Annotated in this window: 99 protein-coding genes, 1 tRNA gene, 1 other RNA gene and 4 pseudogenes (1 of these 105 only partly in view); 48 read left to right on the forward strand and 57 right to left on the reverse strand. The window is 71.9% G+C overall.

Features of this window, described 5'->3' with window-relative positions; genetic code table 11:
* The first annotated feature begins 383 nt into the window (after positions 1–383).
* Positions 384–2,195 carry a hypothetical protein gene (locus ACFRFC_RS16940; protein WP_382685895.1) on the forward strand — a complete coding sequence of 604 codons (1,812 nt, stop codon included), beginning with the start codon at positions 384–386 and terminating at the stop codon, positions 2,193–2,195.
* Positions 2,192–4,411, forward strand: a complete 2,220-nt coding sequence (locus ACFRFC_RS16945) for a glycosyltransferase family 4 protein (protein WP_382685897.1) — start codon at positions 2,192–2,194, stop codon at positions 4,409–4,411. The genes ACFRFC_RS16940 and ACFRFC_RS16945 overlap by 4 nt, the downstream gene beginning before the upstream one ends.
* A gap of 106 nt (positions 4,412–4,517) precedes the next feature.
* Here ACFRFC_RS16945 and ACFRFC_RS16950 read toward each other — a convergent pair whose 3' ends face one another.
* Positions 4,518–5,276 carry a class I SAM-dependent methyltransferase gene (locus ACFRFC_RS16950; protein WP_382685899.1) on the reverse strand — a complete coding sequence of 253 codons (759 nt, stop codon included), beginning with the start codon at positions 5,274–5,276 and terminating at the stop codon, positions 4,518–4,520.
* Between the two features lie 9 nt (positions 5,277–5,285).
* Positions 5,286–5,720, reverse strand: coding sequence for a MarR family winged helix-turn-helix transcriptional regulator (locus ACFRFC_RS16955; protein ID WP_382685902.1), 435 nt, complete (start codon positions 5,718–5,720; stop codon positions 5,286–5,288).
* A gap of 105 nt (positions 5,721–5,825) precedes the next feature.
* On the opposite strand from ACFRFC_RS16955, the gene ACFRFC_RS16960 reads away from it, so the two are divergent.
* A complete protein-coding gene (locus ACFRFC_RS16960) occupies positions 5,826–6,851 on the forward strand; it encodes an NADP-dependent oxidoreductase (RefSeq protein WP_382685905.1) in 1,026 nt (341 codons plus the stop codon).
* A gap of 134 nt (positions 6,852–6,985) precedes the next feature.
* Complete coding sequence (locus tag ACFRFC_RS16965) at positions 6,986–7,405, forward strand: organic hydroperoxide resistance protein (protein ID WP_382685908.1); 420 nt, start codon at positions 6,986–6,988, stop codon at positions 7,403–7,405.
* A gap of 139 nt (positions 7,406–7,544) precedes the next feature.
* Here the strand turns inward: ACFRFC_RS16965 and ACFRFC_RS16970 are convergent, their stop codons facing one another.
* Positions 7,545–8,726 carry a serine hydrolase domain-containing protein gene (locus ACFRFC_RS16970; RefSeq protein WP_382685911.1) on the reverse strand — a complete coding sequence of 394 codons (1,182 nt, stop codon included), beginning with the start codon at positions 8,724–8,726 and terminating at the stop codon, positions 7,545–7,547.
* A 228-nt stretch (positions 8,727–8,954) separates the two neighbouring features.
* On the opposite strand from ACFRFC_RS16970, the gene ACFRFC_RS16975 reads away from it, so the two are divergent.
* On the forward strand, positions 8,955–9,773 hold the full coding sequence (locus ACFRFC_RS16975) for an EI24 domain-containing protein (protein WP_382685914.1): 819 nt from the start codon (positions 8,955–8,957) through the stop codon (positions 9,771–9,773).
* Here ACFRFC_RS16975 and ACFRFC_RS16980 read toward each other — a convergent pair.
* Positions 9,739–10,005, reverse strand: a pseudogene (locus ACFRFC_RS16980) (pyroglutamyl peptidase); the annotation flags it as partial. The gene ACFRFC_RS16975 and the pseudogene ACFRFC_RS16980 sit on opposite strands and share 35 nt — an antisense overlap.
* 579 nt (positions 10,006–10,584) lie before the next feature.
* Between ACFRFC_RS16980 and ACFRFC_RS16985 the strand changes: the two are divergent.
* Positions 10,585–13,149, forward strand: a complete 2,565-nt coding sequence (locus ACFRFC_RS16985) for a glycoside hydrolase family 3 protein (protein WP_382685917.1) — start codon at positions 10,585–10,587, stop codon at positions 13,147–13,149.
* 145 nt (positions 13,150–13,294) lie between these two features.
* Here the strand turns inward: ACFRFC_RS16985 and ACFRFC_RS16990 are convergent, their stop codons facing one another.
* Positions 13,295–14,260: an aldose epimerase family protein gene (locus ACFRFC_RS16990; protein WP_382685919.1), complete on the reverse strand. Its 966-nt coding sequence runs from the start codon at positions 14,258–14,260 to the stop codon at positions 13,295–13,297.
* A 39-nt stretch (positions 14,261–14,299) separates the two neighbouring features.
* Entirely contained in the window at positions 14,300–15,181 is an 882-nt protein-coding gene (locus ACFRFC_RS16995) for an SGNH/GDSL hydrolase family protein (RefSeq protein ID WP_382685922.1), read from the reverse strand.
* A gap of 265 nt (positions 15,182–15,446) precedes the next feature.
* Here ACFRFC_RS16995 and ACFRFC_RS17000 point away from each other — a divergent pair, with 265 nt between their 5' ends.
* On the forward strand, positions 15,447–15,941 hold the full coding sequence (locus ACFRFC_RS17000) for a DUF3145 domain-containing protein (protein WP_382685925.1): 495 nt from the start codon (positions 15,447–15,449) through the stop codon (positions 15,939–15,941).
* Positions 15,942–16,276: 335 nt separating this feature from the next.
* On the opposite strand, the gene ACFRFC_RS17005 is transcribed toward ACFRFC_RS17000, so the two are convergent.
* The 5 genes from ACFRFC_RS17005 to ACFRFC_RS17025 all read right to left on the reverse strand — a co-directional run bounded on the left by ACFRFC_RS17005 (position 16,277) and on the right by ACFRFC_RS17025 (position 21,347).
* Positions 16,277–17,551 (reverse strand): beta-ketoacyl-[acyl-carrier-protein] synthase family protein, encoded by a 1,275-nt coding sequence (locus ACFRFC_RS17005; protein WP_382685928.1) that lies wholly within the window; start codon positions 17,549–17,551, stop codon positions 16,277–16,279.
* Positions 17,552–17,678: 127 nt separating this feature from the next.
* Positions 17,679–17,927, reverse strand: a complete 249-nt coding sequence (locus ACFRFC_RS17010; RefSeq protein WP_191880738.1) for an acyl carrier protein — start codon at positions 17,925–17,927, stop codon at positions 17,679–17,681.
* A 77-nt stretch (positions 17,928–18,004) separates the two neighbouring features.
* Positions 18,005–19,039, reverse strand: coding sequence for a ketoacyl-ACP synthase III (locus tag ACFRFC_RS17015; RefSeq protein ID WP_382685931.1), 1,035 nt, complete (start codon positions 19,037–19,039; stop codon positions 18,005–18,007).
* A gap of 17 nt (positions 19,040–19,056) precedes the next feature.
* Positions 19,057–20,052, reverse strand: a complete 996-nt coding sequence (locus ACFRFC_RS17020) for an ACP S-malonyltransferase (RefSeq protein ID WP_382685933.1) — start codon at positions 20,050–20,052, stop codon at positions 19,057–19,059.
* Between the two features lie 89 nt (positions 20,053–20,141).
* Positions 20,142–21,347: a PucR family transcriptional regulator gene (locus ACFRFC_RS17025; RefSeq protein WP_382685935.1), complete on the reverse strand. Its 1,206-nt coding sequence runs from the start codon at positions 21,345–21,347 to the stop codon at positions 20,142–20,144.
* Positions 21,348–21,436: 89 nt separating this feature from the next.
* On the opposite strand from ACFRFC_RS17025, the gene ACFRFC_RS17030 reads away from it, so the two are divergent.
* On the forward strand, positions 21,437–22,087 hold the full coding sequence (locus tag ACFRFC_RS17030; RefSeq protein ID WP_382686434.1) for a pirin family protein: 651 nt from the start codon (positions 21,437–21,439) through the stop codon (positions 22,085–22,087).
* Positions 22,088–22,299: 212 nt separating this feature from the next.
* Here ACFRFC_RS17030 and ACFRFC_RS17035 read toward each other — a convergent pair whose 3' ends face one another.
* Positions 22,300–23,121 (reverse strand): serine hydrolase domain-containing protein, encoded by an 822-nt coding sequence (locus ACFRFC_RS17035; RefSeq protein WP_382685938.1) that lies wholly within the window; start codon positions 23,119–23,121, stop codon positions 22,300–22,302.
* Positions 23,122–23,220: 99 nt separating this feature from the next.
* Here ACFRFC_RS17035 and ACFRFC_RS17040 point away from each other — a divergent pair, with 99 nt between their 5' ends.
* Both ACFRFC_RS17040 and ACFRFC_RS17045 read left to right on the forward strand, forming a co-directional pair.
* Positions 23,221–23,715 carry a MerR family transcriptional regulator gene (locus ACFRFC_RS17040; RefSeq protein WP_382685941.1) on the forward strand — a complete coding sequence of 165 codons (495 nt, stop codon included), beginning with the start codon at positions 23,221–23,223 and terminating at the stop codon, positions 23,713–23,715.
* Positions 23,712–24,731: an aldo/keto reductase gene (locus ACFRFC_RS17045; protein WP_382685944.1), complete on the forward strand. Its 1,020-nt coding sequence runs from the start codon at positions 23,712–23,714 to the stop codon at positions 24,729–24,731. Before ACFRFC_RS17040 ends, ACFRFC_RS17045 begins: the two co-directional genes overlap by 4 nt.
* A 134-nt stretch (positions 24,732–24,865) precedes the next feature.
* Here ACFRFC_RS17045 and ACFRFC_RS17050 read toward each other — a convergent pair whose 3' ends face one another.
* From ACFRFC_RS17050 to ACFRFC_RS17060, 3 genes are all read right to left on the reverse strand, one after another.
* Complete coding sequence (locus ACFRFC_RS17050; RefSeq protein WP_382685946.1) at positions 24,866–25,720, reverse strand: DUF4429 domain-containing protein; 855 nt, start codon at positions 25,718–25,720, stop codon at positions 24,866–24,868.
* Between the two features lie 66 nt (positions 25,721–25,786).
* Positions 25,787–27,004 (reverse strand): alpha/beta hydrolase, encoded by a 1,218-nt coding sequence (locus tag ACFRFC_RS17055; protein WP_382685949.1) that lies wholly within the window; start codon positions 27,002–27,004, stop codon positions 25,787–25,789.
* A 123-nt stretch (positions 27,005–27,127) separates the two neighbouring features.
* Positions 27,128–27,790 carry a TetR family transcriptional regulator gene (locus ACFRFC_RS17060; RefSeq protein WP_382685950.1) on the reverse strand — a complete coding sequence of 221 codons (663 nt, stop codon included), beginning with the start codon at positions 27,788–27,790 and terminating at the stop codon, positions 27,128–27,130.
* 122 nt (positions 27,791–27,912) lie between these two features.
* Here ACFRFC_RS17060 and ACFRFC_RS17065 point away from each other — a divergent pair, with 122 nt between their 5' ends.
* On the forward strand, positions 27,913–29,529 hold the full coding sequence (locus ACFRFC_RS17065; RefSeq protein ID WP_382685953.1) for an MFS transporter: 1,617 nt from the start codon (positions 27,913–27,915) through the stop codon (positions 29,527–29,529).
* A gap of 412 nt (positions 29,530–29,941) precedes the next feature.
* Here the strand turns inward: ACFRFC_RS17065 and ACFRFC_RS17070 are convergent, their stop codons facing one another.
* Complete coding sequence (locus ACFRFC_RS17070) at positions 29,942–30,697, reverse strand: potassium channel family protein (RefSeq protein WP_382685956.1); 756 nt, start codon at positions 30,695–30,697, stop codon at positions 29,942–29,944.
* Positions 30,698–30,802: 105 nt separating this feature from the next.
* Positions 30,803–33,550: a pyruvate dehydrogenase (acetyl-transferring), homodimeric type gene (gene aceE / locus ACFRFC_RS17075; protein ID WP_382685958.1), complete on the reverse strand. Its 2,748-nt coding sequence runs from the start codon at positions 33,548–33,550 to the stop codon at positions 30,803–30,805.
* 393 nt (positions 33,551–33,943) lie between these two features.
* Between aceE and ACFRFC_RS17080 the strand changes: the two genes are divergently transcribed.
* From ACFRFC_RS17080 to ACFRFC_RS17105, 6 genes are all read left to right on the forward strand, one after another.
* Positions 33,944–34,381, forward strand: a complete 438-nt coding sequence (locus ACFRFC_RS17080) for a DUF3052 domain-containing protein (RefSeq protein ID WP_382685961.1) — start codon at positions 33,944–33,946, stop codon at positions 34,379–34,381.
* A 129-nt stretch (positions 34,382–34,510) separates the two neighbouring features.
* Positions 34,511–34,969, forward strand: coding sequence for a peroxiredoxin (locus ACFRFC_RS17085; RefSeq protein ID WP_382685963.1), 459 nt, complete (start codon positions 34,511–34,513; stop codon positions 34,967–34,969).
* Positions 34,970–35,166: 197 nt separating this feature from the next.
* Positions 35,167–35,742 carry a TerD family protein gene (locus ACFRFC_RS17090; protein WP_382685966.1) on the forward strand — a complete coding sequence of 192 codons (576 nt, stop codon included), beginning with the start codon at positions 35,167–35,169 and terminating at the stop codon, positions 35,740–35,742.
* Positions 35,743–35,845: 103 nt separating this feature from the next.
* Positions 35,846–36,421 carry a TerD family protein gene (locus tag ACFRFC_RS17095; RefSeq protein WP_382685968.1) on the forward strand — a complete coding sequence of 192 codons (576 nt, stop codon included), beginning with the start codon at positions 35,846–35,848 and terminating at the stop codon, positions 36,419–36,421.
* A gap of 64 nt (positions 36,422–36,485) precedes the next feature.
* Positions 36,486–37,625 carry a DUF475 domain-containing protein gene (locus ACFRFC_RS17100; protein WP_382685971.1) on the forward strand — a complete coding sequence of 380 codons (1,140 nt, stop codon included), beginning with the start codon at positions 36,486–36,488 and terminating at the stop codon, positions 37,623–37,625.
* 189 nt (positions 37,626–37,814) lie between these two features.
* Complete coding sequence (locus ACFRFC_RS17105; protein WP_382685973.1) at positions 37,815–38,555, forward strand: Tellurium resistance; 741 nt, start codon at positions 37,815–37,817, stop codon at positions 38,553–38,555.
* A gap of 65 nt (positions 38,556–38,620) precedes the next feature.
* Here the strand turns inward: ACFRFC_RS17105 and ACFRFC_RS17110 are convergent, their stop codons facing one another.
* Positions 38,621–39,601 (reverse strand): TerD family protein, encoded by a 981-nt coding sequence (locus ACFRFC_RS17110; RefSeq protein WP_382685975.1) that lies wholly within the window; start codon positions 39,599–39,601, stop codon positions 38,621–38,623.
* A gap of 207 nt (positions 39,602–39,808) precedes the next feature.
* Here ACFRFC_RS17110 and ACFRFC_RS17115 point away from each other — a divergent pair, with 207 nt between their 5' ends.
* The 3 genes from ACFRFC_RS17115 to ACFRFC_RS17125 all read left to right on the forward strand — a co-directional run bounded on the left by ACFRFC_RS17115 (position 39,809) and on the right by ACFRFC_RS17125 (position 45,080).
* Positions 39,809–40,981 carry an HpcH/HpaI aldolase/citrate lyase family protein gene (locus ACFRFC_RS17115; RefSeq protein WP_382685978.1) on the forward strand — a complete coding sequence of 391 codons (1,173 nt, stop codon included), beginning with the start codon at positions 39,809–39,811 and terminating at the stop codon, positions 40,979–40,981.
* 398 nt (positions 40,982–41,379) lie between these two features.
* Positions 41,380–44,268 (forward strand): phosphoribosyltransferase, encoded by a 2,889-nt coding sequence (locus ACFRFC_RS17120; RefSeq protein WP_382685981.1) that lies wholly within the window; start codon positions 41,380–41,382, stop codon positions 44,266–44,268.
* Positions 44,268–45,080 carry an HAD family hydrolase gene (locus ACFRFC_RS17125; protein WP_382685983.1) on the forward strand — a complete coding sequence of 271 codons (813 nt, stop codon included), beginning with the start codon at positions 44,268–44,270 and terminating at the stop codon, positions 45,078–45,080. Before ACFRFC_RS17120 ends, ACFRFC_RS17125 begins: the two co-directional genes overlap by 1 nt.
* 162 nt (positions 45,081–45,242) lie before the next feature.
* Here the strand turns inward: ACFRFC_RS17125 and ACFRFC_RS17130 are convergent, their stop codons facing one another.
* From ACFRFC_RS17130 to ACFRFC_RS17150, 5 genes are all read right to left on the reverse strand, one after another.
* Positions 45,243–45,980, reverse strand: a complete 738-nt coding sequence (locus ACFRFC_RS17130; RefSeq protein WP_382685986.1) for a DedA family protein — start codon at positions 45,978–45,980, stop codon at positions 45,243–45,245.
* A gap of 42 nt (positions 45,981–46,022) precedes the next feature.
* A complete protein-coding gene (locus tag ACFRFC_RS17135) occupies positions 46,023–46,244 on the reverse strand; it encodes a zinc ribbon domain-containing protein (RefSeq protein ID WP_382685988.1) in 222 nt (73 codons plus the stop codon).
* 9 nt (positions 46,245–46,253) lie between these two features.
* A complete protein-coding gene (locus tag ACFRFC_RS17140) occupies positions 46,254–46,844 on the reverse strand; it encodes a DUF4383 domain-containing protein (RefSeq protein ID WP_382685990.1) in 591 nt (196 codons plus the stop codon).
* 111 nt (positions 46,845–46,955) lie between these two features.
* Positions 46,956–48,371, reverse strand: coding sequence for a hypothetical protein (locus tag ACFRFC_RS17145; protein ID WP_382685993.1), 1,416 nt, complete (start codon positions 48,369–48,371; stop codon positions 46,956–46,958).
* Between the two features lie 75 nt (positions 48,372–48,446).
* The gene (locus ACFRFC_RS17150) at positions 48,447–49,271 is read right to left on the reverse strand and encodes a DUF4097 family beta strand repeat-containing protein (RefSeq protein WP_382685996.1); all 825 of its coding nucleotides are present in this window, start codon (positions 49,269–49,271) and stop codon (positions 48,447–48,449) included.
* A 215-nt stretch (positions 49,272–49,486) separates the two neighbouring features.
* On the opposite strand from ACFRFC_RS17150, the gene ACFRFC_RS17155 reads away from it, so the two are divergent.
* Positions 49,487–49,561, forward strand: a tRNA-Val gene (locus tag ACFRFC_RS17155).
* Positions 49,562–49,639: 78 nt separating this feature from the next.
* Here ACFRFC_RS17155 and ACFRFC_RS17160 read toward each other — a convergent pair.
* Positions 49,640–50,002, reverse strand: a complete 363-nt coding sequence (locus ACFRFC_RS17160; protein WP_382685999.1) for a hypothetical protein — start codon at positions 50,000–50,002, stop codon at positions 49,640–49,642.
* 100 nt (positions 50,003–50,102) lie between these two features.
* Positions 50,103–51,056, reverse strand: coding sequence for a ketopantoate reductase family protein (locus ACFRFC_RS17165; protein ID WP_382686002.1), 954 nt, complete (start codon positions 51,054–51,056; stop codon positions 50,103–50,105).
* A gap of 106 nt (positions 51,057–51,162) precedes the next feature.
* Between ACFRFC_RS17165 and ACFRFC_RS17170 the strand changes: the two genes are divergently transcribed.
* Positions 51,163–51,417 (forward strand): DUF2277 domain-containing protein, encoded by a 255-nt coding sequence (locus ACFRFC_RS17170; RefSeq protein WP_382686005.1) that lies wholly within the window; start codon positions 51,163–51,165, stop codon positions 51,415–51,417.
* 42 nt (positions 51,418–51,459) lie between these two features.
* Here the strand turns inward: ACFRFC_RS17170 and ACFRFC_RS17175 are convergent, their stop codons facing one another.
* Positions 51,460–52,086 (reverse strand): DedA family protein, encoded by a 627-nt coding sequence (locus ACFRFC_RS17175; RefSeq protein WP_382686007.1) that lies wholly within the window; start codon positions 52,084–52,086, stop codon positions 51,460–51,462.
* Positions 52,087–52,376: 290 nt separating this feature from the next.
* On the opposite strand from ACFRFC_RS17175, the gene ACFRFC_RS17180 reads away from it, so the two are divergent.
* Complete coding sequence (locus ACFRFC_RS17180) at positions 52,377–52,967, forward strand: superoxide dismutase family protein (RefSeq protein WP_382686010.1); 591 nt, start codon at positions 52,377–52,379, stop codon at positions 52,965–52,967.
* Positions 52,968–53,036: 69 nt separating this feature from the next.
* Here ACFRFC_RS17180 and ACFRFC_RS17185 read toward each other — a convergent pair whose 3' ends face one another.
* The 3 genes from ACFRFC_RS17185 to ACFRFC_RS17195 all read right to left on the reverse strand — a co-directional run bounded on the left by ACFRFC_RS17185 (position 53,037) and on the right by ACFRFC_RS17195 (position 57,579).
* Positions 53,037–54,995, reverse strand: coding sequence for an FAD/NAD(P)-binding protein (locus tag ACFRFC_RS17185; RefSeq protein WP_382686013.1), 1,959 nt, complete (start codon positions 54,993–54,995; stop codon positions 53,037–53,039).
* Between the two features lie 134 nt (positions 54,996–55,129).
* The gene (locus ACFRFC_RS17190; RefSeq protein WP_382686436.1) at positions 55,130–56,788 is read right to left on the reverse strand and encodes an alkaline phosphatase D family protein; all 1,659 of its coding nucleotides are present in this window, start codon (positions 56,786–56,788) and stop codon (positions 55,130–55,132) included.
* Positions 56,789–56,934: 146 nt separating this feature from the next.
* Positions 56,935–57,579: an HNH endonuclease family protein gene (locus ACFRFC_RS17195; RefSeq protein ID WP_382686016.1), complete on the reverse strand. Its 645-nt coding sequence runs from the start codon at positions 57,577–57,579 to the stop codon at positions 56,935–56,937.
* A gap of 532 nt (positions 57,580–58,111) precedes the next feature.
* Here ACFRFC_RS17195 and ACFRFC_RS17200 point away from each other — a divergent pair.
* Positions 58,112–58,693, forward strand: a complete 582-nt coding sequence (locus tag ACFRFC_RS17200) for a TMEM165/GDT1 family protein (protein ID WP_382686019.1) — start codon at positions 58,112–58,114, stop codon at positions 58,691–58,693.
* A gap of 188 nt (positions 58,694–58,881) precedes the next feature.
* Complete coding sequence (locus ACFRFC_RS17205; protein WP_382686021.1) at positions 58,882–59,547, forward strand: HAD-IA family hydrolase; 666 nt, start codon at positions 58,882–58,884, stop codon at positions 59,545–59,547.
* 224 nt (positions 59,548–59,771) lie between these two features.
* Here the strand turns inward: ACFRFC_RS17205 and ACFRFC_RS17210 are convergent, their stop codons facing one another.
* Entirely contained in the window at positions 59,772–60,764 is a 993-nt protein-coding gene (locus tag ACFRFC_RS17210) for a peptidoglycan-binding protein (RefSeq protein WP_382686024.1), read from the reverse strand.
* 189 nt (positions 60,765–60,953) lie between these two features.
* Here ACFRFC_RS17210 and ACFRFC_RS17215 point away from each other — a divergent pair, with 189 nt between their 5' ends.
* Entirely contained in the window at positions 60,954–63,032 is a 2,079-nt protein-coding gene (locus ACFRFC_RS17215) for an MDR family MFS transporter (protein WP_382686026.1), read from the forward strand.
* A 49-nt stretch (positions 63,033–63,081) separates the two neighbouring features.
* On the opposite strand, the gene ACFRFC_RS17220 is transcribed toward ACFRFC_RS17215, so the two are convergent.
* Positions 63,082–63,567 carry a DUF1992 domain-containing protein gene (locus tag ACFRFC_RS17220; protein WP_382686028.1) on the reverse strand — a complete coding sequence of 162 codons (486 nt, stop codon included), beginning with the start codon at positions 63,565–63,567 and terminating at the stop codon, positions 63,082–63,084.
* A 158-nt stretch (positions 63,568–63,725) separates the two neighbouring features.
* Here ACFRFC_RS17220 and ACFRFC_RS17225 point away from each other — a divergent pair, with 158 nt between their 5' ends.
* Positions 63,726–64,118, forward strand: a complete 393-nt coding sequence (locus ACFRFC_RS17225; protein ID WP_382686031.1) for a hypothetical protein — start codon at positions 63,726–63,728, stop codon at positions 64,116–64,118.
* A gap of 76 nt (positions 64,119–64,194) precedes the next feature.
* On the opposite strand, the gene ACFRFC_RS17230 is transcribed toward ACFRFC_RS17225, so the two are convergent.
* Positions 64,195–64,869, reverse strand: coding sequence for an O-methyltransferase (locus ACFRFC_RS17230; protein ID WP_382686438.1), 675 nt, complete (start codon positions 64,867–64,869; stop codon positions 64,195–64,197).
* A 24-nt stretch (positions 64,870–64,893) separates the two neighbouring features.
* On the opposite strand from ACFRFC_RS17230, the gene ACFRFC_RS17235 reads away from it, so the two are divergent.
* The 5 genes from ACFRFC_RS17235 to ACFRFC_RS17255 all read left to right on the forward strand — a co-directional run bounded on the left by ACFRFC_RS17235 (position 64,894) and on the right by ACFRFC_RS17255 (position 78,569).
* Complete coding sequence (locus ACFRFC_RS17235; protein WP_383112628.1) at positions 64,894–65,028, forward strand: hypothetical protein; 135 nt, start codon at positions 64,894–64,896, stop codon at positions 65,026–65,028.
* 191 nt (positions 65,029–65,219) lie between these two features.
* A complete protein-coding gene (locus ACFRFC_RS17240; protein ID WP_382686034.1) occupies positions 65,220–67,271 on the forward strand; it encodes a bifunctional glycosyltransferase 87/phosphatase PAP2 family protein in 2,052 nt (683 codons plus the stop codon).
* Positions 67,272–67,665: 394 nt separating this feature from the next.
* A complete protein-coding gene (locus ACFRFC_RS17245; RefSeq protein WP_382686037.1) occupies positions 67,666–71,421 on the forward strand; it encodes a LamG-like jellyroll fold domain-containing protein in 3,756 nt (1,251 codons plus the stop codon).
* Positions 71,422–71,601: 180 nt separating this feature from the next.
* Entirely contained in the window at positions 71,602–78,111 is a 6,510-nt protein-coding gene (locus ACFRFC_RS17250) for an RHS repeat-associated core domain-containing protein (RefSeq protein WP_382686040.1), read from the forward strand.
* A gap of 92 nt (positions 78,112–78,203) precedes the next feature.
* Positions 78,204–78,569 (forward strand): hypothetical protein, encoded by a 366-nt coding sequence (locus tag ACFRFC_RS17255; protein ID WP_382686043.1) that lies wholly within the window; start codon positions 78,204–78,206, stop codon positions 78,567–78,569.
* Positions 78,570–78,692: 123 nt separating this feature from the next.
* On the opposite strand, the gene ACFRFC_RS17260 is transcribed toward ACFRFC_RS17255, so the two are convergent.
* The gene (locus ACFRFC_RS17260; RefSeq protein WP_382686045.1) at positions 78,693–79,112 is read right to left on the reverse strand and encodes an ATP-binding protein; all 420 of its coding nucleotides are present in this window, start codon (positions 79,110–79,112) and stop codon (positions 78,693–78,695) included.
* Between the two features lie 95 nt (positions 79,113–79,207).
* Between ACFRFC_RS17260 and ACFRFC_RS17265 the strand changes: the two genes are divergently transcribed.
* Positions 79,208–80,056, forward strand: a complete 849-nt coding sequence (locus ACFRFC_RS17265; RefSeq protein WP_382686048.1) for a helix-turn-helix domain-containing protein — start codon at positions 79,208–79,210, stop codon at positions 80,054–80,056.
* Positions 80,016–80,303 (forward strand): DUF397 domain-containing protein, encoded by a 288-nt coding sequence (locus ACFRFC_RS17270; protein ID WP_382686050.1) that lies wholly within the window; start codon positions 80,016–80,018, stop codon positions 80,301–80,303. The genes ACFRFC_RS17265 and ACFRFC_RS17270 overlap by 41 nt, the downstream gene beginning before the upstream one ends.
* 61 nt (positions 80,304–80,364) lie before the next feature.
* Here ACFRFC_RS17270 and ACFRFC_RS17275 read toward each other — a convergent pair whose 3' ends face one another.
* From ACFRFC_RS17275 to ACFRFC_RS17325, 11 genes and pseudogenes are all read right to left on the reverse strand, one after another.
* On the reverse strand, positions 80,365–81,072 hold the full coding sequence (locus tag ACFRFC_RS17275) for a YoaK family protein (protein WP_382686053.1): 708 nt from the start codon (positions 81,070–81,072) through the stop codon (positions 80,365–80,367).
* Between the two features lie 185 nt (positions 81,073–81,257).
* Entirely contained in the window at positions 81,258–81,674 is a 417-nt protein-coding gene (locus ACFRFC_RS17280; protein ID WP_382686056.1) for a transglycosylase SLT domain-containing protein, read from the reverse strand.
* A 345-nt stretch (positions 81,675–82,019) separates the two neighbouring features.
* Complete coding sequence (locus tag ACFRFC_RS17285) at positions 82,020–82,853, reverse strand: ECF transporter S component (RefSeq protein ID WP_382686059.1); 834 nt, start codon at positions 82,851–82,853, stop codon at positions 82,020–82,022.
* Positions 82,850–84,571 (reverse strand): ABC transporter ATP-binding protein, encoded by a 1,722-nt coding sequence (locus ACFRFC_RS17290; RefSeq protein WP_382686061.1) that lies wholly within the window; start codon positions 84,569–84,571, stop codon positions 82,850–82,852. Before ACFRFC_RS17290 ends, ACFRFC_RS17285 begins: the two co-directional genes overlap by 4 nt.
* Positions 84,568–85,605 (reverse strand): energy-coupling factor transporter transmembrane component T, encoded by a 1,038-nt coding sequence (locus ACFRFC_RS17295; protein ID WP_382686441.1) that lies wholly within the window; start codon positions 85,603–85,605, stop codon positions 84,568–84,570. The genes ACFRFC_RS17290 and ACFRFC_RS17295 overlap by 4 nt, the downstream gene beginning before the upstream one ends.
* Positions 85,606–85,744: 139 nt before the next feature.
* On the reverse strand, positions 85,745–86,377 hold the full coding sequence (locus tag ACFRFC_RS17300) for an SCO2322 family protein (RefSeq protein ID WP_382686064.1): 633 nt from the start codon (positions 86,375–86,377) through the stop codon (positions 85,745–85,747).
* A complete protein-coding gene (locus tag ACFRFC_RS17305) occupies positions 86,374–87,636 on the reverse strand; it encodes a prenyltransferase/squalene oxidase repeat-containing protein (protein ID WP_382686067.1) in 1,263 nt (420 codons plus the stop codon). The genes ACFRFC_RS17300 and ACFRFC_RS17305 overlap by 4 nt, the downstream gene beginning before the upstream one ends.
* A 489-nt stretch (positions 87,637–88,125) precedes the next feature.
* Positions 88,126–88,371 (reverse strand): annotated as a pseudogene (locus tag ACFRFC_RS17310) (MBL fold metallo-hydrolase); the annotation flags it as partial.
* A gap of 43 nt (positions 88,372–88,414) precedes the next feature.
* Complete coding sequence (locus ACFRFC_RS17315; protein WP_382686443.1) at positions 88,415–88,783, reverse strand: hypothetical protein; 369 nt, start codon at positions 88,781–88,783, stop codon at positions 88,415–88,417.
* A 5-nt stretch (positions 88,784–88,788) separates the two neighbouring features.
* Positions 88,789–88,992 (reverse strand): hypothetical protein, encoded by a 204-nt coding sequence (locus ACFRFC_RS17320; protein WP_382686070.1) that lies wholly within the window; start codon positions 88,990–88,992, stop codon positions 88,789–88,791.
* A 43-nt stretch (positions 88,993–89,035) separates the two neighbouring features.
* Positions 89,036–89,671 (reverse strand): TetR family transcriptional regulator, encoded by a 636-nt coding sequence (locus tag ACFRFC_RS17325; RefSeq protein ID WP_382686073.1) that lies wholly within the window; start codon positions 89,669–89,671, stop codon positions 89,036–89,038.
* Positions 89,672–89,902: 231 nt separating this feature from the next.
* Between ACFRFC_RS17325 and ACFRFC_RS17330 the strand changes: the two genes are divergently transcribed.
* The 3 genes from ACFRFC_RS17330 to ACFRFC_RS17340 are packed head-to-tail and all read left to right on the forward strand — an operon-like array spanning position 89,903 to position 93,149.
* Positions 89,903–91,354 (forward strand): glycosyltransferase family 4 protein, encoded by a 1,452-nt coding sequence (locus ACFRFC_RS17330; protein ID WP_382686076.1) that lies wholly within the window; start codon positions 89,903–89,905, stop codon positions 91,352–91,354.
* A complete protein-coding gene (locus ACFRFC_RS17335; protein WP_382686079.1) occupies positions 91,348–92,082 on the forward strand; it encodes a class I SAM-dependent methyltransferase in 735 nt (244 codons plus the stop codon). Before ACFRFC_RS17330 ends, ACFRFC_RS17335 begins: the two co-directional genes overlap by 7 nt.
* A complete protein-coding gene (locus ACFRFC_RS17340; RefSeq protein WP_382686082.1) occupies positions 92,079–93,149 on the forward strand; it encodes a prenyltransferase in 1,071 nt (356 codons plus the stop codon). The genes ACFRFC_RS17335 and ACFRFC_RS17340 overlap by 4 nt, the downstream gene beginning before the upstream one ends.
* 395 nt (positions 93,150–93,544) lie before the next feature.
* Here ACFRFC_RS17340 and ACFRFC_RS17345 read toward each other — a convergent pair whose 3' ends face one another.
* Both ACFRFC_RS17345 and ACFRFC_RS17350 read right to left on the reverse strand, forming a co-directional pair.
* Positions 93,545–94,315 carry a hypothetical protein gene (locus tag ACFRFC_RS17345; protein ID WP_382686084.1) on the reverse strand — a complete coding sequence of 257 codons (771 nt, stop codon included), beginning with the start codon at positions 94,313–94,315 and terminating at the stop codon, positions 93,545–93,547.
* 220 nt (positions 94,316–94,535) lie between these two features.
* Positions 94,536–95,480 carry an N-acetylmuramoyl-L-alanine amidase gene (locus ACFRFC_RS17350; RefSeq protein ID WP_382686087.1) on the reverse strand — a complete coding sequence of 315 codons (945 nt, stop codon included), beginning with the start codon at positions 95,478–95,480 and terminating at the stop codon, positions 94,536–94,538.
* Positions 95,481–95,563: 83 nt separating this feature from the next.
* On the opposite strand from ACFRFC_RS17350, the gene ACFRFC_RS17355 reads away from it, so the two are divergent.
* Positions 95,564–96,022 (forward strand): VOC family protein, encoded by a 459-nt coding sequence (locus ACFRFC_RS17355; protein WP_382686089.1) that lies wholly within the window; start codon positions 95,564–95,566, stop codon positions 96,020–96,022.
* 36 nt (positions 96,023–96,058) lie between these two features.
* Here ACFRFC_RS17355 and ACFRFC_RS17360 read toward each other — a convergent pair whose 3' ends face one another.
* Both ACFRFC_RS17360 and ACFRFC_RS17365 read right to left on the reverse strand, forming a co-directional pair.
* Positions 96,059–96,709 carry a class I SAM-dependent methyltransferase gene (locus ACFRFC_RS17360; RefSeq protein ID WP_382686446.1) on the reverse strand — a complete coding sequence of 217 codons (651 nt, stop codon included), beginning with the start codon at positions 96,707–96,709 and terminating at the stop codon, positions 96,059–96,061.
* A gap of 156 nt (positions 96,710–96,865) precedes the next feature.
* Positions 96,866–98,599 (reverse strand): MFS transporter, encoded by a 1,734-nt coding sequence (locus tag ACFRFC_RS17365; RefSeq protein WP_382686092.1) that lies wholly within the window; start codon positions 98,597–98,599, stop codon positions 96,866–96,868.
* A gap of 293 nt (positions 98,600–98,892) precedes the next feature.
* Between ACFRFC_RS17365 and ACFRFC_RS17370 the strand changes: the two genes are divergently transcribed.
* A complete protein-coding gene (locus ACFRFC_RS17370) occupies positions 98,893–100,524 on the forward strand; it encodes a DHA2 family efflux MFS transporter permease subunit (RefSeq protein WP_382686094.1) in 1,632 nt (543 codons plus the stop codon).
* Here the strand turns inward: ACFRFC_RS17370 and ACFRFC_RS17375 are convergent.
* Positions 100,421–100,858, reverse strand: a pseudogene (locus ACFRFC_RS17375) (response regulator transcription factor); the annotation flags it as partial. The gene ACFRFC_RS17370 and the pseudogene ACFRFC_RS17375 overlap by 104 nt on opposite strands.
* A gap of 169 nt (positions 100,859–101,027) precedes the next feature.
* Here ACFRFC_RS17375 and ACFRFC_RS17380 point away from each other — a divergent pair.
* Entirely contained in the window at positions 101,028–101,888 is an 861-nt protein-coding gene (locus ACFRFC_RS17380) for a MaoC/PaaZ C-terminal domain-containing protein (protein ID WP_382686098.1), read from the forward strand.
* Positions 101,889–102,032: 144 nt separating this feature from the next.
* Here the strand turns inward: ACFRFC_RS17380 and ACFRFC_RS17385 are convergent, their stop codons facing one another.
* Both ACFRFC_RS17385 and ACFRFC_RS17390 read right to left on the reverse strand, forming a co-directional pair.
* Entirely contained in the window at positions 102,033–102,191 is a 159-nt protein-coding gene (locus ACFRFC_RS17385; protein ID WP_382686101.1) for a hypothetical protein, read from the reverse strand.
* Between the two features lie 96 nt (positions 102,192–102,287).
* On the reverse strand, positions 102,288–103,556 hold the full coding sequence (locus ACFRFC_RS17390) for a hypothetical protein (protein ID WP_382686103.1): 1,269 nt from the start codon (positions 103,554–103,556) through the stop codon (positions 102,288–102,290).
* Positions 103,557–103,801: 245 nt separating this feature from the next.
* Here ACFRFC_RS17390 and ACFRFC_RS17395 point away from each other — a divergent pair, with 245 nt between their 5' ends.
* The 3 genes from ACFRFC_RS17395 (at position 103,802) to ACFRFC_RS17405 (ending at position 106,921) form a co-directional block, all read left to right on the forward strand.
* On the forward strand, positions 103,802–104,683 hold the full coding sequence (locus tag ACFRFC_RS17395; RefSeq protein WP_382686106.1) for a Nif3-like dinuclear metal center hexameric protein: 882 nt from the start codon (positions 103,802–103,804) through the stop codon (positions 104,681–104,683).
* Between the two features lie 93 nt (positions 104,684–104,776).
* Positions 104,777–105,496, forward strand: coding sequence for a zinc ribbon domain-containing protein (locus tag ACFRFC_RS17400; protein ID WP_382686448.1), 720 nt, complete (start codon positions 104,777–104,779; stop codon positions 105,494–105,496).
* Between the two features lie 15 nt (positions 105,497–105,511).
* Positions 105,512–106,921 carry a bifunctional RNase H/acid phosphatase gene (locus tag ACFRFC_RS17405; protein WP_382686109.1) on the forward strand — a complete coding sequence of 470 codons (1,410 nt, stop codon included), beginning with the start codon at positions 105,512–105,514 and terminating at the stop codon, positions 106,919–106,921.
* Here ACFRFC_RS17405 and eda read toward each other — a convergent pair.
* Together eda and yaaA are read right to left on the reverse strand one after the other, a co-directional pair.
* Positions 106,896–107,534, reverse strand: a complete 639-nt coding sequence (gene eda / locus ACFRFC_RS17410; RefSeq protein WP_382686112.1) for a bifunctional 4-hydroxy-2-oxoglutarate aldolase/2-dehydro-3-deoxy-phosphogluconate aldolase — start codon at positions 107,532–107,534, stop codon at positions 106,896–106,898. The two genes, ACFRFC_RS17405 and eda, sit on opposite strands and share 26 nt — an antisense overlap.
* Before the next feature lie 81 nt (positions 107,535–107,615).
* Positions 107,616–108,398, reverse strand: coding sequence for a peroxide stress protein YaaA (gene yaaA, locus ACFRFC_RS17415; protein WP_382686114.1), 783 nt, complete (start codon positions 108,396–108,398; stop codon positions 107,616–107,618).
* Between the two features lie 517 nt (positions 108,399–108,915).
* Here yaaA and ACFRFC_RS17420 point away from each other — a divergent pair.
* Positions 108,916–110,373, forward strand: coding sequence for an RNB domain-containing ribonuclease (locus tag ACFRFC_RS17420; RefSeq protein ID WP_382686117.1), 1,458 nt, complete (start codon positions 108,916–108,918; stop codon positions 110,371–110,373).
* Here the strand turns inward: ACFRFC_RS17420 and ACFRFC_RS17425 are convergent.
* The gene (locus tag ACFRFC_RS17425; protein ID WP_382686451.1) at positions 110,324–110,944 is read right to left on the reverse strand and encodes a hypothetical protein; all 621 of its coding nucleotides are present in this window, start codon (positions 110,942–110,944) and stop codon (positions 110,324–110,326) included. The two genes, ACFRFC_RS17420 and ACFRFC_RS17425, sit on opposite strands and share 50 nt — an antisense overlap.
* 2 nt (positions 110,945–110,946) lie before the next feature.
* Positions 110,947–111,714 carry a MerR family transcriptional regulator gene (locus ACFRFC_RS17430; protein WP_382686120.1) on the reverse strand — a complete coding sequence of 256 codons (768 nt, stop codon included), beginning with the start codon at positions 111,712–111,714 and terminating at the stop codon, positions 110,947–110,949.
* A gap of 166 nt (positions 111,715–111,880) precedes the next feature.
* Between ACFRFC_RS17430 and rnpB the strand changes: the two genes are divergently transcribed.
* The 4 genes and pseudogenes from rnpB (at position 111,881) to ACFRFC_RS17450 (ending at position 113,183) form a co-directional block, all read left to right on the forward strand.
* An RNA gene (gene rnpB / locus ACFRFC_RS17435) (RNase P RNA component class A) lies at positions 111,881–112,298 on the forward strand.
* Positions 112,299–112,647: 349 nt separating this feature from the next.
* A pseudogene (locus ACFRFC_RS17440) lies at positions 112,648–112,776 on the forward strand (transcriptional regulator); the annotation flags it as partial.
* Positions 112,773–112,976 (forward strand): DUF397 domain-containing protein, encoded by a 204-nt coding sequence (locus tag ACFRFC_RS17445; RefSeq protein ID WP_382686123.1) that lies wholly within the window; start codon positions 112,773–112,775, stop codon positions 112,974–112,976. The pseudogene ACFRFC_RS17440 and the gene ACFRFC_RS17445, both read left to right, overlap by 4 nt.
* Positions 112,977–112,991: 15 nt before the next feature.
* Entirely contained in the window at positions 112,992–113,183 is a 192-nt protein-coding gene (locus ACFRFC_RS17450; protein ID WP_382686454.1) for a DUF397 domain-containing protein, read from the forward strand.
* Between the two features lie 20 nt (positions 113,184–113,203).
* On the opposite strand, the gene ACFRFC_RS17455 is transcribed toward ACFRFC_RS17450, so the two are convergent.
* The gene (locus ACFRFC_RS17455; RefSeq protein ID WP_382686126.1) at positions 113,204–113,362 is read right to left on the reverse strand and encodes a hypothetical protein; all 159 of its coding nucleotides are present in this window, start codon (positions 113,360–113,362) and stop codon (positions 113,204–113,206) included.
* A 175-nt stretch (positions 113,363–113,537) separates the two neighbouring features.
* Positions 113,538–113,733 carry the 3' portion of a Txe/YoeB family addiction module toxin gene (locus ACFRFC_RS17460; RefSeq protein WP_055511941.1) on the reverse strand. Its footprint extends 62 nt past the window's final position, so the window shows 196 of its 258 coding nt (coding positions 63–258); its start codon lies off the right edge, out of view; it ends in the stop codon at positions 113,538–113,540.

The raw sequence follows: 113,733 nt of genomic DNA on the forward strand, positions 1-113,733 counted from the left end.
CCGAACCGCGCCCCGGCGGGTTCGCTCTCTCGCCCGCGCTGCTGCCCGGCGGGCGAGCTGCCTCGCGCCTACCCCGCCTTGGTGGGCGTGCGGCCTCACGGCCACCGTCCCCCGCTGGGTTCGCGCCCGCGCCCGCACCGCGCGCTGGCGGGTTCGCTCTCGCACCCTCACTGCTGCCCGGCGGCGACGCCACCCCGCCCCAACCCCGCCCAGGTGGGCGTGCGGCCGGGTTTCCGCCCCCTCCCGGCGGGCGCGTGGCCCCGCCTTCGCCGTGCCCCGGCGGGGTCCCCACCCCGCCTTCACCACCCCCGGCGAACTCCCCACCCCCCGAAGCACCCGCCGCACCCGCCGCCGCGCGCGACCGAGCGTATGAGGACCAGCCGATGCGTCTGACCGATCTGCTCCGCCCCCATCTCGACGGCGTCACCAGCGTCGTGGACGCCACCCCCGGTGCCCTCGATCTGGAGCCCTATCTCCATCTTCCCGACGGCGTCACCCTGCGGCGTGGTGCGCAGGCGGTCGGGGAGGGGGAGCTGGTGCTCGTCTCCTACGGCCCCGATGCCCGGCTGCACGGCACCGAGTCCGCCGTCCTCGCCGTACTGGAGCGGATGCGCCCCGGCGGACGCGGCCTGATCGTCTTCGGGCACCGGGGCCCCGACCTGCCCTACCACCGGCTGCTCGACGCCCTGGTGGCCCACCACTGCCAGGTGCTGCGCGCCGCCCCGCTCGACTACGTCCATCTCCACGCGGGCGCGGTGTTCGCCCGTACCGACGAACTCCTGCCCCCCGACGACTGGTTCGGCCGCCCGGTCCCCGCCGAGGGCTTTACCACCGCGCTGCGGATCGCCGACGAGTACGTGCTCGCCGACCTGGTCTCCCGCTCGCTGCGCGCGAAGGTGCTGGACCTGGAACGGACGGTCGAGGAGACCGAGGCCGCCCGGGGCTCCGAGCGCCGCGACGGACTCGCGGAGCGGCTCGCCGCCGCCGAACGGGACAAGGCCCGCCTCTCCGGCGCCCTGCGCGGCGCCCGGGACCGGGTCGAGGTGCTCCAGGCGCGCGTCGCCATGCTGGAGGGCTCGACCTCGCTCCGGGTCGGCCGCGCCCTGGTCTCGGCCGCCCGTTCCCCCCAACGCGGCGCGTCCCGGCTGCCGAAGGAGCTGTACGGGCTGTGGCGCGGACGGACCGCCCAGTCGGCCCCCGCGAAGCCCGCCCGGACCGCCGCCGCCGCGACCGCCGAGGCCGAGGCCCTTCAGGACGGCCGTCTGCACCTCGCCCATCGCGCGTTCACCTCGGCCCCCCGTGACCGCCTGGTCCTCACCGGCGTGCTCACCGACGACACCGCCGCCGCCTTCGCCACGGACGCCGTGGTCAACCCCGCCCTGCCGCACGACGGCGAGCTGATCGTCCGGCGCACCGACCCGGACGCCGTCGTCGTCCAGCTCAGCGCCTGCACCGGCTACGGCCCCTGGGCGCACACCGGCACCGGCTTCGCCCCCGACCTGGACCGCAGACTGGCCGAGATGCTCACCGAGGCCCGGGTCGCGGGCCGCGCCTGCGTCCTGTGGCGGGACGGCCCCGCGTCCGCCGCCCCCCTTCTGTCCCGGCTGGCCTGGGACGCCGTCCTCGACACCGACACCGGGGTACCGCTGACCGCCCTGGACCCGGCCGTGGACGGCCGCGAACGCCTCCGCGAGACCTTTCGCACCGGCAGCACCCGGGTCCGGCTCGCCGAACTGGCCCGCCGCGTCGGCGCCCCCGACCCCCTGGACACCCGCCGCGTCTGCGTCGTGGCCGCCCCCCGCGACCGGGCCGGCATCGCCCGCCTCACCGCCCAGGTCCTCAGCCAGCGACACCGCCCCGCCGAGGTGGTCGTCCCCGACCCCACCGGCCTGGACGAACTCACCGCCGCCGGGATCACCGTCCGTACCGGCGCCCCCCTCGCCCCCTGGGTCGCCGACTGGACCGACCTCACCGAGGACCGCCCGGACACCCTGCTCCTGGACCTGATGTGCGCCCAGGAACACTCCGGAGCCGACGCCGTGGGCAGCACCCCCGCAGGCGACGACTACACCTTCGTACCCGAACTGCGCCCCCTCCTCGTACGCCGCTCCCTGCACACCTCCACCACCCCGCCCGAACTATGGGCCCGCCAGGGCCACCGCCTGTTCGCCTGCTGTGGAAAGGAGCCGGCATGACTCCGGCGGGAAGCGGCCCCGGCCGCACACTCGACGCGCTCGTCTACGGCGATGTCGACCTCAACCTCATCGACGGCTCCGCCGTCTGGGCCCAGTCCACCGTCCAGGCGCTCGCGGGCGCCGGCTGCCGCACCCGGCTGGTGCTCAAGGCGCCCGTGCGCACCGGGCGGCTGATCGATCCGCTGGCCGGGCTGCCCGGCGTGCGCGTGGTGCGCCCGCACGAGGAGCGGCTGGTGCCGGGCGCCCCCGACCGGCCGCTCTCGCCCGTCCAGGCCGAACGGCTCCTCGCCCGGCTCGACGACGCCGAACCCTGCGACCTGCTCGTCCTGCGCGGGCGCCGCCTCGTCACCCGCGTCGTCTCCGAAGGCCGTTTCGACGGCCGGATCTGGGCCTACCTCACCGACATCCCGCAATCGGCCGCCGAGATGACCGAGGAGGCCCGCGCCGACCTCACCAGGATCGCCGAGGCGTCCCAGCGGCTGCTGTGCCAGACCGAGGAACTGCGCTGCCTGCTGGAGACCTGGATCCCGGAGGCGGTCGGCAAATGCGTCCTCAGCCCACCCGCCGTACCCGAACCCGCCGTACCCGAACCCGGCGTCCCGGTCCCCGATCACGACCAGCCCCACACCCCCTTCCGGCTCGTCTACACCGGCAAGTTCGCCCCCCTGTGGAACACCCTCCCCATGACCCGCCTCCCCGCCCTCCTCGCCGAACAGGGCATCCGGGCCATGCTCCACACCGTCGGCGACAAGATCCACGACGACCCCGCCCACCCCGGCTTCCGCCCCGCGATGGCCCGCGCACTGCACAGCACCCCCGGCGTCGAACACCACGGCGGACAGCCCCGCGAGGAAGCCATGCGCATCGCGGGCGACTGCGACCTGGGCCTCGGCTGGCGCGCACCCGAACTGGACGCCAGCCTCGAACTCTCCACCAAGGTGCTGGAGTTCGGCGCGCTCGGCCTGCCCGTCGTCCTCAACCGCACCCCCGCCCACGAGGCACTCCTCGGCACCGACTACCCCCTGTACGTCCCCGGCCGCGCCGGACTCGACGACGCCGTGGCCGCCGTCGCCCGTGCCGTGCGCGAACCCGGCAGCCGCCGCCTGGCCGCCGCCCGCTGCCGCGAGGCCGCCGCCCGCCACACCCTGAGCGCGGCGGCCGGCCGCTGGCGCACCCAGCTCGACCGCGCCTTCCCCGCCGCGCCCCCATCGGTCGCCGCCCGGCCCAGGCCGCTGCGGGTCGGCGTCGCGGGCCACGACCTGAAGTTCCTCACCCGGCTCATGGACCACTTCCGCGCCCTGCCCGGCCTCGACGTCCGCGTCGACGCCTGGCCCGCCCTCTCCCGCCACGACCCGGTGGCCAGCCGCGAACTCGCCGAATGGGCGGACGTGGTGGTCGTCGAGTGGTGCGGCCCCGCCGCCGTCTGGTACAGCCGCCACAAACGCCCCGGCAGCCGCCTGATCATCCGCCTGCACCGCTTCGAACTCGACGCGGGCTGGCCCAAACAGGTCGCCATCGAGAACGTGGACCGGGTGATCTGCGTCAGCACCTACTACGCCCGCCGCACCCTGGAACACACCGGCTGGCCCGAGTCGAAGGTCACCGTCGTCCCGAACTGGGTCGACACCGACCAGCTCGACCGGCCCAAGGCACCCGGCGCCCGCTTCCGGCTCGGCATGATCGGCATCGCGCCCAGCCGTAAACGCATGGACCTCGGCCTCGATGTGCTGGAGGCCCTGCGCGCCCGCGACCGGCGCTGGCACCTCGCCATCAAGTCCAAGCCACCATGGGAGTACTGGTGGATCTGGAACAAGCCCGAGGAACGCGCCCACTTCGACGACGTGCTGCGCCGGATGCAGACCTCGCCGCTGCTGACCGGCGCGGTCGTCTTCGACGGCTTCGGCGCGGACGTGGCGGGCTGGCTGCGCCGCGTCGGACACGTCCTGTCCACCAGCGACGACGAGTCGTTCCACCTCGCCCCGGCCGAGGGCATGGCCTCCGCCGCCGTACCCGCCCTGCTGCCCTGGCCGGGCGCCGACGAGATCTATGACCGGCGCTGGATCCACCAGGACCCGCAGACCATGGCCGACGCCCTGGACTCCCTGGACGAGAACGGCTGGCGCACGGCCGGTCAGGAGGCCCGCACCCAGGTACGGGAGAGCTTCTCACTGGAGCGGGTGGCCCAGGAGTGGACGGACCTCCTGGTGTCCGGGTGAGGCGACGGGCCGCCGGATGCGGAGGCGCCCGGGCAGCCAGGCGTACGGCCGTACGGGCGTCCAGGCCATGAGAGTTACGAGGCTCCCGGCCCGGACGCCCCCCGCATCAGCCCCCTGCCCCCACCCCTGCCACCGCCCCTGCTCCCACTCCCGCCCCCACCCGCTTCCGCACCCGGAACGCGAACTGCCCGCAGAACGTCAGCTTGCGCAGATTCACCAGCGCCGTCTGCCGCCGGGTCAGCTTGCCCCAGTCGTCGATCTCCACGTTCAGCGGCGATTCCTCGCTCCAGTACCGCCCGTACCGCTCCTTGCGCTCGTGGTCGTAGGTGCGCAGGATCAGCGTCACGCCGTCCAGCGAGGGCCGGATCTCCTCCAGCGCCAGCCCGGCCTCCTCGACCAGCACCCGGAACCCGTACGGCGTGTAGTTCCACAGACTGAAGGAGTGGTACGGCTCGAACTGCGAGGTGCTGCCGATGAACACCCCGCCCGGCGCCAGCACCCGGCCGATCTCGGCCAGCAGATCACGCGGGCGCACGACATGCTCGAAGACCTGGTGGGAGTAGATCAGCGGCAGCGAGTCCGTGCGGAAGGGCAGCCGGACACCGTCGAAGTGCAGCACCGGATCGCCGCCCGGCCGGTGCTGCCGGGCCTCGGGGGAGTCGCAGATGTCGACGCCCACCCAGCGCACCTCGGGGTCGTGCCGCTTGAAGTGGGCGGCCGAGGTGCCCCGTCCGCACCCGAGGTCCACCACCCGGCCCGGCGCGCCCGGCGCCTGCATGGCCTGGTCCACGTAGTAGCGCGAGGTCACCTGACGGGCGTGGTCGTCGGGGATGCAGTCCTTGAGAAGGTCCCAGAGGGTCGCCATGGCGCGAGGCTACGGCACCACCCGCCGCAACAGATCCCGCAACGCCAGGCGCTCCTCCTCGCTCAACCCCGCCAGCGGCTCACGGGCGAAACGCAGGGAGTCACGGAGGCTGCGGGCGACCCGCAGGCCCTCGTCCGTCGCCGCCGCCAGCTTCACCCGGCGGTCGGCCGGGTCGGCGCGGCGCTCGGCGAGACCCCTGGATTCCAGCCGGTCCACGATTCCGGTCACATTGGACGGCTCGCAGCGCAGCTTGCGGGCGATCCTGCGCATCGGCAGCGGCTCCAGCGCGAGCAGACTCAGCAGCTTGGCCTGCGCGCCGGTCAGCGCGTGCTCGGCGGCGGCCTCCTCGTACTCCTCGTGGTACAGCGCCACGACCGAGCCGATCAGGTCAACCACCTCCAAGGTCAGTGCGTCGGGACGCCGGGGGAGCGATGGTGTGGCCATGCTTCCCAGCGTACCCCGTTACTTGACATCATGAAATATTAAAGAGCATGATTGTTTTAGTCAATGAACTAATGAGCTGCTGAAGTAAATGGAGAGCCCGTCCACATGTCTGCGACTCACTCCACCCTCCCCGCCCTCAGCCGTGAGTGGCAGCTGCTCAGCCGCCCCGTCGGCTGGCCGAAGCCCGAGGACTTCGCCCTGGCCGAGGTCCCCCTCCCGGTGCCGGGCGAGGGCCAGGTGCTGGTCCGCAACCTCTACCTCTCCGTCGACCCCTACATGCGCGGCCGGATGAGCGCCGCCAAGTCCTACGCGCCCCCCTACGAACTGGGCGAACCGATGCTCGGCGGGGCGGTCGGCGAGGTCGTGGCGTCCCGCGCCGAAGGACTGGCCGTCGGCGATCACGTCCTGCACCGCCTCGGCTGGCGCGAGTACGCGGCCGTGGACGCCTCCGCCGCCGTCCAGGTGGACCCCAAGGCCGCGCCCCTGGCCGCGTACCTCGGCGTGCTCGGCATGACCGGGCTGACCGCCTACGCCGGGCTGCTGCGGATCGCGGAGCTGAAGGAGGGCGACACCGTCTTCGTGTCCGGCGCCGCCGGGGCCGTCGGCAGCCAGGCCGGGCAGATCGCCAGGCTCAAGGGCGCCGCCCGGGTCATCGGCTCGGCCGGATCCGACGAGAAAGTCCGGCTGCTGCTGGACGAGTGCGGCTTCGACGCCGCCTTCAACTACAAGAAGGGGCCGGTCGCCGAGCAGCTGGCCGCCGCCGCGCCCGACGGCATCGACGTCTACTTCGACAACGTCGGCGGCGAGCACCTGGAGGCCGCCGTCGGCGCGCTCAAGCTCCACGGCCGGATCGCCGTCTGCGGCATGATCTCCCTCTACAACGCCACCGAGCCCGTCCCCGGCCCGCGCAACCTCGGACGGCTGATCCAGACCCGCGGCCGGATCGAGGGCTTCCTGGTCAGCGACCACCGGGACCTCCAGCCGCGGTTCGTGCAGGAGGTCGGCCCCTGGATCGCCTCGGGCGCGCTCAAGCACCGCGAAACCGTGGTCGACGGCGTGGAGAACACCCTGGAGGCGTTCCTCGGCGTCCTGCGCGGCGACAACACCGGCAAGATGATCGTCAGGCTCTGACCCCCTCACAAGTCCTCGACCCCTTCAGGAGCCCTCGACCCCTTCAGAGGCTTTCCGGTATGCGGTAACTTCTTTCCGAAACCGTCGGGGATCGTGGGCGCGAGTCCCCGGCGGACCCGAGGAGGAAGAACCCCATGCCCATTCAGCAGTCCGACGTCCTGTACACCGCGGTCGCCACCGCCGAGAACGGCCGCGACGGCCGGGTGGCCACCGACGACGGCACGCTCGACGTGGTCGTCAACCCGCCCAAGGAGATGGGCGGCTCCGGCACCGGCACCAACCCGGAGCAGTTGTTCGCCGCCGGCTACAGCGCCTGCTTCCAGGGCGCCCTCGCCGTCGTCGCCCGCAAGGAGAAGGCCGATGTCTCCGGCTCGACCGTCACCGCGAAGGTCGGCATCGGCAGGAACGCCGACGGCTTCGGGATCATCGTGGAGATCTCCGCCACGATCCCGGGCGTCGACGCCGAGACCGCCAAAGCCCTGCTGGACAAGGCCCACCAGGTCTGCCCGTACTCGAAGGCCACCCACGGCAACATCACGGTGACGCTGGTCTGAGGGCCGCCCACGAGGACGGCGGTGACCGCGCCCCCGGGGGAGCGGTCACCGCCGTTCGTCATGCTCAGCCGTCAGCCGTCAGCCGTCAGCCGTCAGCCGTCAGCCGTCAGCCGTCAGCCGTGCCTCCGCCCCGCTTCCGTCACGCCTCCAGCGCCGCCCGGTGCACCGCCGCCACGAACCGCTCGTTCTCGGGCGCCGCCCCGCCGGGGTACGCGAACCGGCGCCGTGTGTACCCGTAGGCCAGCCCGCTGCGCGGATCCGCGAACGCCTCCGCCCCGGCCGCCCCGCTGTGCCCGAACGCCCCGGCGCCCAGCAACGGATACGCGACCTCGGCGGTCGCCTGGAAGCCCAGCCCGAACGCACTGTGCGTGCGGGTCACCAGGTCGTACCCCACCGAGTGCGGCTGCCCGAACTCCGCCGCCGTGTCCTCCTTCAGCAGCGGCGCCTTGCCGTCCACCTCGCCGATCGCCGCCGCGTACATCCCGGCCAGCCCGCGCGCCGCGGCCACCCCGCCGTACGAGGCGGGCCCCTTGGCGCGGACCGCCCGCCCGTTGGGCAGCGCTTCGAGGTCGATGGGCTCGGCCGCGTGGCCGTTGAACGCGATCGACGCCAGCGAGTGCCGCCCCCGCGCCACCGCGTCGAGCAGCGCCCGCTGCTGCGCCGTCGGGACCATCGGCTGCACCGCGCGGAAACGCGGCTCCAGCGCCTGGGGCAGCCCGAGGTGGAAGTCCAGGCCGTACGGCGCCCGGACCCGCTCCTCGAACACCTCCTGGAGGGTGTGGCCGGTGGCCCGGCGGACCACCTCACCGGTCAGCGCGCCGATCACCATCGCGTGATAGCCGAACGCCGTGCCCGGCCGCCAGAACGGCCGCTGATCGGCGAGCCGTTCGGCCATCAGCCGGTCGTCGGCCAGCTCCCGCGCGCTGAACCCGCCATCGGCGCCGACCACCCCGACCCGGTGCGCCAGCAGCTCCCGCAAGGTGACCGCGCCCTTGCCCTCGGCGGCGAACTCGGGCCAGTAGTAGGTCACCCTGCGGTCCAGCTCCAGCGTGCCGTCCTGCACCAGCAGCGCCACCACGAGATGCGCGGCGCCCTTGGTGCAGGAGTACACCCCGTACAGCGAGTCGGCGCCGACACCGTCCGCGCTGTCACCGGCCCACAGGTCCACGACCCGGCGCCCGTGCAGATAGGCGCACAACTGGCCCTCGTAGTCCGGCCGTTCGGACGCGACGAACGCCGCGAACTCCTCCCGTACGCGCTCGAAGCCGTCCGCGACCATGCCGTGGATCCTCACGGCCGCGCCGTGGATCTCCTGTGTCATGCGCTCTCCCTCACGTGTCATGCGCTCTTCCCACGCTCCACCGCCACCGACGCCTGCCACCGTGAACAATGCCCGCCCGACCTGTGCGAACTCCCCCTTCCGGGGATCGGTACGGCGAGCCGCACCCGTTCGACTCAACCGCGACAAGAGGGCGTTGTGCGCAGGTCGGCGGACCGCTGACCCCGCTCGGCCCGGACCGGCCCGGACCGGCCCCGGTAGGGTGCCCCCATGCACGATCTTGGGGCGGGTTTCGGCTATCTCATCAAGGGCCAGCGCTGGATGGCCCGGCACGGCAGGAGCTACGGTTTCGGGCTGCTCCCGGGCCTGGTCACGCTGGTGCTCTACGCGGCGGCGCTGGTCGGGCTCGCGCTGTGGGGTGAGGACTTCGTCAGCTGGGCGACCCCGTTCGCCGACGACTGGGCGAGCCCCTGGCTGGGCCTCTTCCGAGGCTTCCTCACCGTCGTGCTCTTCGCCCTCGCCCTGCTCCTCTCGGTCCTCACCTTCACCGCGGTCACCCTGCTGATCGGCCAGCCCTTCTACGAGAACCTCTCCGAGCAGGTCGACCGCGATGTCTCGCCCGACGGCACCGCCCCCGAGTCCGGCCTCCCCCTGTGGCGGGAGATCTGGATCTCGGCCCGCGACAGCCTGCGCATCCTGGTCCGCGCCCTGTTCTGGGCGATCCTGCTCTTCGCCCTCGGCTTCATCCCGGTCGCCGGGCAGACAGTCGTCCCGGTCGCCGGGTTCATGGTGACCGGCTTCTTCCTCACCGAGGAACTGATCGCCGTCGCCCTCCAGCGCCGCCGCGTCGACGTCCGCGCCCGCCTCGCCATCCTCCGCCACCACAAGCGCATGGTCTGGGGCTTCGGCACCCCCCTGGCGCTCGCCTTCCTGGTCCCGTTCGTGGCGGTGTTCCTGATGCCGGGCGCGGTGGCGGGCGCGACGCTGATGGCACGGGAACTGCTGGGGGAGGGTTTCAAGGAGGACGCGGCGGACGCGGCACAGGACGCGGAGATCAGCGCCGAGAGCGGCTCGCCGCGACTGCCCTGACCTGCACGAGGATGTCCAGCCGGTTCCGTACGAACGCCGGATCGGTCACCTCGGCCGGGTTCCCGGCCCCGAACTCCAGTACCGGCGGGTGCACATGCCGGGCGGGCAGTGAGCCGGTCAGCCGGAGCCGGTCGCGCAGCGGCGTGGCCCGGCGGGCGATCTCGCCGGAGAGGTAGTTCCCGCCGCCACCGGACCGCACGGCCGACCCCGGCGGGGGCCCGCCCGGCCGAACCCCCGCCCGCCCGGCCCAACCCCCGCCCGCCCGGCCGAACCCCCGCCCGCCCGGCCGAACCCCCGCTCGGCTGCACGGGCCCCGCTCGGCTGCACCGGCCCCTGGCCCCGCCTGGCCCCGCCTGGCCCCGCCCGGCACCGCCAGGAAGTCCCGGAGCGCGCCCGGCATCCCGGATGCCCCTCGGCGGCCCGGGGATCCGGCGGCCCGGTAGCCCGGTGCCCCGGAGACGCGGCCCGGTAGCCCGGTGCCTTGAAGACGCGGCCCGGTAGCCCTGGTGCCCGGGTGCCCGGGTGCCCCGGTGCCCCGGTGCCCCGGTGCCCCGGAGACTCGGCGGCCCGGCGATCCGGCGGCCCGGTAGCCCGGTGCCCCGGAGACTCGGCGCCCCGGAGACTCGGCGATCCGGCGGCCCGGTGCCCCGGTAGCCCGGCGCCCCGCAGACTCGGCGACAGCGCCCCCGCGCCCCGGGCGCCCCGGCGCCAACGGCCAGCCTCGCGCCCCGTCCACCACCCCCGGTGCACGATGGGAGGCAGCGACCCGCAGTGACCCGCAGCGACCCGACCTCGACGAGGAGGCTGTCCGATGGCGACGACGACCCCGGGGACCCGGCCCGCATCGGACCCCCCGGACCCCCCGGACCCCCCGGACCCGGTGCCCACCCCCGCCGACCGGGCCCGCGAGACGGCGGTCGAGGCCGCTCTCGCCGCTCTCGGGCTCGATGCCAAGGCCCGGTTGCTGTCCGGCCAGGACAGGTGGTCGCTGCCCGCGCTCCCGGAGATCGGCCTTGAGTCCCTCGTGATGTCGGACGGCCCGATCGGGGTGCGGGGCGTGCGCTGGAGCGCCGACGACCCGTCCGTCGCCCTGCCCTCCCCGACCGCGCTGGCCGCCACCTGGGACCCCGGCCTCGCCCGCCGCGCCGGTACCCTCCTCGCCCAGGAGGCCCGCCGCAAAGGCGTGCACGTCCTGCTCGCCCCCACGGTCAACCTGCACCGCTCCCCGCTCGGCGGACGGCACTTCGAGGCGTACAGCGAGGACCCCTACCTCACCGGCCGGATCGGCACCGGATACGTCCAGGGCGTGCAGTCCGGCGGAGTCGGCACCACCGTCAAGCACTTCGTCGCCAACGACGCCGAGACCGACCGCTTCACGGTGAACAACCTGGTCGGTGAACGCGCCCTGCGCGAGCTGTATCTCGCCCCCTTCGAGGCGATCGTCGAGAACGCCCGCCCCTGGGGCGTCATGACCGCCTACAACGCCGTCGACGGCCCGACCATGACCGAGCACCACCACCTGGTCAACGAGGTGCTGCGCGGCGCATGGGGCTTCGACGGCTGCAACGTCTCCGACTGGACCGCCGCCCGCGACACCGTCGCCGCGATCACCGGCGGCCTCGATGTCGCCATGCCGGGCCCCAGGACCGTCTACGGCCCGCCCCTCGCGCAGGCCGTGCGCGACGGCTCCGTCCCCGAGGCCGTGGTCGACGCGGCCGTCCGCAACGTGCTGCGGCTCGCCGCCCGCACCGGCCTCCTGGCGGGCGCGGAACCGGCCGTCACCGACCTCCCCGCGCCGGTCGACGGCGCGGCCCTCGCCCGCGAGATCGCCCGCCGCTCCTTCGTCCTGGTGCGCAACGAGCCCCGCGCGTCCGGCCCCGCCCTGCCGCTGCGGTCCGGCGGCACCGTCGCCCTGCTCGGCGCCGCCGCCCGGGACGCCCGCATCCTCGGCGGCGGCTCCGCCACCGTCTTCCCGCCCCGGGTCGTCTCCCCGCTCGACGGCCTCACCGCCGCCCTCCCCGCCGGGACCCTGACCTACGCGCTCGGCGCCGATCCCACCACCGGGATGGCCGTCGCCGCCCGGGGCTTCACCCTGCGCACGGTCTGCCGGGACACGCACGGCGAGATCATCGGCACCGCCTCCGCGCCCAACGGCCACATCCAGTGGACGGACCCCGACCTGCCCGACGGCGTCACCCACGACCGGCTGCACACCGTGGAACTGACCGGCACCTACCTCCCGCGCGAGAGCGGCACCCACACCTTCGGCATCAAGGGCGTGGGCGCCTTCACCCTCGCCATCGGAGGCCGGACCCACTTCGACGGCGTCCAGGGCAACGGCGAGGCCGACCCCTTCGCGGCGTTCTTCGGCACCCCGGTGCCCCGCGCCGAGGCCGCTCTCACGGCGGGCGAACCGGTCGAGGTCTCCCTCACCCAGGTCGTCGCCCTGCCCGAGGGCGCCCCGCTGAAGGTCGTCACCTTCTCCCTCGCCCACCAGGAGCCCCGGCGCGACCCGGACGCCCTGATCGCCGAGGCCGCCGAGACCGCCCGCGCCGCCGACACCGCCGTCGTCGTGGTCGCCACCACCGAACAGGTGGAGTCCGAGGGCTTCGACCGCACCGACCTCACCCTCCCCGGCCGCCAGGACGACCTGGTCCGCGCGGTCGCCGCCGCCAATCCGAACACCGTGGTCGTGGTCAACACCGGCTCCCCGGTCGAACTGCCCTGGCGCGAGGACGTGGCCGCCGTCCTGCTGACCTGGTTCCCCGGCCAGGAGGGCGGCGCCGCCCTCGCCGACGTACTGACCGGCGCCCACGAGCCCGGCGGCCGGCTGCCCACCACCTGGGGCGCCCTCGCCGACGCCCCGGTCACCCAGGTCACCCCCACCGACGGCGAACTCGCCTACACCGAGGGCGTCTTCATCGGCTACCGCGCCTGGGACCGCCGGCACCGCACCCCCGCCTACCCCTTCGGCCACGGCCTCGGCTACACCACCTGGACATACGACTCCATCGAGGCGACCGGCACCGACGGCAGCCCCACGACCGCCCCGACCATGACAGACCGCCCCACGACCGGCCCGACCGTGACCGTCCGCGTCCGCAACACCGGCGACCGCCCCGGCCGCGAGACCGTCCAGCTCTACCTCGCCCCCACCACCCCCGACCCCGCCCGCCCCACCCGCTGGCTGGCCGGTTTCACGGTGGTCGAGGCCGCACCGGGCGAGACCGCCGAGGCCGTCATCACCCTGCCCCTCCGCGCCTTCCAGATCTGGGACGAGCCCACCGCCTCCTGGTCGCTTGTGAAGGGTTCGTACGAGATCCAGGCCAGTTGTTCGATCTTCAACCGCAGGCTCGCAGTGACGACTACTGTCTGATCAAGGCCGATTTCCTCCCGCCGGATGGATTCGTCCCCCGGACGGCACAGCGAGCCGTCACCTCCCGACGGACAGCGAGCCGCCCCCCGAACAGCCCCGGCCCGGACCCTGACATCCGGGCCGGGGTGCACGACTGCCCCCGCGACTACACCGCGCCGCGCGGCCCGAAGCCATACACCGTCTCCGACCGGAACACCTCACCCGGCCGCAGCACGGTGTCCGGGAACTCCGGCCGGTTCGGCGCGTCCGGGAAGTGCTGGGTCTCCAGGGCGATCCCGGCGCCGGGCGCGAACGGCTCGGTGACATGGTCGGCGGTGTAGAGCTGAAGGCCGGGTTCGGTGGTCGCCACGGTCAGGGTCCGCCCCGACGCCGGGTCGGACAGCTCCGCGACCTCCACCGGCTCCCCGGTCACCCCCTTGTCGAGCACGAAGTTGTGGTCGTACCCCGCCCCCACCTTCCGCGCCGCCCGGAAGTCGAAGCGCGTGCCCCGCACCGCCGCGACGCCCGTCGGGATCTGATCGGCGTCCACCGGGGTGTACCGCGCGGCGGCGATCCGCAGTTCATGCCCGCCCGCGCTCCCCGACCCCGCCAGATTGAAGTAGCTGTGGTGGGTGAGGTTCACCGGAGTCGGCGCGTCCGTGACCGCCTCGTACGCGATCCGCAGCGAGCCGTCCGCGTCGAGCCCGTACGTCACCGCGACCTCCAGCCGCCCCGGGAACCCCTCCTCGCCGTGCGGGCTGACCCGGCTGAGCCGCAGACAGTGCTCGCCCGGCGTCACGTCCCACACCCGCTTGTCGAAGCCGCGCTCCCCGCCGTGCAGCGAGTTCCGCCCGCTGTTGCGGGCCAGCGCGTACGTCCGCCCGTCCAGCGGGAACCGGCCGCCAGCGATCCGGTTGGCGTACCGCCCCACCAGCGCCCCGAAGTACGGCCCCGGGTGCGACAGATAGCCGTCCAGAGAGGGGAACCCCAGCACCACGTCCACCCCGCCCGGCACCTCGAGGGACTGCACGATCCCCCCGTAGGACAGCACGCGCACCCGCACCCCGCCCCGCTCGATGCTCCAGCGCCCCACCCGGGTGCCATCGAAAAGCGTCCCGAAATGTTCACTCATGATCGAAACCCTAGGCCCTGGGAGCCAAAGTCGCCTCGATCAACCATCCTCCGAGGTGACCGCCTCGTAAGCGATCTCCGCCAGCCGCGCCTGACCGTCCTTGCTGGGATGGAACCAGTCCCAATGGCTCAGCTGATCGGTGCCGAACTCGAACTCGTACACCGCGCCCCCGTCGAACCGGCACCGCTGATCCTTCGCGCAGACCTCCCGCAGTACGTCGTTGTACTCCTCCACCCGGTCCCGCACCGACAGCCGCCGCTCGGTCGCCGCCTTGTCCATCGCGTCCGCGTCGCCGAGCATCGACGGGCAGATGCCCAGCTTCCACACCTGCTTGCCCAGCGGGTTGGTCCGCCCCTCCGACCACAGCCGCAGCAGATCCGGCACGCTCGACACATACAGCTGTGCCTCGGGCGCCACCCGGCGCAGGGTCGCCACCGCGTCCTCGAACGCGTCCCGGAACTCGCCGACCGGCGTCATCGCCGCCACCGACTGACGGCACGCGTCATTGGCGCCCGCCATCACCGTCACCAATTCGGGGTCCCGGGTCGCCGCCTGGGCCATCTGGCCGGGCAGATCCGCCATCCGGGCGCCGGTCTCCGCGTAGTTCCAGCTGTGCGAGACGGCCCGCGCGTCGCCCAGCAGCCGGACGGCGAGACTGTCCACCTCCGGGCTGGTCCCGGTGGACCAGGAGACCTCGGGGCAGTCCGACAGGACCGTACAGGCGTCGAAGCCACGGGTGATGGAGTCCCCGACCGCCGCCACCGACTCCGGGCTGACATCCCACACCGGCGTCGGGCTCGGCGCCGGCTGCGCCTTCTTCTCCACCGCCGGGGAGCCGTCACCGCCGACCGCGTCACACCCCGCCGCGCCGACGACCGCCGCCGTCATCACCGCGAGCACCGGCAGTAAACGCCGCCGCATAACCAGACCCATCCCCACAAAGCCCTCCTCGCCCGGTCACCGTCCCCACCCCATAAGAACGCGTGAGGGTTCCCGGCACCTGACTCGGAGCGCCATCCGCCCGCACAGGGGTCCTGCCGGGTGAATGGCGGAGGTTTCCCGGCACCAGGACCGACGGTACGTCACACTCCCCACGCCGCCGCACGGTAGCCTCGCCATCGAACGTGGCTGGCCGCCCCACCGCCCAGCCGCCGCACATATTGTCCCGCTCAGCCCGGAGGTCCCGGTGACGACACGTGGAGTTCTGTACGTGCACTCCGCTCCGCGCGCCCTGTGCCCACACGTCGAGTGGGCCATCGCCGGAGTGCTGGGCACCCGCGTCAGCCTCGACTGGATCCGGCAGCCCGCCGCGCCCGGCACCTGGCGCTCGGAGTTCTCCTGGAAGGGCCAGGCGGGCACCGGCTCCAAACTCGCCTCCGCCCTGCGCGGCTGGCAGCTGCTGCGCTTCGAGGTCACCGCCGACCCCTGCGCCACCGCCGAGGGCGAGCGCTACAGCTGCACCCCCGACCTCGGCATCTTCCACGCCGTCACGGGCATCCACGGCGACATCCTCATCCCCGAGGACCGCCTCCGAGCCGCCCTCCAACGCAGCCAGCGCGGCGAGAGCGACCTCCAGTCCGACATCGCCAAACTCCTGGGCAAACCCTGGGACGACGAACTGGAACCCTTCCGCTACGCAGGAGAAGGCGCCCCGGTCCGCTGGCTCCACCAGGTGGTCTAAAGCAACACGGGGACACGCCGGTCGTCTTTTTGCTTTCGGGGGTCGCGGCAAAGGACGCGACCCAACGGGGCTGCGGCCAACGCCGCGTCTTTGCTTTCGGGGGGCGTGGCAAAGGGCGCGATCCAACGGGGCTGCGGCCAACGCCGCGTCTTCCCTTCGGGGTCGCGGCGAAGGCTGCGATCGAACGGGGCCGCGGTCAACGCCGTGCTTCTAGGGGCGCGGGGAACTGCGCGACCAGCCACGACCCACCCGCACCCGGCACACAACCGCACCCCCAACGGCGACGGCCCGGACCCCCAAGGGGACCCGGGCCGTCTTCCGGTCCAGCGACGCGGTCACACCGTACGGAAGGCCAACACCACGTTGTGCCCCCCGAACCCGAACGAGTCGTTCAGCGCAGCGATCCGCCCCTCGACAGGCAACTTCCGCGCCTCCCCCCGCACCACATCCGCATTGGCCTCCGCCTCGGGATCAATGTTCTCGACATTGATCGTCGGCGGCGCCACCCGGTGATAAAGCGCCAGCACCGTCGCGACGGTCTCCACCCCACCGGCACCCCCCAGCAGATGCCCGGTCATGGACTTGGTGGCGGACACCGCGAAGTGGTCCACCTCGTCCCCGAACACCTTCCGCAGCGCCTTCAGCTCGGCGATGTCACCGGCCGGCGTGGACGTCGCATGCGCGTTCACATGCATGATCTCCGCCGGATCCAGATCCGTACGCTCCAGCAGATTCTGAAGGGCGTGGGAGATCCCGCGCCCCTCCGGCTCCGGCTGCACAATGTCATGGCTGTCGGCGGAGATCCCCTGCCCGACCGCCTCGGCGTACACCCTCGCCCCGCGCTTGGCGGCATGCTCGGCGGACTCCAGGACGATCACACCGGCGCCCTCACCGAGCACGAACCCGTCGCGGTCGACGTCGTACGGACGCGACGCGCCCTGCGGGTTCTCGTTGTTCTTGGACATCGCCATCATGTTGCCGAACGCGGCGATCGGCAGCGGATGGATCGCCGCCTCCGTACCGCCCGCGATGACGACATCGGCGCGGCCCGAGCGGATCATCTCGATGCCGTAGCCGATGGCCTCCGCGCCCGAGGCGCACGCGGAGACCGGCGTGTGCACGCCCGCGCGGGCGCCCACCGCCAGCCCGACGTTCGCCGACGGGCCGTTCGGCATCAGCATGGGGACGGTGTGCGGGGAGACCCGGCGCACACCCTTCTCCTTGAGTACGTCGTACTGGTCCAGCAGCGTCGTCACGCCACCGATACCGGAGGCGACCACCGCACCGAGCCGGTCGGGATCGACGACCCCGCCGTCCTCACCGGCCTTGGCCGTGAAACCGGCGTCGGCCCATGCCTCACGGGCCGCGATCAGCGCGAACTGCGCCGACCGGTCCAGCCGCCGGGCCTGCGGCCTGGGGATGATCTCGGTCGGCTCGACAGCGATCGGTGCGGCGATCCGGACCGCCTGATCGGCGGCCCAGTCGTCCTCCAGGGACCTGACGCCGGAGCGTCCGGCGACCAGGCCCTCCCAGGTTGAGGCTGCGTCGCCACCCAGCGGTGTGGTTGCGCCGATACCGGTGACGACCACGGTGCGATTGGTCGGGCTCACGGGAACTCTCTCTCCAGACGGATACAAGGGTCGACGGCGCCACCGCCGGGTGGCGGCGGACGGGCCGGACCGGGCCGGCCCCAGGCCCTCTGTCGGACAGGTCCAGGTCCTGGCGGACCCGAGGGACTCAGTCCTGGTGCTTGAGGATGTAGTCGGTCGCGTCGCCGACGGTCTTGAGGTTCTTGACGTCGTCGTCGGGGATCTTGACGTCGAAACGCTCCTCGGCGGCGACGACGACCTCGACCATGGACAGCGAGTCGACGTCCAGGTCGTCGGTGAAGGACTTGTCCAGCTGGACGTCCTCAACCGGGATCCCGGCGATCTCGTTCACGATCTCCGCGAGACCGGCGACGATCTCTTCCTGAGTGGCGGCCATTGTGGCGCTCCTTCGTTTCTTCTCAGAGGGTGTGGCGGTGCGCTCCCTGCCGGACAGCATGATCCGGCACGGAGTGCCTAGGGGAGGGTAACGACAGTGGCGGCGTACACGAGACCCGCCCCGAATCCGATGACGAGCGCGGTGTCACCGCTCTTCGCCTCGCCGGTCGCCAGGAGCCGCTCCATCGCGAGCGGGATCGAGGCGGCCGAGGTGTTGCCGGTGGTACGCACATCACGGGCGACCGTGACCGACTCCGGCAGTTTGAGGGTCTTGACCATCGAGTCGATGATCCGCTCGTTGGCCTGGTGCGGAATGAAAACATCCAGTTCAATGGAGCTGATCCCGGCCGCGTCCAGCGCCTGCTGGGCGACCTTCGCCATCTCGAACACGGCCCAGCGGAACACCGCCTGGCCCTCCTGGGTGATGGCCGGGAATTTCACATTTCCCGCGCTGTCCACCGGAAGCCCGGAGACATCGCCGCCGACGCGGTACTCGTCCCACGGGACCGTCTGTCTGATGGTGTCGGACTTGTCGCCCTCCGAGCCCCATACGGTCGGGCCGATCGCGGGCTCCTCGGACGGGCCGACCACCACCGCGCCGGCGCCGTCACCGAACAGGAAGGCCGTCGCCCGGTCCTCCAGATCGGTCAGATCGCTCAGCCGCTCCACGCCGATGACCAGCACATGCTCCGCCGAACCCTCGACGATCATGCCCTTGGCCAGGGTGAGCCCGTAACCGAAGCCCGCACAGCCCGCCGAGATGTCGAACGCGGCGGCCTTGTCCGTGCCCAGCTTGTCGGCGATCTCGGTGGCCACGGCCGGGGTCTGCTTGAAGTGGCTGACGGTCGAGACGATCACCGCGCCGATCTGCCCGACGCTGATCCCGGCGTCCGCGATGGCCTTGCCCGACGCCTCGACCGACATGGCGGCGACGGTCTCCTCGTCGTTCGCCCAGTGCCGGGTCTCGATGCCGGAGCGGGACCGGATCCATTCGTCGGAGGAGTCGATGTGCTCCAGGATCACCTCGTTGGGCACCACCCGGACCGGGCGGTAACCGCCCACGCCCAGGATGCGCGCGTACGGGGCGCCCTTGCTTGGCTTGATCTTCGACATGGCCCGGAGGGCTCCTTTCAGGCGCCCGCCGCGTCGGCGGCAGCTGGGGACGGCTCCGCGGCGGCTGCGGTGACCACGGCGGTGTCTGCGGTGTCTGACGTCTCTGCGATGAGCCGGCGCGCGGCGTCGAGGTCGTCGGGGGTCTTCAGGGCGAGGGTCCGGACGCCGGGCAGTGCGCGCTTGGCGAGGCCGGTGAGCGTGCCACCGGGGCACACCTCCAGCAGGGCGGTGACGCCGAGCGCCTTGAAGGTCTCCATGCACAGGTCCCAGCGGACCGGGTTGGCGACCTGGCCGATCAGCCGCTGAAGCACCTCGGCGCCGCCCGCGACGGTCTCCCCGTCCTTGTTGGAGACGTAAGGGACCTTCGGGTCGGCCGGGGTGAGGTCCGCGGCGGCCCGGGCGAGGGTGTCGACGGCCGGGGCCATGTGAGGGGTGTGGAAGGCGCCGGCCACCTTGAGCGCGATGACCTTGCGGACGCCTTCGGGCTTGTCCTCGGCGAGCGCGGCGAGCTGTGCCATGGTGCCGGCGGCCACGATCTGCCCGGCCCCGTTGACGTTCGCCGCGGTCAGGCCGAGCTTCTCCAGGTGCGCGACCGACACCTCGGGGTCGCCGCCGAGCAGCGCCGACATCCCCGTCTCGGTCACGGCGGCGGCGTCGGCCATCGCCAGCCCACGGGTGCGCACCAGGCGCAGCGCGGCGGTGTCGTTCAGCACACCGGCGAGGACGGCGGCGGTGATCTCGCCGACGCTGTGCCCGGCGACCGCGCCGGGCGCGAGGTCCGCGATGTCACCGAGTGCCGCCGCGGACAGCAGACCGGCGGCGACCAGCAGCGGCTGGGCCACGGCGGTGTCCCGGATCTCGTCCGCGTCGGCCTGGGTACCGTAGTGGGCGAGGTCGAGGCCGATGGCGTCCGACCAGCCGGCGACGCGGTCGGCGGCACCGGGCAGTTCGAGCCAGGGAGTCAGGAAGCCGGGCGCCTGAGCGCCCTGGCCGGGAGCGACGAGTACGAGCACTCTCACACTCTCTCTCGGGGGCGGGCAGCGCCGCCCGTGGGGACAGGGACGAAGAACGACAGGGGGTTTTGTGGACCCTCGACAAAACCCTAGGACTGAAGATCTCCATCGGCCAGACGTCCCAGGATCAGCGCGATCCGCAAAGTGAACGCAGATCGTACATCCGACGGTGACCAACCGGTGACGTCAGTCACACGTCGAAGCCGGTAGCGCACGGTGTTGGGGTGAACGAACAGCATGCGGGCCGCGCCTTCGAGGCTGCTCGCCTGTTCGAGATAGACCGAGAGGGTCTCCAGGAGCGCCGACCCGGCCTCTTCGAGTGGTCTGTAGATCTCCTCCACCAGTTGCTCGCGGGCGCTGGGATCACCGGCCATCGCGCGCTCCGGCAGCAGATCGTCGGCGAGCACCGGGCGCGGGGCGTCCTGCCAGGCGGAACACGCTTTGAGCCCCGCGGCGGCGGCCTGCGCGGACCGGGTGGCGGCCAGCAGGTCGGGCACCACGGGTCCGGCGACGACGGGCCCGGCGGCATAGGGCCCGATCAGGGATTTCGCGACAGCGAGCGGATTGTCGCTGCCCCCGGCGATCACGACCAGCCGGTTCCCGAGCACCCCCGTCAGCACCTGCAACTTGGCGTGCCGGGCGGCCCGCCGGATCGCCTCGACGGTCAGCTCGGAGTCGCCGTCGGGCGCGGTCCCGAGCACGACACACACCTGGTCCGGCGAGTTCCAGCCGAGCGCGGCGGCCCGGGACACCGCCCCTTCATCGGCCTCCCCGCTCAGCACGGCGTTGACCACCAGCGATTCGAGGCGGGCGTCCCAGGCACCGCGTGCCTCGGCGGCCTGCGCGTAGACCTGCGCGGTCGCGAAGGCGATCTCCCGGGCGTAGACGAGCAGCGCCTCGCGCAGCAGCCGCTCGTCCCCCGGCGCGGCCACCTCCTCGATGGCCGACTCCATGACCTCGATGGTGGTCCGCACCATCTCCACGGTCTGCCGGAGCGTGATCGCCCGGGTCAGCTCCCGGGGCGCGGTGCCGAAGACGTCCGTCGAGATCGCCTGCGGGGCGTCCGGGCGCCGGAACCACTCCGTGAACGCGGCGATACCGGCCTGGGCGACCAGCCCGATCCAGGAACGGTTCTCCGGTGGCATCGCCCGGTACCACGGCAGTGTCTCGTCCATGCGCGCGATGGCCTGGGCGGCGAGACTTCCGGAGGACTTCTCCAGCCGCTTCAGAGTCGCGGCGTGCGGGTGGGGTTCGCGCGCGGGCACGTCGTTCCTGCGGGTTTCGGGTTCGGGCACGGCACAAGACTGCCCTATCAGGATGCCTCGGTCGCCTTCGGGGCGCTTTATGCCGGTGCGGCGCGGGGCGGGTTACGGTGGTCGCCGTGATGGACATCAGGCGGGCCGACCAGCGCAGTCCCGGGGGCGACCCCACCACCGGCATCGCCTCGCGCCACGCCTTCTCCTTCGGCCCCCACTACGACCCGGACAACCTCCGCTTCGGCGCGCTGATCGCCTGCAACGAGGAACGCCTCGCGCCCGGCGCCGGGTTCGACGAACATCCCCACAGCCACACCGAGATCGTCACCTGGGTCGTCGAGGGTGAGCTGACCCACCGTGACTCCACGGGCCACGAGACGGTGGTCCGCGCGGGGGACGTCCAGCGGCTGAGCGCGGCGTCGGGCGTCCGCCATGTCGAGCGCAACGCGGGCCCTGCCGGGCTGACCTTCATCCAGATGTGGCTGGCCCCTCTGTCCCCCGGCGGGGACCCTGCCTACGACCTCGTCCGAGGCATCGCCGACGCGACCCCGTACGCGGTCCCCGAGGCGGGCGCGATGCTCCACGTCCGCCGCCTGTCCGTGGACGAACGCACGGCGATCCCCGACGCCGCCCATGTCTACGTCCACGTGGTCGCCGGCGAGGCCCTCCTCGCCGACACGAACCTCGCCCCGGGCGACTCGGCCCGCATCACGGATGCGCGGGGGGTGGAGGCGGTGGGGGTCTCAACGGCTGAGCTGCTGATCTGGGAGATGGGATAACAGTTGCGGCCGGTGGGGGCTGCTCGCGCAGTTCCCCGCGCCCCTAAAAGCAGGGCGCTGCCGTGCGCGCCCGAGCTGCCCGCAGCCGTACCACGCCCCGCCATCCCCCCCTAGCTGCGGGCAGTCGTGCCTCCCCCAGAGGGGGGACCCCCAGGCGGCACGGGTGGGCGCAGCGGCGCCCGGCCAGCGCCGGTTCGCGACACGCCCCGACCTCAGCCCCGCACCTCGCCGAGCACCGCGTCCGTGAACACCGGCCACGCCTCCACCGCCCACGCCCCGAACGCCCGGTCCGTCAGGGCGACGCACGCCACCCCCACCACCGGGTCGATCCACAAAAACGTACCGGACTGCCCGAAATGCCCAAAAGTCTGCGGCGACGACAACGCCCCCGTCCAGTGCGGAGCCTTACGGTCCCGGATCTCGAACCCCAGCCCCCAGTCATTGGGATTCTGCGACCCGTACCCCCGCAGCACCCCCTTCGTCCCCGGGAACTGCACACTCATCGCCTCCGCGACCGTCCGGGGATCGAGCAGCCGCGGTGCCAGCACCTCGGCCCCGAACCGCAGCAGATCCCCCACACTGGACACCCCGTCCTTCGCGGGGGACCCGTCCACCACCGTGGACGCCATCCCCAGCGGCTCCAGTACCGCCAGCCGCACATACTCCCCGAACGGCATCTCCGTGGCCTTGGCGACATACTCCCCGAGCTGCTCGAACCCGGCGTTGGAGTAGATCCGCCGCTCACCCGCCCGCGCGGTCACCCGATGCTCGTCGAAGGCCAGCCCGGACGTATGCGCCAGCAAATGCCGAACCGTCGACCCGTCCGGCCCCGCCGGATCGTCCAGCTCGATGGCCCCCTCCTCGTACGCCACCAGCACCGCGTACGCGGCGATCGGCTTGGTGACCGAGGCCAGCGCGAACACCCGCTCGACGGGCCCCTGCACCCCCAGGACCGTCCCATCGGCCCGTACGACACCCGCCGCGGCATGCGGCACCGGCCAGTCCTCGATCTGCGCGAGACTCTTCAACGACATGCGACGAGCCTAGGCCCCCGCCGTGATCGCCCACCGCTCACCCCTTTCTCACCCCCTCCGCTTGCTTGGAGTGCACTCCAAGGTCATAGCGTGGAGGTCATGACGGTGATGCACACCACGGCCATGACCGCGACGGACACCGAGCCGGCCACCACCCCGGCGGACAGCTGCGCCGCCCCGCCCCGCCGCCATCCGCGCCCCGCAGGCCAGGACCACTACACCATCAGCGAGGTCGTCGCCTTCACGGGACTGTCGGCGCACACCCTGCGCTGGTACGAGCGGATCGGTCTGATGTCCCACATCGACCGCTCCCACACCGGCCAGCGCCGCTACTCCAACGGCGACCTGGACTGGCTCGACCTCGTCGGAAAGCTGCGGCTGACCGGCATGCCGGTCGCCGACATGGTCCGGTACGCCGAGCTGGTGCGCGAGGGCGAGGACACCTACGGCGACCGGTACGCCCTGCTGGAGGCCACCCGCCGGGACGTGCTCGCACGCATCGCCGAACTACAGGACACCCTCGCGGTGCTGGACCGCAAGATCAGTTTCTACGCGGACAAGGGCCGCGCCCACGAAGGGGAGAGGACCCGATGACGAACGGCAACAGGATCCGGACCGTACGGCTCGGCGCCACCGGCCCCGAGGTCGGTGTCCAGGGCCTGGGCTGCATGGGCATGAGCTTCGCCTACGGCCCCACCGACGAACAGGCGTCCCGCGCGACCCTGGACCGCGCCCTCGAACTGGGCGTCACCCTCTTCGACACCGCCGACGCCTACGGCAACGGCGACAACGAACGCTTCCTGTCGCCCTTCTTCAAGGCGCACCGCGACGAGGTCGTCATCGCCACCAAGTTCGCCCTGCACATCCCGCCGGACGACCCCACCCGCCGGGTCATCCGCAACGACCCGCCCTACATCCGCCAGGCGGTCGAGGCCAGCCTCAAGCGCCTGGACGTCGATGTCATCGACCTCTACTACATGCATCGGCGCGATGTGAACGTCCCCCTGGAGGACACCGTCGGCACCATGGCCGACCTGGTCCGGGAGGGCAAGGTCAAGCACCTCGGCCTGAGCGAGGTCACCGCCGCCGAACTGCGCACCGCCCACGCCGTGCACCCGATCGCGGCCGTGCAGTCGGAGTGGTCCCTGTTCAGCCGGGACATCGAGGCGCAGGTCGTCCCGGCGGCCAAGGAACTGGGCGTCGCGCTCGTCCCGTACTCCCCGCTCGGCCGCGGCTTCCTCACCGGCTCCTTCGTGAACGCCGACACCGAACTCACCGCCGACGATTTCCGCCGCCAGCAGCCCCGCTTCACCGGCGAGAACGCCACCGCCAACGCCGCCCTCCTGGACCCGGTCGGCACGGTCGCCGAGTCCCACGGCGCGACCCTCGGCCAGATCGCCCTGGCCTGGGTCCAGTGCCAGGCCACCGTCCACGGCCTCCCGGTGATCCCCATCCCGGGCACCCGCAAGCCAACCCGCGCGGAAGAAAACACCGCCGCCACCCGAATCACCCTCACCCCCGAAGACCTGGCCCTCCTGGCCCCCATCGCGGAAAAGGTCCGGGGCCCCCGCTACGCAGACATGACTTTCGCATCAGCAGGCAGGGAGTAAAGGGGGGAGGGGCAGCAATAACGAATCGCCGGGGCGGGGGCAACGCCGTGTCTTTGCTTATTAGGGGCGCGGGGAACTGCGCGACCAGCCCCCACGCACCCGCACCCGAAAAACAACCCAAACCCACCAGAACCCTAAAGCTCGGCGAGCAACTCCGCCTTCTTCACCGAAAACTCCTCATCCGTCACCAACCCGGCCCGATGCAACTCCCCAAGATGCCGAATCCGCTCGGCAACATCCGCAGGGTCACGCCGGCCCCCCGCCCCCACCGGCACCGCGGCGACAGCCGGCCCAGCCCGCCGCACAGCGGCAAGAACTGCCGCCGCGAACGGCAACGACTCATGCACGGGCCCATACCCCAGCCCGAAGACCACCGCGGCCGGATCCTGATCCGGCTGCGCCGGCTGCACCCCACCCGCCCGCCGCAGCAGCCGCAGATGCCCTTCGAACACCTCCGGCGACCGCCACTCCACTCCGGCGAGGTCACCGATCCGGAAACTCTGGTCCCCGGCCTTCCACTTCGCCGACGACGCGCCCGTCCAGAACCAGCGGAACGCGACCGACGTACCGTCGAAGGACGCCTTCGCGTCGTACGCCTTGAACGACATCGGCACCTCCGGCGGCGCCACCAGATACCGCTCGGCCGGGCCCGATTCGGTGAGCAGGGCGCGCAGTTCATCGGCGTAGTACTCGGCGAGAGTCTCCCGCTCGGCGGGCAGCACCAGGCGATAGGGGTCGCTGCTCTCCTTGAGCTGATCCGCCGCCGCCTCCATCAGCGGATCGGCGCCCGGCCGGGGCTCGGCCCGCAGAACCACCGTGCCGCGACGGCCGGGAGCGAGCGTCACACCCTGGAGCGCCGCCAGCGGCACCCGGCGTTCCCCCAGTGCCTGGAAGAGCTTGGGTGTGCGAATCCCCCGTTCGTAGCGGATGAGCACGGAGTCGGACTCGAACTCCCAGGCAGCATTAAATCCGGCCAGTACGTCACCCATGCGGCTCATCGTATGCGGCACGAGCTCCTCCGTCCCCTCCCCGCGTACCCCGCAGGTTCCGCGATTCTACGCGCGTCCGGCCCTCGCGTCTGCGGGCATACCGGTCATACATGGATCGGCGTCGTCGGCGCAGTGCACCGAGCCGTACGCGCCCACCCCGATCTCGGCGAAGTTGCGCAGACTCTCCGTGCCCGGTTCGAAGTACCCGGCGTGGCCCCGCGCGCCGACCGCCGACAGCACCCGCGCGCCAAAGGCCCGCGAGACCGGATCGGCCCCGTGACCGAGCCCGCCCAACTCCAGGTAGGGCACGTCCTGGACCCAGTCGTCGGCGTCCCGCATCGCCCACACCTGCGCGGAGGTGCGCAGCCGCGACACCGTCTCGGCCCGCATCCCGGGGCTGCCGGCCACCGCGATGTCGGACACCCGCGAGGGCAGCAGCCGCGCGGCGACCCCGCAGAGCACCGAGCCGTAGCTGTGGCAGAACAGCGAGACCGGCGCGGCGCCGGGCAGCGCCCGCACCAGCGCGTTCAGCCGGACCGCGCCCTGTGCGGCGCGGGTCGCGGTGGCCGCGTCCACGCCGATGCCGCTGGGCGCGGTGTAGTCGGCCCAGGCGATCACCGCCGTGCGGGTGCCGGGGCTCACCGCGCGCTCGGCCGTGTACAGCGACTCGGCCATGCCCGCGGGCGCCGTGTACTTGCCGGTGGTGCGCTGGAAGGAGAGCAGATCGGTGTCGACGCCGGGGACGACGATCGAGATCCGCTCGGCGCGGTCCAGATCCCCGTACACCTCGGCGACCCGGCCCGAGCCCTCCGGGTCGAAGGCGAGGATGTTCCGGCCGGGCTTCATCAGCGCGTCCAGGCGGTGCATCCGGCGGCCCGCCTCGTGCTGTCCGTCGGGGCTGAGGCGGGGGTCCTGCATCCGTTGTCGCTCGACCTCGCGGGCCTGTTCCAGGGCGACGCGGTTGGCCTCGTAGCGGACGTCGACGGGGGCGCCGTTCATGTTGCCGACCGCGAGCGGATAGCGGTGGGCGAGCAGTGCGCGCCGGGCCTCGCCGAGCGTGGCGAAGAACGCGGCGAGCCGGGCGGGTGCCGCGTGCGGGTCGGGGAGCCGGTGCCCGTCGAGCCGGCCGTGCTCCCACGCGGTGATCGAGGTCTGCAATGGGGTCTGGTCACGCTGGTTGCGCATCGCGGTCCAGCCGGTGGTCGCCAGCATCACGAAGACCACGGCCAGCGCGAGCAGCGCGCGCCAGACGTTGAGCGTCGGAGAGGTGTCGAAGGAAGTCACTGGGAGGACACACTAGGAGAACGGGATGGTCTCGCGTGGACCTAGTGAGGGGTATCACGTTTAGAACGCGAGGCAATGGATCAAGCGCACTACGGGCCCGCCATGGGCCACATCACGCGCGCACTACGGCTTGCGCCAGTTCTCCGCCAGCGCGGGTCCCACCTGATCGAGGTACCTCAGGGTGACCGCGCGCATGGCCGCCACGCTGTGGTCCTCGCCCCGCGTCCACAGCCGCTCGGTGACCCGCATGACCCCGCCGAACACCGCCACCGCCACCCGCGGCCGGGGGTCGGCGTCCACATCGAGCCCCTCGCGCTCGGCGATCAGCCGCGCGAACCGGTCCTCCGTCTCCGCGGACCGGCGCAGATGCGCCGCCAGCAGCACCGGTGTCGACTCGATCACCTGGTACATGCGCAGATACTGCTCGACCGTCACGACGGAGTCGATCGTCTCGTGCAGGGTGTCCCAGCCCTCCAGCACCGCCCGGCGCAGCGCCTCCAGCGGCGGTTCGTGCGGCGGGCGGGCGCGGACCGCCGCGTAGAAGTGATCGACCGTCATCGTCTGGACGGCGAGGGCGGTCTCCTCCTTGCCGGTGTAGTAGCGGAAGAAGGTGCGCTGCGAGACGCCGACGGCGTCGGTGATGGCGTCGACGGTGGTCTCGTCGTAGCCCTGGGTGGTGAACAGTTCGAGGGCGGCGCGCAGCAGTGCGTCGCGCGTGCGCTGCTTCTTGCGCTCGCGCAACCCCGGCCGGGTGGGGTCCCCGGCGGGCCGCTCCAGCGTGTCCATGACGACCTCCAGGCCCTCCGGCGAACTGTTCTCCCAGTTCAGGGTATCGGTGAGTGACCTGACAGTTACCGACTTGTGAATTGGTTTGTCAACTGTCAGAGGCTGACATTAGCCTCCTTCGCATGACTAGTCAGACCACCCTCGACAAGACGGGGCCGGGGGACGGCGCACCCCCCGGTCCGTCTTCGGCACCGGCCAAGGGGCTGCGTGGCCATCCTTGGTTCACCCTCATAACCGTCGCCGTCGGGGTCATGATGGTGGCCCTCGACGGCACCATCGTGGCCATCGCCAACCCGGCCATCGCCTCCGACCTCGGTGCCACCTTCGCCCAGGTGCAGTGGATCACCAACGCGTACTTCCTCGCCCTAGCCGTCACCCTGATCACGGCGGGCAAGCTCGGTGACCGGTTCGGCCACCGCCAGACCTTCCTCATCGGCGTGGTCGGCTTCGCCGCCGCGTCCGGCGCCATCGGGCTGTCCGACAGCATCGCGATGGTCATCGTCTTCCGGGTCTTCCAGGGCCTGTTCGGCGCGCTGCTGATGCCGGCCGCGCTCGGCCTGCTGCGGGCCACCTTCCCGGCCGAGAAGCTGAACATGGCGATCGGCATCTGGGGCATGGTCATCGGCGCCTCCACGGCCGGCGGCCCGATCCTCGGCGGCGTCCTCGTCGAGCACGTCAACTGGCAGTCGGTCTTCTTCATCAACGTGCCGGTCGGCATCATCGCCGTCGCCCTCGGCGCGCTGATCCTCCTCGACCACCGGGCGGCCAACGCCCCGCGCTCCTTCGACCTTCTCGGCATCGGGCTGCTCTCCAGCGCGATGTTCTGTCTGGTCTGGGCCCTGATCAAGGCCCCCGAGTGGGGCTGGGGCGCCGGTCTGACCTGGCTGTTCCTCGGCATTGCGGTCGCGGGCTTCGTCGCCTTCGCGGTGTGGGAGACGCGGGTCAAGGAGCCGCTCATCCCGCTCGGCCTGTTCCGCTCGGTCCCGCTGTCGGCGGGTGTGGTGCTGATGGTCATGATGGCCATCGCGTTCATGGGCGGCCTGTTCTTCGTGACGTTCTACCTGCAGAACGTGCACGGGATGAGCCCGATCGACGCCGGTCTGCATCTGCTGCCGCTCACCGGCATGATGATCGTCGGCTCGCCGCTCGCCGGGCTGGCGATCACCAAGGTGGGCCCGCGCCTCCCGCTGGCCGGCGGTATGGCGTTCACCGCGCTCGCCATGTACGGCATGTCCACGCTTGAGACGGACACCTCCAGCGCCGTGATGTCCCTCTGGTTCGCGCTCCTCGGCCTCGGTCTCGCGCCGGTCATGGTCGGCGCGACCGAAGTCATCGTCGGCAACGCGCCGATGGAGCTGTCCGGTGTCGCCGGCGGTCTCCAGCAGGCCGCGATGCAGATCGGCGGCAGCCTCGGTACGGCGGTGCTGGGCGCGGTCATGGCGTCCAAGGTCGACAGCGACCTGGCGGGCAACTGGGTCGCCGCGGGGTTGCCGGCGCTGACGCCCGAGCAGCAGGCCGAGGCGTCCGAGGCGGTCCAGGTCGGTGTCCCGCCGATCGCTCCCGGCACACCGGCGGAGGTCGCCACGAAGATCACCGACGTGGCCCACGACACCTTCATCTCCGGCATGAGCCTGGCGTCCCTGGTCGCGGCGGGGGTCGCGGCGGTCGCCATCTTCGTCGCCTTCCTCACCAAGCGGGGGGCCAACGCGGAGGCGGGTGCGGGGGCTGCGCACATCTGACTCGCCGGGGACGTCGCTCCGCGGGGTGACGTCCCCGGTCGTACGTCGGGCGCGGCCCGGCGGCGTCGCTCCGCGGGGTGACGTCCCCGGTCGTACGTCGGGCGCGGCCCGGCGGCGTCGCTCCGCGGGGGTGACGTCCCCGGTCGTACGTCGGGCGCGGCCCGGCGGGGGCTGGTCGCGCAGTTCCCCGCGCCCCTAAAAAACAGGGCGTTTGTCGCGCCCGCCAGCTTGCCCCTGAGCTGCGCGCAGCCGCACCGCGCCCCTAAAAACAGCGCGCTGCCGCGCCCGTCAGCTCGCGCCCGCCCATCTGTCATAGCTGCGGGCAGTCGTGCCGCAGGGCGGCACGGGTGGGCGCGGCGGCACCCCGTTGCGCCGGGCTGCGCATCGCCCCGTTCTCAGCGCCAACGCCGGGTCACTTGGTGAGCGACCGTTCCGACAACGCCGCCACCTCCGCCCGCAACCCCCGTACCTCCTCCGTCAGGGCGACGATCGCCTCCGTCTGGCGCCGCTCCACCACATCGTCACGGTCGAACCGCGCGATGAACCACGCCGCGATGTTCGCGGTGATCACACCGAGCAGCGCGATCCCCGACAGCATCAGCCCGACGGCGAGCAGCCGCCCCACCCCCGTCGTCGGCGCGTGATCCCCGTACCCCACGGTCGTCATCGTCGTGAACGACCACCACACCGCGTCCCCCAGCGTCCGGATGTTCCCGTCCGGCGACTCCCGCTCCACCGACAGCACGGCCAGCGACCCGAACATCAGCAACCCCGCCACCGACCCCACCACATACGTGGTGAGCTGTATCTGGGGCGCCATCCGCGCCCGCCGCCCCACCAGCAGCAGCGTCGAGACGACCCGCAGCAGCCGCAAGGGCTGGATCAGCGGCAGCAGCACCGCGCACAGGTCCAGCCAGTGCCGCCGTACGAACCCCTTGCGGTCCTCGGCGAGCGCCAGCCGCACCACGTAGTCCGCCGCGAACGCCCCCCACACCAGCCATTCGGCCACCGTGCAGGCACGGATGAGCGCCGGGCCGGCGGACTCCTCGACGATGGGCACCGCGTAGGCGACCGCGAACACCACCGCCAGCGCCAGCAGCGGCCGCTGGCTGCGTTCCTCCCAGCGCGCCTGGGCCGACCGCTGCTGCACCTCGGGTATCGCGTCCATGCCGGGCATCGTAAAGAACGGGAAACACCGTGAGGAACGGGAAAAGGGCGGCGGGACCGGGTCCCACCGCCCTCAACCTCACCTCACGTCACCGCCCGGCGCGGGCTACGCGTCGCCGCCCGCCGTCCCCGGGTCCGCCGCCGCGACATCCAGCAGCCGGTAGCGGTCGATGGCCTGCTTCAGCGCCGACCGGTCCACCTTCCCGTCCCGCGCCAGCTCCGTCAGCACCGCCAGCACGATCGACTGGGCGTCGATGTGGAAGAACCGGCGGGCCGCGCCCCGGGTGTCGGCGAAGCCGAAACCGTCCGCGCCCAGCGACTGATAACGCCCCGGCACCCAGCGCGCGATCTGATCGGGAACCGACCGCATCCAGTCGGACACGGCCACGAACGGTCCCTCGGCGCCGCTCAGTTTGCGCGTCACCCACGGCACCCGCTGCTCCTCCTCGGGGCGCAGCAGATTGTGCTCCTCACAGGCCACGGCCTCGCGCCGCAGCTCGTTCCAGGAGGTCGCCGACCAGACACCGGCGCGTACGTTCCACTCCTCGGCGAGGATCCGCTGGGCCTCAAGCGCCCAGGGGACCGCCACGCCCGAGGCGAGGATCTGCGCCGGGACCGCGCCCGCCGTGCCCTCGCTGAGCCGGTGCACGCCCTTGAGGATGCCCTCGACGTCCACGTTCTCCGGCTCGGCCGGGTGCCGGATGGGCTCGTTGTAGACCGTGAGGTAGTAGAAGACGTCCTCGCCGTGCGGATGCTCCGCGCTGCCGCCGTACATCCGGCGCAGCCCGTCCCGCACGATGTGCGCGATCTCGTACCCGTACGCCGGGTCGTACGCCACACAGCCCGGGTTGGTGGAGGCGAGCAGCTGGGAGTGGCCGTCGGCGTGCTGGAGGCCCTCGCCGGTCAGGGTCGTGCGCCCGGCGGTCGCGCCCAGTACGAAACCGCGCGCCAGCTGATCGGCCATCTGCCAGAACTGATCGCCGGTGCGCTGGAAACCGAACATCGAGTAGAAGACGTACACCGGGATCAGCGGCTCGCCGTGCGTGGCGTACGCGGAGCCCGCCGCGATCGCCGACGCCGTGCAGCCCGCCTCCGAGATGCCGTCGTGCAGCATCTGGCCGGTCGGCGACTCCTTGTAGGCGAGCAGCAGATCCCGGTCCACGGACTCGTACTGCTGGCCCAGCGGGTTGTAGATCTTCGCGGTCGGGAAGAAGGAGTCCATCCCGAACGTGCGGTACTCGTCCGGCGCGATCAGTACGAACCGCCGCCCGATCTCCTTGTCCCGCATAAGGTCCTTCAGCAGCCGCACAAACGCCATGGTCGTGGCGATCTGCTGCTGACCCGAACCCTTCTTCACGGTCGCGTACGTCGAGTCGCCGGGCAGGGTGAGCGGCTTCGACCGGACGACCCGGGTCGGGACGTACCCGCCGAGCGCGCTGCGGCGGTCGTGCATGTACTGGATCTCCGCCGAGTCACGGCCCGGGTGGTAGTACGGCGGCGGGCCGCTCTCCAGCTCCCGGTCCGAGATCGGCAGGTGCAGCCGGTCGCGGAAGCCCTTGAGGTCGCCGACCGTGAGCTTCTTCATCTGGTGCGTGGCGTTGCGGCCCTCGAAGTTCGGCCCGAGCGTCCAGCCCTTGATCGTCTTCGCCAGGATCACCGTCGGCTGGCCCTTGTGCGCCTTGGCCGCCGAGAACGCCGCGAAGATCTTCCGGTGGTCGTGACCGCCGCGCCCCAGATGCAGGATCTGGTCGTCGCTCATGTTCTCGACCATCGCGCGCAGCCGGTGATCGTCCCCGAAGAAGTGGTCGCGGATATACCCGCCGGTCTCGGTCGCGTACGTCTGGAACTGGCCGTCGGGCGTGGTGTTCATACGGTTGACCAGCACACCGTCACGGTCCTGGGCGAGCAGCGGGTCCCAGGAGCGGTCCCACACCAGCTTGATCACATTCCAGCCCGCGCCCCGGAAGACCGACTCCAGCTCCTGGATCACCTTGCCGTTGCCGCGCACCGGGCCGTCCAGGCGCTGGAGGTTGCAGTTGACCACGAAGGTCAGATTGTCCAGGCCCTCGCGTGCCGCGATGGTCAGCTGGCCCAGCGACTCCGGCTCGTCCATCTCGCCGTCGCCGAGGAACGCCCACACCTGCGACGCGGAGGTGTCCGCGATCTCGCGCGCGTGCAGATAGCGGTTCATCCGCGCCTGGTAGATCGCGCCGATCGGGCCGAGCCCCATCGACACCGTGGGGAACTCCCAGAACTCGGGCATCAGCCGCGGATGCGGGTACGAGGACAGTCCGTACGGCGCCTTCGACTTCTCCTGGCGGAAGCCGTCCAGATGCCGCTCGGAGAGCCGGTCCAGGAGGAACGCGCGGGCGTAGATGCCCGGCGAGGCATGGCCCTGGAAGAAGACCTGGTCACCGCCGTCGCCCTCGTCCTTGCCGCGGAAGAAGTGGTTGAAGCCGACGTCGTAGAGCGAGGCCGAGGAGGCGAAGGTGGCGATGTGACCGCCGACCCCGATGCCGGGGCGCTGGGCGCGGGAGACCATCACCGCGGCGTTCCAGCGGGTCGCGTTGAGGATCTTCCGCTCGATCTCCTCGTTGCCGGGGAAGAAGGGCTCGTCCTTGGTCGCGATCGTGTTGACGTAGTCTGTGCTGCGCATCTCGGGTACGGCCACGCGCTTCTCGCGGGCGCGTTCGATCAGCCGGAGCATGAGATAGCGGGCCCGTTCACGGCCCCGCTCGTCGATGGCGGCGTCCAGGGAGTCCAGCCATTCCTGGGTTTCCTCGGGATCGAAGTCAGGAACCTGACTCGGGAGGCCGCCAATGATGATCGGATTGCGATCGGATCCGGAAACCACGCTGTTCCTTACCTTTCGGAGTTACCGGGACGAGAGCCGTACCACCCCGTGCCCGCACCGCTCCCCATCGTGTACCTCGGGGGCGTAAACGTCATCTCTACCGAAAGGTAACCGGCACACTCGGACCACCCCGCCGATGCGGAAAACTCATTCGAGGATCGTACGTCCAGAGGGTTCCCAAACGCCCAAATGGGGCAGAAGGGTGTGGTGTGCGTCACGTTCATCAGAGAGACGCCGCCGGGAGTTGCGGGGACACGGCCGGGATCGTCACCGTTTCGGCGGTCCGAAACGCCGGGTACTTGCGCGATCGGTCCCGCCCGTGTGGACTACGGCCAATGCTTCGCGCACGCGCGTGGCTGAGACATACCCAAAGACATGATCAGGAGGCAAACCGTGAGCGCGACCGCGGACCACGCGGAGGAGCGGACGAACCCTGCCGCCAGGCTGGGGTTCCAGCCCGGGCAGGTGGTCCAGGAGATCGGCTACGACGACGACGTCGACCAGGAGCTTCGCGACGCCATTGAGGACTTGATCGGCAGTGATCTCGTCGATGAGGATTACGACGATGTTGCCGATGCCGTGGTGCTGTGGTTCCGCGACGACGACGGCGACCTGACCGATGCGCTGGTGGACGCCACCACGTACATCGAGGAGGGTGGCGCCATCCTGCTGCTGACGCCGAAGACCGGGCGTGACGGCTACGTCGAGCCGAGCGACATCTCGGAAGCCTCGACCACGGCGGGTCTGACCGCCGCCAAGAGCGTCAGTGTGGGCAAGGACTGGAGTGGCAGCCGGCTGGCCACACCGAAGGCGGCGAAGTCCAAGCGGTGAGGTGACACCGGGGGCGGACCGGGAGCGTGCCCGGTCCGCCCGCCGGCCTTCGGTGATCGCCCCGGAGGCCCGGCTGCGTAGGCTGGAACCCTTCCGAACAGCCCAGCAGCCCCACCGAAGGGACGACCGATGGCGATCCAGGTCGGCGACAAGGCCCCCGATTTCGAACTCAAGGACAACCACGGCGCGACCGTGAAGCTGTCCGACTTCCGCGGCGAGAAGAACGTCGTGGTGCTCTTCTACCCCTTCGCCTTCACCGGCGTCTGCACGGGCGAGCTGTGCGAGGTCCGCGACAATCTGCCGAAGTTCGCCGACCGCGACACCCAGGTGCTCGCCGTCTCCAACGACTCCATCCACACCCTGCGCGTCTTCGCCGAGCAGGAGGGCCTGGAGTACCCGCTGCTCAGCGACTTCTGGCCGCACGGCGAGACCTCGCGCGCGTACGGCGTGTTCGACGAGGCCAAGGGCTGCGCGGTGCGCGGCACCTTCGTCATCGACAAGGAGGGCGTGGTGCGCTGGACGGTGGTCAACGCGCTGCCCGACGCCCGGGACCTCGGCGCGTACGTGACGGCGCTCGACGCGCTGTGAGACGCGGCGCCGGAGGTGCCGCAGCGGCGCTGGGGGACAGGGCGCCGGGGGCGCCGCCCCGCCGCGGCTCCCGACGCGCTCCGATTGTTAGGGCCCAGGGCCTGCGGGCCACGGGAACCCGTCACTAGGATCGAATCGTTTGATCCGTTACCGATGCACCACGGGGCTTCCCGCCCCCGGACACAATGGAGGGACTCGTGGGAGTCAGCCTCAGCAAGGGCGGCAACGTATCGCTGACCAAGGAGGCCCCGGGCCTCACCGCGGTCATCGTCGGTCTGGGGTGGGACGTGCGCACCACGACCGGCACCGACTTCGACCTCGACGCGAGCGCGCTGCTGCTGAACAGCACGGGCAAGGTTTCGAGCGACGCCAACTTCGTGTTCTTCAACAACCTGAAGAGCCCCGACGGCTCGGTCGAGCACACCGGCGACAACACCACCGGTGAGGGCGAGGGCGACGACGAGCAGATCAAGGTCAACCTCGCGGGCGTCCCGGCCGAGATCGAGAAGATCACCTTCCCGGTCTCGATCTACGACGCCGAGAACCGCCAGCAGTCCTTCGGCCAGGTCCGCAACGCCTTCATCCGCGTCATCAATCAGGCCGGCGGCGCCGAGATCGCACGCTACGACCTCAGTGAGGACGCCTCGACCGAGACCGCCATGGTCTTCGGCGAGCTGTACCGGCACGGCGCGGAGTGGAAGTTCCGCGCCATCGGCCAGGGCTACGCATCCGGCCTGCGCGGCATCGCGCAGGACTTCGGTGTGAACGTCTGACCGGCGCCACCCCAGAGCTGACCCGTCCGGCGCCGCGCGGTTTGCGTGCGGCGCCGGACGCGCAGGACAACAAAAGAAGCACGACCAGGGGAGGATCAGCATCATGGGCGTCACACTCGCCAAGGGGGGCAATGTCTCCCTCTCCAAAGCCGCACCGAACCTGACCCACGTCCTGATCGGGCTCGGCTGGGACGCGCGTTCCACCACCGGAGCCCCCTTCGACCTCGACGCCAGCGCGCTGGTGTGCAGCAGCGGGCGGGTACTGTCGGATGAATGGTTCATCTTCTACAACCAGCTCACGAGCCCTGACGGCTCGGTCGAGCACACCGGCGACAACCTCACCGGTGAGGGCGACGGCGACGACGAGTCCGTGCTGATCGACCTGGCCAAGGTCCCGGCCCACGCGGACAAGATCGTCTTCCCGGTCTCCATCCACCTGGCCGACGAGCGCGGCCAGACCTTCGGACAGGTCAGCAACGCGTTCATCCGCGTGGTCAACCAGGCCGACGGCCAAGAACTCGCCCGGTACGACCTGAGCGAGGACGCCTCCACCGAAACGGCCATGATTTTCGGTGAGGTCTACCGCTACCAGGGCGAATGGAAGTTCCGCGCGGTAGGGCAGGGGTACGCGTCGGGGCTCCGCGGGATCGCTCTAGACTTCGGGGTCAACGTTTCGTAAAGCCGGGTACGGCGTGGGGGAGACCCATTCAGCCCGTACACAAGGGATAGGGATTGGGTAGCCAGTGGTTCTGAAAACTTTCGGCTGGTCGTTCGCGGTCACCGCGGCCGGCCTTGTCGCGGCGGTCTTCTACGGGGGGTGGGCCGCGCTAGGTCTCGTGGCCATCCTCTGTGTTCTTGAGATCTCGCTGTCTTTCGACAATGCGGTAGTAAATGCCGGAATTCTGAAGAAGATGAATGCCTTCTGGCAGCGCATCTTCCTGACCATCGGCATCCTGATCGCCGTGTTCGGTATGCGGCTGGTGTTCCCCGTCGTCATTGTGGCCGTCAGCGCGCAGATCGGCCCGATCGAGGCGGTCGATCTCGCCCTCACCGACAAGGACCGGTACCAGGAACTGGTCACCGACGCGCACCCGGCCATCGCCGCCTTCGGTGGCATGTTCCTGCTGATGATCTTCCTGGACTTCATCTTCGAGGACCGGGACATCAAGTGGCTGAGCTGGCTGGAGCGGCCCCTGGCCAAGCTCGGCAAGGTCGACATGCTCTCCGTCTGCATCGCGCTGATCGTGCTGCTGATCACCGCCATGACCTTCGCCACCCAGGCCCATCTGCACGCCGGACCGGCGGACAAGGCGGAGACGGTCCTGCTCTCGGGCATCGCCGGCCTGATCACCTATCTGATCGTGGGCGGCCTCTCCGGCTACTTCGAGAACAAGCTGGAGGAAGAGGAGGAGCGCGAGCACGAGGCGGAGGAAAAGGCCAAGAAGGCCGGCAAGCCGGTGATCCTGCTGGCCGGCCGGGCGGCGTTCTTCATGTTCCTCTACCTGGAGGTCCTGGACGCGTCCTTCTCCTTCGACGGTGTCATCGGCGCCTTCGCCGTCACCAACGACATCGTGCTGATGGCACTGGGCCTGGGCGTCGGCGCGATGTACGTCCGGTCGCTCACCGTGTACCTGGTCCGCGAGGGCACCCTGGACGACTACGTCTATCTGGAGCACGGCGCGCACTACGCGATCGGCGCGCTCGCCGTCATCCTGCTGATCACCATCCAGTACGAGATCAGCGAGTTCATCACCGGTTCGGTCGGTGTGCTCCTGATCGCCTGGTCCTTCTGGTCCTCCGTCCGCCGCAACCGCGCACTGGCGGCGGCCGAGGGGAACGGATCGGGGTCGGACGACAAAACAGCGGTGTCGTCCGGCGTGTGACATCCCCCGCGTCCCCCGCGTACCGCGCACACCCCGCATCGCTCGCGGGGCCCGCGGGGCAGGTGCGGGGCGCGTACGGGGGTTGACGCCCCCATGGGTGAGGGAACGCTCTGTGCGGGGCGGTACCGAGGCGGACATCGTCCTCGTGCCGCCCCGCACGGCCGTCTGTCGGAGTGAGGTGGGGGCGCAATGGGCTTGCTGGACCGGTTCTGGCGTGGACGGGACTCGGAGTTCGACTCGGGCAGCGCGGCGACCAACTCGATCGAGCTGACCAAACGGCACAGCGAGGTGTCACTGACCAAGCAGGGCGCCGCGACCGGCAATCTGCGGATCAATCTGAACTGGCGCATGCGCAGCTCGGACATCGGCGGCCCCCAGCGGGAGAGCCTGCTGCGGCACCCCTTCAAGGCGCTCAAGCCGCCGGAGGTCATCGGCCACAGCCAGAGCATGGTCAACGTCGACCTGGACCTGGGGTGTCTGTACGAGCTGGCGGACGGCACCAAGGGCGTCGTCCAGCCCCTGGGCGGCCTCCTCGGGGACATCAACGATCCGCCGTACGTCAAACTCAGCGGCGACGACCGCTTCGGCTCGGCGTCCGGTGAGACGATCTACGTCAATCTGGACCACCGCGAGGCCATCAAACGCATCCTGGTCTTCGTCTACATCTACGACCAGACCCCGGCCTTCGACCGCACCCACGCCATCGTCACCCTCTACCCCAGCAACGGCCCCCGCATCGAGATCGGCCTCGACGAACGCCACCCGCAGGCCCGCTCCTGCGCGGTCGTCATGATCGAGAACGTCAAGGGCGAACTGATGGTCCGCCGCGAGGTGAAGTTCGTGTACGGCTTCCAGGGGGAGCTGGACCGGCTCTACGGGTGGGGGTTGCAGTGGGGGAGGGGGTACAAGTCGACGAAGGCGGATGTATAGGGCGGGGCGGGCGGATCGGGCCGGTGTCCAGAATTCGAACCGGTGTCCGCTGTCCAGAATTCGAACTAGCGTCTGATGAACTGCGGGCCCTGCGGAGGCAGCCGGAACTCGGGATCCGGTACGACCGTCTGCACCGGCTGCGGATACCCGTACGCGGGCTGGCTCCCGGCCTGCGGATACCCGTAGGTGGGCGGCGGCCCGCCGGCCTGCGGATGCGGATAGCCGTACGCCGGCTGCGGCCCCGGAGCGGTGACAGCCGCGGCGGCCGTGGCGGACGCGGCCGCGGCCGGCTGGGGGTAGCCGTACGCCGGCCGGCCGCCCTGTCCCGGCACCTCGGGGGCCCGCTCGGGGGGCAACGGCCGGGCCAGGTCCGGTACCGCGGCGGCGGGGCCGGTGCCGGACGGCTGCACCACCGTCGGGTGTGTGCCCGGTGACTGCTGCCCCGCCGGGGCCACCGGCGCGTCGGCCGGTGCGTGCCGCGCGGCGCCCTCCCCGGCCGCCTCCGACTCGTCCACCGAGATCCCGAAGTCGGTCGCGAGTCCCAGCAGCCCGTTCGGATAGCCCTCGCCCAGCGCCCGGAACTTCCACCCGTCCCCCCGCCGGTACAGCTCACCGCAGATCAGCGCGGTCTCCGCACCGGTCGTCGGGGTGATGTCGAAGTACGCCACCGGCTCCGCGTCCGGCGCTCCGGCGTCGTACAGCAGAATGCGCAGTGACCGTACGCGCTCGAACTTCACCCCGTCCGCCGATGCGACCAGCAGAATCCGGCCGACACTCGACTCGACACCGGAGAGATCCGTCTGGATGGTGTCCGTGAGGCTCTCGGCGACCCGCTTCTTGCCGAGCCGCCAGACCTTCCCGGAGGGATGCCGGGGCTGGTTGTAGAAGACGAAGTCCTCGTCGGAGCGCACGCGACCGCCGGGGCCGAGGAGCAGCGCCGAGGCATCGACGTCCGGGACCCCCTGCCCTGGCGTCCAGCGCAGCACCGCGCGCACCGTCGTGGCTTCCAGCGGGACGTTCGACCCTTTCAGCATGGCGTGCGTCATGCGGTCATCCTGCCCTCTCGGTCCTGATCACGACAATGCGGGTCCGGCCCGGCGTTGGATGCGCCATGGAAGGGACGGAAGGGTCTGTGTGTACCTGCGTTACCTGAAATTCATGCCTACCGGGAACCCCTGACATGGACTCCTACGTACTATTACCGGCCACCTTTTATGCTCTACCGGGCCATTCCGACTCCACGGGGGAGATTTATGCGTCATTTCGGGCACATTGCCCCTGAGGTACGGCAGCGTCTGTTCTACCGGGAGCCGAGCGATTTCACCGCCGCCTCCCCGGCCCGGCTGCTCGCCGCGGCCCTCGGCGCCACGCTCTACAGTCCCGCGACCAGACCCCGGCTCGCCGACGACATCGTCAAGCAGTCGAGCCGTGGTGTGGTCTCGATGGTCCTCTGCCTGGAGGACTCCATAGACGACGCGGACGTCGTGGACGCCGAGGAGAACCTGGTGCGCCAGATCCAGGCGCTCGCCGGGCACCCCTCGTACGCCGCCGATCCGCCGCTGGTCTTCATCCGGGTCCGCGCGCCCGGCCAGATCCCCGACCTCACCCGCCGCCTCGGCCCGGCCGTGTCGGTCCTGTCCGGATTCGTACTGCCGAAGTTCACCGAGGAGCGCGGCATCCCCTTCCTGGAGGCCCTCGCCTGCGCCGAGTCCGCCAGCGGCCATCGCCTCTTCGCGATGCCGGTCCTGGAATCCCCCGAGCTGCTCTACCGGGAGACCCGCGTCGAGACCCTGGAGGGCATCTTCCGCGCGGTCGACAAATTCCGTGACCGCGTCCTCGCCCTGCGCCTCGGCGTGACCGACTTCTGCTCCTCCTACGGCCTGCGCCGCGGCCCCGACATGACGGCCTACGACGTCCAGGTCGTCGCCTCCGTGATCTCCGACGTGGTCAACATGCTGGGCCGCGCCGACGGCACCGGGTTCACAGTGACCGGCCCGGTGTGGGAGTACTTCCGGGTGCAGGAACGTATGTTCAAGCCCCAGCTGCGGCGCAGCCCCTTCCTGGAGGGCCAGGCCGACGAACTCCGCGCCGCCCTCATCGAGCACGCCATGGACGGCCTGCTCCGCGAGATCGCCCTCGACCAGACCAATGGCCTCCTCGGCAAGACCTGCATCCACCCCTCGCACGTCCTGCCCGTCCACGCCCTGTCCGTGGTCACCCACGAGGAGTTCAGCGACGCCCAGGACATCCTCCGCCCCGAGCGCGGCGGCGGCGGCGTCCTGCGATCCGCCTACACCAACAAGATGAACGAGGTGAAGCCCCACCGCGCCTGGGCCGAACGCACCCTGCTGCGCGCGGAAGCCTTCGGCGTGGCGGGCGAGGACATCGGCTTCGTCGAGCTGCTCGCCGCCGCGATACCCACCTGACCGGCACCCATCTACTCCCCAAGGGACCCATGAACACGTCAACGAACAGCGACGGCCGGGCCGTCACCGGGCGGGCGGGCGCCGGCTCGGACGACACCGGTGGGGTGCCCGGGGCGGGTGGCTCCGGTCCTTCCGTCGGGGGGTGGCCCGGGGTGGCCGGCTCCGGTGGTGCCGGCGAGCCGGGCGGGGCCGGTGACGCCGATCAGTCGGGTGGGACCGGTGTTTCGCCGGGGACGGTCAGTGCTGGCGAGGGGCCGGCCGTGGGGGCGGGTACGGCATCCGGCACCCGGGTGAGCGGTGGACCCGCGTCCGTCCCTGGCCCTGAATCCCGGGCCGCCGCCCTGGGACGCCGTGCGGCTGAGGGTGCCTCGGCGATCGGCGGCGCGGAGCGGACCGACGTGGCTGACAGCGCCGACGGCGGGCGGAGGGACAGCGATGCCGCTCGCGCGGGGGGTGTCCTTGGCGTCGGCGATGTCGCCGGGGCCGGGCGGTTGGACGGGGACGACGGTGTCGCCCGCATGGGCGGTGGTGTTCCTGCTGGTGCTGCTGGTGCTGCTGGTGCTGCTGGTGCCGCCGGGGGTGCCCGGGCGGGGCGGTCGGCCGGGGCCGACGGTGCTGATCGCACCGGCGATGCCCTTCGAGCCGGCCGCATCGCCGAGGCCGGGACATTGGGCGGGGCCGGTGCCTACCGTCAGCCGGGCGGGGCCGGTGATGCCGACCAGTCGGGCGGGGTCCGTGGCGCCGACCAGTCGGGCAGGGCCCGTGACGCCGACCAGCCGGACGGGCCCCCTGACGCCGACCAGCCGGACGGAAGCCACGGCGTCGGCCCGGCCCGAGGCGTCGGGGGCGTCTGGTCCGGGGAGTGGGTCGCCGCGCGGCTCGGGGTCGGGCTTCGGGGGGACGAGCGGTTGCCGGAGTTGCTCGGGCTCGCTCTGCGGCGCAATCCCAGGCGGGCGCACCTCCTGGTCTCCAACGTGCTCGGCAAGCACGTCCCCCAGTCGCCCTCCGTCGTCCACGGGTACGGCCTCACCCTCGGCCGCCGGGTCCGCGAACTGCTCGGGGAGGATCTCGCCCGCCGGGCCGTCGTCCTGGGCTACGCCGAGACCGCCACCGGGCTCGGCCACTCCGTCGCCGACGGGCTCGAAACCGCGCCCTGCCTCCACTCCACCCGCCGCCCGGTCCCCGGCGTCGCCCCCGCCGGCGGCTTCGAGGAGTCCCACTCCCACGCCACCTCCCATCTGCTCCTCCCCGAGGACCGGACCCTGCTGGCGGGCGACGGCCCGCTGATACTCGTCGACGACGAGTTCTCCACCGGCAACACCATCCTCAACACCATCCGCTCCCTCCACGAGCGCTACCCCCGCGACCACTACGTCGTCGTCGCCCTCGTCGACATGCGCTCCCCGGCCGACCAGGGCCGCCTCACCGAGTTCGCCGTCGAGATCGGCGCCCGCGTCGACCTCGTGACCGCCGCCCGCGGCACCGTCCTGCTCCCCGACGGCGTACTGGAGAAGGGCCAGGCCTTGGTCGCCGCACACGAACCGCATGCCAACGCCGTACCCGGCACCCCCCGCCCCGCCGCCCTCACCCGCGTCGACCTGGGCTGGCCCGCCGGTCTCCCCGACGGCGGCCGGCACGGCTTCACCCCCGCCCACCGCAGGCGCCTCGACGCCGCCCTGCCCGCCATGGGCGCCCGCCTCGCCGAGGCCCTCCCCGCCGACGCCGGGCGCGTCCTGGTCCTCGGCTGCGAGGAACTGATGTACGCCCCGCTCCGCCTCGCCCGCGAACTCGAACAACTCCTCCCCGGCGCCGACCTCCGCTTCTCCACCACCACCCGCTCGCCCGTCCTCGCCGTCGACGACCCCGGCTACGCCATCCGCAGCCGCCTCGTCTTCCCCGCCCACGACGACCCCGCCGACGGCCCCGGCGAGCGCTACACGTACAACGTCGCCGGAGCCGGCTTCGACGCCGTCGTCTGTGTCGTCGACTCGACCGCCGACACCCCGGCCCTGCACGCCCCCGACGGCCTCCTCGCCCGGCTCGCCGACCACACCGGGCACGTCCTGCTCGCGGTCGTGCCCAGCCATGTCCCCGCTCCCGCCCACGCCTCCCCCGGAGCCAGATCCGCCATGCTGCCCGAGCCCCTCCGCGGCCCCGCCTTCTCCTCCTACGCCCCGGACGAGGTGGGCTGGCTGCTCCAGGACCTGTCCGATGTCACCCTGGAGGCCCCGACCGAGGAGCGCGAGGAGGCGATCCAGAGCGGCGGCGCGCACTACGCCGAGTCGCTGCCCGTGGAGTACCAGCCCAGCGACCAGTACCAGCGGCTGTTCCACGCGGCCCTCGCCACCTCCGCCACCCGGATCGCCCGCGCCGTCGGCGTCGTCACCGAGACCGTCCTCACCGAACGCTCCCCGCGCCCGGTGCTCGTCTCCCTGGCCCGCGCCGGTACCCCCATCGGCATCCTGATGCGCCGCTGGGCCCAGCACCGCCACGGCCTCGACCTGCCGCACTACGCCGTCTCCATCGTCCGCGGCCGGGGCATCGACGCCAACGCCCTGCGCTGGCTCGCCGACCGCCACGACCCCGCCGACGTCGTCTTCGTCGACGGCTGGACCGGCAAGGGCGCCATCACCCGCGAACTCGCCGACGCCATCCGCCAGTTCGAGCAGGACCACGGCGTCAGCGGCTTCGACCCCGAGATCGCCGTCCTCGCCGACCCCGGCTCCTGCGTACGCACCTACGGCACCCGCGAGGACTTCCTCATCCCCTCCGCCTGCCTCAACTCCACCGTCTCCGGCCTGATATCCCGTACGGTCCTGCGCGCCGACCTCGTCGGACCGGACGACTTCCACGGCGGCAAGTTCTACCGCGAACTCGCCGGCGCCGACCTCTCCAACGCCTTCCTCGACACCATCGCCGCCCGCTTCCCCGACGTCGCCGACCACGTGGACGCCGCCGTCAAGGAGCTGCTGTCCGGCGACCGCGAACCCACCTGGGCCGGCTGGGCCGCCGTCGAGCGGATCAGCGAGGAGTACGGCATCCACGACATCAACCTCGTCAAGCCGGGCGTGGGCGAGACCACCCGGGTCCTGCTGCGCCGCGTGCCCTGGAAGATCCTCGCCCGGGCCGGCGCGGGCCCCGACCTCGACCACGTCCGCCTGCTCGCCGAACAGCGGGGCGTCCCCGTCGAAGAGGTCGCCGAACTCCCCTACACCTGCGTGGGGCTGATCCATCCCAAGTACACGCGCGGCGCGACCGGCGCCGACGGAAAGGCGGTGGCGCTCTGATGCCCGTGCTGGTGGCGAGCGATCTCGACCGAACACTCATCTACTCCGCCGCGGCTCTCGCGCTGACGATGCCCGACGCCCGGGCCCCCCGGCTGCTCTGCGTCGAGGTCCACGAGAGCAAGCCCCTGTCCTACCTGACCGAGACCGCGGCCGGACTGCTCACCGACCTCGGCGACCGCACGGTCTTCGTGCCGACCACCACCCGCACCCGCAAGCAGTACGAGCGCATCAGCCTCCCCGGCCCGCCCCCGCGCTTCGCGATCTGCGCCAACGGCGGCCACCTCCTCGTCGACGGCGTCTGGGACCCCGCCTGGCACGCCCGGGTGACGGCCCGCCTCGCCGACGAGTGCGCCCCGCTGGCCGAGGTCCGCGCCCACCTGGAGTCCACCGGCGACCCCGAGTGGGTCCGCAAGCACCGGGTCGCCGACGATCTCTTCGCCTATCTCGTCGTGGAGCGGGACCTTCTGCCCGAGGACTGGGTGAAGGACCTCGCGGTCTGGGCCGAGAACCGCGGCTGGACGGTCTCCCTCCAGGGCCGCAAGATCTACGCCGTCCCCAAGCCGCTGACCAAGAGCGCCGCCATGCGCGAGGTCGCCCGCCGCACCGGAGCCGACCTCACCCTCGCCGCCGGCGACTCCCTGCTCGACGCCGACCTCCTGCTCGCCGCCGACCATGCCTGGCGCCCGGGCCACGGCGAACTGGCCGACACCGACTGGACCGCCCCCACGGTCACCGCCCTGCCCGAGCGGGGGGTACTGGCGGGCGAGCGCATCCTCCGCGAACTCCTCCGGGCAGCGGGAGGACCACGCTAGCCGCGCCCGCGCGGGACCAGGGGCGCGCGGGCGGGTGGTCCCGGGCCTACGGGGTTCCCGTGCCGTGCGTCTGTGGTGCGGCTCTTGCCCGCCAGCGCCTCGGTAGGGCGCCCCCGGTGTAAGCCGCCACCCCCACCGCCCCGGTAGACCGCCCCCGGCCCGCTACGGTCGCCCGCCAGGCACGGCGGACCCGGCGTACGCCGTCACCCCTGCGGGCTCCCGCGCGTCGCCCGGGTCGGGGACCTGCCCGGCAGGGCCCCGGCCTCCGCGCCCGGCCCGTCTGCGGCCGCGTCCCGGGCGCAGCAGGCGCAGGGCTGCGAAGGCGGCGACCGTGAGGGCGGCGACGGCCAGGACCACCTTCGAGTAGGCGGACACCACCGTGGTGACCTCGGACCAGTTCTCGCCCAGGAGATAGCCCGCGAGCACGAACACCGTGTTCCAGATCGCGCTGCCCAGGGCCGTCAGGCCGAGGAAGACCGGCAGCGGCATCCGGCCGACCCCGGCCGGTACGGAGATCAGGCTGCGGAAGACGGGGATCATCCGCCCGAAGAACACGGCCTTCGTGCCGTGCCGGTCGAACCACGCCTCCGTCCGCTCGATGTCCGACACCTTCACCAGCGGCAGCCGCCCGGCGAGAGCGACCGTGCGGTCCCGGCCGAGCAGCGCGCCGACCCCGTACAGAGCGAGCGCGCCGGCCACCGAACCCGCGGTCGTCCACAGCAGAGCCCCGTACAGGCTCATCTGTCCGGTGCTGGCGGCGAAGCCCGCCAGTGGCAGGATCACTTCGCTCGGCAGCGGCGGGAAGAGGTTCTCCAGGGCCACGGCGAGGCCCGCCCCGGGGGCGCCCAGGGTGTCCATCAGGTCGGTGATCCACTGTGGCGGGGCTGCGGCGGCTGTCATGCCGAGGACAGTAGAGACCTGAAGCTGAAGAGAACCTGAGGGTCAGCCGCAGCATCCCCCGCCGCAGCAGCCGCCACCTCCACCGCCGCCGGGGGCCGGGGCGGGACCCGCCGAGGCGGTGCCGCCGACGGCGACGGTGGACAGGAGCTTGACCGTGTCGGCGTGACCGCCGGGGCAGTCGGCCGGGGCGGCGGACTCGGCCATGGGGCGGCTGACTTCGAAGGTGTCGCCGCAGGTACGGCAGCGGTACTCGTAGCGAGGCATGCCCACAGGTTAGCTGGCGTCCCGTGGCGGCGTCCGGGGCGTCTCGGTGGACGGCGCGGGGGTGAGGGCGGCGCGGGCGCGTTCCTCCTCGGCCGCGGCGGCCTGGGGGTGGCGGGCCCGCCAGTAGGGATTGTCGTGCGGGAGGGCCGAGCCGACCCGGCCGTACATGCCGAAGGTCATCAGGAGGATGCCGACCACGAAGCTGAACAGCACGTTCTGGATCTTGAACGCGAGGAAGTTGTAGTCGGTCTGGAGCAGGCCCAGATTCAGGAATCCGTTGAGGATGAAGAGGATGCCGAAGGTCATGTTCAGGGTGGAGGCGACGTTCCCGCCGATCACCATGCCGGCGAAGAGCAGCACGCCGACGCAGATGGACAGCACGCTCAGGGCGCCGTTGCTGTTCAGGCCGAGCACCTGGTCGCCGCCGGTGTCGAAGAAACCGATGTGGTCCGTCAGCCCGAGGATGCCGAAGGCGATCAGTCCCAGGCCCATCAGGCCCGCGCCGATCCGGTACACCGTGCTCAGACGGTGGTCGACGGGCAGGCGTTCGTCGAGCCGGATGCGCCGCCTGGTTCCCGGGCGCAGTGCCTGTGTGGCCATGTTCCGCCTCCCTTGGCTCGCGAGCGGAGGCCGTACGGGCTCTCACCCCCCAATATCCGCCCGCCGCGCGGATGGGGCAACGGCGGCAATGGCGGTAACGGCGGCAACCGCTCAGTGGCCTCCGCCGCCCCCGCCGCGCTCCTCGCGGATCAGGGAGACCACGTGGGCCACGGCCCGGCGCACGGCCTCGGTCTCGGTGAGGAAGTGCCAGTAGTCGGGGTGGCGGCCCTCCAGCGTGGTGATCGCCCGCTCCAGCCGGGCCACGGAGTCGTCCAGGGGGCGGGCGTGGCGCGGGTCGGGGGTGTGGCGGCCCGCCATGGCCAGGCGCTGCGCGTCCCGGATGGCGAACCGGGTCCGCTCGATCTCCGCCTGGGGATCCTTCTGCACCGCGTTGAGCCGCCGCAGCCGGTCCCCGGCGGCGGAGACGGCGTCGTCGGTGGTGTTCAGCAGCGCGCGGACCGTCGACAGCAGGGCGGTGGCGTCCGGCCAGCGCTGGGCCTCGCGGGCGGTCTGCGCCTCGGTCAGCTTCCGCTCGGCCTGGTGGACATTGTCCTCGGCGAGGTCCGGGACGCGCTGGAGGTCCTGCCAGCAGGCCGCGGTGAAGCGGCGCCGCAGCTCGCTCAGGATGGGCTCGACCTGCCCGGCGCGGGTGGTCAGGGCCTGGGCGCGGGTGCGCAGGGAGACCAGGCGGTGATCGATCTCGGCGGCCCGCTCGGGGAGCCGGTCGGCCTCGGCGCGGATGGTCTCGGCCTCGCGGGCGACGCGCTCGGCGCGCTCCAGGGTGTGCGGGACGCCATGCTGGCCCGCGCCCTGGTTGAGCTTGGTCAGGTCGGGGGCGAGGGCGGCGAGCCGGGCGGCGAGGTCATCGGCGCGCAGCCCGGCGGCGCGGGCGGCATCCAGCGCGTTGGAGGCGGCGAGCAGGGACTGCCGGGCGCGCTCCACGGCGGGGGCGAGGCGGGCGAGCTGGGTCTCCGCCTTGCCGAGCAGCGGGCCGAGCCCGTCGGCGAACCGGTCCAGGTCCCGCTTGACGCGGGTCAGCTCGTCCTTGGCCCGGGTCAGCTCGGTGCGGGCGTGTCCGGCGGCGGACGCCTCCAGGTCGTCGCGGTCGAGATCGTGGGCGTCGACCGCGCCGATGTACTGGTGGCTGGCCTCGTCGATGCGGTGGCCGAGGGCCGCGAAGTCGGCGGCGGCCCGGCGGGCGGCGGGGGAGTCGTCGACGGCGGCGATCGTCTCGATCGAGATCCGCAGATCGCGCTGGGCGGTGTCGAGTTCGTAGAACGCGGCCGCGGCGGCGTCCTTGGCGGCCTGGGCCTCGGCGCGCTGGCTCTCGGCCCGCCCGCCGAACCAGCGCCGGGTGCCGCCACCGGCGAAGGCGGCGGGCAGCGCCAGGGCCGCTACCAGCGGCAGGGCGGCCAGCGTGAGGGCGTCCCACAGGGGGTGCCGCAGGGGGTGCCGGCCGGTGGGCGGCGCGGCGGGGCGTGCGGACGGCACCAGCGGCGAGTTCGGCTGAGTCGGTGTCGCCGTCACATCCCTCTCCCGTGCTGTCGTTCGCCCTGCCCGGATGTCATTCTCCCACCCGTTAAGGACGAACACACGGGCCGGTTAGTTCGCCGTGCGGAGTGTCACTTTGCCGTCGCCGGTACGCGCGGTCACCACATGGTCGCTGGAGTCGTCGCGGGGGACGGACACATCGACGCCGCCGTCGCCGGTCTCGGTGCTCACCCGGTAGCCGGCGCGGGGGAGCGTGATGGTGACATTGCCGTCTCCCGCGCGGGACTCCACGCGGTCGGGGACGACACCGAGTTCGAGGCTGACCGAGCCGTCGCCGCTGTGGGTGGTGACCTCGCGGGAGTCGGCCTCGGCCCGGATGTCTCCGTCATCGGTGCGCAGCTTCATGGGGCCGGTGGAGTCGGTGACATGGACGCTGCCGTCGGTGGTCCGGATGTCCAGGGCGCCGCTGGTGCCCGAGACTCGTACGGTGCCGTCGGTGGTGCGGATGCCGAGCGGTTCGTCGAACCCCTCGGCGCGGACGTTCCCGTCGTCGTCCTGGACCTCGACGGCGATCCCACGGGGCACCTCGATGCGGTGCCGGGCGGCGCAGTCCGCGACGAAGCCGGAGCACTGGAGCCGCAGCGTGAGCCGGTCGTCGTCCATGGACCAGGTGACCTCGGGTTCCTTGCCCACCACCACCGAGCCCTGGAACCAGCGGGTGACCCCGACGCTCCCGGCCGCCTGATCGTCCGAGGCGATGATCTCCAGATCGGCGTCGTCGGAGTCGACGGTGAGGGTGCTGCCCTTGAGGGCGAAGGACCGGCTCTCGGGCTCCGTGTCGTCGGCGGCGGACGCCGAGCACGCCACGCCGCCCGCCATCACGACCACGACGGCTCCGGCCACGGCGGCCCTGCGCATGGAAACGGAACGGCTCATGCCGGTCTCCCCCTGGTCCCTTGATCTCTGCGGTCTCTGCGGTCTCTGCTTCGACGGTAGGGAAACGGGCGCACCAGGGGGATCCGGCCCGCTCCCGGATCGGGGGTGGGGGTAACCCCCGGCCGGGCCTTGGAGGGGGAGGGGGGTATCAACGCCGGGCCGGACAAGGGGTTTGCGGGGCACCGCTCCCGGCAATGTAGGCTGTCGACTCGTCTGGGCGCGTAGCTCAGGGGTAGAGCGCCTGCCTTACAAGCAGGATGTCGGCGGTTCGAAACCGTCCGCGCCCACCAGATGAACTGAGTGGAAAGCCCCGGTCGGAAACGACCGGGGCTTTCGTGTGTGGGGCCCCTCACCCGGCCCCGGCCCCCTCACCCGGCCCCGGCTCCGTCCCCGTCCTCCCGCTCCGCCGCCTCGCGGGCGTGCTTCAGGTAGGTGCGGGCGTCGACCTGGTCCGGTCCGGTGAAGGCGGACCAGTAGCGGTGGGTCGTGACGAAGACGGCCAGTTCGTGTTCGCGGCGGCGGAGTTTGTCGATCTCGGCCTGGTCGTCGGGGGTCCAGCCCGGGGAGGCGGGGCGCTCGATCCTGCGCCAGCCGTTGTCGTCGCTGAAGCCGTCGAGGGGCTCGACCGACCAGGGCAGCCGCTTGAGCAGGGCGGACAGCTCGGCCCGGACCTGGTGCAGCTCCTCCTGGCCGGCGAGGAGATCGCTTGGGAAGTCAAAGGTCGTCGCCACGCGGTAATGCTACGCCTGTTCGAATTTGCGGGGCGAGCGTCTACAGGGGCTTACTTCGAACGGGTGTTTCGGATGTGTGTGCGAGTGCGGGGTGGGGGCCTCAGGTCGTGGACCCGCCCAGCTCTCCCACCAGGCGGGACGCCACCGGGACCGCGATGCCGTGGCGGGACCCGGCCCGCAGCAGGGCGCCGCCGATGGCGTCCAGTTCCAGGGCGCGGCCCGCCTCGGCGTCGCGCTGCATCGAGGACCTGGTGGCCGGCGGGAAGGCGTCGTAGCGGGCGACGGCCTCGGCCGGGTCGACAGGGGCGCCGCACGCACGGCTCACGGCCACGGTCTCCTCGACCAGCGCGGTCAGCTCGGCGCGGTGGCGGGTGCGGATCTCGCCCACGGGGACCCGGTAACGGGTGGTGAGCAGGGCGAGCGGGGCCAGGAACGCCATCTTCGCCCACAGGGTCGCCGTCTCGTCGTCCAGCACGCGCACGGTGGGGCCCGCGGCCGTGAACGCGGCGGCCAGGGCGTCCAGACGGGCGCGGGGAACCCCGGTGCCGGTCAGATCGATCTCGGCGAAGGGGCTGCCGTGCGCGATCTCGCCGGGTGCCGTACGGGTCGACTCCACGCGGATGGCGGCCGGGGCGACCCGGCCCGGGCGGTAGCGGGCGCGCAGGGCGGCGGGGTGTTCGACGCCGTTCAGGAGCGGGACCAGCAGGGCGTCGCCCATGGCCTCGGGCGGGACACGGGTGAGCGCGACCTCCAGGGCCGGGTGCTTGACCGTGATCAGGCAGGCGTCCACCGGTTCGCGCAGCACGGTGTCCGCCTCCACGCGGGCCCGGAAATCGCCGAACCGGGCGCTGCGGACCTGGATCCCCGAGGTGCGCAGGGCGTGGGCCGTCTCCTCGCCGGCCAGGCAGATCACCCGGTGACCGGCCCGCGCGAGCAGCGCGGCGAGCAGTCCGCCGACCCCGCCCGGTCCGAGGACGGCGACCGCGCCGATCTCGCCGGGACCGGCCCCGCCGCCGGGGTTCTTCGCGCCGGTGATGTTCCTGTCCTGTGCCATCGCGGGTGGCTCCTCTCTCCGGTCGACCCCGGGTGCCGGTGGCCGCCTCGCGGGGGATCATCGCAGGGTTGTCGCGGTACGGGACCGGGCGCGGGACACTGGGGGCATGTGCCGCAGCATCAAGACGCTCCGCCCGCCCGCGTTGCCGGAAGAGGCGACGGAAGACGAGATCAGGGCCGCCGCCCTGCAATTCGTGCGCAAGGTGTCCGGGTTCCGGGCGCCCGCCGCGCACAACCGCGAGGTGTTCGACCACGCCGTCGAGGTGATCGCCCGGGCCACGGCCGACCTGCTGAGCGACCTGGAGGTCCGCGGCTCGGCGCCGGCGAAGACCCCGGCCCCGGTGAGGCAGGCCGCTGGGTAGACCGGCGAGGAGGCCGGTGGGCAGGGAGCCGGAGGAGGTGGGTCACCCCGCCTCCGACACCTCCGGCTCCCGCCGCATCACATACCCCGCCACCGAGCCCGCCCCCACCAGCGCCAGCACCGACACCCCCGTCGTCAGCCAGGTCGCCCCCAGCCACTGGGCGCCGAAGTAGCCGAGCGCCACGCTGTACGTCGCCCAGGACAGGCCCGCCAGCGCGGACCAGGGCAGAAAGTCACGGACCCGGCGCTGGGCCGCCCCGGCGATCAGCGACACGACCGAGCGTCCGGCGGGCGCGAACCGGGCCAGCACCACCAGCGCACCGCCCCCGCGGGACAGGGTGAGCCCGAGCCGTTCCTGGGCGGTGGTGAGCCGGCGTGAGCGGGCGATGGCGCGGTCCAGCCGGTCCCCGCCGCGCCGGGCCAGCCGGTACAGCGCGAGGTCGCCGAGGACGGACGCCGTGGTGGCGCACAGGGTCAGACCCAGGAGGGACGGGGCGTACGCCGACACCTCGTCGCCCGACGCCCCGCACCCGGCGGCAGCGGCGGTCGCCGCCATGATGACCAGGACCCCGCTGGGCAGCACCGGCAGGAACACGTCCAGCAGCACGGACAGTGCCACCAGCGCGTATATCCACGGGCTCGCGGCCAGCGCCCCCACACTCTCGAACAACGGGACTCCCCGAGTCTCCCCCCGTGGACCGGACGTGCCGCGGTGTCGCGAGGGAACGGCAGGAGCGGCCTTGCCAGCCATACAGCGTACGCCGGGAGTGTGACACGGGATTCACGGGGGGCTCGTGTGTTCGGCACATCCCGTTCACCCCTTGCTCGTTCACCCGCCGCTCGTTCACCCACCTGCCCCGCCCCGACGGGCGCCGGGCCCGTGCCTCCCGTAGCAACGGAGGTGACAGGTAACGCGGGGGGATGCCCGGAGACGGGCTGAAGGTGAGGAACGTAATCATCATGGTGTCAGGAATGCGCGTCGGCGCGGTCGTTGTGGCCGTGCTCATGGCGGGCGCGGGCAGTGCTCATGGAACGGCCGGTACGGACAACGGCGGAGTGACCGCCTCCACCCGTGAGTCGGGGTACGCGATGCGTACGGACGCGCGGTTCGCCCCGGCGGACGCCCTCGTGCCGTCCGCGGCGCTGACGTACGATCCGGAGCTGGTCCCGGCCGGTGCCTGGATCGAAGTGGCCCAGGACTCCGCGCCGAACGGGGCGACGACCGTGAAACTCCGGGTCAGGGGCATGAAACCGGGCCACGACTACGGCGTCCATGTCCATCGCAAGCCGTGCGGCACCGACCCGACCGCGGCCGGCGGGCACTACCAGAACAAGCCGTCGGACAACCCGGCCGACGCCAACCCCGACAATGAGGTGTGGCTCGACTTCACCGCCGACCGCTCCGGCTCCGGAGCGGCCGAGGCGCGGCACGACTGGAACTTCCGCCGGGGCGAGGCGTCCTCCGTGATCGTCCACTCCCAGCCCGGCAACCACGGCACCCGCGTGGGCTGCTTCACCGTTCCGTTCGGCTGGGCGGCGGGCACGGCCTGAGCGCCACGGACCAAAGGCGCCCTCCCACACCGGAAGGGCGCCTTTCCGATACGGAAGGACGTCTTCCGCTCACCCCGCCCGCGAAGCCGAACCCACCACCGGACCCGACCCAGGACCCGACCCCGTCACACCCGCCTCCTCCGCCCCCACCCGCAGCACCGCCCGAGCCACCGCGTCCGCGTCCGACAGTGTCACCGAGTCCACCCCCGGCCGCGCCCCCGCCGCCGTCACCCAGTGCACCCCCTCCGTCGGCACCCCGAACGCGAACCGCCGGGCATGGGCCACGCCCCGGCGGTCGAGCAGCCGGTACGGCCGGGGCGTCACATCCAGCCCTCCCGTCCCGTACCCGTCGGCCACATGGGCCCGGCACTGCCCGGTCCGCAGCAGCCCGGCGAGCAGTTCGTCGGCGGTGCGCTCCAGCCGCGGTTCCGGCAGCCGTGCCTCCACCAGCGAGGTCACCCGCACCCGCGACCCCGGTACGTCGGGGGAGTGCGCCACCCACGCGCCCTCGGCGCACCGCACCTCAAGGCGGGGGCCGAGCACCTCCACCACACCCGCCTCCACCAGCGCGGCCAGCTCCTCGATCCGGCGCCGGGGCGGGCCGATGGACAGAAAGGCGTTGAGCGGGGTGTACCAGCGGTCGAGATGGTCACGGCGGGACGCACCGCCGAGCCCGCCGTGATCGACCACGAGCCGTATCTCGTTGCGCAGATCCCGCAGCACGTCGAGGGCCGCCTTCAGCGGCCCGCGCACATTGCCCCGCGCGGCCTCGGCGGCGTCCTCGCGCAACTGCCCGAGCAGCCACCGCCGCCACTGCGCCCGGTCCGCGAACCGCTCTCCCGCGTACGGCCGCGAGATCCGCTCCCACGACCACCGGTCCCGGCCGCCCACCCCGAACTCGTCCAGCAGCCGCGCCTCCTCGTCGTCGCCGTGCGGCACCCCGAGCCACCGCTCGGCGAACCCCGCCCCCCGCTCCGCGCCCGCCAGCAGCGTCTCGTAGTAGACGGTCTCGACCTCCTTCGCCACCAGCGGCCACACCTCGGCGAGGAAGTCGGGCGCGTCCCCGGAGTCCGCGCGTTTGCGGAAGCCGGAGATGACCTCCGGGGTGAGGACCCGGGGGAGGTGGCGCCCGAAGGGCCCCTTCTCGTTGTCGCCGCGCGCCTGGTACGGGACGCCGCGCCGGGAACCGGCGTGCAGACGGGGCTCGCGGCCGGAGGGGAGATAGCGCAGGGACGTTCCCGCACGGACGAAGCGCCCGCCGCGGCCGGTGGTCAGCAGGGCCATGTGGTCGAAGAAGTTCAGGCCGAGGCCGCGCAGCAGAACCGGTTCGCCGGGTGCCAGCGGGGAGAGGTCGACGTCGGCCGGGTTGGCGGGCGGGACATGACACAGGCCGTGTTCCGCCGCGTACGCCGCCTGCCGCCGCTCCTCGGCCGCCGGTGCGAGGGACAGATGGCCCTGGGCCAGGACGACCGCGCTCAGGCCGGTCAGCAGGCGCCCGTCGTCCAGCGCCAGGAGCTGGCCGCCGCCCGGACCGTCATCGTCCAGGCGGACCGCCCGCGCCCGGTACGTCTCCACCCGCACGGACGGCGGTGCCGCACGGACCGTCCGCTCGAACACCCACTCCAGATAGCGTCCGTACTGCGCGCGGGTCGGGTAGGTGTCGGGGCCCAGCGTGCCGGCCGCCCACTCGTACAGGCTCGGGCCGGGACGGATCGGGCCGGAGCAGTCGACGCTGTCGTCCGTGAACAGGGTCACCTGTGAGGCGACGGTGTTCATCAGCAGCTCGGCGGACTGCTCGGTGCGCCAGACCCGGCCGGGTCCGGGTGGGGCGGGGTCGATCACATGGATGGTCAGCTCGGCGTGCGGAGGCAGGAGTTCCGGGGCGGAGGCGCACAGCCGTTCCAGCACACTCGTGCCGCGCGGGCCGGCGCCCACCAGGGCGACGGAGACTGCGGAGACCTGGGACGTGGGGCCGGGCTCCGCGTTCGCTATAGACAAAAGGGTGACTCCCGGGCGTATGGGGCGCATTGGAGTGGATGGTGATGTGGGTGATGTGGGTGATGTTCCGGCCGTTGGGCAGCGGGACGGCCCGCCTCATCATGCCGTCGGTCGTCACGGAAGCCAACGCGGGCCCCGCACATCACAGTTGCCGCACGGCTCGCTCATCCTTCGGTCAGCACCGACTCCCGTACGGTCGTCAGCCGCGCCCCGCTCCCACTGTCCGCCCCGCCCCTTCCCGCCTCCCGGGCCTGATCCAGCCGCAGGGTCGCCGCCCGGCCGCGCAGGGTCAGGGTCATCAGCTGGTTGCCGAACCATGGGCCGCCCGTCTTGTGCCAGTCGATCGACGGGCGCGGGATCCGGCCGTGCCCGGCGAACCGGCGGCCCAGCACCCGGGCGAACCGGCTCCAGCCGAAACGGAAGCCGACCCGGATCGACATCGGGATGGAGTTGTGGACCGGCGAGCAGGTGAGCTGGAGCACCCGCGCGTCCGGCCCGCCGCTCGCCCACTTCGGCTCGGCGACATACGCGTGGTGGACATCGCCGGAGAGCACACACACCGTCGCCGGGGCGCCCGGCCCCGAGCCCGCCTCCGCGATCAGCGCCGCCAGCGCCTCGAAGGACGCCGGGAAGGCCGCCCAGTGCTCCAGGTCCGCCGCCCGCCGCATCTTCTCCCCGAACCGCGCCCAGCGCGGCCCCTTGTCGCCCCGGCACAGCGCCGCGTTCCACCCCTCCGCGTCATGCACCAGGTGCGGCAGCAGCCAGGGCAGGGAGGTGCCGATGAGGAGATGGTCGTACGACCCCGGCGACCCGAGCGCCTGGGCGCGCAGCCAGTCGGCCTCGCCGGGGTTCAGCATCGAGCGCTGCTCCTCGTCCAGCACCCGGGCCGCACGCGTGTCCACCATCAGCAGCCGGACCCGGCCGAAGTCACGCCGGTAGCTCCAGCGCACGGCCGCCGGATCGGCGTCGGCCTCGGCGGCGAAGGCGCGCAGCGCGTGGGTGCCGTCGGGCGTGGTGCGTACGGACGCGTAGAGCGGGTCGGTGGCCAGTTCGGCCGGGGAGAGATTGCCGAGGTGCTGATGGACCCAGTACGACATCAGGCCGCCCAGCAGCCGCTCCCGCCACCAGCCGGTGGCACGCATGTCAGCGAGCCAGGAGGCGGAGGTGTTCCAGTCGTCGATGACATCGTGATCGTCGAAGATCATGCAGGACGGCACGGTGGACAGCAGCCAGCGCACCTCGGGGTCGAGCCAGGACTCGTAGTAGAGCCGGGTGTACTCCTCGTAGTCCGCGACCTCGTTGCCCGGCGGCTCGCCCAGATCGCGGCGGGCGGCCAGCCAGCGGCGGGTCGCCGTGGAGGTCTCGTCGGCGTACACCTGGTCGCCCAGGAGCAGCAGGACGTCCGGGCGCTCGGCGGCCGGGTCGGCGGCGATCCGCGCGGCCAGGGTGTCCAGGGCGTCCGGACCGACCGGGTCGGGCTCGCCGACGGGCGGCGCGGCCCACCGGCAGGAGCCGAACGCCACCCGGACGGTGTCCCCGTCGGCCGGGGCGCGGATCACCGACGGCGGGAACGGCGAGCCGTCGAGCGGCCAGACCCGCACGCCGTCGAGCAGCACCTCGTACGACGGCTGCGATCCCGGTGACAGACCGGTCACCGGGATCAGCGCGTAGTGGTGCCCGGCGATCTGGAAGGTGCGGGAGCCGCCCGAGGAGCCGTCCGCGCAGCGCACCTCGGCGGCGCACGGACGGCTCGCTTCCACCCATACGGTCGCCGAGGTGCCGTCGGCGTACCTCAGCAGTGGTCCCAGGCGCAGTTCCGCCACGTCATCGCCCGCCTTCTCGTGCCGTTCGGTAGCCCCGTACGGTACGGAACGACGGGCACCCACGGGGAGGTTCCGCGCCGGGAAAACCGGGGGTCCGGTCGGCGGGCGGCGGGCCGGGCCGGGTCAGCGGGACGCCGGGTGGCCGGTCAGCAGGCGCTCAGGTAGCTGGTGAGCGCGGTCTTCTCGGCGGTGTCGACGGACAGGCCGTAGTAGTACTTCACCTGGACCCAGGCGCGGGCGTAGGTGCAGCGGTAGGAGGTGAGGGACGGCATCCAGGTGGCCGGGTCCTGGTCGCCCTTGGACTGGTTGACGTTGTCGGTGACCGCGATGAGCTGCGGGCGGGTGAGGTCGTTGGCGAAGGACTGGCGCTGCGCGGTCGTCCAGCCGCCGGCGCCGGAGTCCCACGCCTCGGCGAGCGGGACGAGGTGGTCGATGTCGACATCGGCGGCGGCGGTCCAGGTGGCGCCGTCGAACGGCGAGTACCAGCTGCCGCTGGTGGCGGCACAGGCGGAGTCCTGGACCACGTTGGTGCCGTCGCGCTTGAGGACGACCTCGCGGGTGTTGCAGGTGCCGGACTGGGTGATCCAGTGCGGGAAGAGGTCCCGGTTGTAGCCGGTGCGGTTCTCGGTGGCCACGGTGAGCGAGGCCAGGTAGGTGCGGGCGGTGGCGGCGCTGACCGGGGTGGGCAGCGCGGCGGCGGCGGTGGGGGCGTTGAACAGCGCCGCGCCGGAGATCAGGGCGGTGGCCGCGGCGATGGTGCTGAGCAGTCGACGCGCGTAGAACCTGGACATGCGAACTCCCTTGGAGCGTGGGGGTGTTGGTGTACGGGCGAGGGAATGCTGTCGGTGCGATGTTGCGAACGGGTGTTCGTCCGGTGAGAAGTTAGTGACGCGCGCATGACACGACAAGATCTAACGTGGGGCTTTTTGGTGCGGAGGGTGTGGGGAGGGGGTGGGCAGGGGGTGGGCAGGGGGTGGGAGGGGGTGTTTCCGGGAGCCGGGCCGGGAACGGGCGGCGTGGGCTTTCTCCGGCGTGGGCCTTCTCACTCGTACGCCGTGCGGGGTGTCGCGTAGCATGGACGGCGCAGAAGGGGAGTAGCTCTTCGCCGGACCGTCGACATACTGCTCAGCCCGTGAGGGCCGAGCCGGCGCCCGGAGGCGGACCCGCCCGGCCGAGCCGGTCGCGGACCGCCAGCGAGACCTTCGGCAAGCAGTGCACGCCTGTGCCGTACGGCGCGGGCGCCGAGTGTGCTGCCGTGCCGAGGTGTCTCGCAAGTGCGTACAGCACTCTCGGTGGGGTGGCCCCCGACCGATTGAGGAACCCTTGATCAGCTTCACTGTGACGGCCGTGGTCTTCGGCGTCATCTTCCTTGCCGAGCTTCCCGACAAGACCGCACTCGCCGGGCTGGTCCTCGGCACCCGTTACAAGGCGTCGTACGTCTTCGCCGGGGTGGCGGCGGCGTTCGCCCTGCATGTGGCACTGGCCGTGGCGGCGGGAAGCGTCCTGACCCTGCTGCCCCAGCAACTGGTGTCAGCCATCACCGGTGTGCTCTTCCTCGCCGGTGCCGCCGTGCTGCTGTGGAAGAAGGGCGACGACGAGGGCGAGGTCCGCAAGCCGGAGGACCAGTCCTTCTGGAAGGTGTCCGGCGCGGGCTTCATGCTCATCCTGGTCGCCGAGTTCGGTGACCTCACCCAGATCATGACGGCGAACCTCGCCGCGCGGTACGACGACCCGCTCTCCGTCGGCCTGGGCGCGGTGCTGGCGCTGTGGGCCGTGGCCGGGCTGGGCATCGTCGGCGGCAAGGCCCTGATGAAGCGGGTGCCGCTGAAGCTGATCACCAAGGTGGCGGCGGCGCTCATGGCCGGGCTGGGCGTGTGGAGCCTGTACGAGGCGGTGACGGCCTGAGGGGGGCGTGCCGGGCCCCTTCCCCACCGATTTCGGGTCCCGCCCGCTGAACGGGAGGTGAAGTCTTCCGGGGGTACTGGCGCGATACCGGACTTATTTTGTATCGTACGGAAACAAAGTGGCTCCGCCTGTTCTCCCTGACCGGCGGGCGGGGCCGCCTTTTCTTGCCGTCCCGCTTGGAGTCGTCGATGCCGGCCACCGTGCCCACCGTGCTCACCGCCCGTGCCCTCCTGCTGGACATGGACGGCACCCTCGTGAACTCCGACGCCGTCGTGGACCGGGTCTGGCGGCGCTGGGCCGACCGGCACGGGCTGGACGGCGACGAGGTGATGAAGATCGTGCACGGACGGCAGGGGTTCGCCTCGATGGCGGTACTGCTGCCGCACCGGCCGATGGAGCAGAACCTCGCGGACAACGCGCGGCTGCTCGCGGAGGAGACGGCGGACCTGGACGGGGTCGTACCGGTGCCCGGGGCGGCCGACTTCATGGCGTCGCTCCGTGAGCTGCCGCACGCCCTGGTGACCTCGGCGGACGTCGCCCTGTCCACCGCCCGGATGGCCGCCGCCGGCCTGCCCCTGCCCGACGTGCGGATCACCGCCGAGTCGGTCGGCGCGAGCAAGCCCGACCCCGAGGGTTTCCTCAAGGGCGCCGCCGAACTGGGCGTGGCCCCGGCGGACTGCGTCGCCTTCGAGGACTCCGGCGCGGGCATCGCCGCCGCGCGGTCGGCCGGCATGCCGGTCATCGGCGTCGGCCCCCGAGCCGCACTGCACACACCGGACGCGGTGGTAGCGGACTTGCGGGCGGTACGGGTGGAGACGGTGGCGGGCGGCTTGCTGAGGGTGCGCGTCGGCTGAGGCGGGGGCCGCGCTGGTGTCGCGGGCGACGGGAACGCCGTCAGGGGGCGGGGAGCACCCTTCCAGCCAGGGCCGCGGGCAACGCCCTAAAGGGGCGCGGGGAACTGCGCGAGCGACCACGACGCACCCGCACCCGAACGACGAGGGGCGCGGGGAACTGCGCGACCAGCCACAACGCACCCGCACCCGAACGACGACGCACCCCACCGCACCCGCAGAAAAACCTACGGCTCAGCCGTCTCCCCCTCCAACGCCACCCGAGTCGCCGAGTCGTACACCCCCCACTCCTCCGCCCGAACCCCCCGCGCCCACTGATACGTACTCACGGCGCTCTCCAGATCCCGGCCGAAACGCCCATCGGTCCGCCCGACGAAGAGGTTCAGTTCCGCGAGTCGCAGCTGGAGTTCCACGACCTCGGGCCCTTCGTCCCCCCGCTCAAGAACCACCCCGCTCCCCCCGCCCCCCTGCCGAGGTTCGCCCTCCGGGCTCGCGGGCGGCGTCGGCGCCGTCGTCGTCCGGCCAGGACCAGCGCTGGGCGTGCCGCTCGCGGACGCCGACGCCGACGCCGTACCGGATGCGGACGGCGACGGCGAAGGGGACGACGACGGGCTCGGGGACGTCGCGGCGGACGGGGAGGCGGACGCCGGCGCCGCCGACTCGGCGACCGCGCCCGGCGTCGCCGACGGGGCCGTCGTCGACGCGTCCGGCACGGCCTCCCGTATGTCGTCCGGCATCGCGGTGTCCCGGGACGGCTTGTCGTACGAGAACAGCCCGCCGGCGAAACCGGCGCCCGCGAGGACCGTGACCACGACCCCGCCCACCGCGATCAGGACCGCCTTGCGGCGCCGGGGCCGGACAGTCTCCCCGCCGGACCCGGCGACCGCGACGGCCGTGGGGGCCGTGAGGGCCGGCCCCGAACGCCCCTCGAACGCCTCCACATGCGCGGGAACCGGCACGGGCGCGGCCACCGCCCGCAAGGTCATCGTCGCGTCCGGGTCCCCCGGAGGGGCCTCGGCAGGGTCCTCGGACCGGGCGCCGTCCAGGTCGATGTACGGGCGGATCCGCAGCGGGTCGAAGTCCTCCGCCGCGGCCTGTTCCGCCGTACGGGCGTCGCGCAGGGCGTCGGACGCCCGGCGGCCACAGGCGCACGACGGGGTGTCGTCCGGCTCGCGGGGCGCGCCGCACTCCGGGCAGCGGTGCCCCTCCGTATCGACCACGTGTTCGCCTCCCTAGTGGACTCCAGGAATTATGCAGATCCCGTGGAGGCCCTTTGGGGCAAGCCCCGATATTGAGGGCGGAGTCTCGTATTCCAAAGGGACTCAACAGGTCATAACCCGTCACACCGACCACGATGGGGAGGACAATGAGTGGGACACGGTGGCGAACGGGAGCCTGGGGAGGTCCGTATGGCCGGGGATGCGCATGGTGTGACCGGCACCGGTAACACACACGACGGCGCTCCGCCGCAGCCGCCCCCCGACGGCGACGGGCAGGTGTCCCGGAGCGTGCTGGTCTCCATCGGCGCGCTGCTGATGGGGATGCTGCTCGCGGCCCTCGACCAGACGATCGTCTCCACCGCGCTGCCCACGATCGTCAGCGATCTCGGCGGACTGGACCATCTGTCCTGGGTGGTCACCGCCTATCTGCTGGCCTCCACGGCCGCGACCCCGCTGTGGGGCAAGCTCGGTGACCAGTTCGGACGCAAGCGGCTCTTCCAGATCGCGATCGTGATCTTCCTGATCGGCTCGGCGCTGTGCGGGGTGGCGCAGAACATGCCCCAGCTGATCGGCTTCCGCGCGTTCCAGGGGCTGGGCGGCGGCGGGCTGATGGTGCTGTCGATGGCGATCGTCGGGGACCTGGTGCCGCCGCGCGAGCGCGGACGCTACCAAGGGCTCTTCGGCGGGGTGTTCGGCGCGGCCAGTGTGCTCGGGCCGCTGCTCGGCGGGCTGTTCACCGAGCATCTGAGCTGGCGCTGGGTCTTCTACATCAATCTGCCGATCGGGATCGTCGCCCTGATCGTGATCGCCACCGTGCTGCATCTGCCGCGCAAGACGCAGCGGCATGTCATCGACTATCTCGGTACGTTCCTGATCGCCACCGTCGCGGTGTGCCTGGTGCTGGTCGCCTCGCTGGGCGGCACGACCTGGGCGTGGGGTTCGCCGCAGATCATCGCCCTGGCGGTGGCCGGGGTGGTGCTCGCGGTGGTGTTCGTGGGGGTCGAGCGGCGGGCCGCCGAGCCCGTACTGCCGCCGAAGCTGTTCCGGATCCGGACCTTCACGCTGGCGGCGGTCATCAGCTTCATCGTGGGCTTCGCGATGTTCGGCGCGATGACCTATCTGCCGACCTTCCTCCAGGTCGTCCAGGGGGTCACGCCGACCATGTCCGGCGTGCACATTCTGCCGATGGTGGTGGGGCTGCTGCTGGCGTCCACCGCCTCCGGGCAGATCGTCAGCCGCACCGGCCGCTGGAAGGTCTTCCCGATCGCGGGCACCGGGATCACCGCGCTGGGCCTGCTGCTTCTGCACCAGCTCGACCTGAACAGCTCGACGGCCCTGATGAGCGCCTACTTCTTCGTCTTCGGCCTCGGCCTCGGCCTGGTCATGCAGGTACTGGTGCTGATCGTGCAGAACGCGGTGGCCTACGAGGATCTGGGCGTCGCCACTTCCGGCGCGACCTTCTTCCGCTCGATCGGCGCGTCCTTCGGCGTCGCGATCTTCGGCAGCATCTTCGCCGGGCGGCTCGCCGACCGGCTCGCCGACGCCTTGCGCGGTACTCCCCTGCCGCCGGGTGTCTCCGTCAGCACCTTGGAGAGCGACCCGGCAGTCCTGGCCGAACTCCCGGCCGCCCTGCGCCCCGCCGCCCTCGACGCCTACGCCTCCTCCATCACGGACGTCTTCCTGTACGCGGCTCCGGTCGCCCTCCTGGGCTTCGTCCTGGCCTGGTTCCTGAAGGAGGACCGGCTGCGGGCCAGCGTGACCGCCCCGGACGCCACCCAGACGCTCGCCAGCAACCCGGTGGAACGCTCGTCCCGCGACGAGGTGTGCCGGGCCCTGTCGGTGCTCGGCACCCGCGAGGGCCGCCGGGAGATCTACCAGGACATCACCGCGCGGGCCGGTTACGACCTGCTGCCCGCCGCCAGCTGGATGCTGCTGCGGATGAAACGGTACGGATCGGTCGAGCCGGGCCGTCTCGCCGAGCGCGGCCCGGTCCCGCTGACCGTCGTCCTGGAGGCGGCCCGCCAGGTCGAGTCCCGCCGCCTCGGCGCCCGCGAGGGGCTGGACCTGAGGCTCACGCCCGAGGGCGAACAGGTCGCCGAGCGCCTGTACGCGGCCCGCGAGTCCTCCCTGACGGACCTCCTGGGCGACTGGTGGGGCCCGGACCGCCCGACCGACCTCGTCCACCTGGTGAAGGAACTCAACGAGGAACTCTGCGGGGCGCGGAGCGAGCAGCCGGGGGAGGAGGGGGAGGGGCGGAGGCTTCAGTGACGAGTGACGAGTGACGGGGGTGACGGGAGGGCTGTGGAGCCGGGCAGGGCTAGGGCCCCTGCTCCTCGGCCCGCTCAGTCCCCTCGGCCTGCTCAGTCCCCCCGGCCCGCTCAGTCCCCCCGGCCCCTTCGGCCCCCTCGGCCCGCTCACGCCGTCGCCGCAGGACGTCTTCCACGTCGTACGGCTTCATGCCGAGGGGCGGGCCGGGCGGCGGGCGGAACATCATCGCGCGGATCTTGGCGTTGACGTCCTCGATGATCTGCCGGGCGCGGAACTCGGACGCGGTGGTCAGGGCGGCGGCGAGGGCGTCCTCCGCCTCCTTGCGCAGGGCGAGGGCCGGCGGCAGCACCGAGAAGCCCTCGCGGGCCATCTTGCGCTTGACCCACCACAGCGCGTCGTACGGCTCCTCGACCTCGCTCGGCAGCGGTTTTCCGGCGCCCGCCAGCCGGGAGAAGTCGCCGCGGGCCTCCGCCTCGCGGATCTGGTGGTCGGTCCAGGACTCGAAGCTGACCCCGGGTGGCTTTCGCTCGGTCATGAACCCCATTGTGCCGGACGCCACCACGCCGGGCGATTTATCATGCGGCGGCGGCAATCAACGGGGCCGCCGCACAAGGCAGTTCCACGGACCGTTCCACGGGCCGTCTCAGGGCTGTTCCACAGGTTTGTCACAGGGATTTCTCAAGGGGAGCGCACGTGCTCGAACTCACCATGGCCGCCGTCTCCGGCGCCGACTCGGGTGCCACGGCCGGTATGCAGATGGCCGACGCGCCCAGCGAGCCGGACGCGGTCCTGCGCGTGGGACGCGACACGTCGGTGTGCCGGCTGGCGCCGCCGGAGGACTGGCTGTTCGTCTCGCGGGTCCACCTGGAGTTCCGGTGCGGGCCCGAGGGCGGCTGGCGGGTGACCTGGCTGCGCGGCTCCCAGGCGGAGCCGTCCTCGGAAGTACGGCTGATCGTCGGGGAGTACGCGCAGCCCCTCGTGTACGGCGGCTCGGTGGCGCTGCCCAGGGGCGGCAGCGGCGAGCTGATCATCCAGGACCGCACGGCGCCGCGCAGCGTCAATGTGGGCTTCTTCCACGAGGCTTGATCGCCCGCGAGCCGCTACGTCGCGGACCGGCTCGGGGACTCGGGGACTCGGGGACTCGGGGACTCGGGGACAGGGTCTAGGCCAGCACCCGGGCCAGCGCGAACCCGTCGTACCCCTTCGCGCCGACCGTCTGGATCGCCGTACCCGTCAGCCTCGGATGCTCGGCGATCATGTCGATCGCGGCGCGGGTGCCCCGTACGTCCTCGGCGGTGGCGGCCGGATCGACGACCCGCCCGTCGCGTACGACGTTGTCGAGCACGATCAGGCTGCCCGCGCGGGTGAGGCGCAGGGCCCATTCCAGGTAGTGCGGGTTGTTCCCCTTGTCGGCGTCGATGAAGACCAGGTCGAAGGGTGGCGGGTTCTCGTCGGCGAGCCGGGGCAGCGAGTCCAGGGCCGGGCCGACCCGTACGTCGACCAGGGCGTCGACGCCCGCGTGGGCGAGGTTGCGGGTGGCGACCTCGGCGTGGCGGGGGTTGTACTCCAGGGTGACCAGCCGGCCGTCGGCCGGGAGGGCGCGGGCCAGCCAGATGGTGCTGTAGCCGCCGAGCGTGCCGACCTCCAGGATCCGGCGGGCGCCCTGGACCTCGGCGAGCAGCTGGAGCAGCTTGCCCTGCGTCGGGGAGACCGCGATGGGCGGGAGCCCGGCTGCCTCACTGTCCCGCAGGACCGCCGTCAGGGCCTCGTCGGCGGGGGCGAGACGGGCGGTGAAGTACTCGTCCACGGTGTCCCAGGTCGTCTGCGACTGGCTCATGCGTGTCCTCTCGTGCAGGTATTCATGCTTCGTCATCGTATGTACCGGATCTACCGGATCTACCGGATCTACCGGATCTATCGGGTCTATCGGGTCTGCCGGATGTTGCTGGCCCGCCGGTTCCTCTCGAACCATGATCTTTCCCGTATCCCGGTGTGAGTCACGTCCCTCCCGCCGAGTTGACCGAACCCCGGCGCCAGTATCGTCATCCGGACAAAAGAAGAGCGGACGACAGGTGAATCGGGGGTAGCCTGCGTCTCTCTCCGGGGGGCGGTGCGCGCCGCACAGGGTGCGTACAGGGAACCCGCGCAAGGGACGCGCGGGGCAGACGGGGCGGGAGGCCGCGAGGCGTGGCGAATGCGGAGCACAGCGGGGGACCGGCGGAGGCGTTCGGGGCGGGTGCCGCCGACGGGGCCAGGGTGCGGCTGCGGATGGCGCGGCTCGGCCTGTGGGTGGTGGCCGCGATCCTCGCCGTGCGGCAGATGGCGGTCGTGCTCGGCACCCCGCGCGGTGAGCGGCTGATCGACCTGGAGACCTGGGTCGGGCCGAACGGCGTGCTGCATGTGGAGGGATCGCTGTACGACACGTCCCGCTTCACCGGGACACCGTTCAGCGGCCTGGTCCTCAAACCGCTCACCCGCGCCGCCGAACAGGCCCTCGGCTGGGGCTGGACCTTCGGCACGCTGCTGCTGGTGGCCGCGCTCGGCCTGGTCGCCGCGCGCGCCCTGCCGCAGCCGGTCGCCCGCCGGGCCTCGCTGTTCGCGGCGCCGGTCGCGATCTGTCTGCTGATGCTGTCGCTGCCGGTGCGCAATGCGTTCTGGCTCGGCCAGACCAGCATCATCCCGGTACTGCTGGTGCTGCTGGGCTGCTTCGTGGTGCGCGGCGAGCGGGCGAGCGGGGCGCTGATCGGTGTGGCGGCGGCCCTCCAGCCGACGGTGCTGCTGTTCGCCCCGCTGCTGTGGTTCACCGGCCGCAAGCGGGCGGCGGCGACCACCGGTCTCACCTTCGCCGGACTGACCGCGCTGGCCTGGGCGGCGATGCCGCACGACTCGTACACCTACTGGGTGCACCACATGGCGGGCACCGGCCTGGGCGGCGCGGCCGACGACCTCGCCAACCAGTCGCTGCACGGCGCGCTGCTGCGCCTCGGCCTCAGCGGCCCGCTGGAGATCGCCCTGTTCCTGACGCTGGGCACGGCCGTCGCCGTCGTCGGCCTGCGCCGGGCGGTGCGCTACGCGCGCGACGGCCAGTTGCTGCTCGCCGTCGCGATCACCGGCTGTGCCGCCATCGCCGTATCGCCCATGACCTGGCAGCACCAGTTGCTGTGGGTGCTGCTGGCGGTGGTGGGCCGGGTGGGCAAGCGGGCGTCGGACCGGTATGTGTGGCCGGTCGCCGTGATCCTGGTGATAAGCCTGCCGGCCAGGATGATGTTCCCGGACATGGCGGTGCTGTACCCGCTGCGGGACAACGTGGTCCTGCTGACCGCCCTGGCGGCGGCGCTCTTCGTCCCCTTCCTGTCCCGCACCTCGCCCTCCTACCAGACCCCGATCCCCACCCAGTACGCGAAGCCGGTCCCGGCCCGTTTCAGCCGGGTCCCGCTGCTGCCGTTCCTCAAGCGGGTCCTCACCCGCCCGAACCTCCTCCTGGAACTGCTGCTCATCCGGGTCACCTACGCGGCGTACCAGCAGGTCAGACTGGCGGCGACCGGCGGTACGATCCAGGGCGGACGCGAGCGCGCGGAGGAACACGGCCGCCAGATCCTCGACCTCGAACGCGTCCTGGGCATCGACATCGAGCGCGCGGTCAACCACGCGGTGGTGAAGATCGACTGGCTGCGCGGCTTCTTCGACTTCTACTACACGTCCTTCCACTTCGCGATGCCGCTGACGGTGCTGGCGCTGCTGTACTGGCGCCGCCCTGTCGACTACCGCTGGGCCCGCTCCACCCTGGGCCTGACGACCCTGCTGGCCCTGATCGGCTTCTGGCTCTACCCCCTGGCCCCGCCCCGTCTGATGCCGGGCTTCGGCATCATCGACACGGTCCACGGCGTCCAGGACTTCTCCCAGCCCGACTACGGCACCCTCACCTCCCTCACCAATCAGTACGCGGCGATGCCCTCCCTGCACTTCGGCTGGTCCCTGTGGTGCGGCCTGGTCGTCGCGATCGTCGCCCCGAAACTGTGGATGAAGGCGGTGGGCCTGCTGCATCCCCTGTTCACCGTCGCCGCGATCGTCGCGACCGGCAATCACTGGGTCCTGGACGCGGTGGGCGGCGCGATGGTGGTGGGCGGCGGGTTCGCCCTCGTGTACGTGTTCCAGGGGCCGCGGGCCCGGACGGTGACGGCTGTCGCGGAGCGGGCGGAGCGGACGCCGGAGTTGGAGAAGGCGGCGCGTAGTCAGTAGGTGGGGGATTGGGGGATGGGGTGGGGTGTGGGGTGGGGGGTCTGGGTGGGAGCGAATGCTTTCAGCCAAACCTGATTCAAACCTAGATATGCGGTATTCATAGCCGTAGCAGAGGTGAATTCATTGAGTTCACCTCTGCTTTGTTTTGTATTCATCTGGTGACGGGTTCGCGGATACCTCGCTGATCTCGATGCGGAATCTCCGCCCGGTGTCAGCACTCCGACCTGCGAGAACCGTTTCCGGCTCCTTCACATAGTCGCTTGTCATGTGCAGTCATTTGATGTTTCCTGTGATCGCTCCAGGGGGCTGGGGATATCTGATGTGGCATGTGAAGAAGGGGTGGGGACCGGTGCGGGCGCATTTCCGAAGACGTGTGTGGTCCGACGGCGGGTTGGTGGTATTGACGGCAGCCGCGTTGCTGCTGGGCCTCACGCCCACGGTGCCGCAGGCCGCCGCGCTGCCCGGGTCGTCCGTCGCCGCCGAGGGCACGGCCGGGCAGAGCGACGAGGCCACCCAGGCGCTGGCGCAGGCCAGTGCGAGTGGTGAGCGGGTCGAGGTGGTGGGGGAGCGGTCCGAGGACACGACCGTGTACGCCAACCCCGACGGGTCGACCTTCACGCTGGAGCAGTCGGTGACCCCGATCCGGGTGGCGACGGCCGACGGGGGCTGGCAGGCGCCGGACGCGACGCTGGAACGCCGGGCGGACGGGACGGTCGCGCCCAGGGCGGCGGCGGTGAGCATGGAGTTCTCCGGCGGCGGTACGGGCGGCCCGCTGGCCCGGATCGAGGAGGACGGCCAGTCCCTCGCCCTGGGCTGGCCGACGGCGCTGCCCGAGCCGCACCTGGACGGCACGACCGCCCTGTACCCGGAGGTGCTCGACGGCGTGGACCTGAAGGTCACCGCCACCGTCGAGGGCTTCCAGCATCTGCTGGTCGTCAAGACGCCGGAGGCCGCCGCGCAGCCGGAGCTGGCGCAGATCGAGTACTCCCTCCAGGCGTCCGAGCTGACTGTCGTCGAGAACAACAGCGGCGGCTACAACGCCGTCGACGCGGATGGGAACTGGGTGTTCCGGGCGCCGCGGGCGCAGATGTGGGACTCGGCGGGATCGGGTGCGGGGGAGCTGCCGGGCCTGGCTGGATCGTCGTCGTGGAGCGCGACGACGGCGGCTGATTCCGGAGGGATCGTGGCGGCCGAGGCCGGGGAGACCGCGACGTCCGACCCCGGCGAGAACGCCGGCGACGCCACCCCCGGCAGTGAGCCGCTGGCCGGTGACACCGTGAAGCCGATGGGGGTGAGCGTCGACCAGGACTCGCTCACCGTCACCCCCGACGCGGACATGCTGACCGCCACCGACCCCGCCCACTTCCCCCTCTACATCGACCCCACCGTGAGCTGGGGCGAGGCGGAACGCACCCTGCTGCGCTCGGACGGCTACGAGTCCTACGGCTGGGGCAACGGCGACGACGACCTGGGCAAGGGCGTCGGCAAGTGCGGCACCTGGAGCGGCTACTACTGCGGCCCCGGCTACACGCAGCGTCTGTACTTCGAGTTCTCCCCGGCGAACCTCAAGGGCAAGAAGGTGCTGGACGCGACCTTCCGGGTCACCGAGCCGTGGGCGTTCCAGTGCGACCCGCGCTGGGTGCAGCTGTACCGGACCGGCAACATCTCCTCGTCCACGACCTGGGCCTCCCGCCCCACCCACCTGGACCTGGTGGGCGACCGCAATGTGTCGGCAGGCCGCGGCTCGTCGTGCGACCCGGACACACCGGCCGCGCCGATCGAGTTCAACGACGACCCGAACGAGTCGTACGAGAACCTCACGGCGACCGTGACGGACTTCGCGGCAGGCAAGATCTCCCGCCTCACCCTGATGCTGAAGGCGAAGGACGAGACGGACGCGTCGGCGTGGAAGCGGTTCCGCAATGACGCGACTCTGGCGGTCACCTACGCGGGGCTGCCCGCCGTACCGACGAGCCCCACGGTCGCGTCCACGTGCGAGACCTCGGCGTCGGATCCGGCGTGGATCTCCGACCCGACGCCGAAGTTCAGCGCCCAGGTGCAGGCGGCCTCCGGCGGGGAGAGCGGGGTGAGCCTGCGGGCCCACTTCTACGTCCAGCGCAAGACCGCCGCCGGCTGGACGGAGGTGGCGACCGAGCCGATCCGCCCGTCCAGCGGTTACGTGGGCGACAACGCGACGGTGACCGTGGACTCACCCGTCACACTCGCCCAGAACACGGCGTACCGGATGGCGGTGTTCAGCCGCTCCTACTACAACAACGGCGCCAGCTCGATCGAGAGCAGCAGCACGGTGACGACCAAGGGCTGGTGCTACTTCACCGTCGACTCGACCCGCCCCAAGGCGCCGACGGTGACCACGCCGACCGCGGCGACCTACGGCCTGTGCCCGGACGAGGGCGACGGCTGCGGTCTGGGCACGGGCGGGCCGGGCGTCGCGGGCCAGTTCACCTTCACCAAGAACTCCGCCGACGCCAACATCACGGCCTTCGAGTACAAGCTGGCCACCGACAAGGTGTGGACGAAGGTGACCGCGACCAGCGCGATCACCCGCTCGATCAAACCGGCGCTCTCGGGAGTGCAGGTGCTGACCGTGCGGGCGGTGGACAGTGTGGGGACGGGGCAGTCGGGCGAATCCACCACGGTCCGTTTCAACGTGGCCGAGGGTGAAGGCCCGGCGGGGCTCTGGCACTTCGACGACGCGGCGCCCGGTTCCGGGGTGACGACAGCGGTCGACAAAGGTACGGCGCCCGGTACTCGTCATGCGCTCACCCTTCACGAGGCCGGAGCCGGATGGTCGTCCCTGGCCCGCAGAGGTGACGCCGACCGTTCGCTGTGGCTGAACGACACGACGAACACCGCCGCACAGACCGGCTACGCGAATTCGACCGGCCCGGTCGTCAACTCCCAGTCCTCCTTCACCGTCTCGGCCTGGGCCTACCCGACCGACGACACGGCATTCCGTACGGTCCTGTCCCAGACCGGCAGCGACAACAAGGGCTTCTCGCTCTACTACTCGCCGGGCGTGGGCCGCTGGGTGTTCCTGATGCACTGGTACGAGAACGGCGTCCGCAAATGGATCGGCGCCAACGCCGACCTCACCCCGGGCATCACCCTCAAGACCTGGACCCACCTCTCCGGTGTCTTCGACGCCGACGCCCAGACCCTGAGCCTGTTCGTGAACGGGCACCGCCAGGGCGACCCGGTCCCGGTGCCCGACGCGGGCGTCCCGACCGTGGTGGACGGGAACTTCCAGGTCGGCCGGGCCGGTGGCTACAACGGGACGTACAACAACTACTGGAAGGGGCGGGTGGATGAGGTCGCTGTCTTCCAGAGCGCCCTCCCGGATGCCCAGGTCGCCGAGACCGCGATGCTGCTGAACGCGGACAAGACCCAGCGGGCCGTGGAACTCGTCGCGGCCTGGCAGCCCCAGGGCAGCACGGGCACCGCCGCCATCTCCGACCCCGTCAGCGGTTATGGCCGCAGCCTGCAACTGAGCGGTGGGGCCTCGGTCGTCGACGACGCGATCGTGCTGGACGGGGTCAATGACGCGGTCACCACGCCGGGACCGGTTGTCGACGACCGGGAGTCCTTCACGGTGACCACCGAGGTCGAACTGGACATGGAGGCCCTGTCCGGAAAACCGGACGGCTATACGGCCCAGGTTCTCGGCCAGCGGACGGTGGACGGATCGGCGTGGGGCCTGTGGTATCAGCGCACCGGCAGCGAGGAGTACATGAATGACGACGGTGAACTGGTGAGTCGTCCAGTCGGGTTCTGGCGCTTCGGCCGGCTCAACGACGACGGTTCGTTCACCGCGGTTGACTCCAGGGAGTCGGCGGCCGTCGGTGAGGTACGGCTGACCGGGGTGTACGACGCACAAGAAGGGGAGGAAGGGGTCATCCGCCTCTACCTGGCCTCCACACAGGACAACGACGACGTCCCCTACACCGCGGTGATCGGGTCCGGGGAACTCGCCGGGGGCAAGGGGTTCGTCGACGGGACCTGGGGCCACTATCTGCCTGGCCGGATCGCGGACATCAGGCTGTGGACCGGTGCCGCCATCGATGGCGATCAGGTCGGAGACATGGTCGGTGTGCCGGAGGACGACGAGACCGACGACGTGTCCGGCTGAGGCACCCGGGTGGCCGGTCCCGGCCCGGGTCGGCCACCCACCTCTTTCCCCGCTTGCTCTTCATCGTCAGCAGATTCATCACCCTGATGGGGGTTCCCGGTGTTCGGAAGACGGATGCCTCGCCGTCGGCGTTGGCATGCTCGCGCTAAATTTGGGCTGATCCTGGCCCTGTCCGCGGCCGTGACCGCGGGTGGTCTCACCCCCGTGGTGCAGGCCGTGGAGCCCTCGGGCGCTCTGGACCCCTTGTGGGAGCGGACGGTCACCGACACCGAACCGGTGACCGGGCTCGGCGCCGCGAAGGAACGGGCCGCCGCAGCCGCCGCGAAGAAGCAGAACGACACCCAGGCCGGAACCGCCACGTCCGAGCAGCAGGCGGACTGGCCGGACGGTGGCAGCGGCACGATCCGCGTCTCCGGCACCGGCAAGGCGAGCCCCACCGCAGTGGGCGGTCTGCCCGTAGCCGTCGCCGCCCCCGAGCGGGCGAAGACACCCGCCGACGGGGACGTACAGATCAAGGTTCTCGGCCATGAGCGCGCCGACGAACTCGGCGTCAAGGGACTGCTGCTCACCGCCCAGGCGGCCGAGGGCGGCACCGGCAGCGCGGATGTCAGCGTGGCGTACGACGACTTCGCCTCCGCGTACGGCGGTGGCTGGTCGGGACGACTGGGCCTGGTCCGGCTGCCGGAGTGCGCCCTGACCACGCCGGAGAAGGCGGAGTGCCGTACCACCACCGAGGTGGCGTCGGACAACGACATCTCCGCGCAGACCGTCACCGGCACGGTGGTGCTCTCCGCGTCCGCCCCGACCGTGCTGGCGCTCGCCGCGACCACCTCGGGGGCGTCCGCCTCCGGCTCCGGCGACTACTCGGGGACCCAGCTGTCCCCCTCGGCCACCTGGGAGGCGGGCGGCTCCTCGGGCGCGTTCACCTGGACGTATCCGATGACGGTCCCGCCGGCGTCCGGCCCGGCTCCGTCGCTGACCCTGTCGTACGACTCCGGGTCGGTCGACGGCAAGACGGCCTCGACGAACAACCAGTCCACGCAGATCGGCGAGGGCTTCGACTCCACGGCCAGCTCCTACATCGAGCGCACCTACGGGGTGTGCGACGAGGACGGGCAGACGGACAAGTTCGACCTGTGCTGGAAGTTCGAGAACGCCAGCATCGTCCTGAACGGCAAGTCCTCCGAACTGGTCAAGGACGACACCACCGGCAAGTGGCGGCTGAAGAACGACGACGCCTCCACGGTCACGCTCACCACCGGCGCCGACAACGGTGACAACAACGGCGAGCACTGGACCGTCACCACGGGCGACGGCACCCGCTATGTCTTCGGCCTCAACAAGCTGACCGGCGCCGACACCCAGCGCACTAACTCCGTCTGGACCGTCCCGGTCTTCGGCGACGACTCCGGTGAGCCGGGCTACGACCAGGGCGGCGCGTTCGCCGACCGCGCGGTGACCCAGGCATGGCGCTGGAACCTCGATTACGTCGAGGACCCGCACGGCAACGCGATGTCGTACTGGTACACCAAGGAGAGCAACTCCTACGCCAAGAACGACGCGAGCACCGCCACCGCCTCCTACACCCGGGGCGGCTACCTCACCGAGATCCGCTACGGGCAGCGCGCCGCCACCCAGTTCACCGGCGTGACCTCCGGCAAGGTGACCTTCACCTACGCCGAACGCTGCACCGCCGCCGACTGCGCCGAACTGACCGACGCCACCGCCACGAACTGGCCCGACGTCCCCTTCGACTCGATCTGTGCCACGGGCGCCGACTGCGACGCCACCGGCCCGACCTTCTTCACACGCAAGCGGCTGACCAAGGTCGACACGTCCGTCTGGTCCGCCGCCACCAGCACGTTCACACCGGTCGACACCTGGGAGCTGACCCAGCAGTACCTGGACGGCGGGGACATCGGTGACTCCACCGACCAGACCCTGACGCTCAAGAGCCTGAAGCGCACCGGCAAGAACGGCACGGCGATCAGCCTGAACCCGGTCACCTTCACCTACGACATGCGCCCCAACCGGGTGGACGCCCCGCTCGACAACATCCTGCCGCTGACCAAGCCGCGCATCCGCACGGTCACCTCGGAGACCGGCGCCATCACCGATGTGACCTTCTCCGGCCAGGAGTGCGTCCGGGGCACCAACATGCCCACCGCGCCCGATGACAACACCAAGTCCTGCTACGCCCAGTACTGGCACATCAACGGCGCGGAGGAAGCCGGTCTCGACTGGTTCCACAAGTACCGGGTCACGGACGTGGTCACCAGCGACCCCACCGGCCACCAGGCGACCATGGAGAGTCACTACGCCTACGCCGACCCGGCCTGGCACTACAACGACTCGCCCTTCACCCCGGCCGACGAACGCACCTGGTCGATCTGGCGCGGCTACCGCACCGTCACCGCCACCCAGGGCACCGGCACCAGCCTCTCCAAGCAGACCTCGGTCTACCTCCAGGGCATGAACGGCGACCGGCTGCTGGACGCGAACGGCGACCTGGAGCCCACCGCCCGGCGCACCGCGACCGTGCCGGGTGTGGACTTCACCGGCTTGAACGTGCCCGACCAGACGGACAGCGAGCAGTTCGCGGGCTTCCTGCGCCAGCAGATCACGTACAACGGCTCCACCCCCATCGCCGTCACCGTCAATGACCCGTGGTCGCAGAAGACGGCAACTCAGCACAAGTCGTACGCGGACACCGAGGCGTACTACATCCGCACGGCCAAGAGCACCGCGCACACGTATCTGACGACCCCACAGTCCTGGCGCTCGACGAGCACCGCCACCATGTACGACGACTACGGCATGGCGGTGAAGACCGACAACGCGGGGGACACCGCCAAGACCGGCGACGAGACCTGCACCCGCACCTGGTACGCGCGCAACGACAGCCTCGGCATCAACGCCCTCACCTCACGGGTGCGGACGGTGGGCCGGGCCTGCTCGGTCGCCGAGGCGGACCTGTCGCTCCCCGCGAACACGACGAGCCCCGGTGATGTGGTCGCGGACACCGCGACGGTGTACGACAGCGCCACCGCCACGGCATGGACCGCGACCCAGACCCCCACCAAGGGCCTTGCCACCTGGACCGGCCGCGCCTCGGCCTATCCGGCGACGGCCTCCGGCGGCGAGCGCGCTCCGACGGTCTGGCAGACCACCAGCAAGATCACATACGACGCGCTCGGCCGGCCTCTCTCGACCACGGACGCGGCGAACAACTCGACCACCCTCACGTACGTCCCGGCCGACACCGGCCCGCTCACCCGTGTCCAGACCAAGGACGCCAAGCTGTACAGCACGTACGACTACCTCGACCCGGCACGCGGTCAGACGACGAAGACCTTCGACCCGAACAACCGGGTCACCGAGTCGGTCTACGACGCCCTGGGCCGTACGACGGGCGTGTGGCTGCCCAACCGCATCCGCACCGGAGGCCAGTCCGCGAACTACGTCTTCGACTACTCCGTTTCCAGCACGGCCCCGTCCTGGACCTCCACGGGCACGCTCAAGGGCGACGGCACCACGTATCGCACCTCGTACATGGTCTACGACTCGCTCCTGCGCACCATCCAGACCCAGGAGCCGGGTGCCACCAGCGGCCGGATCCTCACCGAGACGCGGTACGACAGCCGGGGTCTGGCCTACGAGGTGTACGCGGACATCTTCGACACGGCTGCCCCCTCGGGGACGTTCACACAGGCCGAGTACGGCGAGGCGCCCAGTCTGACCACGACCGGCTTCGACGCCGCCGGGCGCCCGACGACGTCGGCGTTCCTGGTGGGCGGCGTGCAGCAGTGGCAGACCACGACCACGTACACCGGTGACTCCACCGCGACCACCGGGGTCACGGGCGGCTCGGCGAGCCGTACGATCGTCGACGCCCTCGGCCGTACGACGGAGACCCGCCAGTACGCGAGCACCTCATCGGCGGACCCCGACTACGGCAGCGGTGTGGGCTCGTCCTACTCAGGGACCCGGTTCACCTACACGCCCGACGGCAAGCAGAAGACGATCACCGGCCCGGACGGCGCGGTCTGGTCGTACGGGTACGACCTGTACGGCCGTGAGACCTCGGCGGCCGACCCGGACAAGGGCACGACGACCACCGGATACACGGCACTCGACCAGGTGTCCTGGGTGAAGGGTTCCACCGGCCAGGCCGTGATCTCGGCCTACGACGTGCTCGGCCGGGTCACCGACACCTGGAAGTCGCAGGTGAACGCGGACCTGACGAACGCCACCACGCTCGCGGCGCAGAAGACGGACGCCAACAAGCTCACGAACGCCACCTACGACACCGTGACCTCGGGCAAGGGCAAGGCCGCCGCGTCCACGCGGTATGTCGGGGGAGCGGGGACCGGAGGCAAGGCGTACACCGAGTCGGTCACGGCGTACGACAGCCGGTACAACGTCACGGGGTCGAGGATCACTCTGCCGTCCGATGACGCGCTGGTCACGTCGGGCGCGCTGGCCTCCGGCACGCTGAACTTCACGGCGGCCTATCGCACGGACGGCACGCTGGAGCAGACCACCGAGCCCGCCGCGGCCGGCCTCGCTTCGGAGATCATCGAGTTCGACTACACCCCGCAGGGGCTGCCGGAGACCCTCACCGGCGGCGGCAAGGGCATCGTCCTGGGCACCACCTACACGGACCTCGGTCAGGTCTCGACCCTCAAGTTCGGCGTCTCCCCGGCGACCGGCACGAACAAGGTCGACGTGGCCCACGGCTACGAGGACGGCACCAATCGCCTGCTCCAGACCCAGGTCCACGCGACGACGCACGCGTACGACGCGCTGAACCTGCACTACACCTACGACGACGCCGGCAACGTCACGAAGATCTCCGACACGACGACGCTCGCCGGCACCGGCGCGGCCGACAACCAGTGCTTCTCCTACGACGGCTACCAGCGCCTGACCGAGGCGTGGACACCGGCGGACGGAAACTGCGCGGCGAGCCGTACGACGGCGAGCCTGGGCGGCGCGGCCCCGTACTGGACCAGCTACACGTACAACACGGCGGGCCAGCGCGCGACGGAGACCCAGCACACGACGGCCGCCACGACGACTACGAACTACTGCTACAAGGGCGGGACGACCCAGCCCCACACCCTCCTGACCACGACAACCGGCTCCTGCACGGGCGCGACGCCGAAGTACACGTACGACGCTGCGGGCAACACGACGAAGCGCCCCGACGGCACGACCACGCAAGACCTGGTCTGGGACGCCGAGGGCGAACTCTCCCGCCTCACCGAGAACCCCACCGGCACGTCCCGCGCCACGGACTACATCTACGGCGCGGGCGGCGAACTCCTCATCCGCCGCAGCACGGCGACGGACGGCGAGACGGTCCTCTACCTGGGCGCGACCGAGGTCCACATCAAGTCAGGCCAGAAGTGGGCCAACCGCTACTACAGCTACGGCGGCTCGACCGTCGCCCTGCGCAGCAACGAGTCCGGCACGGAGGAGATCAGCTACCTCACCGGCGACAGCCACAACACCAGCACGACGGCGATCACCTCGGACGACCAGGCCCTGACGAAGCGGTACTTGACGCCGTTCGGCGCGAGCCGAGGCACGGGGGCGTCGGCTTGGCCGGACGACAAGGGGTTCCTGGGCAAGCCGGCGGATACGGACACGGGTCTGACCTCCATAGGCGCCCGCGAGTACGACCCGCTGATCGGCCAGTTCATCAGCGTGGATCCGCTGTTGCAGGTGGACATCCCGCAGACGCTGAACGGTTACAGCTATGGTGCGCAGAATCCGGTGAGTCATGCGGACCCCAGTGGCATGGGTCTGCTCTGTGGTGTCGCCGGGGAACCGGGCTGCGGAACCCGCCCCGACGGAACCACGGGCAACGGCCGGCCTATGGAATTGGTGAAGCCCGGGGATACGTGTGTTGCGCCTTGCGGAACAGCAAGTGCGGTGAGCGCATCAAAGGGGACACCGACATGTGGTGTTGTTCCCCTCGCCCCGTGTGGCCCCAGCGCAGGCGGCCCTCTGGTGGGACCTGCGCCGACGCAGCTCCCGTATATCCCGCCGGGCATCGCGCACCCGGACTACTTGTCGCTTCGCGAATGCAGCGCAATGCCTGCCTTGACCAAGTGCAATCCTGAGGATGCTGTCCTGGGTGGAGGGGGCGACGACATCCGCATGATTGGCCTGAAGTGGAGCCTTGGACTTCTCGAAGGGTCCGGCACCTATGGCGAGGACAGCCGTGTCGCCCAGCAGGCCGCTGCGACTGATATCACAGCGGAGCATCGACGGGTCATCAAGAGCGCGTGGCTCAATGGTGAAACCGAGGGAATATTGCAGTCGTACTCAATTGGCGGGAAAAGTTCGGAGGGCAAGGTCGGGCAGTTCCTGGCCGACATGTGGTCGATGGCTACCGGCGACGAGAACGCGGCCTTGGGAGTGCTTGGTTCGTACACCGCCCGCTATAAGATCCTTCGCGCCAATTCCAACGGCGTTCAGGCAAGTATCACCATCGAGAATAATATGACGATGTCGTCGTTTGCGCACATCGCGACAGGCTATGGTACTACCGCCGACCGCATGGTCCAGAGATATGATCATGATGGCATCGTTGCGAGCAGGCCATTCACCTCGGGGTCTGCAATGCGGTCGCATCACATGTCCATTACCTTCCGGGTGATGATTCCCAGCTGGGGGTAGAAGGATTGAACGTAAACCGACAACAGGCCGACCTGGCACGCCCTGGCATCAGGCCCTGGGCTGCCGTACGGCGAGCGTTGCTGGTGCCGCTAGTGGGCCTGCTGATGTCCGCCTGCTATGTCTCCACGGACTACGACCGCTATCCGGAAGGCAAGTTGGTTGCGGACGCGGAGCTGGTACGCGAGTGGACGGGTGAGGGGGCGGAGCTGTCGTTGAGGGGTGACGCCACTTTCTCGGCCTCCGCGCTTCTCCTGGAGTATTTCAGCTGCTCCTCAAGCGGAGTTCAGAGGAAATCAGGTCAGGGTACGTGGGACACGATTGAAGATCGCGGGGTCACCTCGGTGTTGATTCGCTTCGGCGACGGTTGCTCCGCCTCAATGTGGACCGGCATGTCAGAGGGGAAGACAGTACTTTGGGCCACGCAAGCGGGTGAGAGTGAACTGCTGATCCTCCGCTGAGATTGGACGCTGTGTGGCCGTTGTCGAGGGAGGCGGCGCGCGCGGGCTACGGGGCCGGAGATGTCTGGCTCACATCCGATGTCCCTGGACTCGTTTGTGAACTGACCCTTCTCGCTCCGCAGCTCAGACCTTCGCCTCCTCGCCAGACATCTTCATTCCGCACTCGAACCACACCGTCTTCCCACCCCCCGCCCGCACATCCACACCCCACTTGTCCGCCACCGCCTCCAGCAGTAGCAGCCCCCGGCCGTTCTCCGACACCATCGACAACTGAGGTGAGGGGGTGGGCAGCTCATCGGACGTGTCCGTGACCTCCACCCTCGCGCCCCCGTCCTGGCGCAGAAGCCGCACGGTGCACTTGCGGTCCGGAACATGGCGTACGACATTGGCGATCAGCTCCGTCGTGCCCAGCTCCACCGCCTCGGTCAGCTCGGGCACACCCCACTCCCTGAGCAAGGTGCGGGCGATGCGGCGCACGTGGCGGGCGGAGTGCTCGGCGACGGTGAGGCTCATGCGGTACTGGTGGGGGAAGTGTCCGTTCACATCACCAGGGTGGCCGCGTCTCGCTACGCTGGCTACGGTCCGGATTCAACCCGTCACGGTGTGGTGCGGGTTGTTGCGTGAGAGGGGTCCCCCGCGTGACTCATATCAACGTCCTTGATCCCGGCGCTTCGCCGCTCGACTACTACGGCTTCGAGTTACGGCGGCTTCGTGAGGCGGCGGGGCTCACCCAGAAGCAGCTCGGGGAGATCGTCAACTACACCGGTTCGCTGGTGGGGCAGATCGAGACCGCGCGCAAGTTGCCGACGGCGGAGTTCAGCGAGCGGGTGGACGCGGCGCTCGGGACCGGGGGATCGCTGTCCCGGTTGCTGGTGCTGGTCATGCGCAGTCAACTTCCGGCCTGGTTTCAGGAAGTGGCGGAACTGGAAGCGCGGGCCGTCGGTATCTTCACCTTTCAGACCCACATGGTGCATGGTCTGTTGCAGACCCCCGCGTATGTCCGTGCCGTGCTCGGACTGCTCGACGAAACCGACCTCGACGACCGCACCGCCGTCCGGCTCGCCCGCCAGCGCATCTTCGAGAAGGGTGATCCACCGGTCTTCTGGGCGATCCTCGGCGAGGCGGCCCTGTATCAGCAGATCGGCTCGCGGGAGATCATGCGCGAGCAACTGGCCCATCTGTTGGCCTTCGAGCACAATCCTCGGATCAATGTGCAGGTGTTGCCGTTCTCGGCGGGCGCGCATGCGGGTTTGCAAGGCTCATTCACCCTCTACCGCTTCGAGCGGGACCCGGACATCGTCTATACCGAGGGCTACGGGAGTGGGCATCCCACCGCCAACCCGGACACGGTCAAGGACTGCTCGCTCCGTTACGATCATCTACAGGCCGCCGCCCTCTCTCTCAGGGATTCGGCGGAGTTGATCCGGCGCGTGATGGAGGAGCGTTATGGGGAGCAACGTGATCCTGACGGGGGCGCGGTGGCGTAAGTCCAGCTACAGCGGCGATCAGGGCGGCAACTGCGTGGAGTGCGCGCCGTTTGGGCCGCTCGCCTGGCGCAAGTCGACCTACAGCGGCGACCAGGGCGGCGAGTGCGTCGAAGTAGCCGAAACCCCCTGCCCCACCCCCACCATCGCCCTACGCGACTCCAAGAACCCGGCGGGACCGACCCTCACCCTCGATCCCGCCGTCTTCTCCACCTTCGTCAACTGGACGGCGACCAAAGCCGCTGGATAAGGGTCCCGGTGGCCAGGCCGCCCCCAGCGCACATCGTCACCGGCACGGATTCCCTGTCGGCTCAGTCCCGCCCCGACGACACCACCGCCAGCAGCCCCGCCAACACCGCCACCACCAGCAGCGGTACGCCCGGGCCGTGTGCCAGGACCAGCCAGGCGCCCAGGAGGGCGCCGCAGAACAGGGCGATCACGGCTGCCGTGCGGAGGATGCCGTGGTCGCCGGTGCCGCCGCCCAAGGGGGATTCGGAGACCAGGGCGGTCAGCGTGGTGGTCACCACTGTCGTGGTCGAGATACCGGGGACCCCCAGTTTGCGGACCGTCGCGTTGCGCATGCCCATGGCCAGGGCGGTGAGCGCGAGCAGGATGAAGGGGCGGGCCTCGTTGTCGGGGACGGTGAAGGCCACGATCGCCGCGGCAAGGAGCAACGCCGCCTCGATGGCCAGTGACGTACGGGACCAGGCGCCGCGCGAGTGCGTGGCCAGCAGGCCCGCCAGGCGGCCGCCGCCGACGGCGCCCGCCAGGAAGAGGCCGATCGAGGTGAGGGTGTGGGTGACGGAGAAGCCCTCCGCTCCGGCGGTGGCGAAGCCCAGCACCACCACATTGCCGGTCATGTTGGCGGTGAAGACATGGTTCAGACCCAGGTAGCTCACCGCGTCGACGATTCCGCTGCTCATGGTCAGCAGGAGCAGGACGTACGTCAGGCGCAGGCGGTTGCCCTCCCGCCGGTCGGTCGACTCTGCTGGCTCGGGTGACTCCGTCTCGGCGGTCATCCGCTCAGTTGACCATGGGGGCGGATGGCTCGCCGGGTCTCCGTACGCCAAAGGCGGCGGCCCCTGTCAGAGGGGGCCGCCGCCCAAGGGTCGGTCGGTGAAGACCGATCGGGTCGGTCAGCGGTGACCGACCAGGTCGGTCAGCGGTGACCGGTCGTGCCGGTCGGTGACCGGTCGGGTTCGGCTCAGTACCAGCCGTTCGCCTGCCAGAAGTCCCACGCGCCGAGCGGGCTGCCGTAGCGGGCGTCCATGTAGTTCAGGCCCCACTCGATCTGGGTGGCGGGGTTGGTCTTCCAGTCCGCGCCCGCCGACGCCATCTTCGACGCGGGCAGCGCCTGGACCAGGCCGTAGGCGCCGGAGGAGGGGTTGGTGGCGGTGACGTTCCAGCCGCTTTCCTTGCTGACGATGTTCGAGAAGGCGTTGTAGTGCGCGGCGTTCGGGATCATCTGCTTCGCGATGGCCTGTGCCGACGCGGCGGACGCGGTGGGCGCGGCCTGGGCCGGAGCGGCGGTCAGGGCCATGCCCGCGGTGGCGGCGGCCACGACGGCGACGGTGAGGGCCTTCTTGGGGGACGCGATGCGACGGATGAGCGAGGCGGACACAGTGAACCTTTTCTTCGGGGACGGGGGGTCGCGGCCCGCCGTCCGTCACGCGGTACGCGGCGGGGGCAGACATCGACGCCGTGGCCCTGGGGCACATCGGCGCCGTGCGACGTGGACCAGAGAAACAGGACTGCGATACGACCGCAATGACCCCTTTTACTAGTTGTGGTCGCATGTAGCCCCTACGTCCCCTGTGTGACCTGGCTCTCAATGCCCTGGTCAGGGGGGTGAAAGTCGCGTCCATGACAGCCCACCCGGCTACGACCCCGGATCGTTGGTGATCTGGGTCATGTGGGGTGCTTCACGGCCCCGCAACGGATTCCGTCACCGTCGGCCCACATCCCCTCACCCAGCCGATGCGTCGAATGTGACCGGCGCCTCGAACGCCGCCCGCCGGGTCGCCCTCCGCAGCGCCTTCAGCAGCGCCGGACCCACCAGCAGCGTCAGTACGACGGTCACCAGCGCCCGGCCCAGATCCCAGCCCAGCGAGGTCGCCAGACAGTAGGCGGCGAAACGGGCCAGATTGGCCAGGACCGGCAGATCCGGGTCCAGCGCGATGACCGTGGTCCGCTCGTCCATGAACGGCCACCCCGCCAGATTCATGATCGTGCCGTACGCGAACGCCGCCACGAACCCGTAGCAGGCGAGCAGCAGCAGCTCACCCCGGCCGCGCAGCCGCTCCGCACCCGGCAGCAGGCCCGCCCCCATCGCGAACCAGCCCATCGACAGCATCTGGAACGGCAGCCACGGCCCCACCCCACCCGTGAGCAGCGCCGACGCGAACATCGTCACCGAGCCCAGGACAAAGCCGAAACCGGGCCCGAGCACCCGCCCGCTCAGCACCATCAGGAAGAACATCGGCTCGATCCCCGCCGTCCCCGCCCCGATCGGCCGCAGCGCCGCCCCCGTCGCCGCCAGCACACCGACCATCGCCACCGCCTTCGGGCCGAGGCCGGACTCCGAGATCGTCGCCGCCACCACCGCGACCAGCAGCACCAGCAGCCCCGCGAACAGCCACGGCGCGTCCTTCGCGTGCGCGGCCACGCTCGACTCCGGCGGCGCCAGGAAGGGCCACCCCAGCGCGCCCACCCCGACCGCGCTCACCAGCACCAGCGCCGCGACGGACCGCGGCCCCAGCCGCACCGCCCGCGTCCGCACCCGCACCTCCACCGGGCTCATGACAGTGCCCCCCGCACCTGCGCGACCGTCAGCCATTTCGCCGGCGCCAGCACCTTGGTCACCTGCGGCGCGAACGACGGCGACGACACCACGACCTCCTCCATCGGCCCGTCCGCGATCACCTCGCCCTCCGCCAGCAGCACCACCCGTTGCGCCAGCTCCGCCGCCAGCTCCACATCATGCGTGGCCAGCACGATGGCATGCCCCTCGGCCGCCAGCCCGCGCAAGTGCGCGACCAGCCGGGCCTTCGCCGCGTAGTCCAGGCCCCGGGTCGGCTCGTCCAGCAGGATCAGCGGCGGGCGCGCGGTCAGCACCACGGCCAGCGCCAGGGCCAGCCGCTGGCCCTCGGACAGATCACGCGGGTGACTGTCGCCGGTGACCCCGGGCAGCAGTTCCGACACCAGCGCCCGGCAGGTGCCCGCCGCCGCCCCGGCGTCCCGGTCGGCCGCCGCGCACTCACCGGCGACCGTGTCGGCGTACAGCAGATCCCGTGGCTCCTGCGGTACGAGGCCCACCCGGCGCACGAGATCCCGGGGGGCCGTCCGGTGCGGTACGGCGTCCCCGACCCGTACCGTCCCCGACGCCGGGGGCACCAGGCCGACCAGCGCGGACAGCAGCGTCGACTTCCCGGCGCCGTTGCGGCCCATGAGGGCGACCGTCTCGCCGGGCGCGACCGTGAGACCGACCGAGCGCAGGGCGGCCACCCGACCCCGCCGGACCACCAGGGAAAGGACCTCCGCGAGGGGGAGAGGGAGGGGGAGGCGGCTGGGAGCGGGTTGTGGTCTGCGGGGCAGAAAGCGGCGTGGGGTGGGCACCGGGATGGGATCCGCGATCGGCGCGGACGCGCGCCCGCCCGCCAGGGTCCCCCGCCCCGCCCCGGCAGCCGCCCCCCGCCCCACCGCCGCCCCCAACCGCTCCCGCAGCTCCCCCGCCCGCCGCCGCGCATCACGGACCGTCAACGGCAGCGGGGTCCAGCCCGCCAGTCGGCCCAGTTCCACCACCGGCGGGAACACCGGGGACACGGCCATCACCTCGGCCGGGGTGCCCAGCACCGGGGCCGCGCCCGGCGCCGGGAGCAGGACGATCCGGTCGGCGTACTGGACGACCCGTTCCAGCCGGTGTTCGGCGAGCAGCACCGTCGTACCGAGATCGTGGACCAGTCGCTGGAGCACGGCGAGCACCTCCTCGGCCGCCGCCGGGTCCAGCGCGGACGTCGGTTCGTCCAGGACCAGGACGCGCGGGTGCGGGGTGAGCACCGAGCCGATGGCGACGCGCTGCCGCTGGCCGCCGGAGAGGGTGGCGAGGGAGCGGTGGCGCAGTTCGGCGAGGCCCAGCAGGTCGAGGGTCTCCTCCACCCGGCGGCGCATCACGTCGGGGGCGATGCCCAGGGACTCCATCCCGTAGGCGAGTTCGTCCTCGACGGTGTCCGTGACGAAGTGGGACAGCGGATCCTGGCCCACCGTGCCGACCACATCGGCCAGTTCACGCGGTTTGTGGGTACGGGTGTCGCGGCCGGCCACCGTGACCCGGCCGCGCAGGGTGCCCCCGGTGAAGTGCGGGACCAGACCGCTGACCGCGCCGAGGAGCGTGGACTTGCCGACCCCGGACGGGCCCGCGAGCAGCACGAGTTCGCCCTCGGGGACATCGAGGTCGACGCCCCTGAGGGTGGGCTCGGCCGCCCCGGCATAGGTGACGGAGACACCGTCGAAGCGGATCATGACGGCTCCTTCGAAGGGGCGTACGGCGCCGGGGTGACGAACGCGGGGAGCAGCCCCAGCAGGATCGCCGCCGCAGGCCACAGCGGCAGCCCCGGGACGGTCGGCGGGACCACCCCGGGATCCAGCGCGGCCGGGTCGACCGACCGGGCCGCGACCAGCGCGCCGGCGACCACGACACCGGAGCCCGCCACCAGCCAGGCGCGCATGTCCCAGGGGTCGGGGCGGTAGCGGGTACGAGGTGAGCGCCTGCCGCCGAGCCGCAGCCCGGCCAGCGCCGCGGCCAGCCCGATCAGCAGCACGGGCACCCCGTAGCCCGCGCCTTCGGCGGTCAGTACTCCGTACGTTCCCGCGCACACGCCGAGCAGCCCGGCCAGGGTGAGCACGGCGGTGGTACGGCGGACGGAGGGCGGAACCTGTGCGGTACGGCCGTAGCCGCGCGCGTCCATCGCGGCGGCCAGCGCGACCGAGCGCTCCAGGGCGCCCTCCAGGACCGGCATCCCGACCTGGAGCAGACCCCGGATGCCACGGTCCGGCCGGCCGCGCAGGCGCCTCGCGGCGCGCAGCCGCTGGACGTCGGCGATCAGGTGCGGCGCGAAGGTGAGGGCCACGACGACCGCGACCCCCAGCTCGTACAGCGCGCCCGGCAGCGACTTCAGGAGCCGGGAGGGGTTCGCCAGGGCGTTGGCGGCGCCGACGCAGATCAGCATCGTGGCCAGGCGCAGACCGTCGTAGAAGGCGAACAGGAGGGACTCCAGGGTGACCCTGCCGCCGAGGCGGATGCCCTGCGCCCAGTCGGGGAGGGGGATCTCCGGGAGGGTGAGCAGGACATGGGTGCCGGGGATGGGGGAGCCGAGGACCACGGTGAACAGGACGCGCAGGGCGATGACGGCGAGGGCGAGTTTGACGAACGCGTTGTAGGAGCGGGCCCAGGGGGTGTCGGGGCGGCGGGCCGCGACCACGTACGCCGAGACCATGATGAGGAGGACCAGCAGGAGGGGGTTGGTGGTGCGGGTCGCGGCGACGCCTAGGGCCAGGGACCAGAGCCACCACGCTCCGGGGTGGGTCTGGTGATACCGGTGGTACGGGTGGGTGGCCGGGTGCGGCGCCGGGGTGGCCGCGCGGGCGGCTGAGCCGCCCTCGATCCGGCCCCGCGCCCCGTCGAGGCGTCGGGGCTCAGGCACGTCGACGGCGCCAGGTCTGCCGGCCGACTCCCGCGGCCACGACGGCGATCGCGGCGATCCCCGCCCACAGGCCCACCGACGGACCGCCGTCCCCGGACGTGCCCGGCTCCTGCTGCCCGGCTCCTGAGATCTGCTCTCCGCAGCCCTGCTCCGGGTACCCGGTGATCGCGCACAGCAGTGCGTTGGAGTCGTAGCGCAGGGGTTCGGCGACCGTGGCCAGGGCCTCGGCCGTGGTGGCGTCGGGGGAGACCTGGGCGCAGGCCGTGCGGGCCGGGGGCGGGGTCTCGCCGGAGGGGGCGTCGGCCGGGGTGCCGAAGTCCAGGACCAGGGCCACCCGTTTCGAGCCCGCCCGCTCGGGGGTCTGGGCGCAGATCGTCGCGAAACCGGCCTCGCCGCGCGGCTGACTGGCGTCCTGGGAGTCCTCGCTCACCGCGAACCGGAAGCCCTGGACGGCACCGTCGGCCGGGCGGGCCAGGGACGGGCCCTGGTCGGCGTAGATCCAGCGGTCACCGTCGCGGTCCCAGAACGACCAGTAGCGGTATCCGGCCGCCTGGGCCTGGCCCGCCCCGCCCGCGAGGACGAGGAGGAGGCCGGCCAGGAGAAGGAGGGGGACGCGACGGGTCACGGCTGGTTGCCCCGGGAGCGGTTGCTGACCAGGAAGCCGATACCGACGCCGACGATCCCGAAGACCCCGACGTACCACCAGACTCCGAAGGGGGAGTCCCCGTCGTCGGCGGACTCGGCGGCCGTGTTCTCCTTCTCCGCCGGTTCGCCGGTCGCCTCGGGGGCCGGGCCGGTGGCGTTGAGGCCGCTGATCAGGGCCTCGCCGCCGAACTCGTCCGGAGAGGCGCCCACGGACCGCGCGGCGAGGATCAGCTGGGCGTACGCGGCGGGGCCGGACTGCTGGGCCCAGTCGGCGGCGTTCTTCTCCAGCCAGGTCATGGCCGCGCGGGCCTGCTCGACCTCGCCCTGCGCGGCCAGCGCGACCACGGCGTCGGCGGTGTTCCCGTAGTCCGGCTGGTCCTCGGCGCCGGGGAGGGCGGAGATGAGGTGATCGTCCTCGGCGAGGGCACCGGCCAGCCAGGCGGCCCCGTTGGCGGCGGCCTGCTCGGGAGTGGTGGCGTCGGCGCACTGGGCGTCGGCGTCGGGACTCGTCCCGGCACTCGCATCGGCGTCCGTGTCCGCGGCGGCCTCGGCGTTCAGGCCCTTGCCGAGGGCGCCCAGGACGCCCGCCGCCGTCGCGTCCGCGTTGGCGGCCAGATCGCCCTTGTCGTCGGGCTGGTAGGCGAAGGCACCGCCGCCGTCGGCGGCACAGGGGACGCTCAGGGCGAGCAGCGCGTCGTACGGAGACTTCCCGTCCTTCCGGACCTCGGGGGGCTGTTCGCCCGCCGCCGCGAGGGCGCCGATCACCACGCCGGTGGAGTTGGCGTCGCTGGGGCCGCCGGGGGTGTAGCCCCAGCCGCCGTCCGCGTTCTGCACGGACTTCAGCCAGGTGACGGCCTTGCCGGTGGCGGCCTCGTGGTCGCCGAGCGCGGCGAGGGCCTGGACGGCGGCGGCCGTGCTGTTGGAGTCCAGCGCGGTCTCGGCGGCGCAGTCCGTGCCGGGCTCGGCCCGGAACGCCGCGAAACCGCCGTTGCCGCACTGCTGCCCGGCCAGCCAGTCGATGGCCACCGAGGCGGGCCGTATGCCCACCGATGTCTGGGCGAGCAGGGCGAGGGACTGACGCCAGACGCCGTCGTACGTCGGGTCGGCCGCACCGAACAGTCCGGCGGGGCGGGACGCGGACGGGGACGGCGAGGCGCTGTCGGCCTGGGCGAGCGGAGCGGCGACGGCGCCGATCCCGAGGGCGGCGGCGAGAACCGCGGCACTGCGGCGGACGTACATGATCGGCGGGTGACCTTTCCTGCGGGGAGCCGGACAGCACGGGGCACCCCGGGCGGCCCGGCTCCGTACCCCTCGACGGTGCCGCGCCCGGCGGACGCCGTGCGCGTGAGCCGGTCACAGTCCCGTACCGGGCGGTCCGGCGCACGACCCGCCCGCTTCCGGGGAGCCGCTCACGTAGGGGAACCTCCCAGGCGGACGGACCTCCCAGGCGGACCTGCCGGCCCCTTGAGGGCTCCGGGGGAGGAGGATCGGCACCGGACTCTCCCGGCCCTCGCCTCGCCTTCCCCCCTGGCTGCTCCCCATACGGATGTGATGACGACCTGCTCACTCTACCGGGCGGCCTGCGAGGACCATCGGGCTGTGCCGCGCGATGGCTCGTGGGCGGTGCTTGCGGGGCTCGGCGGGGCGTGTGGGTGGGGGGTGGGGGGCACCGGGCGGTGCCGGTGAGGTCCATCGGGCCGTGCCCCCGCCAAGCCGCCCTCCCCGCCCTCACCCCGCGAGATACGTCACCGGCTCGATGCCCGTCATGGCCTCCGCTCGCCCCTGTTTCACCAGGCGGCGCAGATGGGCCTCGGCCTCGGAGACGGCGATGTTGCGGGAGGTGTGCGGGATCTGTGCCCAGGGGCGGTTCCACATCAGGTGCTCGGCGAGCTGCCAGGTGGTGCGGGGCAGGGCGAGCAGGGCCAGCAGTTCGCGCAGTCGGGTCTCGTGGTGGCCGAGCAGGGCGTGGACGCGGTCGGCGGTGTCGGTGAGACTCCGCGGGCGGGGAGGCGCCGGGTCAGCGCCAGGAGTTGATGACGCGGGCTACTTCGCGGAAGCCGACCTCTTGGGCACGGATGGCGCCGGCCAGGAGGTGAACGTCCTTCACTTCCGGGGAGACCGGCTGATCCGACGCCGTCATGTACAGCGTGGCGCATGCCCAGCCGATGGTGGCGTTGAAGTCGGTGAACGGGCGAAGCAGCAGGGCAGTGTGGAACAGCGTGGCAGCGCGGGCCGCCGGTTCCTCGTAGTAGAGCTGCCCGTGTGGCTGTTCGTAGAGGTGCCGGGTCACCATGACGCTGAGGGCGCCCCAGTCCGCGATGGCGATGTTGACGGGAGAGACGCGCGTCTGGACTGCCAGGATCCACCCAGCGTCGACCCGGACCACTGCACTCAACGCTGACCCTCCGGCAAGTCTTTGAAGACATCCAGCGCGAAGGCGACCGCCTGGTCTGCGTCCCTCAGGAACGCCGTCCTCTGCGCGTCCGCGAGGATTATGTCGTGTGCGTGGGACCGCATCGACTTGCCCAGCGCGGCAGCGTGCGCCTTGGCCACGGCGAGCTCTTCCTCGGTGAATTCCACTGTGATCATCGGCATGGCGTCATGATATCAGCGGTGCAATCGTTGGTTATAGCATCTGTCAATCGTCGGTTGACGTCAGGTCGATCAACCGGCACGCCGTCTCGATGTCGATCTTCACCTGGGCGATCGACGCGCGGCCCGACAGCCAGGTGATCAGGGCCGAGTGCCAGGTGTGTTCGATGACGCGGACCGCGGAGAGCTGTTCGGGGGTGGGGTGTTCCAGGCCCATGGCGTCGAGGATGATCGCGGTGGTCTGGCGGGAGACCTGGTCGACCTCCGGGGAGACCCCGCGGTCGGCGAAGGTGAGGGCGCGGACCATCGCGTCGGCGAGATGCGGCTCGCGCTGGAGGGCGCGGAAGGCGCGCATCAGGGTCTCCGCGACCCGCTCCCCGGCCGTGTCCCCCGACGGCGGCTTCTTGCGCAGGGTGCCGTGCAGGTGCTCCAACTGCGCCTGCATCGTGGCGACCAGCAAGTGCACCTTGGACGGGAAGTACCGGTACAGCGTGCCGAGCGCGACCTGCGAGACCTCCGCGACCTCGCGCATCTGCACGGCGTCGAAACCGCCCCGGCCGGCAAGTTGCGCGCTCGCGTGCAGGATGCGGCGGCGACGCGCCTCCTGCCGCTCGGTGAGCGCCGGTGAGTCGCTTCTCGCGCTCCTGGCTTCCACCTTGGTCACCTTGGCTTCCGCAGGCATGGACACCGTTCCGTGAGTTCCGTGACAGTCCGTGAGAAGGGGGTCGGTCAGACAGCATCGCAGGGCCGGAGCGATCTCGCCCGCCGTGGCGCGAATCACCTGATCCACGTCTCACCCCGGCCCTACCTGCCGGTAGATTCGGAGCCCTCGAACGATCAAGTCTGAAACCTGTTCTAGATTACCGTCCCGACCACCCAGTCTCACCATCACCCAGGCAGAAGGGGGCCCAGAGTGACCGCTGAGGCCAGTCGGGCAGGGGCCGCTGACGGTCCCGCGACTGACGGCGAACGACCGCTGCGCATCGCACTCCTCACCTATAAAGGAAACCCGTTCTGCGGCGGCCAGGGCGTCTACGTCCGCCACCTCTCCCGCGAACTCGCCCGCCTCGGCCACCACGTCGAGGTCATCGGCGCCCAGCCCTACCCGGTGCTCGACACCCCCGGCGATCCCCCCGGCGACGACCCCGGCGACGACCCCGGCGGCAACTCTGTCGGCAACTCTGTCGGCAACTCCGGCGACCGCCTCCGCCTCACCCACCTGCCGAGCCTCGACCTCTACCGCCAGCCCGACCCCTTCCGCACCCCCGCCCGCGGCGAGTACCGGGACTGGATCGACGCCCTCGAAGTCGCCACCATGTGGACCGGCGGCTTCCCCGAACCGCTCACCTTCTCCCTGCGCGCCGGCCGCCTGCTGCGCGCCCGGCGCGGCGCGTTCGACGTCGTCCACGACAACCAGACCCTCGGCTACGGACTCCTCGGCGACCTCGGCGCCCCCCTCGTCACCACGATCCACCACCCCATCACCGTCGACCGCCAACTGGAGCTGACCGCCGCCGAGTCCTGGCAGCGCCGCTGCTCCGTCCGCCGCTGGTACGCCTTCACCCGGATGCAGAAACGGGTCGCCCGCCGGCTGCCGTCCGTGCTCACCGTCTCCGGCACCTCCCGCACCGAGATCACCGACCACCTCGGCGTCCGCGCGGACCGCGTCCATGTCGTGCCCATCGGCGCCGACACCGGCCTGTTCTCGCCCGACCCGTCCGTGGCCCGGACGGACGGCCGGATCGTCACCACCTCCAGCGCCGACGTCCCCCTCAAGGGCCTGGTCTTCCTCGTCGAGGCGCTCGCCAAGGTCCGTACCGAACACCCCGCCGCCCACCTCGTCGTCGTCGGCAAGCGGCCCGACGAGGGGCCGGTCGCCCAGGCCATCGCCCGCTACGGGCTCGCGGGCGCCGTCGAGTTCGTCAAGGGCATCTCCGACACCGAACTCGTCGCCCTGCTGCGCTCGGCCCAGATCGCCTGCGTGCCCTCGCTCTACGAGGGCTTCTCCCTCCCGGCCGCCGAGGCCATGGCCACCGGGACGCCACTGCTCGCCACCACCGGCGGCGCGACCCCGGAGGTCGCCGGACCCGACGGCGTGACCTGCCTCGCCGTCCCCCCGGGCGACGCGGGCGCCCTCGCCGCCGGCCTGCTCCGCCTCCTCGCCGACCCGGACCTGCGCACCCGCCTCGGCGCGGCCGGCCGCGAACGGGTCCTCGCCCGCTTCACCTGGGCCCGCGCGGCCCAGGGCACCGCCGCCCGCTACCGCGAGGCCATCGCCCACCGGGCGGCCACCGCGCGGACCGCCACCGCGCCCCCCTCGGCCAACCCCGCCAACCCCAACCGTGAAAGCAGGGCCACGTGCTGACCGTCGACTTCTCCCGGTTCCCGATCGCCCCGGGCGACCGCGTACTGGACCTCGGCTGCGGGGCCGGGCGGCACGCGTTCGAGTGCTACCGGCGGGGCGCGCGGGTCGTGGCGCTGGACCGCAGCGCCGAGGAGATCCGCGAGGTCGCCCAGTGGTTCGCGGCGATGGCGGCGGAGGGCGAGGCCCCCGCGGGCGCCACCGCGACGGCCCTGGAGGGCGACGCCCTCGCACTGCCCTTCCCCGACGAGTCCTTCGACGTCGTCATCGTCTCCGAGGTGATGGAGCACATCCCCGACGACAAGGGCGTACTCGCCGAGATGGTCCGGGTGCTCAGGCCCGGCGGCCGGATCGCCGTCACCGTCCCGCGCTACGGCCCCGAGAAGGTCTGCTGGACCCTGTCCGACGCCTACCACGAGGTCGAGGGCGGCCACATCCGCATCTACAAGGCGGACGAGCTGATGGCCAGGATCCGCGAAGCGGGCCTGCGGCCCTACGGCAGCCACCACGCCCACGCTCTGCACAGCCCCTACTGGTGGCTGAAGTGCGCGTTCGGCGTCGACAACGACCAGGCCCTGCCGGTACGCGCGTACCACAAGCTGCTGGTCTGGGACATCATGAAGAAGCCGCTGGCCACCCGGCTCGCCGAGCAGGCGCTGAACCCGGTCATCGGCAAGAGCTTCGTGGCGTACGCGACCAAGCCGCGACTGCCCCGGACGGACGCCCGGTGACCACTTCCCGCACCGAGCACCTCGTCCTGCCCGGGGTCCTCACCGCCGGGCAGGCCGCCGACACCGTCGCCGGACTCCTCGCCGTGCAGCGCGCGGACGGGGCGATCCCCTGGTTCCGCGGCCACCATCTCGACCCCTGGGACCATGTCGAGGCCGCGATGGCCCTCGACGCGGCCGGCGAGCACACCGCCGCCGAGCGCGCCTACGACTGGCTCGCCGCCCACCAGAACGACGACGGCTCCTGGTACGCCGCCTACGCCGACGGCGACCCGCACATCGTCACCGACCGGGGCCGTGAGTCCAACTTCGTCGCCTACATAGCCGTCGGCGTCTGGCACCACTATCTCGCCACCGGCGACGACCCGTTCCTCGACCGCCTGTGGCCGGTCGTGCACGCCGCCGTCGAGTGGGTGCTACGGCTTCAGCGGCCCGGCGGTGAGATCGGCTGGCGGCGCGAGGACGACGGTACGGCGACGGTGGACGCGCTGCTGACCGGGTGCTCGTCGATCCATCAGGCGCTGCGGTGCGGGCTGGCCATCGCCGAGCAGCGGGAGGAGCCGCAGCCGGGGTGGGAGCTGGCCGCCGGGATGCTCCGGCATGCGATCCAGCGGCATCCGGAGCGGTTCCTGGACAAGGACCGGTACTCCATGGACTGGTACTACCCGGTGCTGGGGGGTGCGCTCCAGGGCGCCGAGGCCAAGGCGCGGATGGAGGAGGGCTGGGACCGGTTCGTGGTGCCGGGGCTCGGGGTGCGGTGTGTGGTGCCCAATCCGTGGGTGACCGGCGGGGAGTCGGCCGAGCTGGCGCTCACGCTGTGGGTGACGGGGGAGTCGGACCGGGCGCTTGAGGTGCTCAAGTCCATCCGGCATCTGCGGGAGCCTCAGTCCGGGCTGTACTGGACGGGTTATGTCTTCGAGGACGACGCGATCTGGCCTCGCGAGCTGACCACGTGGACCGCGGGGGCGCTGCTGCTGGCTGTGGCGGCGCTGGGTGGGCATGAGGCGACGTGTGCGGTGTTCGGGGGGGAGTTGTTGCCCAGGGGGCTGGATGCCGACTGTTGCGCGTGAGGGGGTGAGGGGGTGAGGGGGTGAGGGGGTGGGGGGATGGAGGGGGGATGGGCGGGTGCGGGCTGTCCGTGGCTGGTCGCGCAGTTCCCCGCGCCCCTGGTCGGACGGGGCGGACCAGCGTCACGCCAGCCACGCCCGTTGCCCATGGCGCTTCGCGGCGCTCAAGTTGGCCACCTGGCAACAGTCACCCCCGCCGCCGACGGCCCTTCGCGGCGTTCAAGTTGGCCGCCTGGCAACAGCCACGCCCGTTGCCCACGGCCCTTCGCGGCGCCTAAGTCGCCCGGTTGGCACCAGCCACCCCCGCCGCCGGTGTCCCGGGCGAACGGGGTGACCGTACGGCAACGGCCCCCCGCCCGGAAGGGTGAGGGGCCGCGGTGGGTGCCGGGGGTGGGGACTCAGCCGCGCTGGATGCCGCTCGTGTCCTGGAGGACGCCACGGCGGCCGTCCTGCGTCTGGGCGATCAGGGCCGGGCCGCGCTGCTCGACGGCCAGGTACCAGGTGCCCGGCGCCAGTTCGGCGATCGGGGCGGGCGAACCGTCCTCCGCGAACAGCGGACGGGCCACCGGCACCGCGAACCAGAACGGGGAGAACTCGGCGGACGGCGGCGCGGACGGCGGCTGCCCGCCGAACGACGGCGCCTGCGGCTGACCGGCGAAGGGCGGCTGCTGCTGGGCGCCGGGGTAGCCGTAACCACCCTGGGGCTGGCCGCCGTAGGGCTGCGGGGCCACCGGACGCGGCGCCGGGACCAGACCGGCCTTGAGGGCGGGGACCAGCGGCGCGGCGATCGCACCGGCCGCGAGCAGCAGCGCGGCGATCAGGCCGAGGATCAGGCCGACGCCGACGCTCTCCGCGTCCAGCGTCCACCACAGCAGCGACCAGGCGGTGGCGACGGCCAGCGCCGTGCCGAACGGGCCGAGGTCCAGACCGGCGATCTTGCGCGGCTGCGGGGTGAGGTGGGACAGCACGATCAGCACGGCGCCGACCACACCGAGCATGTACGTGCCGAGGCCGAGGCCGAGGCTCAGACCCCAGGCGTTCAGATCCAGCGAGTCGCACACGGCGTCCGGGCCGTCGCATCCGGTTACGTCGAGGAACGACGCGATGAAGAGCAACACCGCTGCTCCGATCACCACGCCGTCGCCTCTAGTGAGGGAGCGGATATTCACTTCAGGTCCTTCGTCAGTCGTCTCGTCATCGGCAGTGCTGGAGGCGTCGCCGGAACCCTGCCGACGTGCCTGCCGACGTACCTGTCGACCTACATGCCGACGTACCTGCCGGCCTGCATGCCGACGTACGGGTCCGGTGCGAGCGCGGGGGTGGCCCTCGTATCGTAGGGACCCTACCTCCCGGCGATCGGGGTGTCCGCCCCGAACGGGGCGTAGATCACTACCCGCGCAGGAAACTCACGATTCCCTCAGAGATTCCCTTCGCCGCGCGCTGGCGCCAGTCACCGCTGGTGAGCTGTGCGGCGTCCACACTGTCGCGCATGTTGCCGCACTCGACGAACACCTTCGGAACCGTTGAGAGATTGAGACCGCCCAGGTCGGTGCGGGTGTCCAGGCCGGTGCCGGCGCCGACGTAGTTGGACGGCGGAGTGCCGGTCTCCCGCAGGAAGTTGCCCGCGATGCGTTCGCCCAGGTCGCGCGAGGAGGCGAGGATCGGGCGGGTGTCGGCGGCGCCCGCCTGGACACTGCCGGGCAGGATCACATGGAAGCCGCGGTTCCCGGCCGCCGACCCGTCCGCGTGGATCGACACCACCGCGTCGGCCTTCGCCTCGTTGCCGATCCGGGCGCGCTCGTCGATGCAGGGCCCGAACGGCCGGTCGCCGTCCTGCGTCAGCTTCACCGTCGCGCCCTGCGCCTGGAGCAGATCGCGCAGCCGGTGCGCCACGTCGAGGCTGAACCGGGCCTCCAGATAGCCGTCGTTGGTGGAGGTGCCGGTGGTGTCGCATTCCTTCATGGCCGACCCGATGTCCACCTTGCGGTTGATCTCGGCCGTGTGCTGGAAGTTGCCGGGGTTGTGCCCCGGGTCGATGACGACCACCTTGCCCTGGAGCGCCCCGGAGAGGGCGGGGCTCGGCGTGGGGGTGGGTGTCGGCGACACGTTGGCGGGCTTCTTGTCGTCGTCCGCCGGGGACGCGGCCGGGTCGCCGGCCGACGCGGCCGTCCGGGCGGCCCCGGTGGAGCCGTTCGCCCCGCCGCCGCCCACCGCCTCGTACACCAGCCAGCCGATCAGCGCGCCCGGCACGAGCGCGGCGACGGCGACGGTCAGCACGCGGCGACGCGGGCGGCCGTTGCGGGAGGGTTCGAAATCCGGGCCTGTGTACGACACGCACGCCACCCTAGCTTCCGTCAACGCCCAGAACGGGATTCACCACACGAGCGAACGGGGTATGCCCGGCGCACACTGGAGACATGGACGGCGACGGCAGCAGGACCGGCGACCGTACGAGGACCGGTCTCGAAGACGCTCAGGTGGCGACCCGGCTCCCGGCACAGGATCTGGAGCGGGCCCGGCGGTTCTACGCCGACAAGCTCGGCCTCCACCCCCTGGACGAACGGCCCGGCGGGATGCTCTACCGGACCGGCGGCGTCGAGTTCCAGGTGTTCCTCTCCCAGGGGCGGTCCCCGGGCACCTTCACCCAGATGTCCTGGGACGTGGACGACATCGAGGCCGTGGTCGCGGAGCTGAAGCGGCGCGGAGTGGTGTTCGAGGAGGTCGAACTGCCCGCGCTCTACGGCGGCGACCGGACCGTGGACGGCATCCTGGAGGTGCGAGGCGGCTACGTCACCAAGGGCTTCGGCGGCACCCGTGGGGCCTGGTTCCGGGACAGCGAGGGGAACATGCTTTCGGTCGGGGAGGCGATTCCCTGACCACCGGCCGGGCTCGGCGTCCGCCCGGCCCCGGCCTCAGACGCCCGCCCCCGTGCGCCGCAGCACCCGCAGCGACCCCCGCGCCGACACCTGCGTGAACGCCCCGGACTCCAGTGCCCGCCGGTGGATCCGGTACGGCGCCTGTCCGGTGAACTCGTCCACCGGGTCCGGGAACACATCGTGGATGGCGAGCAGCCCGCCCATGGCGACCCGCGGCGCCCAGCCCTCGTAGTCGGCGTTCGCGTGCTCGTCGGTGTGGCCGCCGTCGATGAAGACCAGACCGAGCGGGGTGCCCCAGACCCCGGCGACCTGCGGGGACCGGCCGACGACCGCGATCACCCGGTCTTCGAGCCCCGCCAGGCGCAGCGTGCGCCGGAACTCCGGCAGGGTGTCCATCAGACCGGTCTGCGGGTCCACCGTCTCCGGGTCGTGGTAGTCCCAGCCCGGCTGCTGCTCCTCGCTGCCCCGGTGATGGTCGACGGTCACCGCCATGACCCCGGCCGCGCGGGCCGCGTCGGCGAGCAGGATCGTGGAGCGCCCGCAGTAGGTGCCCACCTCCAGCAGCGGCAGCCCCAGTCCGCCCGCCGTCAGGGCCGCCGCGTACAGCGCGAGCCCCTCGTCCACCGGCATGAACCCCTTCGCCGCCTCGAACGCGGCCAGGATCTCGGGCTTGGGCACCGCGGCCATGAGGGTCTCCTCGGCCATGAGGGTGTCCTCGGCCATGGGGGTCTCCTCGGCCATGGGGGTCTCCTCCGTCGTACGGCACTCGGACCGGCCCCATGGTGCACCACACCCCGCACCGGACCCGCAGGCAGGGGGCGGCGGTGTACGGAGGCCCGGCGGCTACGCGGTCACCGGCTCGCCCGGCAGCGACAGGTCCACGTCGATCGCCTGCTCGGCGCCGGAGTGGGTGGCCGAGGAGGCCAGGGGGGCGTGGCCGTGGGCCTGGGCGGCCAGGACGTAGGGGCCGCCGGACGGGACGGGGAGGGCGTAGGTGCCGTCGTCGCCGGAGAGGGTGGCGCCGGCGCGGCGGCCCTGGCGGTCGAGCAGGGTGACCCGGGCGCGCGGCACCGGTACCCCGCCCGCGTCCAGGACCCGGCCCCGGAAGCCGCGCAGCACCGCGCCCGCCCGCTCCAGGTTGGCCTCCTCCTCGCTGCTCGCCCGCAGCTGCGACGCCCGGCTGGGCTTCGGCAGGAACAGGGCGAGGACCAGACCGCCGGCGACCGCGACCGCCGCGATCAGGAAGGAGAGCCGGAAGCCGTGCATGGTCGGGACGGCCACGCCGCCGACGACGGCGGAGGTGTTGGCCAGCACCATGCCGATGACGGCGCTCGACACCGACGTACCGACGGAGCGCATCAGGGTGTTCAGGCCGGTCGCCGCGCCGGTCTCCTCGGCCGGGACGGCGGCGACGATCAGCGCGGGCAGTGAGGAGTAGGCCAGTCCGATACCGGCGCCGAGCAGCACCGAGATGACCAGGGCTTGCCAGGCGGCGCTCATCAGGCCGAGCCCGGCGCCGTAACCGGTGCCGATGATCATCAGGCCGATGATCAGGGTGGTCCGGGGGCCGTACTTCGCCGACAGACGGGCGTAGACGGGCGCGGTCAGCATCATCGTCAGGCCCAGCGGGGCGACCAGCAGACCGGCCATGACCATCGACTGGCCCAGGCCGTACCCGGTGCTGGTGGGCAGCTGGAGGAGTTGCGGCAGCACCAGCGAGACGACGAAGAAGGAGACGCCGACCATGATCGAGGCGAGGTTGGTGAACAGCACCGCGGGCCGGGCCGTGGTCCGCAGATCCACCAGCGGCGCCGCCCGGCGCAGTTCCATCACGCCCCACAGCAGCAGGGTCACCACGGCCGCGGTGAACAGGCCGAGGGTGAGAGGCGAGGTCCAGCCCCAGTCGCTGCCCTTGGTGATCGGCAGCAGGAACAGGAGCAGCCCGGCGGACAGCCCGAGCGCGCCCGGCAGATCGAAGGTGCCCTTGGCCCGGACCGTCGACTCCGGTACGAGGAGGAGGGTGAGGACGATGGTGATCGCGCCGAGCCCGGCGGCGCCGTAGAAGAGGGCGTGCCAGTCGCTGTTCTGCGCGACCAGGGCCGCCGCGGGCAGGGCGAGGCCGCCGCCGACGCCGATCGAGGAACTCATCAGCGCCATCGCGGAGCCGAGCCGCTCGCGCGGCAGCATGTCCCGCATCAGGCCGATGCCCAGGGGTATCGCGCCCATGGCGAAGCCCTGGAGGGTACGGCCGACGACCATCGGCACCAGGCTGCTGCTGAACGCGCTGATCAGCGCGCCGACGACCATCACGCCCAGGCTGATGACCAGCAGCTTGCGCTTGCCGTACAGATCGCCGAGCCGTCCGGTGATCGGCGTCGACACGGCACCGGACAGCAGGGTCGAGGTCAGGACCCAGGTCGCGTCGGCGGGGGAGGTGTCCAGCAGGTGCGGCAGATCCTTGACGACCGGTACGAGCAGGGTCTGCATCACCGCGACAACGATGCCCGCGAAGGCGAGCACCGGGACCACCGTCCCGCCGGGCCTTCGGGTGGGCCGGTCGTTCGTCGTGCGAGTCATTGAGGGGGGCCTCCAGGCCGCGAGTACGGCGATCTGATCGGTCACCTCGATCACGGTGAGGGTGGTCGCGATCGGGGGGTCGCGATCGAAGGGGTCGCGATCGGGTGATCCATGCATGTGCAGCGATCTATGTGTATCTCGAACCCAGTGCGCCTAGGCAACTATTCCGTTGCTTCGGCGCACTAATGATTCTTTAACTTCCCTTGGGGCCAGGGAAGGGGCGGGCGTAGGTCGCACGGCGGAACGGGGGTCGTACGTAATGCCGATGCAAGGGGTGCGGGACGGTTGAGACCATGACGTCCATGCCTGATGCCGCCGATGCCTCCCCGATATCCCCCCTCCGCCGCGGCAAAGGGCCCACCTGGCTGGTGGTCGCGCTGGCCTGCGCGGGCCAGTTCCTGGTCGTCCTCGATGTGTCCGTGGTCAATGTGGCGCTGCCGTCGATGCGCACCGACCTGGGGCTGAGCGGCCCCGGACTCCAGTGGGTGGTGAACGCCTACGCCATCGCCTTCGCGGGATTCATGCTGCTGGGCGGGCGGGCCGCCGATCTGTACGGGCGCAAGCGGATGTTCCTGGTCGGGCTCGCGGTGTTCACCCTGGCCTCGCTGGCCGGCGGGCTCGCCCAGGAGGGCTGGCAGCTGCTGGCGGCGCGCGCGGCGCAGGGACTGGGCGCGGCGGTGCTCGCGCCCTCGACTCTGACGCTGCTCACCGCCGCTGTGCCGGAGGGTGCGGCGCGTGCGCGGGCGGTCGCGACCTGGACGGCGGTGGGCGCGGGGGGTGGCGCGGCGGGCGGCCTGGTCGGCGGACTGCTGGTCGAGGGCATCTCCTGGCGCTGGGTGCTGCTGATCAACGTCCCCGTCGGCGCGGTGGTGCTGGCCGTCGCCCTGCGCGGGCTGCCGGAGAGCCGGGCCGGTGACGGGCGCCGCCTCGATCTGCCGGGCGCGCTGCTGGTGACGGCGGGGCTCGCGACCCTGGCGTACGGGATCGTCCGGACGGAGGCGGCGGGCTGGACGTCGGGGGAGGCCCTGGTCCCGCTGCTCGCCGGTATCGCGCTGATCGGCGCGTTCGTCGCGGTCGAGGCGCGGGCGCGGGCCCCGCTGATGCCGCTCGGGCTCTTCCGGGTCCGGTCGGTCTCCTCGGCGAACGCCGGGATGCTGATCGCCGGGTCGGCCACGTTCTGCATGTGGTTCTTCATGACGCTGTACGCCCAGAACGTCCTCGGCTACACCCCGCTGGAGGCCGGTCTCGCCCAGGCGCCCAGCTCCCTCGCGGTGGTCATCGGCTCCAAGGCCGCCCCGCGCGTGATGCGGACGCTGGGCGCCCGCTGGGTCGCGGTGCTCGGTGTGCTGCTCGCGGCGGCCGGGTTCGCCTGGCAGTCGACGATGACGGCGGACGGCGGCTATGTCGGGGCCATCCTGCTGCCCGGCCTCCTGATGATGCTCGGCGCGGGCCTCGCCAGCACGCCGCTCGCCTCCCTCGCCACCTCCGGCACCGCGCCCGGCGAGGCGGGCCTGGTCTCCGGCCTGGTCAACACCTCCCGCACGATGGGCGGCTCCCTGGGCCTCGCCGTGATGTCCACCCTCGCCGCGACCCGCACGGCCGACTCCGGGGCCGGTTCCGGGGCCGATTCCTTGGCCGATTCCTTGGCCGGTTCCATGGCGGGGGAGGCGGCGGCCCTGACGGAGGGGTACGCGCTGGTGTTCCGGGTGAGTGCGGGGGTGCTGGTGGTGGGGGCGGTGGTGATGGCGTTGTGGCTGCCGGGGACGACGAACGCCCGCCGCCCCACCCCTACCCCTACCCCCACCCCTACCCCTACCCCCACCCCTGCTGACGTGCCGCCGCCGCGAGCGCCGGATCGATCACCGTCTCCCCGGTCAGCGCCCGGCGGATCGCCGCCGCCAGCTCCTCCACGGGGCCGTCCTTGACCAGGAAACCGGCGGCGCCCGCCTCCATGGCCCGGCGCAGATAGGCGGGGCGGCCGAAGGCGGTGAGGATCAGCACCCGGCAGTCCGGCGCCTGGTCCCGCAGTCCGGCGGCGGCGTCCAGGCCGCTCATGCCGGGCAGCTCGATGTCCAGGAGGGCGAGGTCGGGACGGTGCAGCAGCGCCGCGTCCACGATTTTGTCACCCGCCCCGACCTGCGCCACCACCTCGATGTCCCGCTCCATGCCGAGCAGCAGGGCCAGCCCTCCGCGCGGCATTCCCTGGTCCTCGGCGAGCAGCACCCGGATGGACTTGGCGTGCCGATGGTCGCGGGGCATGTCGTTCACGGGCCAAGAGTAGGGCCGCCGGCACCGGGTATCCGTCGCATCCGACCGCGACATCTGACCTATCGTCAGGAGTCTTCGCGGCGCCGGGGTCCCGCCCGACCCGCTGCACGCCCACCGGCCCGACTCCCGACTCCCTACGCCCCACCGCCACAGGAGCCACATGCCCATCGACACAGCCAAGGCGCTCGCCGCCGAGCCCCGGACCGGGGAGATCGGCTGGACCCCCAAGGACGTCCTCCTCTACCACCTCGGCATCGGCGCGGGCGTCCCCGCCACCGACCCCGCCGAACTGCGCTACACGCTGGAGTCGCGGCTGCGTGTCCTGCCGACCTTCGCCACCGTCGCGGGCGCCGGTGTCCCCGATGTGATCAGCGGACTCTCCCTGCCCGGGATCGAGGTCGAGCTGTCGAGGGTGCTGCACGGCGGCCAGAGCCTGCGGGTGCACCGCCCGATCCCGGCCAGGGGCACCGCCACGACGACCAGCCGGCTCGCCGCCGCCTGGGACAAGGGCCAGGCCGCCGTGCTGGTCCTGCGCACCGAGGCCGCCGACGCCGACGGGCCGCTGTGGACGAGCGATGCCCAGATCTTCGTACGCGGTGAAGGCGGCTGGGGCGGCGACCGGGGGCCCGCGATCCGGCCGGCACCGCCCACCGGGGAGCCCGAGCGGACCGTCGAACGGCCGACGCGCGAGGACCAGGCGCTGCTCTACCGCCTCTCCGGCGACCTGAACCCGCTGCACGCCGACCCCGATTTCGCGAAGGCCGCCGGTTTCGAGCGGCCCATCCTGCACGGGCTGTGCACATACGGCAGCACGCTCAAGGCGGTCGTGGACACCCTGCTCGACGGCGATCCCGCGCGCGTGCGCTCGTACGCCACCCGGTTCGTGGGGGTTGCCTATCCCGGCGAGACGCTCCGCGTCCGGATGTGGCGGCCGGACGCGGACACCGTGCGGGTCGCGGTGAGCGCGGTCGAACGCGACGACGCGCCCGTCCTCGCCGACACGGTCGTGCAGCTCAGCTGAATCCCACCGCTGTCGAAGGGAGCCGCCCCTCACCGAGGCCGGCGAGGGCGTACGCGACCTCGGGCCCGGCGACAGTGGAACTGCTGGGGCTGCGGCGCGGGCAGCGACAGCGCCGCGCCGCGGCCCCAGCGGTGTGAGGTACCGTCAGGCCGCGGTGCCGGTCTGCTGCTGCTCCGGCTTGCGGTGCCGGCCGCTGGGGGCCGACTCGCCATCCTGCGGTGAGGTCTCACCGCGGTGCCGGCCGTGACCGGCGGACCCCTCGGTGTCGGCGTACAGCGGCTCGGTGGTGCTGGCGTCGTTCATCGGAAGAATTCACCCCGTCAAATATGATCGTTCAAAACGCCCAAGGAGTTTAACCGTCGCCCCTCGGGCCCCATCCAGGCGGCCCACCAACCGCAGTCACTTTGTTACCGGGCTTCCGAGCGGTGCCTGTTGGAGGGGGATCGGGCGGAGGGGGGCGGGGGCCGGGGGGAGGGCGGTTCCCGTGTTTCCCGGCGCGGCTGGGTCGCTCGAAGCCCCCGGGTCCACCAGGTTCCCCGGGTCCACCAGGTTCCCCAGGTCCGCCAGGTCCGCCAGGTCCCCGGTGGGTCCACCTCCCCCTTCTCCCTCCGCCTCCTGCCGGCCCCCCTCGCCCGCGCCCTCTCCCGCCCCCTCCCACCGCTCCACGCCGCACGGCAGCTCCGTCGTCGTGCACGGCAGGCGCAGGGCACCCTCCCTGGTCCACAGGCCGGCTCCCGCGAGCCAGCCCTCCGGGGCCGGGAGGTGGCGGAGCCGCCGGTGCGCGGGCCGCCAGACGCCGATCCAGGCGCCGGCCGCCCCGTCGATCCGCAGCGCCACCCCACAGCTCTCCGGCGTCAGCACCTGCCCCGGCTGGATCGCGAACGGCGTCACCGTGCACTCCGCCACCCGCAGGCACTCCGGGAACCGCACCGGCAGCGTGGAACCGAGCACCCCCCAGCCCAGCCGTTCCGCGCCGGGCGAGGGCGCGTCGGAGCGGATCAGCAGCAGCCCGCTGTCCGGGTCGGCCAGCAGCAGCCGGTCCTCGCTGTCCGGCGCGATCTGGAGCAGCGGCGACACCTCACCGGCCCGCCCCAGGTCCACCACGACCGTCTTGGTGAGCCCGGTCTCGGCGTCGGCCCGGTCCAGCGCCAGCATCCGCCCGGCCCGGTCCAGCCACACCCCGCCCGAGCAGCGCCCCGGGATCCGGGCGGCGTGCTCGGGGCCGAACGCCCCGCCCGCCACCAGCCACACCGTGCTGGACTCGGGCCCGACCGCGAGGGCGTACGCGTGGGCGCCGCCCGGCGCCGGGGGCAGCAGCCGCATCCGGGTCCCGGGCGGGCACTCGACCGCGCCGAGCAGGAGTTCGCCGGTACCGGGCCCGGTCGGGTACAGCAGCGAGAAGAAGTGCCGTCCGTCGGCGAGGCGGCAGATCAGCACCCGGCCGTCGCCCATCGGCTGCACCTCGGTGCCGGGCTCCTCGGGCTGGTTGCCGGGCAGCGGAACCGCGTACGGCTCGGGCCCGTCCAGCGTCCAGCGCTCCGGGAACCAGGAGTCGCCCGCGGCGGCGAGGCGGGCCGCGTACGCGCCGTCCACCGTGATCACACAGCCCGGCCGTGGCGCGGGGCCGTCCTGGTCCGCCGGGGCGGGCTCGATCGAACAGGCCGTCATCGTTCGGTCACCTCCGGCGACGAAGCTAGTTTTCGTACGCACAGGCGGGGGCCGCCGGACGACCGCTTCACACGTACGGGTGGCCGGGCGGCGCTTCACCTGAGGAAACGGTGACTCGTGTGCTGGGTGAGGGGCGGGAGGGTGTATGAGGACGTCGGCGGGTCGTATGACGTACTAAGGGGCTGGTCGAAGCGCCCCCTACAGCACCGGTCCGGCGTGGCGGAGCGCCAGGTAGCCTTTCCCCCGTGCCCCGTCTGTCAGAAGTCATCGCCGCGCTGGACCATCTGTGGCCCGCCGAACGGGCCGAGTCCTGGGACGCGGTCGGCACCGTCGTGGGCGACCCCGACCAGGAGGTCTCCCGGGTTCTGTTCGCCGTGGACCCGGTCCAGGACATCGTGGACGAGGCGGTGAAGCTGGGCGCCGACCTGCTGGTCACCCACCATCCGCTCTATCTGCGCGGGACGACGACGGTCGCGGCGAGCCATTTCAAGGGCCGGGCCGTCCACACCCTGATCAAGCACGACATCGCGCTGCACGTGGCCCACACCAACGCCGACACCGCCGACCCCGGGGTCTCCGACGCCCTCGCGGGCGCCCTGGACCTGCGGGTCGTGGGGCCGCTGGTGCCGGACCCGGCCGACCCGCGGGGCCGCCGGGGCCTGGGCCGGATCTGCGCGCTGGACCACCCGCTGCCGCTGCGCGCGTTCGCGGCGCGGGCCGCCGAGCGGCTCCCCGCCACCACCCAGGGCATCCGGGTGGCCGGCGACCCGGACGCGCTGATCCGCACGGTCGCCGTCAGCGGCGGCTCCGGCGACAGCCTCTTCGACCAGGTGCGCGCGGCCGGCGTCGACGCCTTCCTCACGGCGGACCTGCGCCACCACCCGGCGTCGGAGTTCCTGTCGGCCCTGCCGGATGGCACCGGCACCCCGCTCGCGCTGCTCGACGCGGCGCACTGGGCCACCGAGTGGCCCTGGTGCGAGCTGGCCGCGGCCCAGCTCGACCAGCTCTCCGACCGGCACGGATGGGACCTGCGCGTCCATGTCTCGCGGACGGTCACCGACCCCTGGACCGACCACTTCGCGGCCACCCCACCGCCCGCGTCCCCACCCACTCCCCGACACCCCTGATCCCCTGATCACACCGCCTCATGATCCCCTGATCACACCGCCTCACTCCCCTTCACCTGGAGCCCCCAACTGAACGCCGCGCCCGCCGACCAGATCCGACTCCTCGACGTCCAGGACCTCGATGTCCGTCTCCAGCAGCTCGCCCACAAGCGGAAGTCGCTCCCCGAGCACGCCGAGATCGAGTCGCTGACCAAGGACCACACCCAGCTGCGCGACCTGCTCGTGGCCGCGCAGACCGAGGAGAGCGACTGCGCCCGCGAGCAGACCAAGGCCGAGCAGGACGTCGACCAGGTGCGCCAGCGCGCCGCCCGGGACCAGCAGCGGCTGGACTCCGGCGCGGTCACCTCGCCGAAGGACCTGGAGAACCTCCAGCGCGAGATCGTCTCCCTCGCCAAGCGCCAGGGCGACCTGGAGGACATCGTGCTGGAGGTCATGGAGCGCCGGGAGTCCGCCCAGGAGCGGGTCACCGAGCTGACCGAGCGGGTGGGCGCCGTACAGGGGAAGGTCGACGACGCGACGGCCCGCCGGGACACCGCCGTCGAGACACTGGGCGGTGAGGCGGCGTCGGTGACGAAGCAGCGCGAGGTCATCGCCGCGACGATTCCCGCCGATCTCCTCAAGCTGTACGACAAGCTGCGCCAGCAGCAGGGCGGCATCGGCGCCGCCAAGCTCTTCCAGCGCACCTGCCAGGGCTGCCGTCAGGAGCTGGCGATCACCGACATCAACGCGATCCGGGTGGCGGCGCCGGACACGGTGGTGCGCTGCGAGAACTGCCGGCGCATTCTGGTGCGCACGGCCCAGTCGGGCCTCTAGGACGGGCGGTCCGGGATGCGGGAGTTCATCGTCGAGGCCGACGGCGGGTCACGGGGCAACCCCGGGCCCGCGGGTTACGGGGCCGTGGTGAGCGACGCGGCGACGGGGGAGACACTGGCGGAGGAGCGCGAGTTCCTGGGCGTGGTGACGAACAACGTCGCCGAGTACCGGGGGCTGGTGGCCGGCCTCCGTGCCGCCCACGCCCTCGATCCCGAGGCGCGCGTCCATGTCCGTATGGACTCCAAGCTGGTCGTGGAGCAGATGTCCGGCCGCTGGCAGCTCAAGCACCCCGACATGAAGCTCCTGGCGCTGGAAGCGTCCCGGATCTTCCCCCCGAACCGGGTGACGTACGAGTGGATCCCCCGAGCCCAGAACAAACACGCGGACCGCTTGGCGAACGAGGCGATGGACACGGGCACGGCACCCCGGACACCGAAGGGCGCGGCGAGCGCGACAGGGCTGGCGTCCCGGACACCGAAGGGTGCGGCGAGCGCGACAGGGCTGGCGTCCCGGACACCGAAGGGCGCGGCGAGCGCGACAGGGTTGGCGTCCCGGACACCGAACGAGGCGGCGGGCACGACAGGGTCGGCGCCCCGTGGGGCGAACGACTCATCGGGCGCCGCGACAGCGCCCCGCAAGGGGCGCGGGGAACTGCGCGACCAGCCCCCACCGACCGCCACTCTCACCACGACGGAAAAATTCGCAGCAGACGCCCGCGCCGCAACCAACATCGCGAACCCGGCACCCACGACCACCCCCGGCTGGGGCACCGGCACCGGCACCGGCACCCCCGCCCCGATGCCCCCACCCGTCACCTTCATCCTCCTCCGCCACGGCGAAACCCCCCTCACCCCCCAGAAACGCTTCTCGGGCAGCGGCGGCTCGGACCCCGCCCTCTCGGCGACCGGCCGGGACCAGGCCGAGCGCGCGGCCACCGCCCTGGCCCGGCGCGGCACGGTCGAGGCGATCATCGCCTCCCCCCTCACCCGTACCCGCGAGACCGCCGCGGCCGTCGCCGCCCGCCTCGGACTGGACGTGACGATCGAGGACGGCCTGCGCGAGACCGACTTCGGCGCCTGGGAGGGCCTCACGTTCGCCGAGGCCCGGCAGCGCAACCCCGACGACCTCACCGCCTGGCTCACCTCGCCCGACGCCGAACCCACCGGCGGCGGCGAGAGCTTCGCGGCCACGGCGATCCGGGTCGCCGCGGCCCAGGAGAAACTCCTCGCGGCGTACGCGGGCCGCACGGTCCTGCTGGTCACCCACGTGACCCCGATCAAGACCCTGGTCCGCTTCGCCCTCGGCGCCCCACCGGAGTCGATGTTCCGCATGGAACTGTCGGCCGCGTCCCTGTCGGTGGTGGCCCACTACGCCGACGGAAACGCCAGCGTCCGCCTGTTCAACGAGACGTCCCACCTGCGCTGAGCAGCCCGGCGGCCTCCCGTGCCAGCGAGGTGACCTGGTCCCAGTCGCCCGCCGCCACCGCGTCCTTCGGCAGCATCCAGCTGCCGCCCACGCACGCCACATTGGGCAGCGCCAGATACCCGGGCGCGGTGGCCGCCGCGATCCCCCCGGTCGGACAGAACCGGGCCTGGGGCAGCGGCCCGTACAACGACTTCAGATACGCCGTCCCGCCCGCCGCCTGAGCCGGGAAGAACTTCATCTCCGTCACCCCGCGCTCCAGCAGCGCGACCACCTCGGACGTGGTGGACACCCCCGGCAGGAACGGCACCCCGGACCCGCGCATCGACGCCAGGAGTACGTCCGTCCACCCCGGGCTCACGAGAAAACGCGCCCCGGCCGCCACCGCGTCCTCGGCCTGCGCCGGATTGATGACGGTCCCGGCCCCGACCACCGCCTCCGGCACCTCCGCCGCGATGGCCCGTACGGCGTCCAGCGCGCCCGGTGTCCGCAGGGTCACCTCGATCGCGGGCAGCCCACCGGCGACCAGCGCGCGGGCCAGCGGCACGGCGGCGGAGGGGTCGTCGACGACCACCACGGGAAGGACGGGGGCGAGATCAAGGACGGAGGAGGTCATGGCCTCATCCTGCCGGGCCAGTGCAGCACACGCAAAGCGCGTTGCACACCTTGCAACACCGCTATGGCACCCTCTGGAATTTCAGTGAACCTCCGTCACCAGCACATCCAGCGCCCACACCTGCCCCGCCCGCGCGGGCGGCCGCGCCTCCACCTCGTACCCGAGATCCCGCAACGCCTCCACCAGCTCCGCAGGCTTCCCGGGGGCCGAGCCCGAGGCCAGCAGACTCCGGACGATCCGCCCCTTCGTCGCCTTGTTGAAGTGGCTGACCACTTTCCGGGTCGGCGCGTGCAGCACCCGTACGGTCGCGGTCCGCCCGGCTGTCCCGCCCGTCGGCTTCCACGCCGCCGCGTAGGCAGCGGACCGCAGATCCAGCACCAGCCGGTCCCCGGCCACCTCCGGCAGCACCTCGGCCAGCGGCGCCCGCCAGTGCCCGGCCAGCGCGCCGAGGCCGGGCAGCCGCACACCCATGGAACACCGGTAGGAGGGAATCCGGTCGGTGACCCGCACCGCCCCCCACAACCCCGAGAACACCAGCAGCGACCGCGCCGCCCGCCGCTTGGCGGCCGTCTCCAGCGAGGCCAGATCCAGGGCGTCGTACAGCACCCCCGTGTAGATCTCCCCGGCCGGACGGGTACCGGCGGTGCGCAGTTCGGTGTTCTTGGCGAGTTCGCCGCGCAGCCCCTCGCTCAGCCCGAGCACCTCGCACGCCTTGTCCTCGTCCGCCGCGCACAACTCGGCCAACTCCGTCAGCACCGCCTCCCGGGCGGACGCGAGCCCCGGCAGCGACAGCGCCTCGGGCTTGAGCGGGGCACCACGCCCGGAGGCGGCCTTGCCCTCGGACGGCGGCAGCAGGACGAGCACGTCTTCTCCCCTCGGATCGGGCCCAGGGCCACTTCCAGCCCTCATCTCGGCCAGGCGCCAGCGTACGGGTCGGGCGGCGGGCCTCGCGGCCGAGCACCAGGAGAGGGGCCCGCGCCATGCCTCGGGCGATGCCGTGCCCGGGGCGATGCCGTGCCCGGGGCGGCGCTGAGCTTGGGGGCGGCGCTGCGCCTGGGGGAGACGCCATGCCCGAGGGCGTGCCGCGCCTGCATCAGGCGCTGTACCCCGCGTCCGCGCAGCCCCAGACTGGCCCGATGCACCTCCCGGCTGATCCGCACAGCCCGCGGCCGGTCCGCACAGCTGCCCACTTCGTCCGCCCAGCTCCCCGCCTCGCCCGCGCAGCCCCCCACCCCCTCCGCCCAGCCCCCGACCGATCCGGCGCAGCCCCGACCGATCCGGCGCACCCCCCTGCCGCAGCGCCCTGCCGCACCCTCCTGCCACACCCCCCTTCCGCCGCCCCCGGCTGCCACCCCACCCGATCACGCCTACGCTCGAAGACATGCCCCGCCGCCACATTCGCGTGACCGGCGCCCCCGAAGCCCCCTTGAGGGCCGCCCTCGTCGCCCTGCGCGCCGAACTGGGTGTGCCCGGCGGCTTCCCGGCCGAGGTGCTCGCCGAGGCCGAGCGGGCCGCGCGGGACCCGGCGCTGCCGGTGCACGACGCCACCGACGTCCCCTTCTTCACCATCGACCCGCCCACCTCCACCGACCTGGACCAGGCCCTGCACATCTCCGGGCGGCCCGGCGGCGGCTACCGCGTCCGGTACGCCATCGCCGACGCCGCCGCCTTCGTCACCCCCGGCTCCGCGCTCGACGCCGAGGCCCACCGCCGGGTCACCACCCTCTACTTCCCCGATGGCCGGATCCCCCTGCACCCGCCGCTGCTCGGCGAGGGCGCCGCCAGCCTGCTCCCGGGTCAGACCCGCCCCGCCGCGCTGTGGACGATCGACCTGGACGCGGACGGCCGTACCGTCGCCGTCGACGTCCGCCGCGCCCTCGTCCGCAGCCGGGCCAAACTCGCCTACGCGGGGGTGCAGAAGGAGATCGAGACCGGCATCGCCGAGGAGCCGCTCGCCCTGCTGCGCACGGTCGGCCTGCTGCGCGAGGCGCTGGAGTCGGAACGCGGCGGCATCTCGCTGCACGTCCCCGAACAGGAGATCGTCCAGCGCGGCCGGTCGTACGCCCTCACCTACCGCGCCCCGCTCCCCGCGGAGGCATGGAACGCCCAGATCTCCCTGCTCACCGGCATCGCCGCGGCCGAGCTGATGCTGGCGTACGGCACCGGAGTGCTGCGCACCCTGCCCGCCGCCCCCGACGGAGCGGTCGGCCGTCTGCGCCGTACCGCCCACGCCCTGCGGATCGACTGGCCGCACCATGTCTCGTACGCCGCCCTGGTCCGCTCCCTCGATCCGCGCGAGAGCCGCAACGCGGCCTTCCTCCTGGAGTGCACGACCCTCCTGCGCGGCGCGGGCTACACGGTCTTCCGTGACGGTGACCGCCCCGCGCTCACCAGCCATGCCGCGGTGGCCGCCCCGTACACCCACTGCACGGCCCCCCTGCGCCGCCTGGTGGACCGCTATACGACGGAGCTGTGCCTCGCGGCCTCGGCCGACACGCCCCCGCCCGCCTGGGTACTGCCCGCGCTCGACGCGCTCCCGGCCGAGATGGCCGACGGCTCCCGGCGGGCGGGCCAGGTGGAACGGGCCTGCGTGGAGGTGGTGGAGGCCGCGGTGCTCGCGGACCGGGTCGGCGAGGTGTTCGACGGCTGGGTGGTGGACGTGGAGGACCGCAGGCCCACCGCGGGGACCGTACAGCTGGAGTCCCCGGCGGTCATCGGCCGCATCGAGCAGGACCCCGGCGGTCCGGACGGCGGCGGACTGCCGCTCGGGGAACGGCTGCGGGTGCGGCTCACCCAGGCGGATCCGGCACCGGCCCGGATCCGCTTCGCGCCCGCGTGACGGCGTCGTTCAGGGCGCGTACGAAGGCCGTCGGGTCGTCGGCGTTCACCCGCACGGTCCGTACCGGCAGCGCCCGGCCGAGAAAGGTGAGGTGCGTGACCGGCTCGGCCAGCTCGACGGTGACGGACGTCTGCCCGGCCACGTCGACATTCAGCACGCCCTCCGCCTTGCCGTGGGTCAGCAGCAGCTCACGGCGGACCCCGGCGATCAGCTCCAGCGGGATCCGCAGATCGACATGACCGGCGTACCGGATGCGCACCGCGCCGGGCTCCAGCACATGCGGCCGTACGACCGCGGCGGCGTACAGCCCGACCACGAAGAACACCGTGTACACGTCCACCACCAGCACCACCAGATGCACGGCCGGCCACCGGCTGAGCAGCAGGGACATCACGATCGTCTCGACCACGCACACGAACCCGAACCCGAACATCACCGCCCCGAGCCCGCGCGCGGACGGAAACAGCTTCCGCCCCGGCCCTCCCCCCTGCCGCCGCCGCGCGACCCACAGCGCGAGACAGCCGAGCAGCCGAATCTCATGCCGGAGCAGCCGCCCCCCGACGGAAACCACACTCACCACCCCCCCTCCCCCTCCCCCTCCGTCACGTACCGCATCGCCAGCCGGATCGCCGCCGCCTGGGCGGGCGGGAAGTCCGAGAGGAAGGCCCGCAGGAAACTGTGGTCCGTCTCGACCGGCACCCCCTCCTCGGGGATCAGCCCGGCCGGCAGGCACTCGGCGAGCACACGGGCGGCCTCCTCGACACGCGGGTCGTCGGGTTCGGCGTCGACGAGCGCGTCGAGCAGGGCGTAGGCGCGGGTGACGCGGGCGATCGCGTCCGGCGGCCCGAAGGCACCGCGCAGCGCGGAGTGGATCCGCTCCCGGGCCTCGGGACCGGCGGTGGACTCCAGCATCGCGAAGATCTCCCGGTCCCGGGCGGCCATGGGGGAGTCGGGCAAGTCGCCCATCCCCGCGAACAACTCAGCCAACTCCGGCGAAACGGGCCCCTCAGGCGTCAGCTCCCCGGCCTCCAGCAGGGCCCGCAGCCGCCCCCGCCGCTCCCGGATCGACTCCTCCTGCCGGGCGAGGTCGGCGTCCAGCTCCTCCAGCACCTCGGCCAGCTCCCGCCCGGCGTCGTCCGCGAGCACGTCCCGCACCTCGGCGAGCCCGAGCCCCAGCTCGGTCAGCCGTCGGATCCGGGCCAGCACGACGGCGTGCCGCAGGGTGTAGCTCCGGTACCCGTTGGCGAGCCGCTCGGGCTCGGGCAGCAGGCCCAGATGGTGATAGTGCCGCACGGTCCGGGTGGTGACCCCGACGACCGCGGCGAGTTCTCCGATCCTCATGACTCCAGTACAGACGTTGACGCAGCGGCAAGGTCAAGCCCGGGCCTCCCCGCCCCGACGCGGAACACCTGAACACCTGAACACCTGCACCCGCGCCGGATCCCCGGCCCGGCGGCCGTGGTCCACGCCCCGCCGACGGGGCCGGTACCATGGTCCACACGGCAGACGAGCCAGGCGGACGGCCGCGTGGAGATCCTCACGGACCTCCCCGAGGAACGTCCGGGCTCCACAGGGCAGGGTGGTGGCTAACGGCCACCCGGGGTGACCCGCGGGACAGTGCCACAGAAAACAGACCGCCGGGGACCTCGGTCCTCGGTAAGGGTGAAACGGTGGTGTAAGAGACCACCAGTGCCCAGGGTGACCTGGGCAGCTAGGTAAACCCCACCCGGAGCAAGGTCAAAAGGGAGCACCCCTTTCCGAAAAGGAAAAGGGCGCGACTGCGCGGACGTTCGAGGGCTGCCCGCCCAAGTCCGCGGGTAGACCGCACGAGGCCGACGGCAACGCCGGCCCTAGATGGATGGCCGTCACCCCAGAGGCCGCGAGGCACTGGGGCACAGAACCCGGCGTACAGCCCGGCTCGTCTGCCGCTCTCTGTTTTCGATCAATGGCGCCCTCGCCGTTACCGCCGGCAGAAGCAGAGCCGGCACGGACTCACCGACGACGCTCTCCGCAACTGGCAGCCCCCGGCCGCAACCCGAGGTCGTCGCGCCGCGGTGAAGAAGTGGCCGCCGGAATCGGCTCAGGGGCCGCCGGGGGGATCTCCGAGCGGCCTCCGGTCGGTACGCGCAGCTCGGCCCATACCGTTTTGCCGGGGGCAGCCTGACGAGGCATGACGCCCCACGTGTCTGCGAGGGCGGCGACCAGGTGCAGGCCCCTGCCGGACTCGGACGAGGGGTCGGGGGGAGCAAGAGCGGACGGGGGTTGTTTCTCGGCGTGAGCCGACTGCAGACGGAGAGGAAACCAGTCCGCGCGCTGGAGGCCAAGTACGGGACCATTCGGGCGCAGGCCCTGACCCCTCGTGAATCATTGGCGTACGTAGAGAAATTGCTGGGAGAGCTATGAGCGCGCACGCAGATCAGCTGTACATAGACCAGTTGCTGTGGCGCAGGAGCAGCTACAGCAGTGAGGAAGGCGGCGAATGCGTCGAGGTCGCCGTCCTCCCTGCCAGGGTCCATGTCCGCGACTCGAAGGACACAGCCTGCGCTGCGCTGGCCGTTGACCCAACGGCGTGGGCTGCATTCGTGCAGTTCGCGACGCTCTGAGAGATGAGCGGGGAGATGGTCAGGCGCCGTCTGGACGGACCAGCTTGGTTCAAGAGCAGCTACAGCGCTGGTGGCGGCGGAGAATGCATCGAGATAGCCACCCACCCCGGCAGGGTCCGTGTCCGCGACTCCAAGGACACAACCCGAGCCCCCCTGACCGTAGACCCCACAACATGGACCGCCTTCATCGAGTTCGCGGCCCTCTGACAGAAGCGCCCACAACGGCATCACCATGTGTTCAGCGCTCGGCTGGCCGAGTTGATGACGTTGTGGGCCTCGGCCCCGTACACCGCCGACTCGCTGAGGGTCTTCCAGACCTTCTTGTACAAGGCGATGTTGTCGGCGTCGTCCAGCCACAGTTCGGCATGCCACTCCTGGCGCCGCACCCGAGAGCGAACGGCCGCCTCGCTGTCGTCGGCTCCGCCCAGCAGCTCCGAGTAACGCTCATCGTTCGCGCGGTGGCTGCGTGACGGAACCCGCTCAAGAGAGTCCGTGTGCTTCGGCGGTGGCTGCTCCGATGGCTCCCTTTCCCACTCGTTGAGCCGAGCGGATCTTCCCGCCTCAGTAGTGGTAGCGGGCTTTGAGGATCTTGACTTCCTTCTCGTCCACCCGGTAGACGAGCCGGTGCTCGTCGTCGATCCGGCGGGACCAGTAGCCGGACAGGTCGCCTTTCAGGGGCTCCGGCTTGCCGATGCCGGTGAAGGGGGTGCGCTGGATCTCGGCGATCAGCCGGGTGATCCTGCGGGCCATGGCGCGA

The organism is Streptomyces sp. NPDC056734, from assembly GCF_042790455.1.
Classification (GTDB): Bacteria; Actinomycetota; Actinomycetes; order Streptomycetales; family Streptomycetaceae; genus Streptomyces.

Excerpts from the sequence above, each read along its gene's own strand:
- ACFRFC_RS17230 (WP_382686438.1), bottom strand. The coding sequence starts at position 64,869 with ATGAGCCAGTCGCAGACGACCTGGGACACCGTGGACGAGTACTTCACC.
- ACFRFC_RS17085 (WP_382685963.1), top strand. The coding sequence starts at position 34,511 with ATGGCGATCCAGGTCGGCGACAAGGCCCCCGATTTCGAACTCAAGGAC.
- ACFRFC_RS17195 (WP_382686016.1), bottom strand. The coding sequence starts at position 57,579 with ATGTCCAGGTTCTACGCGCGTCGACTGCTCAGCACCATCGCCGCGGCC.
- ACFRFC_RS17095 (WP_382685968.1), top strand. The coding sequence starts at position 35,846 with ATGGGCGTCACACTCGCCAAGGGGGGCAATGTCTCCCTCTCCAAAGCC.
- ACFRFC_RS16990 (WP_382685919.1), bottom strand. The coding sequence starts at position 14,260 with ATGAGTGAACATTTCGGGACGCTTTTCGATGGCACCCGGGTGGGGCGC.
- ACFRFC_RS17235 (WP_383112628.1), top strand. The coding sequence starts at position 64,894 with ATGCTTCGTCATCGTATGTACCGGATCTACCGGATCTACCGGATCTAC.
- ACFRFC_RS17325 (WP_382686073.1), bottom strand. The coding sequence starts at position 89,671 with ATGCCTGCGGAAGCCAAGGTGACCAAGGTGGAAGCCAGGAGCGCGAGA.
- ACFRFC_RS17015 (WP_382685931.1), bottom strand. The coding sequence starts at position 19,039 with ATGTCGAAGATCAAGCCAAGCAAGGGCGCCCCGTACGCGCGCATCCTG.
- ACFRFC_RS17165 (WP_382686002.1), bottom strand. The coding sequence starts at position 51,056 with ATGGCACAGGACAGGAACATCACCGGCGCGAAGAACCCCGGCGGCGGG.
- ACFRFC_RS16940 (WP_382685895.1), top strand. The coding sequence starts at position 384 with ATGCGTCTGACCGATCTGCTCCGCCCCCATCTCGACGGCGTCACCAGC.
- ACFRFC_RS17135 (WP_382685988.1), bottom strand. The coding sequence starts at position 46,244 with ATGCCTCGCTACGAGTACCGCTGCCGTACCTGCGGCGACACCTTCGAA.
- ACFRFC_RS17070 (WP_382685956.1), bottom strand. The coding sequence starts at position 30,697 with ATGGACGCGATACCCGAGGTGCAGCAGCGGTCGGCCCAGGCGCGCTGG.
- ACFRFC_RS17270 (WP_382686050.1), top strand. The coding sequence starts at position 80,016 with ATGGGGAGCAACGTGATCCTGACGGGGGCGCGGTGGCGTAAGTCCAGC.
- ACFRFC_RS17150 (WP_382685996.1), bottom strand. The coding sequence starts at position 49,271 with ATGAGCCGTTCCGTTTCCATGCGCAGGGCCGCCGTGGCCGGAGCCGTC.
- ACFRFC_RS17170 (WP_382686005.1), top strand. The coding sequence starts at position 51,163 with ATGTGCCGCAGCATCAAGACGCTCCGCCCGCCCGCGTTGCCGGAAGAG.
- ACFRFC_RS16970 (WP_382685911.1), bottom strand. The coding sequence starts at position 8,726 with ATGACACAGGAGATCCACGGCGCGGCCGTGAGGATCCACGGCATGGTC.
- ACFRFC_RS17405 (WP_382686109.1), top strand. The coding sequence starts at position 105,512 with ATGCGGGAGTTCATCGTCGAGGCCGACGGCGGGTCACGGGGCAACCCC.
- ACFRFC_RS17290 (WP_382686061.1), bottom strand. The coding sequence starts at position 84,571 with ATGATCCGCTTCGACGGTGTCTCCGTCACCTATGCCGGGGCGGCCGAG.
- ACFRFC_RS17220 (WP_382686028.1), bottom strand. The coding sequence starts at position 63,567 with ATGACCGAGCGAAAGCCACCCGGGGTCAGCTTCGAGTCCTGGACCGAC.
- ACFRFC_RS17285 (WP_382686059.1), bottom strand. The coding sequence starts at position 82,853 with ATGAGCCCGGTGGAGGTGCGGGTGCGGACGCGGGCGGTGCGGCTGGGG.
- ACFRFC_RS17035 (WP_382685938.1), bottom strand. The coding sequence starts at position 23,121 with ATGTCGTTGAAGAGTCTCGCGCAGATCGAGGACTGGCCGGTGCCGCAT.
- ACFRFC_RS16950 (WP_382685899.1), bottom strand. The coding sequence starts at position 5,276 with ATGGCGACCCTCTGGGACCTTCTCAAGGACTGCATCCCCGACGACCAC.
- ACFRFC_RS17105 (WP_382685973.1), top strand. The coding sequence starts at position 37,815 with ATGGGCTTGCTGGACCGGTTCTGGCGTGGACGGGACTCGGAGTTCGAC.
- ACFRFC_RS17305 (WP_382686067.1), bottom strand. The coding sequence starts at position 87,636 with ATGTACGTCCGCCGCAGTGCCGCGGTTCTCGCCGCCGCCCTCGGGATC.
- ACFRFC_RS16965 (WP_382685908.1), top strand. The coding sequence starts at position 6,986 with ATGCCCATTCAGCAGTCCGACGTCCTGTACACCGCGGTCGCCACCGCC.
- ACFRFC_RS17215 (WP_382686026.1), top strand. The coding sequence starts at position 60,954 with ATGGCCGGGGATGCGCATGGTGTGACCGGCACCGGTAACACACACGAC.
- ACFRFC_RS17370 (WP_382686094.1), top strand. The coding sequence starts at position 98,893 with ATGACGTCCATGCCTGATGCCGCCGATGCCTCCCCGATATCCCCCCTC.
- ACFRFC_RS17140 (WP_382685990.1), bottom strand. The coding sequence starts at position 46,844 with ATGGCCACACAGGCACTGCGCCCGGGAACCAGGCGGCGCATCCGGCTC.
- ACFRFC_RS16955 (WP_382685902.1), bottom strand. The coding sequence starts at position 5,720 with ATGGCCACACCATCGCTCCCCCGGCGTCCCGACGCACTGACCTTGGAG.
- ACFRFC_RS17010 (WP_191880738.1), bottom strand. The coding sequence starts at position 17,927 with ATGGCCGCCACTCAGGAAGAGATCGTCGCCGGTCTCGCGGAGATCGTG.
- ACFRFC_RS16945 (WP_382685897.1), top strand. The coding sequence starts at position 2,192 with ATGACTCCGGCGGGAAGCGGCCCCGGCCGCACACTCGACGCGCTCGTC.
- ACFRFC_RS17185 (WP_382686013.1), bottom strand. The coding sequence starts at position 54,995 with ATGCGCCCCATACGCCCGGGAGTCACCCTTTTGTCTATAGCGAACGCG.
- ACFRFC_RS16975 (WP_382685914.1), top strand. The coding sequence starts at position 8,955 with ATGCACGATCTTGGGGCGGGTTTCGGCTATCTCATCAAGGGCCAGCGC.
- ACFRFC_RS16960 (WP_382685905.1), top strand. The coding sequence starts at position 5,826 with ATGTCTGCGACTCACTCCACCCTCCCCGCCCTCAGCCGTGAGTGGCAG.
- ACFRFC_RS17385 (WP_382686101.1), bottom strand. The coding sequence starts at position 102,191 with ATGAACGACGCCAGCACCACCGAGCCGCTGTACGCCGACACCGAGGGG.
- ACFRFC_RS17045 (WP_382685944.1), top strand. The coding sequence starts at position 23,712 with ATGACGAACGGCAACAGGATCCGGACCGTACGGCTCGGCGCCACCGGC.
- ACFRFC_RS17110 (WP_382685975.1), bottom strand. The coding sequence starts at position 39,601 with ATGACGCACGCCATGCTGAAAGGGTCGAACGTCCCGCTGGAAGCCACG.
- ACFRFC_RS17180 (WP_382686010.1), top strand. The coding sequence starts at position 52,377 with ATGGTGTCAGGAATGCGCGTCGGCGCGGTCGTTGTGGCCGTGCTCATG.
- ACFRFC_RS17275 (WP_382686053.1), bottom strand. The coding sequence starts at position 81,072 with ATGACCGCCGAGACGGAGTCACCCGAGCCAGCAGAGTCGACCGACCGG.
- ACFRFC_RS17320 (WP_382686070.1), bottom strand. The coding sequence starts at position 88,992 with ATGCCGATGATCACAGTGGAATTCACCGAGGAAGAGCTCGCCGTGGCC.
- ACFRFC_RS17430 (WP_382686120.1), bottom strand. The coding sequence starts at position 111,714 with ATGAGGATCGGAGAACTCGCCGCGGTCGTCGGGGTCACCACCCGGACC.
- ACFRFC_RS17445 (WP_382686123.1), top strand. The coding sequence starts at position 112,773 with ATGAGCGCGCACGCAGATCAGCTGTACATAGACCAGTTGCTGTGGCGC.
- eda (WP_382686112.1), bottom strand. The coding sequence starts at position 107,534 with ATGACCTCCTCCGTCCTTGATCTCGCCCCCGTCCTTCCCGTGGTGGTC.
- ACFRFC_RS17420 (WP_382686117.1), top strand. The coding sequence starts at position 108,916 with ATGCCCCGCCGCCACATTCGCGTGACCGGCGCCCCCGAAGCCCCCTTG.
- ACFRFC_RS17040 (WP_382685941.1), top strand. The coding sequence starts at position 23,221 with ATGACGGTGATGCACACCACGGCCATGACCGCGACGGACACCGAGCCG.
- ACFRFC_RS17115 (WP_382685978.1), top strand. The coding sequence starts at position 39,809 with ATGCGTCATTTCGGGCACATTGCCCCTGAGGTACGGCAGCGTCTGTTC.
- ACFRFC_RS17365 (WP_382686092.1), bottom strand. The coding sequence starts at position 98,599 with ATGACTCGCACGACGAACGACCGGCCCACCCGAAGGCCCGGCGGGACG.
- ACFRFC_RS17450 (WP_382686454.1), top strand. The coding sequence starts at position 112,992 with ATGGTCAGGCGCCGTCTGGACGGACCAGCTTGGTTCAAGAGCAGCTAC.
- ACFRFC_RS17130 (WP_382685986.1), bottom strand. The coding sequence starts at position 45,980 with ATGACAGCCGCCGCAGCCCCGCCACAGTGGATCACCGACCTGATGGAC.
- ACFRFC_RS16995 (WP_382685922.1), bottom strand. The coding sequence starts at position 15,181 with ATGCGGCGGCGTTTACTGCCGGTGCTCGCGGTGATGACGGCGGCGGTC.
- ACFRFC_RS17390 (WP_382686103.1), bottom strand. The coding sequence starts at position 103,556 with ATGACGGCCTGTTCGATCGAGCCCGCCCCGGCGGACCAGGACGGCCCC.
- ACFRFC_RS17030 (WP_382686434.1), top strand. The coding sequence starts at position 21,437 with ATGGACATCAGGCGGGCCGACCAGCGCAGTCCCGGGGGCGACCCCACC.
- ACFRFC_RS17060 (WP_382685950.1), bottom strand. The coding sequence starts at position 27,790 with ATGGACACGCTGGAGCGGCCCGCCGGGGACCCCACCCGGCCGGGGTTG.
- ACFRFC_RS17380 (WP_382686098.1), top strand. The coding sequence starts at position 101,028 with ATGCCCATCGACACAGCCAAGGCGCTCGCCGCCGAGCCCCGGACCGGG.
- ACFRFC_RS17360 (WP_382686446.1), bottom strand. The coding sequence starts at position 96,709 with ATGGCCGCGGTGCCCAAGCCCGAGATCCTGGCCGCGTTCGAGGCGGCG.
- ACFRFC_RS17355 (WP_382686089.1), top strand. The coding sequence starts at position 95,564 with ATGGACGGCGACGGCAGCAGGACCGGCGACCGTACGAGGACCGGTCTC.
- ACFRFC_RS16985 (WP_382685917.1), top strand. The coding sequence starts at position 10,585 with ATGGCGACGACGACCCCGGGGACCCGGCCCGCATCGGACCCCCCGGAC.
- ACFRFC_RS17205 (WP_382686021.1), top strand. The coding sequence starts at position 58,882 with ATGCCGGCCACCGTGCCCACCGTGCTCACCGCCCGTGCCCTCCTGCTG.
- ACFRFC_RS17050 (WP_382685946.1), bottom strand. The coding sequence starts at position 25,720 with ATGGGTGACGTACTGGCCGGATTTAATGCTGCCTGGGAGTTCGAGTCC.
- ACFRFC_RS17125 (WP_382685983.1), top strand. The coding sequence starts at position 44,268 with ATGCCCGTGCTGGTGGCGAGCGATCTCGACCGAACACTCATCTACTCC.
- ACFRFC_RS17065 (WP_382685953.1), top strand. The coding sequence starts at position 27,913 with ATGACTAGTCAGACCACCCTCGACAAGACGGGGCCGGGGGACGGCGCA.